90 protein-coding genes, 1 tRNA gene, 1 pseudogene, 1 riboswitch and 1 other annotated feature (1 of these 94 only partly in view) are annotated in these 103,232 nt (G+C 50.4%); of the genes and pseudogenes, 82 read left to right on the forward strand and 10 right to left on the reverse strand.

All coding sequences use genetic code 11. The annotated features are described in order from the left end of the window. Positions 1–977, reverse strand: partial view of a two-component system sensor histidine kinase NtrB gene (locus DEALDRAFT_RS16025; RefSeq protein WP_008516714.1) — the 5' portion only. Its footprint begins 223 nt before the window's first position; the window shows 977 of its 1,200 coding nt (coding positions 1–977); its start codon is at positions 975–977; the stop codon falls past the left edge of the window. Between the two features lie 166 nt (positions 978–1,143). Here DEALDRAFT_RS16025 and DEALDRAFT_RS08760 point away from each other — a divergent pair, with 166 nt between their 5' ends. Beyond that, a complete protein-coding gene (locus DEALDRAFT_RS08760; RefSeq protein WP_008516715.1) occupies positions 1,144–2,373 on the forward strand; it encodes a hypothetical protein in 1,230 nt (409 codons plus the stop codon). Positions 2,374–2,441: 68 nt separating this feature from the next. On the opposite strand, the gene DEALDRAFT_RS08765 is transcribed toward DEALDRAFT_RS08760, so the two are convergent. Further along, positions 2,442–2,894 (reverse strand): hypothetical protein, encoded by a 453-nt coding sequence (locus DEALDRAFT_RS08765; protein ID WP_008516716.1) that lies wholly within the window; start codon positions 2,892–2,894, stop codon positions 2,442–2,444. Positions 2,895–3,038: 144 nt separating this feature from the next. Here DEALDRAFT_RS08765 and DEALDRAFT_RS08770 point away from each other — a divergent pair, with 144 nt between their 5' ends. Further along, the gene (locus DEALDRAFT_RS08770) at positions 3,039–3,521 is read left to right on the forward strand and encodes a cytochrome c3 family protein (RefSeq protein ID WP_008516717.1); all 483 of its coding nucleotides are present in this window, start codon (positions 3,039–3,041) and stop codon (positions 3,519–3,521) included. Between the two features lie 92 nt (positions 3,522–3,613). On the opposite strand, the gene DEALDRAFT_RS08775 is transcribed toward DEALDRAFT_RS08770, so the two are convergent. From DEALDRAFT_RS08775 to DEALDRAFT_RS08795, 5 genes are all read right to left on the reverse strand, one after another. After that, positions 3,614–3,862, reverse strand: coding sequence for an AbrB/MazE/SpoVT family DNA-binding domain-containing protein (locus DEALDRAFT_RS08775; protein ID WP_008516718.1), 249 nt, complete (start codon positions 3,860–3,862; stop codon positions 3,614–3,616). 109 nt (positions 3,863–3,971) lie between these two features. Continuing rightward, positions 3,972–4,163, reverse strand: coding sequence for a hypothetical protein (locus tag DEALDRAFT_RS08780; RefSeq protein WP_008516721.1), 192 nt, complete (start codon positions 4,161–4,163; stop codon positions 3,972–3,974). 80 nt (positions 4,164–4,243) lie between these two features. Continuing rightward, the gene (locus DEALDRAFT_RS08785) at positions 4,244–5,353 is read right to left on the reverse strand and encodes a Ger(x)C family spore germination protein (protein ID WP_008516722.1); all 1,110 of its coding nucleotides are present in this window, start codon (positions 5,351–5,353) and stop codon (positions 4,244–4,246) included. Further along, the gene (locus tag DEALDRAFT_RS08790) at positions 5,346–6,464 is read right to left on the reverse strand and encodes a GerAB/ArcD/ProY family transporter (RefSeq protein WP_143753425.1); all 1,119 of its coding nucleotides are present in this window, start codon (positions 6,462–6,464) and stop codon (positions 5,346–5,348) included. Before DEALDRAFT_RS08790 ends, DEALDRAFT_RS08785 begins: the two co-directional genes overlap by 8 nt. Beyond that, positions 6,454–7,563, reverse strand: coding sequence for a spore germination protein (locus DEALDRAFT_RS08795; RefSeq protein ID WP_143753426.1), 1,110 nt, complete (start codon positions 7,561–7,563; stop codon positions 6,454–6,456). Before DEALDRAFT_RS08795 ends, DEALDRAFT_RS08790 begins: the two co-directional genes overlap by 11 nt. Before the next feature lie 393 nt (positions 7,564–7,956). On the opposite strand from DEALDRAFT_RS08795, the gene DEALDRAFT_RS08800 reads away from it, so the two are divergent. From DEALDRAFT_RS08800 to DEALDRAFT_RS08865, 14 genes are all read left to right on the forward strand, one after another. Next, positions 7,957–9,120: an ABC transporter substrate-binding protein gene (locus DEALDRAFT_RS08800; protein WP_008516725.1), complete on the forward strand. Its 1,164-nt coding sequence runs from the start codon at positions 7,957–7,959 to the stop codon at positions 9,118–9,120. Positions 9,121–9,181: 61 nt separating this feature from the next. After that, positions 9,182–10,054, forward strand: a complete 873-nt coding sequence (locus DEALDRAFT_RS08805; RefSeq protein WP_008516726.1) for a branched-chain amino acid ABC transporter permease — start codon at positions 9,182–9,184, stop codon at positions 10,052–10,054. Between the two features lie 10 nt (positions 10,055–10,064). Beyond that, positions 10,065–10,949: a branched-chain amino acid ABC transporter permease gene (locus DEALDRAFT_RS08810; RefSeq protein WP_008516727.1), complete on the forward strand. Its 885-nt coding sequence runs from the start codon at positions 10,065–10,067 to the stop codon at positions 10,947–10,949. 13 nt (positions 10,950–10,962) lie between these two features. Next, positions 10,963–11,748 carry an ABC transporter ATP-binding protein gene (locus DEALDRAFT_RS08815; protein WP_008516728.1) on the forward strand — a complete coding sequence of 262 codons (786 nt, stop codon included), beginning with the start codon at positions 10,963–10,965 and terminating at the stop codon, positions 11,746–11,748. A gap of 1 nt (position 11,749) precedes the next feature. After that, on the forward strand, positions 11,750–12,454 hold the full coding sequence (locus DEALDRAFT_RS08820) for an ABC transporter ATP-binding protein (RefSeq protein WP_008516730.1): 705 nt from the start codon (positions 11,750–11,752) through the stop codon (positions 12,452–12,454). A gap of 345 nt (positions 12,455–12,799) precedes the next feature. Continuing rightward, positions 12,800–13,114 (forward strand): hypothetical protein, encoded by a 315-nt coding sequence (locus DEALDRAFT_RS08825; protein ID WP_008516732.1) that lies wholly within the window; start codon positions 12,800–12,802, stop codon positions 13,112–13,114. A 15-nt stretch (positions 13,115–13,129) separates the two neighbouring features. Next, on the forward strand, positions 13,130–13,681 hold the full coding sequence (gene nuoE / locus DEALDRAFT_RS08830) for an NADH-quinone oxidoreductase subunit NuoE (RefSeq protein ID WP_243441154.1): 552 nt from the start codon (positions 13,130–13,132) through the stop codon (positions 13,679–13,681). Then, the gene (nuoF, locus tag DEALDRAFT_RS08835) at positions 13,674–15,500 is read left to right on the forward strand and encodes an NADH-quinone oxidoreductase subunit NuoF (protein ID WP_008516735.1); all 1,827 of its coding nucleotides are present in this window, start codon (positions 13,674–13,676) and stop codon (positions 15,498–15,500) included. Before nuoE (DEALDRAFT_RS08830) ends, nuoF begins: the two co-directional genes overlap by 8 nt. Next, positions 15,497–19,084, forward strand: a complete 3,588-nt coding sequence (locus tag DEALDRAFT_RS08840; RefSeq protein WP_008516736.1) for an FAD-dependent oxidoreductase — start codon at positions 15,497–15,499, stop codon at positions 19,082–19,084. The genes nuoF and DEALDRAFT_RS08840 overlap by 4 nt, the downstream gene beginning before the upstream one ends. Positions 19,085–19,202: 118 nt before the next feature. Continuing rightward, a complete protein-coding gene (locus DEALDRAFT_RS08845) occupies positions 19,203–19,880 on the forward strand; it encodes a response regulator transcription factor (protein ID WP_008516737.1) in 678 nt (225 codons plus the stop codon). After that, on the forward strand, positions 19,880–21,835 hold the full coding sequence (locus DEALDRAFT_RS16030) for a PAS domain S-box protein (protein ID WP_008516738.1): 1,956 nt from the start codon (positions 19,880–19,882) through the stop codon (positions 21,833–21,835). Before DEALDRAFT_RS08845 ends, DEALDRAFT_RS16030 begins: the two co-directional genes overlap by 1 nt. A 192-nt stretch (positions 21,836–22,027) precedes the next feature. After that, the gene (locus DEALDRAFT_RS08855) at positions 22,028–22,807 is read left to right on the forward strand and encodes a cell wall hydrolase (RefSeq protein WP_008516739.1); all 780 of its coding nucleotides are present in this window, start codon (positions 22,028–22,030) and stop codon (positions 22,805–22,807) included. Positions 22,808–22,948: 141 nt separating this feature from the next. Beyond that, positions 22,949–23,842 carry a class I SAM-dependent methyltransferase gene (locus tag DEALDRAFT_RS16035; RefSeq protein WP_008516740.1) on the forward strand — a complete coding sequence of 298 codons (894 nt, stop codon included), beginning with the start codon at positions 22,949–22,951 and terminating at the stop codon, positions 23,840–23,842. Between the two features lie 2 nt (positions 23,843–23,844). Then, the gene (locus DEALDRAFT_RS08865) at positions 23,845–24,519 is read left to right on the forward strand and encodes a flagellar brake protein (RefSeq protein ID WP_008516741.1); all 675 of its coding nucleotides are present in this window, start codon (positions 23,845–23,847) and stop codon (positions 24,517–24,519) included. Positions 24,520–24,590: 71 nt separating this feature from the next. On the opposite strand, the gene DEALDRAFT_RS08870 is transcribed toward DEALDRAFT_RS08865, so the two are convergent. Further along, positions 24,591–24,665 (reverse strand) — tRNA-Arg (locus DEALDRAFT_RS08870). Between the two features lie 151 nt (positions 24,666–24,816). On the opposite strand from DEALDRAFT_RS08870, the gene DEALDRAFT_RS08875 reads away from it, so the two are divergent. The 20 genes from DEALDRAFT_RS08875 (at position 24,817) to ltaE (ending at position 47,066) form a co-directional block, all read left to right on the forward strand. Next, entirely contained in the window at positions 24,817–25,938 is a 1,122-nt protein-coding gene (locus tag DEALDRAFT_RS08875) for a glycosyltransferase family 4 protein (protein WP_008516743.1), read from the forward strand. Continuing rightward, positions 25,935–28,106 (forward strand): hypothetical protein, encoded by a 2,172-nt coding sequence (locus DEALDRAFT_RS08880; protein ID WP_008516744.1) that lies wholly within the window; start codon positions 25,935–25,937, stop codon positions 28,104–28,106. The genes DEALDRAFT_RS08875 and DEALDRAFT_RS08880 overlap by 4 nt, the downstream gene beginning before the upstream one ends. A gap of 128 nt (positions 28,107–28,234) precedes the next feature. Beyond that, on the forward strand, positions 28,235–29,515 hold the full coding sequence (yfmF, locus tag DEALDRAFT_RS08885; RefSeq protein ID WP_008516745.1) for an EF-P 5-aminopentanol modification-associated protein YfmF: 1,281 nt from the start codon (positions 28,235–28,237) through the stop codon (positions 29,513–29,515). Next, positions 29,512–30,804, forward strand: coding sequence for an EF-P 5-aminopentanol modification-associated protein YfmH (gene yfmH / locus DEALDRAFT_RS08890; RefSeq protein WP_008516746.1), 1,293 nt, complete (start codon positions 29,512–29,514; stop codon positions 30,802–30,804). Before yfmF ends, yfmH begins: the two co-directional genes overlap by 4 nt. Positions 30,805–30,911: 107 nt before the next feature. After that, positions 30,912–32,300: an aspartate aminotransferase family protein gene (locus DEALDRAFT_RS08895; protein ID WP_008516747.1), complete on the forward strand. Its 1,389-nt coding sequence runs from the start codon at positions 30,912–30,914 to the stop codon at positions 32,298–32,300. A 98-nt stretch (positions 32,301–32,398) separates the two neighbouring features. Beyond that, the gene (locus tag DEALDRAFT_RS08900) at positions 32,399–33,478 is read left to right on the forward strand and encodes an HD-GYP domain-containing protein (RefSeq protein ID WP_008516748.1); all 1,080 of its coding nucleotides are present in this window, start codon (positions 32,399–32,401) and stop codon (positions 33,476–33,478) included. 68 nt (positions 33,479–33,546) lie between these two features. Continuing rightward, positions 33,547–33,786, forward strand: a complete 240-nt coding sequence (locus DEALDRAFT_RS08905; protein WP_008516749.1) for a hypothetical protein — start codon at positions 33,547–33,549, stop codon at positions 33,784–33,786. Between the two features lie 21 nt (positions 33,787–33,807). Beyond that, positions 33,808–33,933 carry a hypothetical protein gene (locus DEALDRAFT_RS17415; RefSeq protein ID WP_008516750.1) on the forward strand — a complete coding sequence of 42 codons (126 nt, stop codon included), beginning with the start codon at positions 33,808–33,810 and terminating at the stop codon, positions 33,931–33,933. Continuing rightward, positions 33,934–34,641, forward strand: coding sequence for an MtnX-like HAD-IB family phosphatase (locus DEALDRAFT_RS08910; protein ID WP_008516751.1), 708 nt, complete (start codon positions 33,934–33,936; stop codon positions 34,639–34,641). It abuts the gene before it with no gap. Next, on the forward strand, positions 34,616–35,539 hold the full coding sequence (cysK, locus tag DEALDRAFT_RS08915) for a cysteine synthase A (protein WP_008516753.1): 924 nt from the start codon (positions 34,616–34,618) through the stop codon (positions 35,537–35,539). The genes DEALDRAFT_RS08910 and cysK overlap by 26 nt, the downstream gene beginning before the upstream one ends. A 1-nt stretch (position 35,540) precedes the next feature. Continuing rightward, positions 35,541–35,678, forward strand: coding sequence for a hypothetical protein (locus DEALDRAFT_RS16895; RefSeq protein ID WP_153246592.1), 138 nt, complete (start codon positions 35,541–35,543; stop codon positions 35,676–35,678). Continuing rightward, on the forward strand, positions 35,662–37,113 hold the full coding sequence (proS, locus tag DEALDRAFT_RS08920) for a proline--tRNA ligase (RefSeq protein ID WP_008516754.1): 1,452 nt from the start codon (positions 35,662–35,664) through the stop codon (positions 37,111–37,113). Before DEALDRAFT_RS16895 ends, proS begins: the two co-directional genes overlap by 17 nt. Before the next feature lie 72 nt (positions 37,114–37,185). Beyond that, positions 37,186–38,295 carry a DUF362 domain-containing protein gene (locus DEALDRAFT_RS08925; protein ID WP_008516755.1) on the forward strand — a complete coding sequence of 370 codons (1,110 nt, stop codon included), beginning with the start codon at positions 37,186–37,188 and terminating at the stop codon, positions 38,293–38,295. Positions 38,296–38,304: 9 nt separating this feature from the next. Next, on the forward strand, positions 38,305–38,892 hold the full coding sequence (locus DEALDRAFT_RS08930) for a 5-formyltetrahydrofolate cyclo-ligase (RefSeq protein ID WP_008516756.1): 588 nt from the start codon (positions 38,305–38,307) through the stop codon (positions 38,890–38,892). Between the two features lie 236 nt (positions 38,893–39,128). Then, positions 39,129–39,596, forward strand: a complete 468-nt coding sequence (nuoE, locus tag DEALDRAFT_RS08935) for an NADH-quinone oxidoreductase subunit NuoE (protein WP_008516757.1) — start codon at positions 39,129–39,131, stop codon at positions 39,594–39,596. Beyond that, on the forward strand, positions 39,580–41,436 hold the full coding sequence (locus tag DEALDRAFT_RS08940; RefSeq protein WP_008516758.1) for an NADH-quinone oxidoreductase subunit NuoF: 1,857 nt from the start codon (positions 39,580–39,582) through the stop codon (positions 41,434–41,436). Before nuoE (DEALDRAFT_RS08935) ends, DEALDRAFT_RS08940 begins: the two co-directional genes overlap by 17 nt. 13 nt (positions 41,437–41,449) lie before the next feature. After that, complete coding sequence (gene fdhF / locus DEALDRAFT_RS16475; RefSeq protein WP_083798713.1) at positions 41,450–44,116, forward strand: formate dehydrogenase subunit alpha; 2,667 nt, start codon at positions 41,450–41,452, stop codon at positions 44,114–44,116. Between the two features lie 176 nt (positions 44,117–44,292). Further along, positions 44,293–45,192: a transposase gene (locus DEALDRAFT_RS16040; RefSeq protein WP_050780800.1), complete on the forward strand. Its 900-nt coding sequence runs from the start codon at positions 44,293–44,295 to the stop codon at positions 45,190–45,192. A 34-nt stretch (positions 45,193–45,226) separates the two neighbouring features. Then, complete coding sequence (fdhD, locus tag DEALDRAFT_RS08960; RefSeq protein WP_008516762.1) at positions 45,227–46,060, forward strand: formate dehydrogenase accessory sulfurtransferase FdhD; 834 nt, start codon at positions 45,227–45,229, stop codon at positions 46,058–46,060. Then, positions 46,047–47,066 (forward strand): low-specificity L-threonine aldolase, encoded by a 1,020-nt coding sequence (gene ltaE, locus DEALDRAFT_RS08965; protein WP_008516763.1) that lies wholly within the window; start codon positions 46,047–46,049, stop codon positions 47,064–47,066. Before fdhD ends, ltaE begins: the two co-directional genes overlap by 14 nt. Positions 47,067–47,116: 50 nt before the next feature. Here the strand turns inward: ltaE and DEALDRAFT_RS08970 are convergent, their stop codons facing one another. Then, positions 47,117–47,965, reverse strand: coding sequence for an Asp23/Gls24 family envelope stress response protein (locus tag DEALDRAFT_RS08970; RefSeq protein ID WP_008516764.1), 849 nt, complete (start codon positions 47,963–47,965; stop codon positions 47,117–47,119). Between the two features lie 148 nt (positions 47,966–48,113). Here DEALDRAFT_RS08970 and DEALDRAFT_RS08975 point away from each other — a divergent pair, with 148 nt between their 5' ends. From DEALDRAFT_RS08975 to larA, 21 genes and pseudogenes are all read left to right on the forward strand, one after another. After that, positions 48,114–49,823 (forward strand): sigma 54-interacting transcriptional regulator, encoded by a 1,710-nt coding sequence (locus DEALDRAFT_RS08975; protein WP_008516765.1) that lies wholly within the window; start codon positions 48,114–48,116, stop codon positions 49,821–49,823. A 43-nt stretch (positions 49,824–49,866) separates the two neighbouring features. Next, positions 49,867–50,976 carry an ADP-forming succinate--CoA ligase subunit beta gene (gene sucC, locus DEALDRAFT_RS08980; RefSeq protein WP_008516767.1) on the forward strand — a complete coding sequence of 370 codons (1,110 nt, stop codon included), beginning with the start codon at positions 49,867–49,869 and terminating at the stop codon, positions 50,974–50,976. 12 nt (positions 50,977–50,988) lie between these two features. After that, a complete protein-coding gene (gene sucD, locus DEALDRAFT_RS08985; RefSeq protein WP_008516768.1) occupies positions 50,989–51,861 on the forward strand; it encodes a succinate--CoA ligase subunit alpha in 873 nt (290 codons plus the stop codon). Between the two features lie 17 nt (positions 51,862–51,878). Next, a pseudogene (locus DEALDRAFT_RS08990) lies at positions 51,879–53,553 on the forward strand (acyl-CoA mutase large subunit family protein). 25 nt (positions 53,554–53,578) lie between these two features. Beyond that, positions 53,579–53,971 (forward strand): cobalamin B12-binding domain-containing protein, encoded by a 393-nt coding sequence (locus tag DEALDRAFT_RS08995; protein WP_008516771.1) that lies wholly within the window; start codon positions 53,579–53,581, stop codon positions 53,969–53,971. Between the two features lie 23 nt (positions 53,972–53,994). Beyond that, the gene (gene mce / locus DEALDRAFT_RS09000) at positions 53,995–54,399 is read left to right on the forward strand and encodes a methylmalonyl-CoA epimerase (RefSeq protein WP_008516772.1); all 405 of its coding nucleotides are present in this window, start codon (positions 53,995–53,997) and stop codon (positions 54,397–54,399) included. An 11-nt stretch (positions 54,400–54,410) separates the two neighbouring features. After that, positions 54,411–55,952 carry an acyl-CoA carboxylase subunit beta gene (locus DEALDRAFT_RS09005; protein WP_008516773.1) on the forward strand — a complete coding sequence of 514 codons (1,542 nt, stop codon included), beginning with the start codon at positions 54,411–54,413 and terminating at the stop codon, positions 55,950–55,952. A 208-nt stretch (positions 55,953–56,160) separates the two neighbouring features. Next, entirely contained in the window at positions 56,161–57,249 is a 1,089-nt protein-coding gene (locus tag DEALDRAFT_RS16045; RefSeq protein WP_008516774.1) for a leucine-rich repeat domain-containing protein, read from the forward strand. A gap of 240 nt (positions 57,250–57,489) precedes the next feature. Continuing rightward, the gene (locus DEALDRAFT_RS09015; RefSeq protein ID WP_008516775.1) at positions 57,490–59,091 is read left to right on the forward strand and encodes an acyl--CoA ligase family protein; all 1,602 of its coding nucleotides are present in this window, start codon (positions 57,490–57,492) and stop codon (positions 59,089–59,091) included. A 104-nt stretch (positions 59,092–59,195) separates the two neighbouring features. Beyond that, positions 59,196–59,430, forward strand: a binding site (T-box leader). A gap of 60 nt (positions 59,431–59,490) precedes the next feature. Further along, positions 59,491–60,510, forward strand: coding sequence for an N-acetyl-gamma-glutamyl-phosphate reductase (gene argC / locus DEALDRAFT_RS09020; RefSeq protein WP_008516776.1), 1,020 nt, complete (start codon positions 59,491–59,493; stop codon positions 60,508–60,510). 14 nt (positions 60,511–60,524) lie between these two features. Next, positions 60,525–61,730 (forward strand): bifunctional glutamate N-acetyltransferase/amino-acid acetyltransferase ArgJ, encoded by a 1,206-nt coding sequence (gene argJ, locus DEALDRAFT_RS09025; RefSeq protein WP_008516777.1) that lies wholly within the window; start codon positions 60,525–60,527, stop codon positions 61,728–61,730. A 72-nt stretch (positions 61,731–61,802) separates the two neighbouring features. Continuing rightward, complete coding sequence (argB, locus tag DEALDRAFT_RS09030; protein ID WP_040378825.1) at positions 61,803–62,684, forward strand: acetylglutamate kinase; 882 nt, start codon at positions 61,803–61,805, stop codon at positions 62,682–62,684. A 9-nt stretch (positions 62,685–62,693) separates the two neighbouring features. Beyond that, positions 62,694–63,881 carry an acetylornithine transaminase gene (locus DEALDRAFT_RS09035; RefSeq protein WP_008516779.1) on the forward strand — a complete coding sequence of 396 codons (1,188 nt, stop codon included), beginning with the start codon at positions 62,694–62,696 and terminating at the stop codon, positions 63,879–63,881. Between the two features lie 171 nt (positions 63,882–64,052). Further along, entirely contained in the window at positions 64,053–64,982 is a 930-nt protein-coding gene (gene argF, locus DEALDRAFT_RS09040; protein ID WP_008516780.1) for an ornithine carbamoyltransferase, read from the forward strand. A 35-nt stretch (positions 64,983–65,017) separates the two neighbouring features. Then, on the forward strand, positions 65,018–65,821 hold the full coding sequence (gene murI, locus DEALDRAFT_RS09045) for a glutamate racemase (protein WP_008516781.1): 804 nt from the start codon (positions 65,018–65,020) through the stop codon (positions 65,819–65,821). Then, positions 65,818–67,023, forward strand: a complete 1,206-nt coding sequence (locus DEALDRAFT_RS09050; RefSeq protein WP_008516783.1) for an argininosuccinate synthase — start codon at positions 65,818–65,820, stop codon at positions 67,021–67,023. Before murI ends, DEALDRAFT_RS09050 begins: the two co-directional genes overlap by 4 nt. Before the next feature lie 4 nt (positions 67,024–67,027). Then, entirely contained in the window at positions 67,028–68,413 is a 1,386-nt protein-coding gene (gene argH, locus DEALDRAFT_RS09055; RefSeq protein ID WP_008516784.1) for an argininosuccinate lyase, read from the forward strand. Between the two features lie 280 nt (positions 68,414–68,693). Continuing rightward, positions 68,694–70,109 (forward strand): FAD-binding oxidoreductase, encoded by a 1,416-nt coding sequence (locus DEALDRAFT_RS09060; protein ID WP_008516785.1) that lies wholly within the window; start codon positions 68,694–68,696, stop codon positions 70,107–70,109. A 106-nt stretch (positions 70,110–70,215) separates the two neighbouring features. After that, positions 70,216–71,892 (forward strand): L-lactate permease, encoded by a 1,677-nt coding sequence (locus DEALDRAFT_RS09065; protein ID WP_008516786.1) that lies wholly within the window; start codon positions 70,216–70,218, stop codon positions 71,890–71,892. A gap of 94 nt (positions 71,893–71,986) precedes the next feature. Further along, on the forward strand, positions 71,987–72,712 hold the full coding sequence (locus tag DEALDRAFT_RS09070) for a FadR/GntR family transcriptional regulator (protein WP_008516787.1): 726 nt from the start codon (positions 71,987–71,989) through the stop codon (positions 72,710–72,712). Positions 72,713–72,735: 23 nt separating this feature from the next. Further along, entirely contained in the window at positions 72,736–74,016 is a 1,281-nt protein-coding gene (gene larA, locus DEALDRAFT_RS09075) for a nickel-dependent lactate racemase (RefSeq protein ID WP_008516788.1), read from the forward strand. Positions 74,017–74,175: 159 nt separating this feature from the next. Here larA and DEALDRAFT_RS09080 read toward each other — a convergent pair whose 3' ends face one another. Then, a complete protein-coding gene (locus DEALDRAFT_RS09080; RefSeq protein ID WP_008516789.1) occupies positions 74,176–75,855 on the reverse strand; it encodes an ABC1 kinase family protein in 1,680 nt (559 codons plus the stop codon). Positions 75,856–76,116: 261 nt separating this feature from the next. Here DEALDRAFT_RS09080 and DEALDRAFT_RS09085 point away from each other — a divergent pair, with 261 nt between their 5' ends. From DEALDRAFT_RS09085 to DEALDRAFT_RS09200, 25 genes are all read left to right on the forward strand, one after another. Continuing rightward, a complete protein-coding gene (locus DEALDRAFT_RS09085; RefSeq protein WP_008516790.1) occupies positions 76,117–77,976 on the forward strand; it encodes a sigma-54-dependent Fis family transcriptional regulator in 1,860 nt (619 codons plus the stop codon). Between the two features lie 54 nt (positions 77,977–78,030). Further along, positions 78,031–78,204, forward strand: coding sequence for a hypothetical protein (locus DEALDRAFT_RS16900; protein WP_008516791.1), 174 nt, complete (start codon positions 78,031–78,033; stop codon positions 78,202–78,204). A gap of 9 nt (positions 78,205–78,213) precedes the next feature. After that, positions 78,214–79,428 carry a molybdopterin molybdotransferase MoeA gene (locus DEALDRAFT_RS09090; protein ID WP_008516793.1) on the forward strand — a complete coding sequence of 405 codons (1,215 nt, stop codon included), beginning with the start codon at positions 78,214–78,216 and terminating at the stop codon, positions 79,426–79,428. A 17-nt stretch (positions 79,429–79,445) separates the two neighbouring features. Further along, positions 79,446–81,359: a molybdopterin biosynthesis protein gene (locus tag DEALDRAFT_RS09095; protein ID WP_008516795.1), complete on the forward strand. Its 1,914-nt coding sequence runs from the start codon at positions 79,446–79,448 to the stop codon at positions 81,357–81,359. A gap of 4 nt (positions 81,360–81,363) precedes the next feature. Continuing rightward, positions 81,364–81,876, forward strand: a complete 513-nt coding sequence (locus DEALDRAFT_RS09100) for a MogA/MoaB family molybdenum cofactor biosynthesis protein (protein WP_008516797.1) — start codon at positions 81,364–81,366, stop codon at positions 81,874–81,876. Positions 81,877–82,117: 241 nt separating this feature from the next. Then, complete coding sequence (groES, locus tag DEALDRAFT_RS09105; RefSeq protein ID WP_008516799.1) at positions 82,118–82,405, forward strand: co-chaperone GroES; 288 nt, start codon at positions 82,118–82,120, stop codon at positions 82,403–82,405. 53 nt (positions 82,406–82,458) lie between these two features. Further along, positions 82,459–84,075, forward strand: a complete 1,617-nt coding sequence (gene groL, locus DEALDRAFT_RS09110; RefSeq protein ID WP_008516800.1) for a chaperonin GroEL — start codon at positions 82,459–82,461, stop codon at positions 84,073–84,075. Positions 84,076–84,361: 286 nt separating this feature from the next. After that, complete coding sequence (locus tag DEALDRAFT_RS09115; protein ID WP_008516802.1) at positions 84,362–84,979, forward strand: GyrI-like domain-containing protein; 618 nt, start codon at positions 84,362–84,364, stop codon at positions 84,977–84,979. A gap of 213 nt (positions 84,980–85,192) precedes the next feature. After that, positions 85,193–85,822: a YczE/YyaS/YitT family protein gene (locus DEALDRAFT_RS09120; RefSeq protein WP_008516804.1), complete on the forward strand. Its 630-nt coding sequence runs from the start codon at positions 85,193–85,195 to the stop codon at positions 85,820–85,822. 113 nt (positions 85,823–85,935) lie between these two features. Next, entirely contained in the window at positions 85,936–87,498 is a 1,563-nt protein-coding gene (gene guaA, locus DEALDRAFT_RS09125; RefSeq protein ID WP_050780801.1) for a glutamine-hydrolyzing GMP synthase, read from the forward strand. A gap of 59 nt (positions 87,499–87,557) precedes the next feature. Next, positions 87,558–87,659: riboswitch (purine riboswitch) on the forward strand. Between the two features lie 301 nt (positions 87,660–87,960). Next, positions 87,961–89,304, forward strand: a complete 1,344-nt coding sequence (locus DEALDRAFT_RS09130; protein ID WP_008516807.1) for an NCS2 family permease — start codon at positions 87,961–87,963, stop codon at positions 89,302–89,304. A gap of 58 nt (positions 89,305–89,362) precedes the next feature. Next, positions 89,363–90,538 carry a 5-(carboxyamino)imidazole ribonucleotide synthase gene (gene purK / locus DEALDRAFT_RS09135; RefSeq protein WP_008516809.1) on the forward strand — a complete coding sequence of 392 codons (1,176 nt, stop codon included), beginning with the start codon at positions 89,363–89,365 and terminating at the stop codon, positions 90,536–90,538. Then, on the forward strand, positions 90,539–91,072 hold the full coding sequence (gene purE, locus DEALDRAFT_RS09140; protein WP_008516811.1) for a 5-(carboxyamino)imidazole ribonucleotide mutase: 534 nt from the start codon (positions 90,539–90,541) through the stop codon (positions 91,070–91,072). It begins immediately after the preceding gene. A gap of 45 nt (positions 91,073–91,117) precedes the next feature. Next, positions 91,118–92,410, forward strand: coding sequence for an adenylosuccinate lyase (purB, locus tag DEALDRAFT_RS09145; protein ID WP_008516814.1), 1,293 nt, complete (start codon positions 91,118–91,120; stop codon positions 92,408–92,410). Then, on the forward strand, positions 92,411–92,737 hold the full coding sequence (locus DEALDRAFT_RS09150) for a hypothetical protein (RefSeq protein ID WP_008516816.1): 327 nt from the start codon (positions 92,411–92,413) through the stop codon (positions 92,735–92,737). A gap of 1 nt (position 92,738) precedes the next feature. Beyond that, positions 92,739–93,452 (forward strand): phosphoribosylaminoimidazolesuccinocarboxamide synthase, encoded by a 714-nt coding sequence (gene purC / locus DEALDRAFT_RS09155; RefSeq protein ID WP_008516818.1) that lies wholly within the window; start codon positions 92,739–92,741, stop codon positions 93,450–93,452. Further along, entirely contained in the window at positions 93,452–93,700 is a 249-nt protein-coding gene (gene purS / locus DEALDRAFT_RS09160) for a phosphoribosylformylglycinamidine synthase subunit PurS (RefSeq protein ID WP_008516820.1), read from the forward strand. The genes purC and purS overlap by 1 nt, the downstream gene beginning before the upstream one ends. A gap of 3 nt (positions 93,701–93,703) precedes the next feature. Beyond that, the gene (purQ, locus tag DEALDRAFT_RS09165) at positions 93,704–94,402 is read left to right on the forward strand and encodes a phosphoribosylformylglycinamidine synthase subunit PurQ (RefSeq protein WP_008516822.1); all 699 of its coding nucleotides are present in this window, start codon (positions 93,704–93,706) and stop codon (positions 94,400–94,402) included. Then, positions 94,399–96,600 carry a phosphoribosylformylglycinamidine synthase subunit PurL gene (purL, locus tag DEALDRAFT_RS09170; RefSeq protein ID WP_008516824.1) on the forward strand — a complete coding sequence of 734 codons (2,202 nt, stop codon included), beginning with the start codon at positions 94,399–94,401 and terminating at the stop codon, positions 96,598–96,600. Before purQ ends, purL begins: the two co-directional genes overlap by 4 nt. Then, positions 96,585–98,045, forward strand: a complete 1,461-nt coding sequence (purF, locus tag DEALDRAFT_RS09175) for an amidophosphoribosyltransferase (RefSeq protein ID WP_008516825.1) — start codon at positions 96,585–96,587, stop codon at positions 98,043–98,045. The genes purL and purF overlap by 16 nt, the downstream gene beginning before the upstream one ends. Beyond that, complete coding sequence (gene purM, locus DEALDRAFT_RS09180) at positions 97,999–99,051, forward strand: phosphoribosylformylglycinamidine cyclo-ligase (protein ID WP_050780802.1); 1,053 nt, start codon at positions 97,999–98,001, stop codon at positions 99,049–99,051. Before purF ends, purM begins: the two co-directional genes overlap by 47 nt. Positions 99,052–99,081: 30 nt before the next feature. After that, entirely contained in the window at positions 99,082–99,690 is a 609-nt protein-coding gene (purN, locus tag DEALDRAFT_RS09185; protein WP_008516829.1) for a phosphoribosylglycinamide formyltransferase, read from the forward strand. After that, the gene (purH, locus tag DEALDRAFT_RS09190; RefSeq protein ID WP_008516832.1) at positions 99,683–101,221 is read left to right on the forward strand and encodes a bifunctional phosphoribosylaminoimidazolecarboxamide formyltransferase/IMP cyclohydrolase; all 1,539 of its coding nucleotides are present in this window, start codon (positions 99,683–99,685) and stop codon (positions 101,219–101,221) included. The genes purN and purH overlap by 8 nt, the downstream gene beginning before the upstream one ends. A gap of 10 nt (positions 101,222–101,231) precedes the next feature. Next, complete coding sequence (gene purD, locus DEALDRAFT_RS09195; protein WP_008516834.1) at positions 101,232–102,506, forward strand: phosphoribosylamine--glycine ligase; 1,275 nt, start codon at positions 101,232–101,234, stop codon at positions 102,504–102,506. A 185-nt stretch (positions 102,507–102,691) separates the two neighbouring features. Then, a complete protein-coding gene (locus DEALDRAFT_RS09200; RefSeq protein WP_008516836.1) occupies positions 102,692–103,225 on the forward strand; it encodes a GerMN domain-containing protein in 534 nt (177 codons plus the stop codon). Positions 103,226–103,232: the final 7 nt, after the last annotated feature.

A 103,232-nucleotide genomic window follows, 5' to 3' on the forward strand; every position in this document is an offset into this window, starting at 1 on the left:
GTGCGGATTGTTAAGACACCGCCATCCTCCATAGCCTCCAGACCATTGTGCACCAGGTTTAAAAGGAGCTGGTTAATAAGTTGAGCATCCAGCTTCAAAAGGGGGATGGCATTTAGTTCAGTTTTAATGGTTATGTTTTCCATTAGGCCCCTTGCTTCCAGTAGTGGGAACAGGGAGTTAATAATATTGTTTAAGTTGCAGTCTTTAAACTCACTGGCTTTACTTTTTGAGATGGAAAGAAATTCGGTGATAATTTCGTTGGCTCTGTCTAGTTCCTCAATCATTATTTCAAAGATTGTATTAATATCTGTGGTGGATTTATTTTGCAGAAGTAGCTGGAGGTAACCACGTATTGTGGTCAAAGGATTTCTTATTTCGTGGCCCAGGCTGCCTGCCAACTCTCCCATTAAATCCAGGCGACTTAAACGGGAAAATTGCGTTTGCATGTCGAGAAGCTCCTTTGTCCGCTCGCTGACAATGTGCTCCAGGTTTTTGTTTTGGGCTTGTAGTTGGTGCTTGGTAATTTTTTGTGGTGTAATATCTTTAACCGTACATAACGCTCCGATGATCTGGCTTTGGCTGTTTAACAGGGGGATGCTGCTTGACTGAATATATTTTGTAACGCCGTCTGTCCAACGCACCATAAATTCCATATCGTCTACTTTTTCACCTTTCCAGGCAGACCGTTGCAGGGGCATCTCTTCAGGTGTTAAGAGTTTGCCGTTTTGATAAGTACTAATGGGAGGGTGTTTGGGGTTGGTAAATGATATGGACTGCCAGCCTGTGAGACGGAAAATTTCCGCCGATGCCGGGTTATGAATTACTTCATAGCAGCCACGATTGGGAGCAACGGCAATACCAATTGGAATCAGAGAAAAGATAGACTTCTCCCGTTCCTTTTCATCTTTTAATTCTTTTAAAAGCTGTTCGCTTCTTCCGCCAAGCTGTAGTGTTTCTAAGAAGTCAGAGGCCAACATGTTCACTCCAAACTTTGCTACATTTAGACAATTTTCGCTTTTCTATTATTCTACTTTTATCCAGTAATTCCTCTTATTTAAAAATTATTAGCTTTACCAACAGGGTTTATTGGCAAGAAGTAGAAAAAAGCTTGGTAAAGGAAAAAGCCATATGGAGGTTAAGGCGATGAATACTGTAATTATAAAACAGCGCTTGCGGTTACTTTGCTTGATAGCAATTTTTACTGTGGTTGGGACGGGATTAGTGTCTTGTACAAATGAGCCGGTGAGTGAAGAAAATTATCAGCAAAATCCTGCAGATGGAGTCGAAGGCAATGAAGCTTTGTTGATTGGTGATAATGAGTTGTTTAACTTAATCACCAAAACCTTACCTTCTGTAACAATGTATATAGAAGGTGATTTAAATCAAAACTACGTAATTTTTCAGGTAGCCGCAGCTCCGGCAGACCCTTATTATATTGTTGATTTAAACGAGTGGGACCAGAATCATGAGAATTTGGCAGAACTGCGTGATTCAGTTGCACAGAGGCTTCCCGCTCCCGGCCTTGATGATCTTGAGGAGGGTAATCTTGTTTATCCCAATTATAGTGCTGAGCCACAGATATCACCGGATGGCAGTAAATTAATTTATTCATATTACAGCGAAGAACTTACAGAAGAAGAAATAATCAATAACAAGGTGGCCATATATGTGGCCGACTTAGAGCTTCCCCTGAATGTCACTCATAAGATAATACTGGAGGGGGAGACATTTGCACAGGGCATTTTGCCTGTCTGGAATGAAGAGCAAACAGGGATATATTATGTCACACCCAAGGGCTTAAAGAGTTATAGTTTTGCAAAAAAGCAAGCAGAAATAATATTGCCTGCGACTGAACTGACGGGGTTAATCATGGGAGAGGATGTAAAAAGCATAGCGCCCCATGCTATTAGCGTTAATGGTCGGGGACGTAGGCTGGCTTATCTTGAGGATGAAAAAATAAAAATAGTCTCCTTTAATGATAACGCTGAAGAAAAAACGTTGGACACAGAAGCCGCCACTGAAATAACAGACCTTGAGTTCTTATTTAACGGCCAGTACATTGCTCTTAATGGTGGAGCAAATATCTTTAATGTTGATACCGGTGAAGTAACAGAACTTAAGGGCGAGGGTCGCTACATTAGCTACGCCTGGAATGACCAAGAAGAATTATTAGTGCTGTTTGTACAAGAGGATGATGTTGGTGATAATTTGGAGTTGCGTCTTTATAACTCAGAATTAGAGAGCATCAATCAACTTACCACATATTCTCCGGCAACAAACGCAGTAGTTACTGATTTAGGTGGTAAGTGGGGGCTTATGATCATGGAGGAGGAAGAATACAGAGGTGTTATATATTCCTTTGTTTTTAAGTAATATAATAGCCGCAATTAAGACGACAGAACTTTCTATTTTAAATAATGAGTCCAAACAGGTAAGGCGTACTATTTCTGTGGCGCCTTTGTTTTCCTGTCGAGCCAATGGAGGGTTTGGGCCAGTGTTAACCCCCAGATGATGCCGCCCGTTATATTAGACAAGACTGTTGCCAGTGTATGTTCCCTGAGAATAGGCACCTGAAAAAGGATAGGAATTGCATAAATGAAAAACCCGGATACAACCCCAAACAGCGCTCCTTTTATCAGATACCCCCTTGATGTAACCTGTGGAATCAAAAAAGCGAAGATACTGCCTAAGAAGCCAACCCACAAAAGCTGAATAAACAGGGCAACCGCCCCTTCGGCATGGTTTGCAGGTAAATCACCGAATAAAAGAATGCTTGCCCAGTCAACAAATCTCAATATTTCCAGGTTTAATACAAACACCGCAATTAACGACCAGAGATTCATTGCCACGCCACCAACTATTCCTGCGGTAAAGCCTCTGAAAAACCTATCCATTTCGCACACCCCTTTTGTAAAGTCACAATTATTATGCCAAATAATTTGTTTTTTAATGAGAGGTACACAGGCGTGTGTTTTTTTTGTATGGTTTGCTACTTTCGGGAAATTATAGAAAGGAGATTCTGTGTAGAGGATGATTGGATGAAAACAGGTTGGAAAATTATTCTGCTTGTTGTTAGCGTGGCCGTTGGTTTATATCTCCTGTTTACAGGTGTATATTATGCCACGTACGGAGCCGTTGGATTTTGTAACCGCTGTCATATTATTGAGCCCTATGTGGCTTCCTGGGAAGAGCAGCCCCATTCCGGGGTAAACTGTATGTTCTGTCATGAAATGCGGGGATTTGTGGGAAAGCTGGAGTCACAGGCCAGGGGGATTAATAACATGTATAAGTATGTTACAGGGCAGTACTCTGCCCCCATAGAAGCCAGGGTTTTTGAGCAAAACTGTTTTAGCTGCCATGTGGGGGATTATAGGCAGTTTCCCCAGGCTGCCAAGTTAATTAGGGGAGATAAAAAGCATTATGAAATTATTCAGGAAAACCGCTCCTGTTTAGAGTGCCACAGGGATGTGGGCCATGGGTTAAATTTACTGATTACGCCCGACTTTTCCGGAATCCGGTAGAAGCATCCCCTGTAATAGGGCAAAAAAAAAGAGCAAAGCTGCTCTTTATATTTTGGAATCTATGTGCGCGTTATTGGCAAAAATAACGCGTTTTATGATGCTTTGTGGGAAATTTCTTTGGCGCACTCATGGCATACCATTCTTCCCTTGTGCTGGTGTACGTCTTCTGCATTTTCACAAAAAACACAGGCCGGTTGATACTTTCTCAGGATTATCTTTTCCCCTTCGACGAAAATTTCCAGTGAGTCTTTGATGTCAATGTTTAAGACCCTGCGCAGTTCAATGGGAATTACAATTCTGCCCAACTCGTCCACTTTGCGTACTATGCCTGTTGACTTCATATTATTTCCCCCCTTTGTTTGGAAGTACACCTATAATCTACCATCTGTTGCAGCAGATTGTCATACAAAAGTATTAAATCTAAAAAAAAACGAGCCCGTGGGCTCATGTTTATTCCGGAGCATTTTTATAGGTGGTGATGATATAAGGATTGGGAATTTCTTTTTGCTGTTCTCCTGGAGCGTAAGAGATTTTTGACAGCTGTTTTCGTAAGTCCGCCACGATTGCCTCCAACTCTTCAACTCTCTCTTCAATAATTTTCAGCGCTTCGAAGTTAGTGCAGTTGTTTGTGGCCAGCCTCAACACCCCTTTCCGCTAAATTATATTCCGGGAAGAGGTGTTTCTTTACTAAAATTGTAGTAATTTGCGGGCACAGAAGCTTATTATGGTGAAAGCCCGGTTCTGGTAACCAGTGAGTTTACCTCTACATTTATGGGGACAGAGGGGAAGATGGTGTCCCAATCCATATCCTGATAAATATCAGGGTGTCTTCTGTTTAGGGCTATGCCGAATCCCAGATAATCAATGGCAAACTCTTGCTGTGCCTTGGCAATGGCTCCTTCAACCTGCTTTTTAATTGTTTGTGATAACAGGCTTTCCAGTTGGGCAGTTTCTGCAGGATCAGATAAATCGAAGGGCTCACCCTGCTGTTGCAGGATTGTTCCGTCAGTATGCAGCTTTACTGTGAAACTGATTTTATCGCCGTTAATATGGGGGACCAGTCTGACAGATTTTTGTTCTACAAGATATGTGTAGACACTGTCTGCTTTTTTACCTTCCACAGTGGCATTGATATCCCCCACAATCCAGTTGGCAGCCTGGGTTTCGCTGCTACTTAGCCAACCGGAAAGTTTCCAGCGGTTAAAGATTGCGGCCCCATGGCGGATGGGGATATCTCCTTCGGCAACCAGTATTCTTGATGCCAGGCCTTTGCCGTTGGTTCTGCGCAAATCCAAAAGAAATTCAATTAGAGGGTTGGTCCTTACTATTGATTGTTTATTGTCAAGTTGTGCCAGTGTTACCAGATGAGCAGACAGGTACGGTTCGTATGTGGGTTTTGTTTTTAACAGCTCCATGGCTTCAGCCTGGTGTACAAACAATACCCGGACCCGTTTTTGCACTTCCGGTTGCCTAAAAAAGAAGTCGGCAATGTGTCTGAAGTCCTCTTCCTTTGCTTTTTCCTCACCAATTAGTATTACTGTTAAATGGGCCAGGGTAACGGGGCGCCCGACTCTGGCGTGTAATAGCTCAATGGCCATATTTATACTGTCGGCCTCCAAGGTGTGAATAATGCTGGCCGGGGTTTGTGCATCAGGTCTGACTCCGGCGGGCTTGACCACTTCAAAGGTGATTTTGTATTTAGGTCCGTCTGCATCTTGAGTGGCGTCTATTCCGATGGCGGTAACAAATGATCTGTTTCTTATGTCCTGAACATCCCAGCAGCCTGAGGTGAGAAGAATTAATAATATTGGTATCAGCCAGCACTTACGCATGTTCATTTGCCTCCTTGCCTCTGATTACAGCCATTAAGAAAGTGAGGGCAGGGATAACAGCGATAAAGATTAAAGTAAAGTAATTGTAGTACTCTCGGAGCACTAACATCCAGGTGACATTTGGTATCAGGTAGGTGGCGCCAATGATAGCGGCTGTTACAAGGCCGATGGTCAGTTTTCTGTGGGACAGACCAAATAACTCGATGATGCCAAAGGAGAGTAAGTAGATATAGATGGCCATGGTGGTAAAAATGGCAATCAGCCATGTTAATGTCAGAAGTAGTTCAAATCTTTCCACCGCAAAGCCGGGAAGTTCGATGGCACTGAGTAAGGCGATCCCCGGATAGATAAACTCCACAGTGTTTTCAGCACCAAGCACACCAATGGCATTTACAGAGGCAAATACACTAAAGAGGATAACAGCAAATATGCCCCCTAATGCAGGTTTGAGGATTTTATTTTTGTCGTTAAGAAAGGGTGTGACAAATAAGAGTACTTCCACCCCCTGAATAAAACCTACATAGACGATGGCTCCGTGCAGGACAGGAATAATGCCTCTGCTGAGAATCGGGAAAAAATTTTCAAACTGGACCTCTCTTATGCCTAAAAGCAGCACAACGATGATTGTTATGGCAAAGAAGGGATAAAACAACTGAAAGAAACGCACTATGCTGGAAAAGCCGTATGAAACCAGCCACACTGCGCCCAAACCCATTAAAATCAAGGGAATCAGAGCAGGAGTTTCCTGCAAATAAATCAGCCTGTTGGCGTTGGCAAAGTTTTGAAAAAGCAAAACCATAAAGGTGTAAAAGTAGAACAGGTAGGAGGCGATTATTACCAGGCCCATGGGCTTGCCCCAGACTTTTTTGCTGTAGGCAAAGAAACTCTCTCCGGGAAACCGGCGGGACAGCTTTACCAGAAGTGCTGTAAGGAGTATTAACAACGTCCCGCCCAGAAAGGTTGTAATTACGGCATCCTGTCCGGCAATCTCCACCAGACCCCGGGTAAAGGTAAAGATTTCAAATTCAAAGATTGCCAGGGCCAGAACTACCGTAAGTACCCTCGGATCCAGGGTATCTCCGGATTTACTGCGTTGGCTATTATTCATCATGGTCACCTTTTTCTAAAGTTGTCTCTGCTTTGGAGAGGGGCTGATAGGTTTCATCCTGGGCCATGGCAACGGTGTTGTCCCGTAAAACGGTGTGCCCCCAACCGCTGGCCTCCACCGGAGCAAGAGGTGCCATGTAAGGGATGCCAAATGACTTAAGGGAAACCAGATGGATACCGATATAGAAGAAGGCCACGGCAAAGCCAAACATGCCAAACATGGTGCTTAGAATCATGGTGAAAAACTGAATTATCCTGACGGCGGAGCGCAGGTCATAATTGGGAATGGCAAAAGAAACAATGGCTGTTAAAGTAACAACCATTACGATGATTTCTCCAAAAATTCTTGCCGAGATCCCGGCACCTACTAAAACAATGCCGGCAAAAATGGCAATGGCCGAGCCAATCTGGTTGGGTACCCGAATTAAGATTAATCTCACCGCTTCCACCACACCCATCATCACAAAAGCTTCAAAGTATACGGGAAAAGGGGAGCCTTCGGCGCTGGCGGCAATGAGCATGGCCAGTCGGGTGGGAAGCATTTCCGGATTGTGGGAGGTCAGGGCAATATAGAAAGCAGGCAAAGATGCGGCCATTAAAAACATAATATACCTGGCAATGCGGAAGAAATTGGCGGCAATAAACCAGCGGCTGTATGCATCTTCCGGTGTGTCCATTAAATCAAAAAAGGTGGTGGGAGCCAAAAGGATGTCCGGACTGCCGTCAAGCAGTATGGCAATACGCCCCTGAATCAGGGCAGCCTCGGTTAAATCCGGCTGAATTGTGGTTTCCACCTGGGGAAATGGGCTTAGGTTGGAATTTTCAATGTTTCTTTCCAGATAGCTGCTGTCCAGCAGGGTGTCTGCTTTAATTGCTCGGATCTTGCTTCTGATTTGTGCCACAATGTCCGGATTGGCCAGGTCGTTAAGGTAGGCTATTACCACTCTTTTTTTGCCGAGCCGGCCGATGACAAATTGTTCCAGTGTCAGGTTGTCGCTTGGCAACCTTTCTTTAATTAATGACAGGTTATAGTCCAAGTCTTCATGAAAGCGCTTTTTGTAGCCCCGCAACATCTGCTGGGTATCGCGGGGGGCGACATCCATAATTGTCCCGCAAAAATCATTGGTTTCTTTTGTGTAATAGGTAGGTTTAGGCTCCTCGTCCCGGGATAATTCCGGGGAGGGGTTGCTTATATGCTTACCGCTTTTATGTTGACGCTTACGCTTTTTCCAGCTAAATAGTCTGTGCAACAGGCTCACCTCGGGTTGAATTGGTTAATACTAGTTTATTTTCTACTAATGGACAAGTCTTATACAATTTAGGGTGAGCGTGTCCGTTACTACTATGGCTGCTGAAAATTTTTTTTTGACCGGTTTTCATTTAAGAGGAGTTTTTGTTTTCATGTGGAATATATTTTTTTATGTCCCACTGTCTTCTTTAATCCGCTGAAGTGGTGAAGACAGGGGTAAAGTAAATAAGAGGGGGTTTAAAAAAGAATGTTAAAAGGCAGAAAATTTTTACTTTTTGTTGCTGTGCTGCTGACACTGGCACTGGTAGTGGTGGGCTGCGGCGACAACGGTAACAACAATGCGGATCCGGACAACAGCAACAACGGTGATGCTGAGGAGATTAAGATTGGTACTGTTGGTCCTCTGACCGGAGGTGCTGCATCTTACGGCGTTAGTGTAAGACGCGGTGTGGAAATTGCTATTAACGAAGCAAATGAGGCAGGCGGTATCAATGGTGCTCAAATCAGATTGATTCCGGAAGATACAGGTGGTGATGCTACCGAAGCGGCTAATGCTACTTCCAAGCTGATTGAGCAGGATAATGTAAGTGTAATAATCGGCGCCGTACTTAGCAGTGAAACCTTCGCCGGTGCACCATTTGCCAATGATGCCGGTGTTCCCATGATTTCTCCCGCATCTACTGCAACCGGTATTCCTCAGGAAGGGGAATACATTTTCCGCAATACCCTGGCCGACGAAGTACAGGCAGCTCAGTTGGCCGAGTATGCCTCCGATGAGTTGGGTGTTTCCCGTTTTGCTGTAATGTTCACCAACAATGATTATGGTGTGGCGCTGAGAGATGCCTTTGTTGCCACAGCAGAAGGCTTGGGTGAAGTGGTGGAAATTCAAAGCTTCACGGATGGAGACGATGATTTCAGTGCCGCGTTAACCCGAATTGCCCAGGGCAATCCGGAAGCACTGTTTATCGGTGGGTACTACGAAGAGGCGGCAAGGATTGCTCAGCAGGCACAGGAGCAAGGTTTGGACGTTCAGATTCTCGGTGCCGATGGTTTCTATTCTCCGGTACTGGTTAACCTGGGTGGGGATGCCGTAGAAGGTGCTATCTTCACCGCTGCTTTCTATGATGGTGATACCGCCGATGCGGTTGTAAACTTTGTTTCCAAGTTCCAGGAAGAGTTTGGTGAAACTCCCGATATGTTCGCCGCTCAGGCCTACGATGCTGCCAGAATCGTTCTGCAGGCCATCGAAACTGCCGGTAGCGGAGACAGTGCTGCTATTCGCGATGCTTTGGCAGCAATTCAGGATTTCCCCGGCATCACCGGTGTGACATCCTTTGATGGCGAGGGTGACGTTATTAAAGAAGTGCTGATTCTGCAGGTGGAAGACGGTTCCTTTAACCGGATTCGCTAGTAAACACTGGGGTAGGGTCCTCCCGGGCCCTACCCGATAATATTTTTTGAGGAGTGCAGTTATGTTTTCACAACAACTTGTTAATGGGATCGTACTGGGTAGCACTTATGCCCTCATTGCCCTGGGGTACACCATGGTATACGGAATCGCTGAGCTAATCAATTTTGCCCACGGCGAAATCTATATGTTTGGCGCCTTTGTGGGCATGATTATGGTTACTATCGTCGGTCTTCCTTTCCTTCCGGCATTGGTGATAGCCATGCTTGCTGCAGCTCTTCTGGGAGTGACTGTGGAGTTTATTGCGTACAGGCCTTTGCGGAAATCTTCCCGTTTGGCGGCTTTAATTAGTGCCATCGGTGCTTCTATCTTTTTACAGAATGCGGCACTCTTGCGCTGGGGGCCTCAGTCTCAGGGATTTCCCCGTCCATTTGAGGTTAATCAGATTATGGTGGCTGGAGTCAGGATTTCTTCGCTGCAGATCTATATACTGGTGATTTCTCTGGTTTTAATGGTAGCGCTACATTTTTTGATTACCAAGACCAAGATTGGTAAAGCAATGCGGGCTACGGCACAGGATAAGGAAACGGCGGCTTTGATGGGTATTAATGTTAACCGTGTTATTTCGTTTACCTTTGCCATTGGTTCTGCTCTTGGCGCTGCCGCCGGTGTGATGGTGGGGATTTATTTTAACTCCGTTTCACCCATGATGGGGTTGTTGCCTGGGTTAAAAGGCTTTGTTGCCGCTGTTTTGGGGGGAATCGGTAATATTCCCGGTGCTATGCTGGGAGGAATTATTTTAGGTATTGCGGAAACAATGGGTGTGGCCTATGGGGATTCACGCTACCGCGATGCCATAGCATTTGCTATTCTTATTATTGTGCTGTTGTTCAAGCCGTCTGGACTGTTGGGTAAACAGGTTCAGGACAAAGTGTAGGTGACAGACATTGCTTAGTGCATATTACACACAAATACTGACGTTGGTAGGAATAAATATTATTCTTGTTGCTAGTCTGAATATAGTTATCGGTTATACCGGCTTGTTGTCGTTGGGTCATGCTGCTTTTATGAGCATTGGAGCCTATACGGCCAGTATCCTCACCGTATATTATGATGTGCCCTTTTTTGCCGCACTTTTGGCAGGTGCGCTTTTTGCTTCTGTTTTTGGCATTATTATTGGTCTGCCCACGCTGAAATTGCGGGGTGATTATCTGGCCATAGCCACGTTAGGTTTCGGTGAGATTGTTAGAATTATCATTATAAACATGGAAATTACCAGGGGGCCGTTGGGATTGACCGGTATCCCCCGTCACACAAGCCTCTGGTTGGTATATTTGTTTGTTATTCTGTCTCTGTTGGTGTTTTATCGTCTGAAAAGATCCCGGGTGGGCCGGGCCATGATTGCTATCCGCGAGGATGAAACCGCTGCGGAGGCCATGGGGATTAACACCACTTATTACAAAGTGACCGCTTTTGCTGTGGCCGCTTTCTTTGCCGGCACCGCCGGCGGATTGTTTGCCCACTATTTCCGCTATATCAACCCAAACAATTTCGGCTTTATGAGATCCATTGAAATCCTGGTGATGGTGGTTCTGGGCGGCATGGGTAATATGGTGGGCTCGGTGGTTGGTGCTACGGTACTGACTGCTGCGCCGGAAATGCTGCGGGCAGTGGCTGATTACCGTATGCTGATTTATGGTGCCGCGCTGGTGGCGATGATGCTTATTCGTCCTCAGGGGCTCTTGGGCGAAGGAAAGCTGAAAATGCCCAAGAAATTGCCTGGGTTTAAAGTTAAGAATCAGATACAAGAACGGGAAAAGGCAAAATCCTAGAGGGGTTGTTATCATGGAACTGCTTAAAGCGGAAAAGCTTAGTATGATATTTGGCGGACTCCGGGCCGTTGACAATGTTAGCTTCCAGATAGATGAAGGGGAAATTGTGGGGCTTATCGGTCCCAACGGTGCGGGTAAAACCACTTTTTTCAACCTGCTCACCGGCATTTATGTTCCCAGTGCCGGAGAAATCACATTCCAACAGCAGGTGGGAGAGGAAAAGTCCCGAAAAGAACTGAAGATTAACGGTATGAAGCCTTACCAGGTAACTGCCGCCGGCATTGCCAGGACGTTTCAGAATATCCGCCTGTTTAAAGATATGACGGTGCTGGATAACGTGCTGATAGGTATGCATTCCAAAACATCTACCGGACTGTGGCAGGCAATTTTGCCCCTTAACATGAAGGAGGAGCAGGAGTCCAAAGACAGAGCCCGCAGCCTGCTGGACTTTGTGGGATTGTTGTCCAAGGAAAAGGAGCTGTCCAAAAACCTGGCTTACGGTGAGCAACGGCGTCTGGAAATTGCCCGGGCCCTGGCTGCTAATCCACGGCTGTTACTTTTGGACGAGCCTGCTGCGGGAATGAATGCCATCGAAACCAGAGAGCTGATTAACTTAATTACCGAAATCAGAAAGACTGATAAGACCGTCCTGCTCATTGAGCATGATATGAAACTGGTGATGGGCATTTCCGAGCGGGTAATGGTTCTTGATTACGGCAAAAAGATTGCAGAAGGGACACCGCAGGAAGTCCAGAAAAATGAAAAAGTAATTAAAGCTTATCTGGGAGAGGGGGCCTAAGATGCTCACCTTAGACAATATTTCCACCAGCTACGGCAATATCAGTGCGCTAAAAGGGATTTCCCTCCAGGTGAAGGAAGGACAGATTGTCACCCTCATTGGTGCTAACGGAGCAGGCAAAACCACAACTTTGAAAACCATTTCCGGGCTGCTTTGTCCCGATGAAGGGGATATTACCTTCCGGGGCAAATCCATCAAGGGCGTAGCTCCCCATAAAATTGCGGCCATGGGCATTGGCCATGTGCCGGAGGGGCGGCGGGTTTTTCCCCGTCTAACGCTGATGGAGAACTTGGAGTTGGGGGCTTTTACCCGTAAAGATAAGAGTGAGATAAAAAAAGATCTGGAGCGGGTTATGGGTTTGTTTCCGCAGCTAAAGGGCCGCGAGAAGCAGGCTGCCGGTACTTTAAGCGGTGGTGAGCAGCAAATGCTGGCCATGGGCCGGGCTCTGATGGGCAGACCCAAACTGTTATTGTTGGATGAGCCGTCCATGGGACTGGCACCGCTGATTGTAAAGAATATCTTCAGCATTATTGAAGAAATCAACAGTCAGGGCACCACGGTGCTGTTGGTGGAGCAGAACGCCAATGTGGCCCTGTCCACCGCAGACATGGGTTATGTGATGGAAACGGGTAAGATTGTGATGTCAGATACAGCGGACAAACTTTTGGTGGATGAAGGTGTGAAAAAAGCATATCTGGGCGACTGAGCTCAGGCGGAATTGTTTGCGCCGTACAGGTTTCTGTACGGTGCTTTTTGTTGTACTGGTAGGAAATTATAACGCTTCGCAGTTAGCGAAGCTGCTAATGTAAGCAGTACTGAAAAGCGCGCGCTGAGGAAACCGAAAGAGCGCGCCTTTCTTGTGTACGTATTTTTTAGGGTACGTATTTTCACCTAGATGGTGAGGTGAAACACGGACAATGCATAGGTGAAAACATTAACAAATAATTACGTGAAAACGTGCACAAAGGATAAGCGCAGGTACCGATGTGCCCGGACCCCTTCTGTGATTAAATTAACTTAGAAGAAAAAACACATTAAGAAGGGAGTTTTGATGATGGGTCTGAGAGCTTACTTGATGGTGAATTGTAAGGATGATGTGAAACATGAGGATTTCCGTAAAGCGATTTTGGATCTGGAGGACATGATTGAGGTTGATTTCGTTGATCCGGTGGTAGGAAACTGTGACATGGTGATTATGGTTGAAGCTGCGGTAAGTGTGGAAAAGGTGGCGCGCCAGATTGCTGCAAATGATTGGGTGGAGAATGTGGCGATTCTGAAAATTGTCAGCATCTTTGAGCGGCATCGCACGTCCAAGCGTGAGCTGTTGAAAGCTCTGCAGCGTGAAAAAGAAGAAGTGTTGACCTAAAGTAGGGGAGGAGGGATGATGAAGACCATGGCTGTTGAAGAGCTGCAGGTGTTAAAAGAGAAAAACCCGCTGCTGGCCATCGATGCCATTGTGCAGCGGCATAATGCGGATCCCGGTTCGGCCATTCCCATTCTGCAGGATATTCAGAATACCTTTGGCTATGTGGCCCCGGAAGTATTGCAACGGGTTTCGGAGTTGTCGGGCATCCTGGAAAGCGAACTTTACAGCATCGTGACTTTTTACTCCCAGTTTAGGATGGAGCCCATCGGCGAGAATCTGATCCAGGTTTGTCACGGTACGGCCTGCCACCTGGCAGGAGCTGAGAGAGTCAGTGAAGCAATTATGCACGAAACTGGCGCCAAGGACGGTGGAACCAGCCCTGACGGCAAGTTTACACTGGAAAAGGTGGCCTGTCTGGGTTGCTGCAGCCTTGCTCCGGTAATTACCGTTAACGAGGAAACTTATGGCCGGGTGGCCCCCAACGAGGTAGGCAAGGTTCTAAAAGAGATAAACGGGCAAACCGAAGACAAAAAGGCGGGGTGCAAAGGGGGGTGCCATCATGAGTAATAATGGGTTTAAGGTGAAAATCGGGCTGGCTTCCTGCAGCATTGCGGCGGGAGCAGCAAAGGTCCACGATTTGTTAAAAGACCTTTTGGCAGATGATGGCATCCATCTCCAGCGTACCGGGTGTATGGGTTTGTGTTATTGTGAACCGCAGGTAGAGGTGGTGGCACCCGACGGGCGCAGTTATCTCTACGGGAATGTGAGTACAGATAATGTGGGGCAGATTGTTGAGGAGCATATTAAAAAAGGTGAGCCGGTGGAGGAGCTTTTGGTGGTTCCGCCGGACGGAGCCAGTGAAGCAGGGGAGTATATAGGACGGCAGGAAAGGTTTTTGCTGCACAACTGTGGCAACATTGATCCGGAAAACATTGAAAGCTACCTGGATGCCGGCGGGTACAAAGGCCTGGCCAAGGCTGTGGCCATGAAACCGGAGGAGGTTATTGCAGAAGTTAAGTCCTCAGGGCTGCGCGGTCGCGGCGGTGCCGGGTTCCCCACCCATCAGAAATGGACCTTTGCCAGAGATGCCAAAGGTGAGCAAAAATATATCATCTGCAATGCGGATGAGGGAGACCCCGGGGCGTTTATGGACAGGAGCATTCTGGAGAGCGACCCGCACAGTGTTTTGGAAGGAATGATGATTGCCGGGTACGCCATCGGAGCCAGTGTGGGCTATATATACATCCGGGCCGAATATCCTTTGGCAATCCGGCGGTTAAAAATTGCCATTGCCCAGGCCAAGGAGCATTATTATCTGGGAACAAACATCCTCAACTCCGGTTTTGATTTTGATATTAAAATCAGAGAGGGAGCCGGAGCCTTTGTTTGCGGCGAAGAGACGGCATTGATTGCTTCCATTGAAGGCAAAAGGGGCATGCCGCGTTTTCGTCCTCCTTTCCCGGCGGTATCCGGTTTGTTTGCTTCTCCTACTTCCATCAATAACGTAGAAACCTTTGCCAATGTGCCGCAGATATTAGCCCAGGGAGCTGCGGCTTATAATGTGCACGGCACGGAGTTTAGTAAAGGAACAAAGGTCTTTGCCCTGGCAGGCAAGGTTAACCGGGGGGGCCTGATTGAAGTGCCCATGGGAATGAGCATCAATGACATCGTATTTGCTGTGGGTGGCGGTATTTCTACCGGTAAGGCATTTAAGGCAGTACAAACCGGCGGTCCCTCCGGCGGCTGTATTCCGGCAGAGTTGGCCGACACCGCGGTGGATTATGAGTCTTTAAAGGAAATCGGGGCCATTATGGGCTCAGGCGGACTGTTGATTATGGACGAAGAGACCTGCATGGTGGATGTGGCCAAGTTTTTCCTCACCTTTACACGGGAGGAATCCTGCGGTAAATGTACATTCTGCCGGGTAGGCACAGAGCAGATGCTGCGTATTCTGGAGCGGATTACCGAGGGTGAAGGGACCGAAGAGGATATTGATACTTTGGAGGACCTGGGATCCAAAATTAAAGCCGGTTCGCTGTGCGGGCTGGGCCAGACGGTACCTAACCCGGTACTGACCACCATTAAATATTTCCGGGACGAATACGAGGCGCACGTCAGGGATAAGGTTTGCCCTGCAAAGAATTGTAAGGCTCTGATTGAGTATGAGATAGTGGCCGAAGACTGCAAAGGGTGCGGGCTTTGCCGCAAACAGTGCCCGGTGGATGCCATTAGCGGCGGTAAAAAAGAACCCCACGTCATTGATCAGGCCACATGTCTGCGCTGCGGCTTATGCGTCAACAGCTGCAAGTTTGACTGCATTACCGTAAGCTCCAAGCCGGGGAAAACAGCGCCTGTTGATGGCCAGGGAATGGGGGCGGTATCATGAGTAAGGTAGGAATTATACTGGACGGCAAAGAGGTTTTTGTGGAAGAGGGCAGTAACCTGCTGGAGGCGGCGCTGCAAAGCGGTGTGGAGGTTCCGCACCTTTGCTATGATCCGCGCCTGAAGCCTTTTGGCTCCTGCCGTTTGTGTTTTGTAGAGATTGCCGGACGACCGGTGGCGGTGCCCGCCTGCGGCACACAGGTTAGTGCCGGAATGGATGTAACCACCAACAGTGAACTCTTGGCAGATTTGCGCCGGGTGGCTCTGGAGCTATTGCTGTCTGAACATTGCGGCGATTGCGTAGCCCCCTGTCAACAGGCATGTCCGGCTAAAATTGATATTCAGGGCTTCATCGCCCACATCGCCAACGGCCAACATAAAAAAGCGGCTGCATTGATTAAGGAGAAATTGCCGTTGCCGTCGGTGTGCGGACGAATCTGCCCCAGATTCTGTGAAGAAGAGTGCCGGCGCAACCTGGTGGATGAGGCGGTAAATATCTGTGCCCTGAAAAGGTTTGCCGGAGATTATGATTTAAAAGCCATCAATTCCTATAAGGAACAAATGGCACCGGATACCGGGTTTACAGTGGCCGTGGTGGGTGGCGGACCGGCAGGCCTTACCGCTGCTTATTACCTGGCGCTGGCCGGACACCGGATTACCCTCTATGATGCGGGGCCCCAGCTGGGTGGGATGCTGCGTTATGGTATTCCCGAATATCGTCTTCCCAAGCAGTTGCTGGACCAGGAAATCAATATGATTACCGAGATGTGCCAGGAAGTACGCCTGGGCGAAGTGCTGGGGCGTGACTATACCATGGCCCAGCTAAAGGAACAATATGACGCGGTCTTTTTGGGCATTGGCTGTCAGGAAGCTCAGGGAATGGGTTTACCAGATGAAGAGATGCCGGGAATTCTAAAAGGGATTGATTTTCTGCGGATGGTGGTGGAAGACCGTCCACCGGAGCTGGGTAGCAGGGTGGCTGTCATCGGCGGCGGTAACACCGCCATGGATGCGGCCCGCACATCTTTGCGCCTGGGAGCGGAGGAAGTGGTGGTTATTTATCGCCGCAGCAGGGATGAGATGCCTGCCAACCCGGTGGAAATTATGGAAGCGGAAGAAGAAGGTGTTGAGTTCCACTACCTGACTAACCCCACCGCCTGCATTGAGCGGAAAGGTCGGCTGCAGGGACTGGAGTGCATCCGCATGGAACTGGGAGAGCCGGATGCTTCCGGGCGCCGTCGCCCGGTGGCCGTTGCCGGCACCGAATACGAGATGGAATTTGATACGGTGATTTTGGCCATTGGCCAGGTGGTTGAAACGGAGGCCGCCCAACACAGTGAAGTGTCTCTGAGCAGATGGGGTACCATCGACACTGCTTTGGAAACGGGCTGCACCAGTGAGCCGGGAGTTTTTGCCGCCGGCGACTGTGTAAGCGGCGCAGCAACCGTTGTGGAAGCTGTGGGGGCAGCCAGGGTGGCGGCCCGCTCCATTGACCAGTATCTGTACGGTAAGGAAATTACTCCGGAGGCCAAACCGTTTAACTGCAGCATGGGTGAGTTAAAAGACTTGGATCCTGCCGACTTTGCCGACAGAGAAAAGCTGGCCCGGGCGCCGGAGATACATCTGGCACCAATGGAGAGGAAGCAGCATTTTGACGAGTTTAACCTGGGACTGAGTAAGGACGGTCTGGGGCAGGAAACGCAGCGCTGTTTGTCTTGTGGCTGTGAAGATGTATTCAACTGCACGCTGCGTCAGCTGGCCAGCGAGTATGAGGTTGATACCAACCGGCTGGGAGTCAGCAATAAACGCTACGCTATCCACACTAACCACCGCCACATTGTGCATGACGCCAACAAGTGCATCCTTTGCGGCAACTGTGTAAGGATCTGTCAGGAAGTGCAGGGAATTGGCGCGCTGGGGTTTGCCAACCGCGGTTATGATACGGTGGTTAAACCTTCCATGGGACTGCCGTTGGCAGAGACCATGTGTGAGTCCTGCAGCCAGTGCGTATCGGCCTGTCCCACCGGCGCCATTGCGGTGAAAAGCCCGCTGCAAAAGCCCGGTCCGTTTGTGGATGACAGTGTGGTAGACACCACCTGTGTGCAGTGCAGCATTGGCTGTGATTTGCAGCTGCATGTGGTGGGAGATAGCATTACCAGAGTAACTTCACCGCTGCGCGGGGAAGTAAATAGCGGCAACCTGTGTAAGAAAGGCGCTTTTGAGTTTGATTTTGTTCACAGTAAAGGGCGCTTACAAACTCCTCTGCTGCAAAATGGAGAGAAGATGCAGGAGGTAAGCTGGGATGAAGCCTTTGCGGGGGCGGCGTCCATGCTGCAGAAAATTCGTGACCGTTACGGTCCGGAAAGCCTGGCGGTACTGGTCTCCCCCAGTCTCACCAATGAAGCAAACTATCTGGCACAGAAGCTGGCCCGGTTGGCTCTGCGGACAAATAATATTGAAAGCACAAAGCCTGTGGCTTCCGCAAGCCACTTAGGCGAAGAAAGTCTGGAGACAGACCCGGTTGCTTACAAGGAATTAAAGGACAGTGATTTTATCCTGGTGGTTAACACCGATCCTACAGTGGATTATCCCATTGTGGCGCAAAAAATCCGGCAGGCGGAAGCGGCCGGGGCCACTTTGGCGATAATGAGCCCCAGAGCAACCAGGCTCGATGGGCAGGCACAGCTTACCATTCGCACCCACCCCCGTAAGTCACTGAAACTATTCCAGGCCATGCAGGCTTATCTGCAAAGATATGATCTGGCCTGCCAGGGTATGGAACTGCCTTTGACTGAAGAAGAAATTAAGTACCTGCTTTTGGAATTGCCGGAAACGGTGCGGGTGAAGCCGGCCAGGGTAATAGAGCTTCTGCACAGGTATCTGCAGGCCAGAAACCCTGTAATTGTAGTGGACGGAAGCACCATGAGCGGACCGGAACTGGGGGCGCTTTTGGATATTGTGCAGGCCACCGGGAACGCCAAAGCGGGGCAGGGTATCCTGCAGCTGTTTGAAAGCGGCAACTGCCGCGGCCAATTGGATATGGGTGTGCATCCCCGCCTGCTGCCGGGACGTCAGCCCCTTTATGATCTGGCAGCACGAGAGCGTTATTACGGGGTGACCGGCATGCCGCTGCCGGCAACAGCCGGGCTCACTCTGCAGGAAATTAGGGCTGCGGCAAAAGACGGGGACATCATCGGCATCATTGTCATCGGCGATGACTTTAGCCTGGACGATGAGATGTTTGATGAAGGCCTGTTTACCGTGGCGGTGACCTCCACATGGCGAACAGATTTGAATCGGGCCGATGTGGTACTGCCAGCGCCCACCTTTGCTGAAAGCAGGGGGACGGTGACAAACAGTGAGGGCCGGATGCAACGTTTGAACCCGGCGTTTGCACCTCCCGGCGGAAAGGATCATTACGAAATCCTAAACGATCTGGCACAGGCTTTGGGCGTGGATTTCTCCCGGTCCTTACCGGAGCAGCTTTTAAATGAAATGCAGGAAATTTCACAATGGGGTTTGCAAAAGGCAGGAAATTTCTTCATGGGTAACGAAAAGAGTAAGAGAAGAAAGGTTCCGGTAATATAAAATTTAATAATGGAATATAGCATAGTAAAGACACCCCTGCACAAAGAGTGACAGGGGTGTCTTTACAAAGAATTGCCGCGGTCGAAAAGCATGGTAATTCGGGGGAGGGGTTTTGACTGTGGGTAAAATTACAATTATATTAGCGGATGATCATGCCGTGGTGCGGGAGAGCATCCGCAGACTCCTGGAAGAAAGGGAGGACCTGGAGGTGGTAGGTGAAGCGGGGGATGGCGAGAATGCGGTAGAACTGGTGAAGAACCTCAAACCCAGGGTAGTCATCCTGGATATCGCCATGCCGAAGCTCAATGGTATTGAAGCAACGCGCAAAATCAGGGAGCTAAGTCCCGATACCAATATCCTTATCCTTTCGGCTTATGATTACAGCCAGTACGTGTTTGCCCTGCTGGAGGCGGGTGCCACCGGTTATCTGTTAAAAGATGTGAACTGCCAGGAGTTGATTCGCTCTATTTACAGTGTGGATAAAGGTGAGCCGGTTCTTTGTCCTTCTGTGGCTGCCAAAGTGATGCAGCGTTTTCGCCGCGGCGAGGATAGTGAAACAAATAACGCCGTTGATTCGCTGACCGGCAGGGAAGTGGAGGTGCTAACCATGGTAGCCAACGGCCATCGTAATCAGGAGATTGCCAGCAGGCTTTATGTTAGTAAGCGTACCGTGGAAGCGCACCTGGCCAGTATTTTCAGCAAACTAAAGGTGGGATCCCGCACCGAAGCAATACTCTTTGCTCTAAAGGAAGGCATGATCAGTCTGGAAGATGTGGAAGTGAGTGGGAAAGATTAATGACACAGACATTGAAAGCGGCTATTCTGACAGGAAGTTTTATGTTGTTAGCGGGTTTGATGCTGGAGGCGGGCCCGGACCTCTATACCTGGGGGCGTTATTTATTTGTATTGTTGATTTTTGGCTCCGGAGTCTGGTTTCGTTACGCCGGTGTTGTGGCTGCGGGGCTGATGTCTTTTTCTGTGCTTGTAAGTCACAGTTTTTTAATGAGCACTCAGATGTGGCTCTCTCTTTCTCATGCCGCACTTATTCCGGCGGTGGGCGTCTTGGCGGGATTGTACTGGATTAGTGTAAAAGAGTTTACAGCCATGCAGCATTACACAATGGCCTGGTACAAAAAGATGCGGAAAAAGCATTATAACAAAACCCGGGCCAGAATTGAGCAGGACAAACAACTGGCCACCTTAAGCGATTACTCGCAGCGTGTGGCTTTTTGTGCCGATATTGAGGATGTGATCCGGATTGGCCTGGACCTTGCCCGGGATACTATGCGGGTGGATGCGGTGGCCATTTATTCACTGCCCGCAGAGGATGAGACTCTATATCTGGTGTCATCCTGCGGCTTACAGGCCAAAGAAGCGGCAAAGAACCAACCAATTCCGCTGGGAGAAGGCTTTAACGGTAAAGCTGCCGAAAGTGGCAACCTGGTGGTGGCCTATGATTTTCAAAAAGACTTTGAGGTGTCTGACGCTCTCCGGGACGAAGAGTTTCGGGCAGTGGCGGTGGTGCCCCTTGTTTCCCGTAATAAAATCATGGGCACATTGATGGTGGCTAACAGAAGGCATCATATTTTCAGTGCGCAGGAACTGTTGGTACTGGAAACTCTGGGACATCAGCTGGGTATGGCCAAGGAGAACACCATTCTCACCGATGTGCAGCAAACCATGCAGAAGCAACTGCGGGAATCAGAAAAACAGTATCGGGGGATTTTTGAAAAAACAAATGATATTATCTGGCTTGAAGACGGGGAAGGAAATATCATTTCTGCCAACAAAGCTTGTGCCAATATGCTGGGTATTGAACTCTCCCGGCTGAAAAAGGAAAATATTTTTACCTACATTCCCCATGAACAGGCCCAAAAAGCAAAACTGGTGCGGCAGCAGCTTTTCAACGGAACAATCGCGGAGAAATCATATGACCAGACCATTGTTAACAATGAAGGAACAGAAATTATCCTTAAGGTGACCACAAATCTGCTGGATAACGGAGACATTCCGGGGTTTCAGCATATAGCCAAAGATATCACCGAGGAAAGAAAACTGCACGAAAATCAGCAGTTTTATATTGAGCATATCACTCGCGCTCAGGAAGAAGAGAGACTGCGCATCAGCCGGGAGCTGCATGACAGTACCGCCCAGTCACTAATTGTGGTGCTGCACCAGTTGGAGAAGTATTTGGTATCCAGCGATCATTTGCGGCTTGGTGATTCCCGCTTTCTCTTCAATGTAGCCGAACAGGTAAAGGCCATTTTGCAGGAAGTACGTCAGTTTAGTCGTGATTTGAGACCCTCCATTCTAGATGACCTGGGGCTGGTTCCTTCCCTGGAATGGTACATTGATGAACTAAACCGTACCCACGGCCTGAAGGTGGACTTAAATATTATAGGGCAAAAGCAGATGCTCCGCCCTGAAATCCGGGTTTCCCTCTTTCGCATTATTCAGGAAGCATTGCGGAATGTAATGCGGCATGCCGAAGCAAACAACGCTAAAGTAAAGATTGAGTTTGATAATAATGAGGTCAGGGTTGTGGTACAGGATAATGGTAAGGGGTTTGATGCAGAGCCCCTTGGTGATTTGTTGCGTAACGGCAAGTTGGGCCTGGCGGGAATGCATGAGCGGGCAAAAATTCTTGGCGGCAGCATCGAAATCTCCTCGGCAAAGGGGGCAGGAACAACCATTTTTATTGCTGTCCCGCTGGTATCTGATCATCTGCTTGCAGAGGTTGGCCAAAAATAAGAATAGTACGGGTTATTTTTCCATGCACCGCTATTATTATGAAATATGAAGCCCAGTTAACATAAGATTAAGTTTTTTTAATAACCTGCCCGCAGCGCCGGAAGGGGAGGTTTGCCTAAGACCCTGAAAACTTACTATAATGGATGCAGTTGACATAACTAATCCTTTGTAGGAAGCAGAAAGGGGTACATAATGAGGAAGAGGTTAACGGGGATTCTAACTGTTTTATTATTGTTGCTGATGTCGGGACAGGCCTACGCTGCAATCCATGTGGTACGTCCGGGTGAAACTTTGTGGTTGATTTCACAACAATATGGTACTACGGTGGCTGCGCTGGCTGAGGCCAACCATATTGCCAATGCTAATTATATTGAAGCGGGGCAGCGCCTGGACATACCGGGGCAGTCACAGCCTGTGGGACGCCAGACGGTGCATACAGTGAGCCGCGGCGAAACATTATGGCTGATTTCACAAAAATATAATACCACCGTGGCAGCCATTGCTGCTGAAAACAAGATTGAAAATAACAATATTATCCGGGTAGGGGACAAGCTGGTTATCCCCACAGAACAGGAGGCCGCCCCGGTGCTGGCGCCTCGCAACTTCTCTGACTCAGAGTTGGATCTACTGGCCCGGCTGGTTCGTGCAGAAGCGGAGGGCGAGCCGTACAGAGGACAGGTGGCGGTGGCTGCCAGCGTGTTAAACCGGGTAGATGATCCGCGCTATCCCAACACACTCTCCGGGGTAATAAACCAGGTCTCAAACGGATTCTACCAGTACAGCCCGGTCTTAGACGGACGGATTAATCGTCCTGCCAATGATAGTGCCCGCCGTGCGGTGCAGGCTGCATTAAATGGTGAAGATCCTTCACTGGGGGCCACCGGCTTTTATAACCCCGCTAAAACCAGCAATCAGTGGGTACGGCAGCAGCCGGTAACAATAACCATTGCAAACCACGTGTTTTTTCGCTAAAGCAAAAAATAGCGGTCGAAGAAAATAATCTTCGGCCGCTTTTTTCGTCTCTTCATATTAAATTGGGCATTATTAAAAATAAGTAATATGAAGGAAATTGTCAGATGTTGCTAGAATTGTTTTCAAGACGAGGTGATTTCTGTGGATACTACCACATTGTTTGATTCTTCATTTTGGGAAAGTGCTTGGAATGAAGCCATCGAGGCGGACCAGGAACGCAAGCGTGCTAAAAAATCGGTGGATGTCTGGAACCGCCGGGCCAAGAATTACGACAAAAATGTAGATACGGATTCGGGTAACAGGCGAGTGGAAGAAGCGCTGGCTTTTTTGGATAGGTATGGAGTGATGTCGGAAAAGCTGCGGATTCTTGATTTGGGGTGCGGCCCAGGCAACTTTACCATGGCTTTTGCTGAGCGCGGGCATCAGGTTGTGGCCCTTGACCCCGCTGAAGAGATGTTGACCATTTTGCGGGAAAAATTGGCTAAGCGGCCGGATTTAGAGCCGCTTGTTAAAACTGTGGGTGACGACTGGATTCCCCTTGTGCCCCAGGAGTATGGCTGGGACAATTATTTTGATTTGGTGTTTGCTTCCATGACCCCCGGCGTGCAGGACGTGACCACCTTGGAGAAGGTTATGCAGGTGTCAGGAGGGTATGTCTATCTCAGCCGTTTTTCCGGGCCCCGCATCCATCCTTCCGTGCAGGCAGTATGGGAGCATTTCAATGACCAGCCTTATTACAGCCAGTCCCTGGACATTCTCTTTCCGCTAAACTGGTTATATGCACAAGGGTACAAGCCGGCTATGCATTTTGCCCGCTGGGAGCGGCAGCATGAACAACCGGCCCGGGAGGCTCTGGAAGAGATGCGCGATGTGTTGTCATTGCGCATGGATATTGACAGGCAAGTGGAGCAGGTTATGGCGGAGTATGTGGAGGCACATTCCGATGAAAACGGGATGCTCAGCGAAACAAAGGGAGCAACTTCCGCCATGCTGCTTTGGCATGTGGACAAAAGGGTTCTGACAAAGGGGGGGTAATTATGGCTATTACCGTGGCAGGGGCTGTAAGACATAAAAAAATCTATCCCGGTAAGCAGGTTAGAATTTCCACAGCAGGCCGGCAGGAAGACTCTTTGGGGCAAATCGTGGATTTGGGTACAGACACGGTAGGGTTAAAAATCATAGCTCCCACCGCATCTTTACCGGAGGTCTGGCAGGTGCAGGATCAGGTGACCGTGTCCTTTGTGGTGCCGGAAGATGCTATCTATTCTTTTGCAGCACATGTAGTATCTTTTGAGGATGCGGCCATGTCTTTGCAGGTAAAGCAGGTAACTCCGCTGGAACGTCGGGAACAGCGCAGTGATTACCGCCTTAAAACCGCAAAATTAATTAATGTGGCGGTGGAAAAAGAGGTGGAAAAAAGCGGGGAAAAATGGCAGGAAGCCAGCTTGCTGGATATTTCCCGTGGTGGAGCAAGTATTTTGTCGCCGGTTAGTGTTACTGCCGGGACAAATGTGATGGTCTGGATCCCTTTGGAAGAGGTTGATTATGTTCTGGAAACCGAGGCTAAAGTGAGGCGTGCCGTGGAGGGAGAAGAAGGCCAACTGATAATTGGGGTCAGCTTTGAAAACCTGCCGCTGGCTGATCAGGAAAAGATTCTCGACTATATTCTCAAAGTATATACTGAAAATAAAGACGTGGAGACAGCAAAATAAATGCTAAAAAGATAAAAGATACTAAAAAAAGCGACCTGTTGGTCGCTTTTGCTGGTTATTAGGTAAATATATGGTGCGCCCGTAGGGATTCGAACCCCAACTTCAGGCTCCGGAGGCCTGCGTGATATCCCTTTCACCACGGGCGCAAGTGCATAGACTATCATAACATCTGACTATGAAAAAGTCAACCAGGCTGTCCGGGCAATTCCTGCCAGAGCTGGGGTCTGTTAAATGCATTAATGCTTGGGTATACTAACGTGAAATGTTTTAGAGCAAGTTTACCGGGAGCGATGCGTGTTGAATAAACCCCGAATCCTGACCGTTGTCCGACCGGCAGAAGGCGGAATAAGAGCCCATATCAAAACCCTTGTGCAGGAATTGCATGAGGATTTCTCATTTTCTGTAGCCTGCCCGCCGGAACAAAGTGCAGATTTTAAGGAATACGGCTGTGAGGTGGTGCCGGTGCCTATGCGGGCAGCGGTGCACCCTGTGCATGATCTGCGGGCGCTTTTGCAGATGCACAAGAATCTGAAAAACGGTTCATATTCGCTGGTTCATGCCCACGGGTTCAAAGCGGCGCTTTTGGCCCGCCCTGTGGCCGGCTATAGCCATATACCATGCCTGGTAACGGTCCATGGAGACTTTGCCCATGCTGCTTCTTCACCGCTGGGCCCTGTCTATCGCCGGGCAGAAGCGGCTTTTGCCGGGTGGGCCACCGGCTATATCACGGTGGCGGACTGGCTGGCAGAAGAGCTGCAGGCAGTATACAGCGTTGATGGTAAACGCATTGCAGTGATCCCCAATGGAATCCGCTTTCCCGCCTTTCCCCAAGCAGGTAACGCAAAAGCTGTTCTGCCGTTTTCCTCAGCTGACGTCGTCATTGGAACAGTGGCCCGGCTGGCGCCGCAGAAAGGAATTGAGTATTTTATTGAAGCAGCTGCCCTGTTGAGCAAAACAAATCCGGATTTGCGTTTTGTGGTGGTGGGTGACGGGCCACAGCGGCGGGTGCTGGAATTGTTAAGTCGTAACCTTGGCTTAACGGATAAGCTATATTTTGCGGGAGCGCAGCAAAATGTTGCTGATTTTCTGGCCGGCTTTACTGTTTTTGTCCAGCCCTCAATCAGCGAGGGGCAGGGCATTACCGCGCTGGAGGCCATGGCGGCAGGCTGTCCTGTGGTGGCCAGTGCGGTGGGAGGTCTGCGGGAGTTGATCCGGCATGGCGACAACGGCCTGCTGGTCCCGCCAGGGGAGCCGCAGGCCTTGGCGGGAGCAGTAAACCGCCTGCTGGGCGATGAGTTATTGCGGGCTTCTTTGACCGGACAGGGCTTAACTGTTGCCAGACGTTACAGTGTGGCGGAGATGGTAAACAGGACGCGTGCGCTTTATGCTCAAATAGTTGAAGGCAGGTGGCCTGCATGAAGAAGACGTTGCCGGCATTTATACTGGTATTTGCAATAATTCTGTTACTTACGGCTAAAGTGGCTGAAGCACAAAAAGTAGTTGTTGTTTCTTTAACCCGAACCAATCTGGAGCGGGTTGCCGCAGACAGAAGCATGGCTCCCTGGCTGGCCCGTGGCTCGGTGGGACTGTTAAATACTGCCACTGCCGCCCGGCCGGCTCCGGAGCATGTCTATGTTACACTGGGAGCAGGTTCCCGGGCCATGGGGAGAGAAAGCAGCCGGCTGGGTTTAAATTCGGGGGAGGAGTATGCCGGTTTTTCTACAGAAGAAGTGTACCGGCGCCATTTGGGTATGGCTGCAGAGAGCCGGATATTGCATCTGGGGATGGCAGAAATCCTCCGGGTCAACAAGGCGCTGCAGCATCCTGTGCAGCCCGGCCTGTTAGGGGATTCCCTGCGTGAGGCCGGTAAAGTAACCGCTGTTATTGGTAACGCCGATACATCCGGCCCTTCCCGGGAGGCGGTGCTGTTTCTGGCCGACAGTAACGGACAGGTAGACCTGGGCAGTGTGGACAAAGGTACCTTGCAGGCTGACGCCCTGTTTCCTTTTGGCTGGCGTATGGATAAGCAACGGGTATGGCAGTCTTTTCAATCCCTCTACCCGCAGGCCGATGTGCTTTTGGTGGACTGGGGTGATTTGGCGCGTCTGGATGAGTACAGGACACTGTTAAGCGATGAGGTAGTACAAAATCTGGAGTCTGAGATATATGAAGACATTTCCTGGTTCTTAACCAGGGTGTTTGTGGAGCTTGCAGCAGATGATCTGTTGATTCTGCTTTTGCCGGTACCTCCGGCGGGAGAAAGCGGGGCCGGGCTGTTGGGTTTTATGGCGGTAATGGGCGGTCCGTTTCCTCCCGGTGGTGAGCTGACTTCCGCCACCACACGGCGCCCCGGCCTGGCAGCAAATACCGATGTGGCACCGCTAATCCTGGACCACCTTGACATCCCTGTGCCGGGCAATATGCTGGGCCGAACCATAGGTTACGGCGGGCCCACCGACGTGGCGGAATTATTGCAGATGCAGGCTGAGATAGACCGGATATTTCAGCTCCGTCCGCCGTTATTGCGGACCTATGTATTTTTTCAGATTGTTATTGTTTTAGGTGCACTGGCCAATATATTTCTGGGCATAATGCCGGGCCGTTGGTTTGTGGCGCCTTTGCTGGGGCTTTTGACCGTACCTTTGGTGTTGTTGGTTTTACCGTTATATACGGTGTCCAAGTTCTGGGGGTTTGTGGTGACAATTTTGGCGGTGGTGATTTTTGTTTTCGTCTTGCAAAAAACAGGGTTGTCTCTAAAGCATAAATTTGCCGCCATTGCTGTGCCCACATCGTTATTGCTGGTACTGGATTTGCTGCGGGATGCACCTTGGATCAAAGCATCGGTCTTGGGTTATGATCCGGTGTCCGGTGCCCGGTATTACGGATTGGGAAATGAATATATGGGAGTGCTGGTGGGTGCTACCGTGCTGGGTGCAGCGGTACTTCTCACATTGCTGTCCCGCCGGCGCCGCATGGTGCTGCCGGCACTGGCCCTGTATCTCTTTGCGGTACTTTTCCTCATAGTTTCCCCGCAGGGAGGAGCCAATTTTGGAGGGACAGTAACGGCGCTGGTGGCTTTTCTTGTTACCCTGGTTATAGCAGGCCGGTTTCGCCCGGGGTGGCGCAGCAGCTTGTCGCTATTGGCGGTACTGTTTGCTGTGGCCGCAGCAGCTTTGTTTGTTAACCTGCGTGTTCCCCAGGATGCACAGTCCCATTTGGGCCGTACGTTGGCGCTTATGGAAGATGACGGCTGGCAGGCTTTGCAGGATGTGGCTTCCCGTAAGGCAGCCATGAATATAACCCTTTTCCGCTACTCACAGTGGAGTCGTGCTTTTTTGGCCTTTCTTGGCGTATTAACGGTGCTGTTTTACCGGCCCCGTGGCATGCTGCGGGATGTTCACAGGCAATATCCCGACCTTGCGGCAGGATTTTTGGGAATTATAGCGGGCAGCATCACTGCCTTTTTGGTTAACGACTCCGGCGTGGTGGCTGCTGCCACAACCCTGCTTTATGCCGGGGTTCCTATAATTTTACTTACGTTGGATATTATGGATAAACAAGTGAAAAATACAGCTGAACATAAATAATTCAGGGTATTTCGCCGTAAAATATTCTCACAGGCAGGAATCCCCGGCCTGGAATGGAAGATAATATCTGACCATATCTGTCCATTTCATGGAAAAAACTATAAATAGAGTAAAGGGAGGAAAGATTTTTGGCCATATTCCAACATAGTAGGCTGAAAAACGGTGTCAACCTGTTTGTTCATCCCACAAAGAAATTTAAAACCATCCTGGTGCAGTTAATTTTTCACCGCCATCTGCGGGAAGAAGATGTTACCTCCAGTGCCCTCTTGCCTTCGGTGCTGGAGCGGGGCAGCGTTAATTACCCCACCCGCAGGCAGTTGGCAGAGCGCCTGGAAGAGCTTTACGGCACGGAGTTGATGGCCGATGTCTCTAAAAAAGGCGAGCGTCAAATGGTGACCTTTTCCCTGGACTTGGTTCATGACCAGTATCTGCCGGGTGAGAGTAAGCTGTTACGCCAGGCCCTGGAGATATTAAGCGATGTGGTGCTTAATCCCCTCACGGAAAACGACGGCTTTAAAGCCGACTTTGTCCGCCAGGAAAAAGAACAGCATGAAAAAGTTATTAAGGGCCTGATTAACGATAAAATGGCTTATTCCGTTGACCGGTGCCTGCAAGCCATGTGCCAGGATGAGCCCTTCGGTGTCTTTAAGTACGGAACGGTGGAGCGGCTCAAAGAAATTGATGCATCGGGACTGTACCGGTTTTATCAGCGCTTTCTGGCGGAAAGTCCCCTGGATTTACATATTACCGGAGATGTGGATGCTGCCGCAGTTGAATCTCTGGCCGACGAAGTGTTTGCCTTTGAGCGCAGCAAAGCAGAAGCGGTGCCGCCAACCGACGTTAAAACAGAAGTGGCTGAGGTACGGTATGTCCGTGAAGAACTGGATGTAAATCAAGGCAAGTTGGTGATGGGCTTTCGTACCGGTTTAAGCTATGCCGATGATGATTACTTCCCACTGCTTGTCTATAACGGAATATTGGGCGCCTTCCCCCATTCCAAACTGTTTCAGAATGTACGGGAGAAGGCCAGCCTGGCCTATTATGCCTATTCCCGTCTGGAAAAACATAAAGGACTGATGGTGGTGTCTTCCGGCATCGAAATGAAAAATTATGACCAGGCGCTGGATATTATCCGTAAACAAGTGGACGATATGGTTAATGCCGACTTCAGTGAGGAAGTCTTTGCTAATACCATCGTCGGACTACGCAATCAGTTCCTGGTGGAAGAGGACAGTCCCGGACTTATGGTGAACCGGGCACTGGACGGAATGCTGGCCGGGCGCCATGAGAATACCGATGAGTTGGTGAAACGCCTGGATAATGTTACCCGGGAAGATGTGGCCAGGGTGGCAGGACAGGTAAAGCTGGATACGGTGTACTTTCTTACAGGAAAGGGGGGCGCAAAATGACACGGGTACTGGAAAATGATCTGCTAAAAGAAAAGGTTTATATGCGGCGGGTGGAACCGGGCCTGGAGGTTTTTGTGCTACCCAAACAAGGTTACAACAAAAAATATGCCACCTTCTCCACTAACTTCGGCTCCATTGATTCCCGCTTTATTGTGGAAGGGGAAGGTAAGGAATTGTCGGTCCCGGACGGAGTGGCACATTTTCTGGAGCATAAGCTGTTTGAAGATGAAGAAGGTAACGTTTTTGACCGGTTTGCCAAACTGGGCGCTTCAAGTAACGCATTTACCAACTTTACCAATACCGCCTATCTGTTTTCCACCACCCAGCATTTTGAAGAGTGTTTTGAACTGCTGTTGGATTTTGTGCAAAGTCCCTATTTCACAGAAGAAAGCGTGGAAAAAGAGAAGGGCATTATTGAGCAGGAAATCCGCATGTATGAGGATAACGCCCAGTGGCGCCTGTTCTTTAACCTGCTCACAGCACTGTACCGGGAGCATCCGGTCCGCATCGATATTGCCGGTACGGTGGAGAGTATCCACCAGATAGACAAGGAAGTGCTGTATAAATGTTATCGCACCTTCTATCATCCCAGCAATATGGCTGTATTTGTGGTGGGCGATGTGGAGCCGGAGAGGATTCTTGACCAGGTGGAAGCAAACATCAACAAGCATAATTACAAACCGCTGGGTGAGATTCATCGCATTTATCCCGACGAGCCCCGGGAGTTGGCTAAGGATTATGTGGCTCAGGAACTGGTTGTTTCAGAACCGGTTTTAAACATTGGTTTTAAAGAGCGGGATTTGGGCTATGACGGCCCTGAGCTGTTTAAACGGGAGCTTATCACCGGCCTGGTGCTGGATGTGGTGTTGGGCTCCAGTTCCAAACTTTATAATGAGCTGTACGAAGAGGGGTTAATCGACGATGAATTCGATGCGGGACATGTGGCGGAGAAAAAGTACGGCCACACCGTAATCGGCGGTGAAACCTCGGATCCGGACCGGTTATTTGCCCGTTTGCAGGAAGGAATACGAGACGCGCAGCGTCAGGGTATTTCCACCGATAAATTTGAGCACCACCGCCGCAAGTTAATGGGCGAATTCTTAAAGAGTTTTAACTCTTTGGAGTTTATCGCCAATAACTTCCTGGCTTATCACTTTAAGAATATCAACTTTTTTGACTATCTGGATATTTTACAGGGAATTACCGTTGAAGACGCCAACCGGCGGCTTGCGGAGCATTTTGCCGAAGATAACCTGGCCAGATCTCTTATTTTGCCTAAGAAAAGTTAATACCACAGTACAAGCCGGACATTGTCCGGCTTGTTTTTGAAATTGTTGCAGGAATAATACTATTGTCGTGGAATAGAATTATATTCCTGCTACGAGGAGATGACCAAATGGAAAAACTAATTAAGCTAAACGACCTGCCTAACCTGCAGCGTACCCAGGTGCGGGAGAATTTTAAGACCCACATGAATCCGGGGTTATGTACCCTGTTTGGGCTGCTGGATTTTGATAAGCTGTATGTGAAGGCTGAGGGCACCTATGTCTGGGATGAGGAAGGAAACCGCTATCTGGATTTTTTAGGGGGCTACGGCTCGCTGAATTTGGGGCATAACCATCCCCGCATCATCGCCGCCCTCAATGAAGTCAGTTCTATGCCTAATCTGCTGCAAGCCTCCATGGGCATTGCTGCCAGTGCTTTGGCCCATAACCTGGCGCAGCTTGCCCCGGGTAAGCTAAACAACACCTTCTTTTGCAACAGCGGCGCTGAGGCTGTGGAAGGAGCAATTAAGCTGGCCCGCATTGCCACCGGCCGGCAGCGGATTCTTTCCTGCAAAAGTGGCTTTCACGGCAAAACCCTGGGCTCTTTGTCTGTGACGGGGCGGGAAAAATACCATAAAGGTTTTGAGCCGCTGTTGCCGTCATGTAACGTGGTGGATTTCTGTGAGCTGGAAGAGTTGGAAGAAGCATTGAAAACAAAGGATGTGGCCGCCTTTATTGTGGAGCCCATTCAGGGTGAAGGCGGAATTATCGTCCCGCCGCAGGGGTATCTAAAAGCGGCACAGGATTTATGCCGTAAATATGGCACATTGTTTGTTGCCGATGAGATTCAGACCGGCCTGGGCCGCACCGGCACCATGTTTGCCAGTGAGCGGGAAGGGATCGAACCTGATATACTCTGCCTGGCCAAGTCATTGGGAGGGGGCATTATGCCCATCGGGGCGGTTATGACCACCACTGAATTATGGAACAAGGCGTACGGCGGCATTGAAAAGTGCCTGCTGCATACTTCCACCTTTGGCGGCAATACCTGGGCGGCAACCGCGGGATTGGCTACATTAGAGGTGCTGCATGAGGAGAATCTGGTGGCCCGCTCCGCAGAGCTTGGCGATTATCTCATAAACGGCCTGCGCACACTGCAGGAGAAATACCCCATTATCAGGGATGTGAGGGGGCGTGGCCTCTTGGTGGGTATTGAATTTGAACAGCCCGCTCAGGGTGTGCTGTCTAAAGTGGCGGGAGCAGTAAACAAGCTTTCCGCTGAGTACCTGGGAGCCATGGTGGCCGGCGTTTTGCTCAACAAGTACCGCGTAATTACCGCCTATACCCTGAATAATCCCAATGTGGTAAGGCTGGAGCCGCCTCTGGTAGTGACTAAGGAGCAGATTGATGTGGTACTAAATGCCCTGGAGGAAACATTTGAGAAGAACCGTTCTCTGTTGGGTTTTGGGCTAAGTTCCGGGAAAACCATGCTTTCGGGGATGTTTGGCCGCAGAAGGTAATGTAAACTGTTTAAATATTTGGTAAAATTACGCAGGAAAAATGTGCCTCCTGTCGAATTTAGGGGTAAACAATAAACTCCTGGGCAGGGGGCATCATCATGATGATAATGGATATGGAGCGCCTTAAAGTGGGCGAAAAACTATCTGGATCTATCTGCTGTGACTTTTCTTACAATGTGCTGCTGAGACAGGGCACTATTATTCAGCATTCCCATTTGGAGCAGTTAAGAAAGCTCTACTCCCAAGGGGTGCGCTTTGTGATGAATGATGAGTCCGGAAATGACGGCTTGAATCTGCAAATCCTTAATCAAGTCACCGATGAAGGTGTGCGCCGTGCATATCTGGATACCTATATGGTGGGCAAGCATCTTTTTGAAAATATGAAAGCCGGCAATCCGGTTAACATTAAACTGGCCTACGAAGCGGTGGATCTGCTGGTGGGGCAGATGCTTAAAAGTGACTCCCTTCTCCTGCAGCTGGCCTCAGTCCGCATCATTGATGACTATACTTTTTCCCATATGATTAATGCCGCACTTTATGCTGCGGCTTTTGGACGTTGCCTGAATAAAACTCCCAGAGAAATAAACGACCTGTGTCTGGCAGGCTTGCTGCACGATATGGGCAAAGCAAAAATCCCGGTAAAGATCCTGCAAAAGCCGGGCGACTTGTCGGCACAAGAGTATGAGATGATAAAAAATCATCCACAGTATGGCTACCATGAGCTGCAAAAACTTAAGGAACTAAACGAACGGGTGAGACAGGCTGCTCTGCAGCACCATGAGCGCCTTGACGGAAGCGGCTATCCAAACGGGCTCCGTGCCGGGGAAATAAGTTTATTTGCCCGCATAATTGCCATTGTGGATATTTACGATGCCCTGACCTCCGATCGATGCTACCGTGGTCGCATGCTGCCCCATGAAAGTGTGGAGGTCCTCATGGCAGATTGTTCCGTTGACAAGCTCGATGCCCGGTTGGTTAAGCTGTTTCTCAAAAACATTGCCTTGTATCCGCTGGACACAAAGGTACTGCTAAATAACGGCAAACAGGGCCGGGTGGTCAAGATTCATCCCGACCTTCCGCTGAGGCCTGTGGTTGAGCTGGCGGAACCGGAGGAGAGTTGTTTGTACATCGATCTGATGCAGTATCCTACTTTGTTCATTTCCCAGATTTTGACCTGATTTGTTGTCCCGCCTGCTTAAATACGTTATAATCAGGGTAAGATATCTCGTGGAAGGAGGCGGCTTTTATGACTTATCAGGACATTGAGAACTGGGTTTCTATATTTGAGGCGGCTACCGTAGATGAGGCCGGCATAATTAAAGGCATGTTGGAAGCTTCTAAGATTCCTGTGGTTTTGGACCGGGAAACTGTAAATTCCCCTGCAGATTTGTCCGAGTATGAAGTGGTGGTAAAGGTGCCCAAAGAGATGGCTGCACGTGCCGCACAGCTGCTTCAGGCCACACCATATGGCGTGCCGGAGGAATAATTAACAGTAAGGGGGGCCTGTATGGATTCAATAAGGGTATATGTTGTCATCTTAGTGGTCTTTGTGGCCATTTCCTGGGGAGTACGTGTTTTGCTCTCCCAGCGGGTAACAGACCGGGTCATGGATGAAGAAAACGGGGAGGAATAAATGTTTCGGCACCAAAGCGACGTGGTGGTGCTGTGTGATTTTGACGGTACCATTACCAACGAAGATATAGGGTTTAATATAATTCAGACCTTTGCCGGTGAGGGCTGGCATGAAATCGAAGATGCATTTCAGCGGGGAGAAAAGGGCTCCCGGGAGGCGCTCTTGGAGATTTTTGCCCTGACCCGTGTTTCCAAAGAGACGCTGACCCGTTTTGTGGACAAGCATTTTCATGTGGACCCTCATTTCCCCGCATTTCTGGATTTATGCCACACCAAAAACATTGCCGTGACTGTTCTCAGTGACGGCTTTGACTTCTATATCGACCTAATGTTTGAGAAATTTAAAGTGGATGTCCCCTACCTGGCCAATAAACTAAAAGTTGTGGACTGCAGCCTGCATGCCGATTTTCCCCATAGCAGCGGGCAATGCGGCGCGTGCGGTAATTGTAAACTGGATTTTGCCAAAAACGTCAAGAAAAAGGGTAAGAAGATAATTTACATAGGGGACGGATACTCGGATAAATGTGTCAGCAACTTAGCTGATGTGGTTTTTGCCAAAGATGTGTTGGCGGATTACTGTCGGGAACAGGGAACCGATTTTTATCCTTTTACAGGTTTTGACGACATATTGAATGTCTGCCGTGAAAAATTGTTTGCCAATCTATTGGAGTGGGAGGGAAAAGATGAAAATAGCTCAGGATGTAGTTGAACTTATTGGCGCCACGCCCATGGTTCGTCTCAATAAGCTGGCGGATGCAGAAATGGCGGAAGTGGTAGGTAAGCTTGAATCTTTTAATCCTGGTGGAAGTGTAAAGGACCGTATCGCCATGAGTATGGTTTTGGCTGCGGAAAAAGAAGGTGTACTAAAGCCCGGGGCCACCATTTTGGAGCCCACCAGCGGCAATACCGGCATTGGGTTGGCCATGATTGCGGCGGCCCGTGGCTACCGGCTGATTCTGGTGATGCCGGAGACCATGTCTATGGAACGGCGCACCCTGCTGCGTGCCTACGGTGCGGAGTTTATCCTCACGCCTGGTGCCAAAGGTATGAAAGGAACGCTGGATAAAGTGGAGGAAATATTAAAAGACCATCCAGAATACTTCGTGCCTCAGCAGTTTGCCAATCCCGCCAACCCGGAGGTTCACCGTCAGACAACGGCCCGTGAAATTTTGGAGCAGACCGGCGGGCAGCTTGATGCTTTTGTGGCGGGAGTAGGCACAGGAGGGACCGTCACCGGTGTAGGAGAAGTCTTAAAGGAGGTCAATCCCGGCATTAAAATATTTGCCGTTGAGCCTGCCGATTCTCCCGTGCTTTCCGGCGGGCAGCCCGGCCCCCATAAAATCCAGGGCATCGGAGCCGGTTTTGTCCCCTCGGTGTTAAACAGAGGAGTTATCGACGAGGTGCTCACCGTTACCAATGACCAGGCCATGGAAACAGCCCGGCGCCTGGCATCGGAAGAAGGATTGCTTATGGGTATCTCCTGTGGTGCTGCAGTGCATGCCGCCCTGGAGGTGGCACGCAAGCTGGGTCCGGGCCGTCGTGTGGTTGTGGTGCTACCGGACACCGGCGAGCGCTATTTGACCACTGATTTGTTTAAGCAGGAATAGGGTGAAAAAACAGGGAGCGGCCAGCCGCTCCCTTCTTAAATTGACCCTGTTGCAAGCGGTATGGTATAATCCTAAAAGATTAAGGCAGTGGCAGGTTTTTCCGCAAAAGGAGGATTACATAAATGGGAAAAAAGGATAAAGAGTTTGTAAAAGAGATTACTCCCCGAGCTGAGGACTATTCCCAGTGGTATTTGGATGTTATTTTAAAGGCGCAGATGATGGATTACTCCCCTGTAAAGGGCTGCATGGTAATCCGGCCCTATGGTTTTACTCTTTGGGAGAATATGCAGGCGGGGTTGGATGAGCGTATTAAGGCCACCGGCCACAGGAATGCTTATTTTCCGCTGTTTATCCCGGAGAGCCTATTGCAAAAGGAAGCAGACCATGTGGAAGGGTTTGCTCCGGAGGTGGCCTGGGTTACCCATGGCGGCAATGAAAAGCTGTCGGAGCGACTCTTGGTGCGGCCCACCTCCGAGACCATTATCTGTGAAATGTTTAGCCGCTGGATTCAATCGTATCGGGATTTGCCGGTATTGATGAACCAGTGGTGCAACGTGGTGCGCTGGGAGAAGGTGACCCGGCCGTTTTTGCGGACCTCGGAATTCTTGTGGCAGGAAGGTCATACCGCCCATCGCAGCGAAGAAGAAGCAGAAGAGCATACCCTGAGAATGCTGGAAGTGTACCGCGACTTTGTGGAAAACGATTTGGCGGTACCGGTGGTGAAGGGGCAGAAAACGGAAAACGAAAAGTTTGCCGGTGCCCGGGAAACCTACTCCATTGAAGCGCTGATGAGTGACGGAAAGGCATTGCAGGCCGGCACATCACATAATCTGGGCACCCATTTTGCCAAAGTGTTTGATATTACCTACCTGGACAGTGACGGCGAACTAAAACATGTCTGGCAGACGTCCTGGGGTGTATCCACCCGCCTGGTGGGAGCCATTATCATGGTGCACGGTGATGACCGCGGACTGGTGCTGCCGCCGAAAGTGGCGCCCACGCAGGTTATTTTGGTTCCCATTGCGCCAAAGAAGGTGCGGGAAGAAGTGCTGCCTAAAGCGGCGGCCATTTATGAAGAGATTAAAGAGGCGGGAATCCGCATAGAAATGGACGACCGGGAAGAATATTCACCGGGGTGGAAGTTTAATGAATGGGAAATGAAGGGCGTTCCGCTGCGCATTGAAGTGGGGCCCCGTGATCTGGAAGCGGGACAGGCTGTGCTTGCCCGCCGGGATAACGGTGAAAAGGAAACGGTGGCCATCGGTGATTTAAAAGCCCGGGTACCGATTCTTTTGGGAGAAATCCAGGCCAATATGTTTGAGAAGGCCAAAAATTTCCGTGAGGAAAATACGTACCGTACTGATGACTACGAAGAGTTTAAAAAGATAATTGAGGAAAAGCGCGGCTTTGTCATTTCCCGCTGGTGTGGGCATGGCGAATGTGAACAGGCCATAAAAGAAGAAACCAAAGCCACCATCCGCTGCATTCCCTTTAACCTGGAAGCATCCCCGGGCAAATGCCTGCGCTGCGGAACCGAATCCGACAAGCTGGTCTATTTCGCCCGCGCTTACTAGGGGTCAGGTTTAATGTTATTAATGTTTTGCTGCCAACTGTTTTATTTACGAGTTTAAAAAGGGGGCTTTATTGTGTCCAGTAAAGTTTATTTTACAGACATGCGCGCCAGTGCCAAGCACGAAAGCCTGCCGCAGAAGGTGAACAAACTGTTTAAGGCTGCCGGCTTTGCCAAGCTGATTGCCGAAGATGAGCTGACGGCTGTGAAATTACACTTCGGGGAAAAAGGCGGCACAGCCTTTATTAACCCTGTTTTGGTCCGTCAGGTGGTGGATCGGGTCAAAGAGGCGGGCGGCAAGCCCTTTCTCACCGATACCAACACTTTGTACGTGGGTGAGAGGGCCAACAGTGTGGACCACATTCAGACTGCCATTGAAAACGGCTTCTCCTTTGCTACGGTGCAGGCGCCCATCATTATTGCCGATGGATTATTCGGTAAGAATTATCAGGAGGTTCCCATTGATGGGACCCATTTTGATTCTGTTAAGATTGGCAGTGATATTGCCAATGCCAACGGGATGATTGCCCTTTCTCATACCAAGGGCCATATTTTGACTGGTTTTGGCGGTGCCATTAAAAACTTGGGCATGGGCTGCGGTAACCGCGGTGGTAAGCAGATGATGCATTCCTCGCTTAAGCCCAAAGTTAAGGGTGAAGGGTGTAAGGTGTGCAGCACCTGTCTGAAATGGTGTCCCGCCGATGCCATCTTGATTATGGAAGAAACGGCGGAAATTGATCATGACAAGTGTATCGGTTGCGGTGAGTGCACCGTGGTTTGTCCCACCCGGGCCATTAAAATCCAGTGGAAGAGTGAGACGGTGGATGTACAGGAGCGTATGGCCGAATATGCCTGGGGAGCCATCAAGGATAAACTTGGCAAAGTGGCATTTATCAATTTTATTATGAATGTCACACCAGATTGTGATTGTAATGCGTGGAGTGATGCATATATTGTTAATGACGTGGGAATCGTGGCTTCCACGGACCCGGTGGCCATTGATCAGGCTTCCATTGATTTAATTAACGGTCAGACCGGCTTACAGAATACCCGACTGGAGCAAAACTTTGCTCCGGGGGAAGATAAGTTTAAGGGCGTTTATCCCGAGACCGACCATGAAGCGCAGCTGCGCCACGCTGAAAAGCTGGGGATGGGAAGCCGTGAATATGAACTTATTCGGATATAGGGGTGTGACATGGAAGAGAAAAAAACATTACGTAAAGATGTATTATGTCAATGCGATCTGTTGACCGAAGAAGATGTGATTTCCTTTAGCAACAGTATTGCCGAAAAACTTTTTTCATTGCCTGAATATCAGGCGGCAAAGACAATTATGTACTATGCCAATTTTAACAAAGAGGTTGTAACTCTGGATATGATTCCAAAGACCCTTGCTGAGGGCAAACGGGTTATCGTGCCGAAAACGGTTCATAAAGAGCGGCGAATGATTCTTTCGGAAGTTTTTGACGTGGAGGATGATCTTACACCGGGATTGTGGAATATCCCGGAACCAAAGCCGGATAAATTAAGGCCGGTTGATGTTAAAGAGATTGATTTTGTAGTGGTTCCCGGCGTGGCTTTTGACGAGCAGGGTAACAGACTGGGCTATGGGGGCGGCTACTATGACCGTTTTTTCCAGGATCTTCGCCCTGATGTGCCTTTGGTTGCCGTAACATATGAATTGCAGATGGTGGAGCAGATTCCCGTTTCTCCCTGGGATCGAACTGTGGATCTGATAATTACTGAGAAACGAGTTATCGACTGCAGGAAGGGCCAGAATTAAGGAAGGATTTTTTCGCTTGAGTAAACCAGGATCTTCCCGGAAACAGCTTTTCCCGGGGAGATTTCTTTTTTTTTCTACATATATTTTGGTTATTTATCCTAAAGCAAAATTTTAAATTTAAAAAAGGAAAAAGAAAGGACAAGTCGAATAATCTTATGAATAGTGTAAATTTTTTAATTTTATAAACTTTGGATTGATTGGAAACGGAAAAAACTGTCTGGGGAGGAGCTGTGGGTATGGAAAAAGAAGACATGAAGTTTCAGGAGATTTTTTCACAGTACAATGGAGAGAGAGAGGAACTCATTCCGATTCTTCAGGACACCCAAGCCATTTATGGCTATCTACCGGAACAGGCAATGCGTGCCATTGCCCGTTTTATGCGTATACCTCAAAGTCAGGTATACGGAGTGGCAACATTTTTTGGCCAGTTTTACTTTAGCCGTCGTGGGAAGCATGCTATTAAAGTATGTCTGGGTACGGCCTGCCACGTAAAAGGTGCCGGTCGCCTGATGGAAGCTTTTGAGAGGGAAATGGGTATCGGTTGTGGTTGCATAACTGATGATTACTCATTTAGCCTTGAGAGGGTTAACTGTGTTGGCGCCTGTGCCATTGCTCCTGTTGTCATGGTGGGCGAGGATGTTTACGGGCACGTTGAAAGTAAGCGTGTAAAGGAGGTTTTGGATATTTATGCGAAAGACTCTTGAGCCGCTTCGCCAGGAGGCAATTTCTAACTGGCAGAAGTTACAGAATTTTGATAAGCCGATTATCATGGTTGGTGCTGCCACTTGTGGGCGTGCCAGCGGTGCTTTAGATGTGATGCATGCCATCGGCGATAAACTAAAGGAATTAGATATTGAAGCAATTGTCCGTCAGGTAGGCTGTGTGGGAATGTGTCACTCAGAGGTTCTGGTAGATATTATTAAGCCGGGACGCCCGCGGATCACTTATGCTAATATTACTCCCGATTTGTCAAAAGAACTGGTTGAGGATTATCTTGTTCACGAAAATGCAAGAGAAGATTTGGCAATTTGTGTTTCTGATGATACTCCTGAAGATGACCTTCAGGTCCGGGTTGTAATGCGCAACTGTGGTCATATTGATCCCAACAGTATTACTGATTACCTGGCTCAGGATGGGTATATGGGATTAGCCAAAGCTCTGGAAATGACGCCACAGGAAATCATTGATGAAGTTAAAGAGTCCGGCCTGCGCGGCCGCGGCGGCGGGGGGTTCCCTGCAGGCCGCAAGTGGGAATCCTGCCTGCGCGTGGATGCGGACCAAAAATATGTGATTTGTAATGCCGACGAGGGTGACCCCGGCGCATTTATGGACAGATCCGTATTGGAGGGCGACCCTCATTCTGTTATTGAAGGGATGGCCATCGCCGGCTATGCCATCGGAGCAACAAAAGGTATTCTTTATGTTCGTGCCGAGTATCCTTTAGCTATTCGTCAGCTGAAAATTGCTATTGAACAAGCCAAGGAACGGAACCTGCTGGGCAAAAATATTCTCGGCAGCGGATTTGATTTTGAACTGGATATCTTCCAGGGCGCCGGTGCCTTTGTTTGCGGTGAATCAACTGCGTTGGTACTTTCCATTGAAGGCAGGCGCGGCATGCCCAAGCCGCTTCCCCGTCCAAGGACTTCAGAAGAAGGGCTTTGGGGCAAGCCCACTTTGTTGAACAACGTAAAAACCTTTGCCTGTGTGGCGCAAATCATTCACCGTGGTACAGACTGGTTCAAAAGTATCGGAACTGAAAACTGTCCCGGTACCGCAGTGTTTGCTTTGACCGGTAAAATTAATAAGAGCGGTCTGATTGAAGTGCCCATGGGGATTCAATTAGAAAAAATTATTAATGACATCGGTGGTGGCGTTGCCGGTGGGCGTGCTTTCAAAGCTGTTCAGACCGGAGGCCCGTCAGGCGGTTGCCTGCCACCGGAAATGCTTAACCTGCCTGTAGATTTTGACTCCTTAACGGCTGCCGGCTCTATGATGGGCTCCGGCGGAATGGTTGTTATGGATGATACCACCTGTATGGTTGACGTGGCCAGATATTTCCTGGAATTTAGTCTGGAAGAATCCTGTGGTCAGTGTACTCCCTGCCGTGCAGGTACAGAGCAGATGCTCACAATCTTAAATGATATCAGTCAGGGTAAAGGCCGGGAAGGTGATATCGACCTTCTGGTGGAAATGGGTGAGGCAATTATTGATGGTTCTATCTGTGGCCTTGGTCAAAGCGCTCCCAACCCTGTCTTAAGTACGATTCGCTATTTCAGAGAAGAATACGAGGCACATATCCGTAACAAAGAGTGCCCTGCCAAAGCCTGTAAAGAGCTTATCACCTATACAATTGATGCGGAGAAGTGCTCTGCTTGCGGACGCTGCTTAAAGGCTTGTCCGTCGGAAGCCATAACCGGAGCAAAGAAAACACCGCATGCCATTGATGCCGAAAAGTGTGACAAGTGCGGTATTTGCTTCACCGAGTGCCCGGATCGCTTTGCTGCGATACAAATTACAACCGGTCGCACTGAGAACTCAAATTAAGGGAGGGTAGAACATGGTTACACTCTTTATTGATGATATCGAGGTTAGTATAGAAGAGGGGTCTACGGTTTTTGAAGCCGCAGAAAAAGCAGGCATTTATATCCCCACCCTCTGTCACCATCCTGATTTATTCACATTTGGTGGCTGCCGGGTTTGCATGGTTGAAGCCAATGGCAAACTGGTAACAGCCTGCCGTGCTCCTGTAAAAGATGGGATGGTTGTCCAGACTGATGTTGAGGGTGCACGCAAGGTGCAGCGTATGGTTGTGGAGTTGATGCTGACAAAGCATAATGAAGACTGCCAGACCTGTGCAAAAGATAGCAACTGTAAGCTCCAGGAAGTAGCTAACTATGTTGGGATTACCCCTGACAGGATGGCTATGCTGCGCCGTTCTGTTCCTGAAGTAGCAATTGATGAAAGCAACCCGTTTTTTAATCTCGACCGTACCCGCTGCATTTTATGTGGAATCTGTATTCGTACCTGTGAGCAGATAAACGGTGTGGCAGCTCTTGATTTTGGCTTCCGTGGGGAGCATACCGCTGTAGTTACTATGGGTAACAAGCAGATGGCCGAGTCAACCTGCGAATCCTGCGGCGAATGTATGGAGCGCTGCCCGACCGGTGCATTGGCGCGTAAAGATGACGAGCGTCCTAACCGTGAAGTTAAGTCTGTATGTGGATACTGCGGCGTGGGCTGCGGCATTCACCTGGGTGTCCGCGGTGACCGGGTTGTATCTGTCCGGGGCGATAAGGAAAACCCTGTTAACAGCGGTCAGCTCTGTGTTAAGGGTCGTTTTGGCTATAACTTTATTAATCATGAAGACCGCCTGACCACACCCCTTATTAAGCGTGACGGGGAGTTTGTGGAAGCATCCTGGGACGAAGCACTTGATCTGGTTTCGTCTAAGTTTAAGGAAATTATCGAGGAGTCTGGACCAAAAGCATTGGGCGGTATTAGCTCTGCCCGCTGCACCACAGAGGATAACTATGCCTTTGCAAAGCTTATCCGCTCACTGGGGACAAATAATCTAGATCATTGCGCCCGACTCTGACACGCCCCCACCGTGGCCGGTCTGGCCACCGTACTTGGTAGTGGCGCAATGACAAACACTATTGGTGAAGTGGAAGATGCGAACGCTATTTTCGTTATCGGTTCCAACACCACCGAAAACCACCCGATTATCGGGTACAGAATTCGCAAAGCTGTTAGAAAGGGCGCCAGGCTGATTGTAGCCGACCCCCGCGAGATCCGTCTTGCTGATGTGGCAGATATTTATATGCCCCTCAGGCCGGGTACTGATGTTGCCCTCATTAACGGCATGCTGCATGTCATCCTCAAAGAAGAATTGGTGGACAGCGAGTTTATCGCTAACCGCACCGAAGGTTTTGAGGAAATGAAAGCAGTAGTTGAAAAATATACTCCTGAATACGCTTCTGAAATTACAGGTGTGCCGGCTGATGACATTGTTGCGGCTGCCAGAATCTATGCAGAAGCTGACAGCGCTTCAGTTCTCTATACCATGGGAATTACCCAGCATACCAGCGGTACAGATAACGTGCTTTCTCTGGCCAACCTGGTTATGTCCACCGGCAACTTTGGCAAGCCCCATGCCGGATTAAATCCTCTGCGTGGTCAGAACAATGTGCAGGGTGCCTGTGATATGGGAGCTCTGCCTACCGTTATTACCGGTTACCAGCCGGTAGCCGATGAAAATGTCCGTGCTAAGTTTGAAAAAGCATGGGGAGTCAGCCTGCCTGATAAGCCCGGCATGACTATGACGGAAATGTTCCATGCGGCAGCAGATGATCGTATCCGCGCCATGTATATTATGGGTGAAAACCCGCTCTTAAGTGATCCCGACGGCAGCCACATTTGTGATTGTCTTGAGAAGATGGATTTCCTGGTAGTTCAGGACATCTTCCTGACAGAGACTGCAGAGTTAGCTGACGTGGTGTTGCCTGCCGCAACCTTTGCTGAAAAAGACGGTACTTTTGTAAATACAGAGCGCCGTGTCCAGCGTGTTCGTCGTGCTTTAAAGCCCCGTGGCGAAAGCAAGCCCGACTGGGAAATCATGCAAATGCTGGCGAAGAAGTGCGGCTTTGACTGGAATTATGAGTCTGCCGAGCAGATATTTGCTGAAATTGCCCAGTTAACTCCCAGCTATGCCGGGATTAGTTTCGAACGCCTGGAAAACGGCGGAGTACAGTGGCCCTGCCCTGCTCCTGATCATCCTGGCACACAATATCTGCATGCCGGCAAATTCAGCCGTGGCCTTGGTAAGTTTAGCCCGGTGGAGTATCGGCTTTCGTCAGAACAGGCAGATGAGGAATATCCATTCCTGCTCACTACAGGACGCAGCCTCTACCAGTATCATACCGGTACTATGACACGTAAGACAGAAGGGTTAAACCAGTTCCATCAAGAGGAACTGATGGAAATCAACCCTGCAGATGCCAGTGCCCTTGGAGTGGGAGAAGATGACTCTGTAACGGTCACCTCTCGACGTGGCACTGTAAAGTCCAGAGTTCATGTCACAGACCGTGTTCAGCCTGGAGTGGTATTCATGACCTTCCACTTCTCAGAAACAGCATCTAACCTGCTGACAAATCCTGAGGTTTGCCACGTTGCAAAAACACCTGAATTAAAAGTCTGTGCTGTTCGCGTAGAAAAAGCATCATAAATAACAACACCAAAAGCGAGTGCCACAGGCACTCGCTTTTAACTTGGGGTCAGGTTTAATCTTATTAATCATTTGACAATAAACCAAAAGAAAACTTAGAAAATGCCCAAAATATTATAGGAAATTTCAGAATTATGGCGAAATACCAAATATATGATCGAAGGATGGGATCGGTGATGGCAAGAAGAAGGAGAATTCACTATCCTGGTGCAATCTATCATATAATTACTCGCGGTAACAACAAAAATAAAATTTTTTCCGATGAACAGGACTACAAAAAACAGTTACTGATATATAAGGATCATCTTGCTCCTTTTGAAATCGATGTCCTGTCGTACGCACTTTTGCCTAATCATACTCATTTGTTAGCGCAGGTCGGTAATTATGAGCTGGGTTATTTCATGAAGATGGTTCAGCAGAGGTATACGCAGTACTACAACAAAAAAACTAATTCTGTAGGACATGTGTATCAGGGGCGTTATACCGCGTTTCTGGTTAAAGACCTGTTCTATCTTAAACAACTGATTGCGTATATTAACTTAAATGCAAAGAAAGCTAATCTTGAACAAGTGCTGGGGCAGTATCGGTGGACAAGCCACTATGAGATAGTTAATAACAAGCCGTTTATTCTCAACAAAGCCAAACTGCTACGTCACTTTGACAATGATTATAGTAAAGCAATGAGTGAATATCTGGCTCTGTTGTCGGCGGATTCGAATTTTGATCCTGAAATTGATGATTATTATGAAAAAGATGAAAGTGGCATAGCGATACCTAAGAATAAGGAAGTTGTAGTGCGCAGTTTAGATGATTTAGCAATGTGGGTTGCTTGGCACTTCAATATTGAACCCAGATTTATAACATTTTCATCTAAGGCTCGGAACATAGTAATGGCCCGGCGCGTGCTTATCTTTTTAGCGCGATATTACTTTAGTATTCCCGGCAAAGAAGTGGCGGAATTTCTCTCAATGACAGAGCAGTATGTGGCGGTCACCACGCAAAAAGCCTGGATGAACAAAGACACAGAGACGAAAAAAATCGCTGAAGCTATATGGTGTGAGATGTTAAATGATTAATAATATTAAACCTGACCCCCGGGAGGGATTGTAAATGATTAATAACATTAAACCTGACCCCCAGGAGGAGAGGCGCATTTGGCGGTTTGATGTTGAGGGTGTGCGCCAGATGGATGATGTGGTGATTCGTGAGGTGCCGCTGACCATCTACCTTAATGGGCAGGAGTTTGTTACCCTTTTATATACGCCGGAGATGGCGGATATGCTGGCGGTGGGTTTTTTGCGCTCAGAAGGGCTGGTTAAAGATTTTGGTGATATTACTTCGCTTCGCTTTGACGGTGAGCGGGGGTTTATTTTTGTGGAAACGAAAAACGGCGGTTTGACGGAGAAGCTTTATGGGAAACGTACTATTACATCCGGCTGCGGCAAGGGAACGGTGTTTTTTAGTGTACTGGATGCCCTGAAAAATAAGCCGGTGGAGTCTGGGCTTTCCATTACATATGAGCAGGTTCTGGGGCTTGTCCGGCAACTGCAGGAAAATGCTGTTTTATTTCAGGCTACCGGCGGAATACATAGTGCAGCCCTTTGTCATCCCGACGGTGTGGTTTACACCTGCGAAGATATCGGCCGCCATAACGCGGTGGATAAAATTATCGGTTTATGTTTAAAGAATTCCGTGTCCCTGGAAGATAAAGTTTTAGTGACCAGCGGACGTATTTCCTCGGAAATCCTGATTAAAACGGCTAAACTGGGCATCCCTGTTCTTTTGTCAAGAGCGGCTCCTACCACGCTTAGTGTGGAGTTGGCGGATACTCTGGGTGTTACGCTAATTGGTTTTGCACGGGGGAGGCGTTTTAATGTTTACACACACCCTGAGCGTGTTCAGATAAATGAAGTTATTGGAGGCAATGAAGGTGAAGATAATTGATTTGCGCAGTGATACAGTAACCAAACCCACTAAGGCTATGCGGCAGGCAATGATGGATGCCGAGGTGGGCGATGATGTTTATGGTGAAGACCCAACGGTAAACCGCCTGGAAGAGAAGTCAGCAGAGTTGATGGGTAAGGAGGCAGCTCTTTTTGTCCCCACCGGCAGTATGGGAAACCAGTTGGCGCTGATGGTTCATTGTGAGCGGGGGCAGGAAGTGATTTGCGATGCCGATGCCCATGTGTTTCATTACGAAATGGCTGCAGCAGGCATTCTGTCCGGGGTGCAGCTCTACCCTGTGACGGACTTACATAATGAAAACGGCTTAGGCGTCTTGATTGATCATATCCGTCCTCCCCTTAGTTATTTGCCGCAGACCAGGCTGATTTGCCTGGAGAATACGCTAAACCGTGGCGGAGGCTCTGTGATGCCGTTGGAGCAGATGGCGGTGGTGTACCGGTTGGCCAGGGAATACAAGCTGAAGGTTCACCTGGACGGTGCGCGTATTTTCAATGCTGCTACCGCGCTGCAATGTGATGTGACGGATTTGAGTGGTTATGCGGACTCTGTGATGTTTTGCCTCTCCAAAGGCCTTGGGGCGCCGGTGGGTTCAATTTTGGCCGGCAAAAACGAGTTTATTGAACAGGCGCGCCGTTACCGTAAACTGCTGGGCGGCGGCATGCGCCAGGCGGGCGTATTGGCTGCTGCAGGGCTGGTGGCACTGGATGACATAGCACAGCTCTCAGACGATCACGAAAATGCTGTGCGGCTGGCTGAAGGCCTTGCAAAGATTGAAGGTTTATCTGTGGATCTCTCCAAAGTGCAGACTAATATGGTGATGGCAGAAATACAGGAATTATCGGTGCAGGAATTTCTGGATCGCATTTTAGAAGCCGGTGTGGCTGCCGGGCCTATGGGCCCCGGCAGGGTGCGGTTTGTAACGCACCGTGATGTGACGGCAGCTGATATTGATGAAGCCCTGATGCGCATTGGACAGGCCCTTTAGGCAATAGAAAAACAGGTCTCCTTTAGTAGGAGGCCTGTTATCAGTAACTTTTAGGCGGTTGGCTCATCTTGCAGGTCCGCAGGCAAATCAATGCGGCGTGCGGTAACCTGGATTGAGTGCAGGTTGAACCCGGTCAGGTGTTCAATGACTTCTTTAACTACGCGCTGCACTTCCTGCAGGACCTGAGGAATATTTTGCCGGTAGTAAATGTTAACCTCAATTTCCAGAGAGGCTCCGTCCGGTTTAGAGATTACTTCAATTTTGCGGATTCGGGAGACGCCGGGCACCTTTGCCGCCACAAAACCAACCATTTCAGAAATTACATGCTCGGCGATGTAGAAGCGTCCCAGGGAGCTGTAAATGGGGCGGACAATGGAGCGTTCAATTACCACTTTTTTAGTATCTTCGCGATGATTCTTGCCCCAAAAAGATCGTAGCGGGTCTATTAAGTATCCGGGAAAATCTTTTTTGATGGCAAAGGTGGGAATGGGAATTACATGCCGGTTTTCTTTGCTGCGCAGCTCCCGTGCCTTATTTATGGCCCGGGGGGAAGCAATTTCTTCAATGGTAATGATTTTTTGGGGAGCAGGCAGGTTCAGGCGCTCTGCAATACGGTGTGCCATTTTTACAGAGGTGCCTAAGATAAGGATTTTATCTGCCCCTGCTCGTTTAATTTCTGCTTTTACTTCCAAGGCGTGTTTATCATCATGAAAAATGGCACGTTTAACAGCGCCGATTTTGGTGGCTTCCCGTTTGGCAGATTTGCCGGCCATTACCTGACTGCCGTGAATTAGCAAGCCGTCATCGATGATGAGGGGAATATTGTGTTTAAAGGCCAGATAGGAAGCCCGGTGGGACTTTCCTGTGCCGCTGGCGCCAATTAATGCAAATACCTGCATGGGGTCCTCCAACCTGTTAGATTACAAGCGAGACATACTCCAAATATTATAACATAGGTTTGTATTTTGAGCCAATAAAGAAAAACTTTAACTTCTAGCAGGAATTCTTCTAATTTTTACGAATATTCTAAAAGAGAACTCCGAGGGGATGATTTTATTGTCAAAAATTAAAGTTGCAGTGGTGGGCGCAGGCGGTGAAGGCAGTTCGGTTTACCGTGTTTTACGGGAAATCGACAACATCCAAATCATTGGCGTTGCAGACATTAACCTGGCTTCTCCCGGAATGATACTTGCCCGCAAAGATAAGGTGTTTGTTACCGATAGCCTGGAAGAGTTGGTAACCAAACCTGAAATTGATGTGATTATTGAAGCAACGGGAAGCAGCGAAGTGCAGCGAAAAATCCATAAGCTCAAACACCAGGGTACTGCGGTGATGGAAGCTTTGGCCGGCAATCTCCTCATGTCTATTTTGCAAGCCAAAGAAGAGCTGCTTGAGGTTAAAAAACTAAAGAGTGAATTGTGGGCCATACTTAATTCTGTGCAGGAAGCCATTGAAGTGGCAGATAATTCAGGACTTATCAAGTATACTAACCCGGCATTTACACGTGTAACCGGTATCCCGGAAGCACAGCGGGTTGGAAAGAATATCTTTGAGGCCTCTCCCCATGGTGCTTTGGCCCAGGCTTTGGTCAAGCAGAAGCCGGTGGTGGGCTACCGTTCCAAAGTAGGCGGCTCCGGGGTTGAAGTTATTTCCAACGCCGCCCCCATTCTGGTGGAGGGTGAAGTGGAAGGCGCAGTGGTAGTTTTTCAGCCCATTACCGATATTCTCAAGCTGATGGACGAACTGCAGAAGAGTACCACCATCATTGAGAATCTGTATGCCAAAATTGATCAGATTACCGGCAGTAAATACACCTTTGACGACCTCACCGGATCCAGCAAGGTATTTGCCGCCACCATCGACATGGCCAAGAAAGCGGCCAAAAGTGATTCGCCGGTTCTGTTAACCGGGGAAAGCGGCACCGGTAAGGAGCTGTATGCCCATGCTATTCATCAGGCCAGTCAGCGGCGCGGCAAGCCGTTTATCAAAATCGGCTGCGCCTCGGTACCGGAAGAACTTTTGGAAAGTGAGTTGTTTGGCCATGAAAAGGGCGCATTTACCGGGGCGGTAAAAACCAAACTGGGTAAGGTGGAGTTGGCCAACGGCGGCACGCTGTTTTTGGATGAAATCGGCGAGATGAACCCGTATCTGCAGGGGAAACTGATGCGCCTTCTGCAGGACCAAGAGTTTGAACGGGTGGGCGGCAGCGAAACAATCCGCTCCGATGTGCGGGTAATTACCGCCACAAACATTGATTTGAAATCGCTGGTGCGCAAAGGGCGTTTCCGCGAAGAACTGTATTTTCTGTTGAATGTAATCGAGTTGAATTTACCGCCTCTTCGGCAGCGCCGCGAGGATATTCCCGTATTGGTGGAACACTTCATCGGCAAACTTAACCGCAAGCTGGGCAAAAAGGTGCGCGGTGTAGCCCCCGATGCTCTACAGTTGTTGTCCGGTTATGACTGGCCCGGAAACATCCGGGAATTGGAGAATGTAATTGAGCGGGCCATGGTTTCGGTGGAGACGGAAGTTATCGGGCGTCAGCATTTTTCACCGTACATTGGGCAGTTTACAAATGCAGAAACTACTCAGTGTACAGAAATTGTTCCTCTGGATAAAATGGAGCAGATGATGCTCAAAGCCGCATTGGCCCGGTACGGCGAATCACTGGAAGGAAAGAAGAAGGCAGCGCAGGCTTTAAATATTTCCCTGGCTACGCTATACAATAAGTTAAAAAAATACAAGGCCAGCATGTAACAGTGCTTGCAATATAAACAGAGAGAAAGGGAGGAGTAATAGTATGAAGCTCTATGAGTACATGGGGAAGGAGCAGTTTGCCAAATATGGCATTCCTGTCCCCGAGGGCGGTGTGGCATCCACTCCGGAAGAAGCTGCTGCCTTAACAGAAAAGATCGGTTCCGTAGTTGTAAAGTCCCAGGTGCTAAGCGGTAAAAGAGGTAAGGCGGGAGGAATCGGATTTACCGATGACCCGGCCGAAGCCCGTGAATTTTCCGCAAAGTTGTTGGGCAGTGAGTTGTGCGGTTTCACCGTAGACAAGGTGCTGGTAGAACAGAAGCTGCAGATTGACAAAGAGTTCTATCTGGCCATCACCGTAGATGGTGCCGCCAGAAAACCCATTATCCTGGCTTCCGCCCAGGGCGGCATGGATATTGAGGAAGTGCCGGAAGAACATATGGTTCGCCAGACTTTGGATGTGACCATTGGTATGCAGCCCTACATGACCCGCGACATTACCCGGCGTCTTGGTGTAACCGGTGGCATTGCCAAGCAGATTCAGGGTATCCTGCTGAAGTTGTACAAGCTGTATGTGGAACTGGATGCCGAACTGGCTGAAATCAACCCGCTGGTCATCAGTGGCGAGAACGTAATTGCCGCCGATGCCAAGGTGACCATTGATGATGATTCCCTGTTCCGTCATAAGGATCTGCCGGTGGTGGAAGAGCGGACCGATGCTGAAAAGAAAGCCCACGCTCTTGGCCTGTCCTACGTTGAGTTGGAGGGCAACATTGCTGTAATGGCCAACGGTGCCGGTATCACCATGGCCACGCTGGATCTAATTCAGTACTATGGTGGGTCAGCCGCCAACTTCCTGGATGCCGGCGGCGGAGCCGGGATCGAGCAGACTTCCAAAGCATTGGAGTTATTGCTTTCCAAGAACCCCAAGGCCATCCTGATTAACATTTTTGGCGGTATTACCCGTTGTGATGATGTGGCCAACGCTTTTGCCTACGTGAAGAAGAACATTGGTATTCCTGTCCCGGTTGTAATCCGCCTGGTGGGCACCAACGAAGATGAAGGTCGCGCAATCTTAAAAGAGGTTGGCATTGAAGCTTATCAGTTTATGCATGAAGCAGCATCCAAAGCTGTGGAAATCGCCAAAGGTAATTAGGGGGTAAGAGTTATGGCAATTTATTTATATGACGACACACAAGTCCTGGTGCAGGGCATGACCGGTAACCAGGGATCTTTCCACACACGTCAGATGGTGAAGTACGGGACCAAAGTGGTGGCCGGTGTTTCACCGGGTAAAGGCGGTCAGGAATTGGACGGCATTCCGGTATATGATACCGTTGCTGCCGCGGTGGAAAAGCATCGCATCGATGCCTCCATCCTTTTTATTCCCGCACCTTTTGCCAAGGATGCGGCGTTTGAAGCCATCGATGCCGGCGTGAAAGTATTGGTAATGCTGCCTGAGCACATTCCGGTCCAGGATGCCATGGAAATTATGGCCTTTGCCAAGAGTCGCGGCACCGTTGTGGCCGGACCCAATACATTCGGTGTTGTATCTTCCGGTAAGTGTAAAATCGGCATTATGCCCAACCAGTTTTTTGTGCCCGGTGACATCGGTGTAGTTTCCCGTAGTGGAACACTGTGTTACGAAATCGTGGGTAACCTGACTGCGGCAGGCTATGGCACATCCACTGTGGTGGGCCTGGGCGGCGACCGTGTGGTGGGCCTGAACTTTATTGATGTGCTGCAGGAAATGGAAAAAGATCCGGAAACCAAGGCCATTATCATGGTTGGTGAAATCGGCGGCAGCGCAGAGGAAGAAGCGGCGGAATTTATTAAAGCCAATATCACCAAGCCTGTTGTAGCTTACCTTGCCGGTAAGAGTGCACCTCCCGGAAAACGGATGGGTCATGCCGGCGCCATCATTGAACGGGGTAAAGGTACCTTTGAGGGCAAAGTCAAAGCCTTAAACGCAGCGGGAGTGCCTGTGGCGGAGCTGCCTTTCCAGGTTCCCGATCTGCTTGCCGAAGCTTTAAAAAGATAAGTGAGGAGGAAACGCGCTTGTTTGAACAAGAGAATGTAAAGAAACTTCGCATTAAAAAAGAAGACTGGGAGAAAAAGGTCCTGGCCAAGCTGGAAAGGTTTCCTGAGCGTAAGGACTTCAAAACCGACTCCAATGTGCCGGTGGAGCGTCTATATTCTCCGGCGGAAATCGGTGAACTCTCTTATGAAGAGGATCTGGGTTTTCCCGGCGAATATCCATACACCCGGGGCGTTCAGCCCACCATGTATCGCGGCCGTCTCTGGACCATGCGCCAATATGCCGGTTTCGGCAGCGCCGAAGAGACCAATGAGCGGTTTAAGTACCTGTTAAATCAGGGGCAGACCGGCCTATCTGTGGCCTTTGACCTGCCTACACAGATTGGTTATGACTCCGACCATCCCCTGGCCCGCGGTGAAGTGGGTAAAGTGGGTGTGGCCATTGACTCGCTGCAGGATATGGAAATCCTTTTTGACGGCATTCCGCTGGACAAAGTAAGTACTTCCATGACCATTAACTCTCCGGCTGCAGTAATTCTTGCCATGTACATCGCCCTGGGCGAAAAGCAGGGAGCATCCCCGGAACAGTTGACCGGAACCATCCAAAACGATATTCTCAAAGAATATGTGGCTCGGGGCACCTATATTTTCCCGCCCCACCCCTCCATGCGCTTAATCACCGACATTTTTGCCTATTGCGCGAAAAATGTGCCTAACTGGAACACCATCTCCATTTCCGGGTATCATATCCGTGAAGCAGGCTCCACTGCGGTACAGGAAATCGCCTTCACACTGGCAGACGGCATTGCTTATGTGGATGCGGCCATTAAAGCGGGCCTGGATGTGGATGATTTTGCTCCGCGCCTGTCCTTCTTCTTTAATGCACACCTGAACTTCTTTGAAGAAGTGGCAAAGTTCAGAGCAGCACGTCGCCTGTGGGCCAAGATCATGAAAGAGCGCTTCGGGGCCAAGAATCCCAAGTCCCTGATGCTGCGCTTCCACACCCAGACAGCCGGTTGTTCTCTGACAGCTCAGCAGCCTGACACCAATATTATGCGGGTGGCATACCAGGCCATGTCAGCAGTATTGGGAGGCACTCAGTCTCTGCACACCAACTCCCGTGACGAGGCATTGGCCCTGCCCAGCCAGCATTCAGTGCTGATTGCCCTGCGCACCCAGCAGGTCATCGGCTATGAAACCCGGTGTAACCGATACAGTAGATCCGTTGGGCGGTTCATACTACATCGAAGCATTGACCGACCAGATTGAGCAGGATGCCGCCGCATATATCGAAAAGATTGACGGCATGGGCGGTGCGGTTGACGCCATTGAAAAGGGCTTTATGCAGAAGGAAATTCAGCAGAGCGCCTACACCTATCAGCGGCAAATTGAGACCGGTGAGCGGGTAGTAATCGGTGTTAACAAATTTATCACCGAGGCGGAAGCTCCCAAAGATCTGCTGAAGGTTAATCCCGCCGTGGCGGACAGCCAGGTTGACAAGCTGAAAAAACTGCAGGAGAACCGTGACCAGCGGCAGGTGGCTGAAGCGCTGCGTAACCTGCGCAGTGTGGCTCAGTCCAGTGATAACATTATGCCTGCCATCATTGAAGCGGTGAAGGTATATGCAACTTTGGGTGAAATCTGTGGGATTTTGCGCGAGGTATTTGGTGAGTACCAGCAACAAGTGATGCTGTAAAACCTCAAGGAGGCGAAAGAATAATATGAGCGAGCAACGAATCAGGGTTCTTATTGCCAAAGCCGGCCTCGACGGTCATGACCGCGGCGCCAAAGTGATCTCACAGGCGCTGCGTGATGCAGGCATGGAGGTAATCTATACCGGATTGCGGCAGACACCGGAGCAAATCGTGGAAACAGCCATCCAGGAAGACGTACAGGTTGTGGGTTTAAGCAGCTTAAGCGGAGCCCACATGCAGCTGTTCCCTCCTGTGGTGCAGCTTTTACGTGAACAGGATGCAGCGGATGTAATGGTAATTGGAGGCGGCGTAATTCCCACTGATGACATTCCTTACCTGAAAGAGGCGGGAATTTCGGAAATATTTACGCCGGGCACCTCCACAGAAGATATTGTCAAGTATATCAAGGAAAGAGTATAATCTTTTGCAGGGGAGGAGAAATGATGATCAAAAAAATTGATCATATCGGCATTGCGGTAAAGAGCATTGAAGAATCCAAGAAGCTCTATGAAAATCTGTTGGGCCTTAAAATTACTGAAACTGAAGTGGTGGAAGAACAGAAGGTCAAAGTGGCTTTTCTGCCCACCGGAGACAGTGAAGTGGAATTGTTGGAATCCACCGACCCGGATGGCCCGGTGGCCAAATATATTGCCGCCAAAGGTGAAGGGATTCAGCATATTGCTTTTAGGGTGGAAAATATCGAAGCATCACTGGCGGCCCTAAAGGAAGCCGGCGTGCGTCTCATCGATGAAAAGCCCCGCATAGGTGCCGGCGGTGCCAAGATTGCCTTTCTCCATCCCAAAGAAACACATGGCACATTGATTGAATTGTGTGAACGCGAAGATTAGGAGGTGTTAAGATGGAAGATAAACTGAATCTTCTTCAGGAACGCAGAAAATTAGTAGAAATGGGCGGCGGCGAAAAACGTATTGACGCCCAGCATCAAAAGGGGAAGCAGACGGCCAGAGAACGCCTCCATGCGTTTTTGGATGCAGACAGCTTTGTGGAGACCGATGTTTTTGTGCAGACCGGGTTGGACAACGCCGATGATGTGGGCAAAAGCAACCCCGGCGAAGGCGTGGTTGCCGGATATGGTACTGTAAACGGACGTCCGGTTTACGTCTACGCCCAGGACTTCACCGTTGCCGGTGGTTCTTTGGGTGAAATGCATGCGGCCAAGATTTGCAAAGTGATGGACCTGGCTATGAAAACCGGCGCTCCTTGCATCGGCTTAAACGATTCCGGCGGAGCCCGGATTCAGGAAGGTGTTAAAGCATTAAACGGTTACGGTGAAATCTTTTACCGCAACACCATTGCCAGCGGTGTAATCCCCCAGATTTCTGTTATTATGGGGCCCTGCGCCGGTGGAGCGGTGTATTCTCCGGCCATTACCGATTTCATCTTCATGGTGGAAAACACTAGCCAGATGTTTATCACCGGACCGCAGGTTATTAAAGCGGTAACCGGCGAAGAGGTTTCCTCAGAAGATCTGGGCGGCGCCAATACCCATAACACCACCAGCGGTGTAGCCCATTTTAAAGCAGCAGATGAAACGGAGTGTATCGATAAGCTGCGTGAGCTACTGTCGTACTTACCCTCCAATAACCTGGAGGATACTCCCGCCGTTGCTTCGGAAGAACCCACCCTGGATGCTTCCGAGTTGGTAACCCTGGTGCCTGACAATCCCAACAAGCCCTATGACGTGCGGGAAATTATCAAGCGCGTGGTGGACGGCAGCAAATTCCTGGAAGTGCATGAAACCTTTGCGCAAAATGCTGTGGTGGGCTTTGCCCGCCTGGGTGGCAAATCCGTAGGTATCATCGGTAACCAGGCCAAAGTGATGGCCGGTGTGCTGGATATCGATTCTTCGGACAAAATTGCCCGTTTCGTCCGCTTCTGCGACTGCTTCAACATTCCCCTGGTAACATTTGTGGATGTTCCCGGATACCTGCCCGGCGTTACTCAGGAATACGGCGGTATCATCCGCCACGGTGCAAAGCTTCTCTATGCTTACTCGGAGGCCACCGTGCCGAAAATTTCCGTTATCCTGCGTAAAGCATACGGTGGTTCCTACATTGCCATGAGTGCCCGCTGCCTGCGTGCCGACCTGGCATTGGCCTGGCCCACAGCTGAAATTGCCGTTATGGGTCCGGAAGGTGCGGCCAACATTGTTTACCGCAGAGAAATTGAAAACGCAGACGACCCGGCAGCTGAGCGTGCCGGCCGTGTACAGGAATACCGTGACAAGTATTCCAACCCGTACATCGCCGCCGCCCGCGGTTGGGTGGATGATGTAATCGATCCCCGTGAAACCCGCAAACACCTGCTCAAGAGCCTGGAAATGCTGGCCAACAAGCAGGAAGACCGTCCCCGCAAAAAACACGGTAACATCCCTCTGTAAAATCACCGAAGAGCATCCCATGTGGGATGCTCTTCTTTCAATGTGGCTGCAAATCGGGGACGGACCTTTTTTCGCACAAACCATGCAAAATTTTGCAATTCGATAAGTTGCCTGTACTTGTAGAGGGGCCCCGTAGCCTCGCAAGTTCGTTATTTAACAAAAGTGGTGAAATTTGGTGCAATGTTTGATATACTTTACGGAGGGGGGTGTGGCTGTGGTTTACAAGCGGCTGATGGTGGGAGTGTTGTTAGTGTTGCTTTTGGCAATTGCGTCAACGGCTGCGGCGGAGACTGTTGTTGAGTTTCCCGATGCGGCTCTGGAGGAAGCGGTGCGCGAAGCCCTGCGGGAGTGGGGCAGCCCCCTGACCACCGGTGATTTGGCCAGGTTATCTACGCTGGTGGCGCAAAAGAAGGATATCCGGGACCTGCGCGGCCTGGAGCATGCCGTTAATTTAACCCGGTTGGATCTGGCAGGAAATAATATCGCAAACCTTTCTCCGTTGGCAGGACTGACCCGGCTGGAAAGCCTCAGTTTAAAGCAAAACCGGATTACCGACCTTACTTCTTTGCGGAATCTTAGCAATCTTACCTACCTGAGCCTGGAGGGCAATAATCTTTCTGATATCTCTGCCTTATCCGGCCTGACCAATTTAACCCGGCTGAATGTGGGGGAAAACCGTATCCAAAATCTTTCCCCGCTGCGCAATCTGGGCGGCCTGGAGCAGCTTGTGGCCTATTATAACGAGATCAGTGACCTTTCTCCTGTGGCCGGGTTGACCCGTTTACAGGTACTCAATCTCTCTGATAACAATATCAGTGATTTATCCCCGCTTGTGAGCAACTTACGAAGCGGCGGATTGTCTGGTGCATATATAAACGTTACAAATAACCGGCTGGACTTGAGCGAGGATTCAGCACTTGAGGCGGTTATCAGGCAGCTTGATACTGCAGGTGCGGATATGGCCGTGGGCAGTCAGGCCAAATCAGCGGCAGGGCCCGGCTCGCCATTGCCGGACCCGATTCAAATGAATCCTCCCGGCGGTGCCCGCACAGACAGTTATATGCCGGAAGAAGAAGGGCAGGAAGTGATTAACGGTGAGGCGGAACCTGTGGCACTGCCTGCGGTGGATGCGGAGATGCTGCCGGTCTGGCTGGCCCAGTCAATCCTGGTGTTTGCTATGATTCTTGTTTTGGCCATGGCCTTTGTGTGTTACAGGATTGTCGTTCTTCTTGTGCGTAGCAGGCGGCAAAAGCAGGAACAATCGTCTCCATCTCAACAGCAAAACATACCTATGTGAGCAGGATGCGGATATTTCCGTCCTGCTCCGGCGCAATTTGTGGAAAAATTCTAAATATTGCATCAGGTGGGCAGGATATTTTTTTTTCGAACCGAATAAATATGTTATATAAGAAAGGCACGCTTATTCGGTTCCCTTAGGCGCGTGCTTTTCGATACCGGTTTCCTTAGCAGCATCGCTATCTGTGAAGCGCTATAGTTTCCCGGCAGTATAAAGAAATATAGAAGGAGGAGAAGGCTGATGGTTAATGTGTCTTATACTCCAATGACTCCGCTGAATTTTTTGCGCCGCAGTTCGTTTGTTTATCCCGAGAAGACTGCAGTACTGCACGGTGAGCAGCGTATAACATACAAAGAATTTAACCAGCGGGCCAACAGACTGGCCAGCGCACTTAAGGGTGCGGGTATCAACGAAGGGGATCGGGTGGCTTTTTTGGCACCCAATATTCCGCCGCTGTTGGATGCGCATTACGGTGTTCCTTTGGCGGGAGCAGTCCTGGTGGCCATTAATATTCGTCTTTCTTCCCGGGAAGTGGCCTATATTCTTAATCATTCCGGCGCAAAAATACTTTTTGTGGATACGGCCTTTTCCCACGTCATTGAGCCCATTGTGGATGAGCTGGAAAGTGTCAAAACAATTGTCAATATCCGGGATTGCAGTGACGGAGAGGAGCTGCCCGGTCCGCTGTATGAAAACTTTCTGGCCACGGGCAGCCCCGAGGACATTCCCGTTTCTTTAGAGGACGAAAACCAAACCATTTCCATCAACTATACCAGCGGCACCACCGGCTTACCCAAAGGGGTTATGTATTCCCACCGGGGCGCATACCTGAACGCGTTGGGAGAAGCGTTGGAATCACAGATGAATGTTTATACCAACTATCTGTGGACGCTGCCCATGTTCCACTGTAACGGCTGGTGCTTTACCTGGGGTGTGACTGCGGTAGGCGGGATGCATATCTGTCTGCGCTCCGTGGTTGTCAAAGAAATTTATACTCTTATTGAAGAAGAAGGCGTTTCCCATTTCTGTGCGGCACCCACCGTGCTGATTACCATGGCCAATGATCCCGCGGCTAAGGAGTTAAGACTTAAACGCAAACTGCATATTGTTACCGCCGGTGCTCCGCCGTCTCCCACCGTTATTCGCAATGTGGAGGATATAGGGGCGGAAATTATTCATGTTTACGGCCTCACCGAGACTTATGGGCCCCACAGCATCTGCGCCTGGCAGCCCGAATGGGATACCTTAGCCATTAATGATCGGGCCAGAATCAAGTCCCGGCAGGGAGTTCCCTATATTACCGCCCTGGAGATGCGGGTGGTGGACAGCAGTATGAATGATGTGCCGGCGGACGGGCAGACCATGGGCGAAGTGGTGATGCGGGGCAACAATGTGATGAAGGGCTACTTTAATGATGCGGATGCCACCGAAGAAGCATTTGCAGGTGGCTGGTTCCACAGCGGTGATTTAGCGGTGATGAATCCCGATGGTTATATAGAAATTAAAGACCGCAAGAAGGATATCATTATTTCCGGCGGTGAAAACATCTCCACGGTGGAACTGGAACATTTGCTTTTCCGGCACCCCCATGTGCAGGAAGTGGCCGTTGTCGCCATCCCCGATGAGAAATGGGGCGAGGTGCCCAAAGCATTTGTGGTGCCCAAGCCGGGAACAGACCCCACAGAAGAAGAAATAATTCAATACTGCCGCGATAATATTGCCCGTTATAAGTGCCCGAAGTCAGTGGAATTTGGCGATCTGCCCAAAACATCCACAGGGAAAATCAAAAAATATGTCTTGCGTGAGAGAGAGTGGCAGGGCAAAGAAAAACGTGTAAATTAAGAAACAGGCCGGAAATTTCCGGCCTGTTTTTGTATTTTGAGCCTTGACTTTTTCTGGGCCCAATGTTAATCTTTAAGCTATAGATTTAGATTAGCTACAGATACAGTAAGGCTGTGACGGGGAGAGTAGGTTTACCGGAAGTAAAGCGAGCCGGGGTTGGTGTGAGCCCGGTACGAAAGGTATTCTGAAGCGCACCCCTGAGCTGCGTGCCCAACGGCATTTGCCCAGTAGGCCACGCCGGGTCTGCCCGTTATCGCAAACCGTTTATGAAGTTATAGACGGGTTAAGTGGGCTTATGGCCAATAAAGGTGGTACCGCGAGATGCCTCTCGTCCTTTGGGATGAAGAGGTTTTTTTGTATCTTTTTTTAATCTTTGTGTGGTAAGGAAGGTGTTTGGATATGTTAAAAGTGGCGATTATTGGTGCAACCGGGTATACCGGACGGGAGCTGGCAGGTATTTTGGCCCGTCATCCCCATGTGCAACCAACTTATCTTACTTCGGAGAGTTTTGCCGGCCAACGGCTTAGCGACGTTTATCCTCAGTTTAGGTCTGTTGTGGATGTGACCCTGGAAAAGCCGGATATGGATAAAGTGGCTGAGTGTGATTTTATTTTTAGCGCTCTGCCCCACGGGCTTTCGGTGGATACGGTTCCGCAGTTGGTGTCCACAGGTAAAAAAGTTGTGGACTTAAGCGGTGATTTCCGGCTGAAGGACGGCGGTTTGTATGCTGACTGGTACGGTTATGAGCACAACCAGCCCCAGCTTTTGGCCAACAGCGTCTACGGTTTGCCGGAAGTAAACCGCCAGCAGATTAAAAAAGCTGATTTGGTGGCTAATCCCGGCTGTTATCCCACCAGCGTGCTCCTTGCTCTAAAACCTCTTTTGGCTGAAGGGGTAGTGGATCCGCAGGATATTATCGTGGATGCCAAGTCCGGCGTATCGGGAGCCGGCCGCTCACCCAAGCTGCCTTTTCATTTTCCTGAATGCACAGAGAATTTTAAGGCTTACAAAGTGGCGGGACATCAGCATACTCCCGAGATTGAGCAGGAGTTGGCGGCGGTGGCAAAAGAGCAGGTGCTGGTAACCTTTACGCCGCATCTGGTACCCATGATTCGCGGCATTCTTTCCACCATATATCTGCGAACAAGTGGTAAGCTAAGTGAAACTGAAATCTGGAGCCTGTTTGAGAAGCATTATGGTGATGAGCCGTTTATCCGTTTGCTAAAAGCTCCTGCCTTGCCGGAAACCAAGTTTGTCAGCGGCAGTAACTTCTGCGACATTTCCCTGCGTTTGGAAGAGCGCACCGGGCGCCTGATTGTTCTGTCCGCTATAGATAACCTGATGAAAGGTGCAGCAAGCCAGGCTGTACAAAATATGAACCTGATGATGGGATGGCCGGAAGAGACCGGTTTGAAATAAGGAGGGCCTGTTTAATGGTATTTAATAAAGTAGAAGGCAATGTAACTGCAGCCAGAGGATTTTCCGCAGCGGGAATCCACTGTGGCATTAAGAAAAATAAAAAGGATTTAGCTTTAATATATTCTGAAGTTCCCGCCAAAGCTGCGGGGACGTTTACAAAAAACCGTTTTCAGGCCGCACCGGTGATTGTCAGCCGTGAGAATCTGCAAAACGGTAAGGCCAGGGCTGTAATCTGTAACAGCGGCAACGCCAATGCCTGCTCCGGTGAGCAAGGTCTGCAGGATGCCCGCCGGATGGCGGCTCTTACAGCGGAGATGCTCTCCATTGATCCCGGCGAAGTGGTTGTTTCCTCCACCGGCGTTATCGGGCAGTACCTGCCCATGGAGATTGTGGATGCAGGTATCCGTCAGGTAACCAAAAGCCTTTCACCCCAGGGTGGGCCTGATGCTGCGGAGGCTATTATGACCACCGATTTGATCTCCAAAGAGGTTGCCTATGAGGTGCAAATTGGTGGCGAAACAGTGACAGTGGGCGGCATCGCCAAGGGTTCGGGAATGATTCATCCCAACATGGCCACCATGCTGGCCTTTATCACCACCGATTGTGCCATTTCAACCGAACTTTTGCAGAAGGCACTGAAATATACGGTGGACCGGTCCTACAACCTGATTACGGTAGACGGCGACACCAGCACCAACGATATGGCGGTGATGCTGGCCAACGGCTTGGCCGGGAATGCGGAAATCACCTCAGAAAACCAGGATTACCAGCGTTTTGTGGAAGTGCTGCAGCGGGTAAATACCGAACTGTCGCAAAAAATTGTCCGCGACGGGGAAGGCGCCACCAAGTTTCTGGAAGTCCGGATTGAGCATGCCGCTTCCTTTTTGGACGGGAAAACGCTGGCCATGGGAATCCTGGATTCCAATCTGGTAAAGACCGCCTTTTTTGGTGAAGATGCCAACTGGGGACGGATTGTATCCGCCATGGGCCAGACCGATGTTGAGTTCTACCCGGAGCGGGTTAATATCTGGCTTGGCGACCTGCAGGTCACAAAAGACGGCCAGGGCCTGCACTTTGATGAGGACCATGCCAAAGAGATCTTAAAGCATAAAGACATTACCATCAGAGTGGACCTGGGCATGGGGGAGGAAACAGTCACCGCCTGGGGATCTGATTTAAGTTATGAGTATGTTACAATTAATGCCAGCTATCGCTCTTAGAAGCGCGACCAAAAATAAGGTAATTAACGGGTGAGTGAGAATGAGGAGGAGAGTAATTTGACCAAGTTTGAAATGGATAAACTTATCGGCAAGGCGGAGGTGCTTATTGAGGCATTGCCCTACCTGCGGACCTTCGCCGATAAAACCTTTGTAATAAAGTACGGCGGGCAGGCCATGGTGTCGCAGGAACTTAAAAAATCGGTGATGATGGACATTATTCTTTTGAAATATATCGGTCTTAACCCCATTGTGGTCCATGGCGGCGGTTCGGAAGTAACGCACCTGATGGACCGTTTGGGCAAAGAAGCTGTTTTTGCCAACGGCCTGCGGGTCACCGACGCAGAAACCATGGAACTGGTGGAAATGGTGCTGGTTGGTAAAGTAAACAAGGAAATTGTCAGTTATATTAACCAGTATGGCGGCAAAGGAGTGGGCCTTTCCGGCAAGGATTCCAACCTGCTGGTGGCCAGTCGCCGGCCCCCCGAGCAGTTAAACGGCAGCGGCCAGCTGGTGGATTTAGGGTATGTGGGAGATATCACCAAAGTGAACCCCGACGTGATTCATACCCTGAGCAGGCAGGGCTACATCCCCATAATTGCTTCGGTGGGTGTGGGCCTGGAAGGGGAAAGCTTAAATATTAATGCCGATCATGTTGCCGGAGAGCTGGCGGCGGCACTGGCGGCGGAGAAACTGATGCTCTTAACTGATGTAGAAGGGATTTTTGCCGACCCTGACGACCCCAAATCTCTCATTTCTTCGCTGCCTCGGGCCAAAGCGCTGGAGATGATTGAGGAAGGAAAGATCAACAAGGGCATGATTCCCAAGGTTGAGTCCTGCCTCACTGCCCTGGAGCATGGAGTGCAGCGCACTCACATTGTGGATGGACGGATTCCCCATTCCTTATTGCTGGAGATATTTACAGATCACGGTATCGGTACCATGGTAACCGGTTAGGAGGAACCTATGGATTTAAAAAACAAAGAACAAAAGTATATTATTAACACCTATAACCGTCAGCCCGATGCAACGCTGTTTATCAAGCGGGGCGAAGGAGTTTATGTCTGGGACGAGGCGGGAAACCGCTTTCTGGACTTTGTCAGCGGCCTGGCTGTAAACAACCTGGGCCACTGCCACCCCACGGTGGTGGAGGCGGTAAAGCGGCAGACTGAAAAACTGATGCACACTTCTAATTTGTATTACACAGAACCACAGATTCGTTTAGCGGAGCAGTTGGTTGCCCAGTCGTGCGCCGACAAAGTATTTTTCTGTAACAGTGGGGCGGAAGCCAATGAAGCGGCCATCAAGCTGGCCCGCAAGTTCGGCAAAGCTACCCGGGGCTGTGGTGCCCATGAAATCATCACCGCCCAGCGGTCTTTTCACGGACGGACACTGGCGGCCATTACCGCCACAGCTCAGCCCAAGTATCATCAGGGCTTTGAACCCATGGTGGCAGGATTCCATTATGCTGAATATAACAATCTTGATTCATTTGCCGCTTTGGTAAATGAAAATACCTGTGCTATTCTGGTGGAGCCGATCCAGGGCGAAGGCGGCGTCTACCCTGCCCAGCCCGAGTTTTTACAGGGATTGCGCAAGCTTTGCGATGAGCATGGGCTATTACTTATTTTTGATGAAGTACAAAGCGGTATCGGCCGCACCGGCAAGCTTTTGGCTTATGAAAATTACGGCGTGGAGCCGGATGTGTACACCCTGGCCAAAGGTTTGGGCGGAGGACTACCCATTGGAGTAATGGCGGCCAGGGGCGCGGCGGCGGATACACTGGTGCCCGGCGATCATGCTTCCACCTTTGGCGGCAATCCGGTGGTATGCGCCGCCGCCGGTGCAGTATTGCAGGTGCTGGGTGAAGACGGATTCCTGGAGCATGTGCAGAAGGTGGGCCAATATTTCATGGACCGTCTACAGGAATTAACGTATGCAAATAAAGTGGAACTTCGTGGCCTGGGGCTGTTTATCGGCCTGGAGATTTCCGGTGACGGCGCTAAAGTGGCCAGTGACTGCCAAAAGGAAGGTCTTTTACTTAACTGTATCGGGGGAAAAACCCTGCGTTTTCTGCCACCGCTTATTGTAGAGGAAGAGCATATCGATGCGGCGGTAAACGTGCTGCAGAGAGTGCTTGCCAGGTTGGACTAATTAATAGTTCCAGGCTTACCCGGCAAAGACATGTAATTCTGGAAGGAAAAATGGCTTTGGCGGTGAATACTCCAACATATGGGAAGAATAATACTTCATCAGGAGTATTATGCGGTGTTTTTTTCCAGGAGTATGGCATGAAATGTTAATAACAATAAGGGGTTGAATAATATGAGTGATCTGCGCGGACGCGACTTTCTGGCGGTCAATGATTTTTTCAGAGAAGAGCTTGCTGAGATTCTGGATTTTGCCATTCAATTAAAGGCCCAGCATAAGGAAGGGAAGGAACATCACCTGTTGCGTGGTAAAACACTGGGGATGATTTTTCAGAAAGCTTCCACCCGGACCCGGGTATCTTTTGAAGTAGGCATGTATCAGTTGGGCGGAACTGCTCTGTTTTTAAGTGCCAATGATCTGCAAATCGGTCGTGGCGAACCTATTAAAGATACAGCCAGAGTTCTTTCCCGTTATCTGGACGGTATAATGATTCGTACTTTTGACCATGGCGAGGTGGAGCAGTTAGCCAGTTTTGCCGATATCCCGGTAATAAACGGCCTCACCGACCTGCTGCATCCCTGCCAGGCCATGGCAGATCTGATGACGGTAATGGAGCGCAAAGGATCCCTGAAAAAACTGAAGCTGGCCTATGTGGGTGACGGTAACAATGTAGCCAACTCGCTGCTTTTGGCCTGCAGTAAATTTGGGATGAATGTGGCGGTGGCCTCGCCTAAGGGATATGAATGCCCTAAAGATATTGTGGCCGCAGCCCAGACTAACGCTAAAATCGGCGGCACCACGGTGACCTTAACCGATAACCCGCAGGAAGCGGTGAAAAATGCCGATGTTGTTTATACCGATGTTTGGGCCAGCATGGGTCAGGAAGATGAACATATTTCCAGAATCAGGATCTTTAAGCCATACCAGGTCAATGATGAGCTGCTGAAGGTTGCCAATGATGAGGCCATGGTTCTGCACTGTTTACCGGCGCACCGCGGTGAAGAAATTACCGAGAGCGTCATGGAGGGTGAGCAGTCCGCTGTTTTTGACCAGGCTGAGAATCGCTTACATGTGCAAAAAGCGATTATGGCTAAAGTAATGTAACCTGTGTCAGTAAATACGAAGTACTGTAGGTGCCTATGAACAAAGATGTTTTAGCGGATAAACCTATTGGCTTTTTTGATTCGGGGGCAGGCGGGCTGACGGTATTGGCGTCGGCGGTAAAGTGTCTGCCCAATGAGTCATTTCTGTATTTTGGTGATACGGCCCACGCCCCCTACGGTTCCCGGCCGGTGGAGGATGTGCGCAACTTAAGTGTGCAGGCCGCAGAGATGCTGTGTAGGCAAGGGTGCAAAGCACTGGTTGTAGCCTGCAATACCGCCACCAGTGCGGCGGTTCATGTGCTGCGTGAAATGCTCCCCATTCCGGTGATTGGTATGGAGCCGGCGGTGAAACCTGCTTTGGCCGGCGGCGGTAAAGTATTGGTGATGGCCACACCGCTTACCTTGAAAGAGGAAAAGTTTAAGGCCTTATGTGACCGCTGCGGTGCCGATGAAAGCAATGTTATTGTCCTGCCCTGCCCCGGCCTGGTGGAGATGGTGGAGCGGGGAGAGACGGAAGGGCCTGCAGTGGAGCGCGCCCTGGCTCAATTATTTGCCGGAGCAGATTTAACCGGAGTGTCTGCTGTGGTTTTGGGATGTACACATTACCTGTTTTTACGCCGCGCCCTGGCCGGTATTTTGCCCGCCGATGTGAAGTTTGTAGACGGCAATCTGGGTACGGTAAAACAGCTGGCACGAATATTAAAAAAAGAAGGTTTGCTTCGGGAAGAAAAGACTTCCCAAACCAACGTGGAAATTCTCTCAAGCGGCGGCGAGGCATCTGTGCGCTTGTTTAAGGAATTATTTCAGAAAGCATTAACGGAAATGGAGGTTTACAGATGAAAAAGATAATTTTAGCCTATTCCGGCGGACTGGATACGTCCATCGCCATTACCTGGCTGAAGGAAAAATACAACTGCGAAGTGGTGGCCATGGCGGCGGATGTGGGCCAGGGCGAGGAGTTGGAACCGCTGCATGAAAAAGCAATGAAGTCGGGGGCCAGCAAACTCTACATAGAAGATGTGCGGGAAGAGTTTGTCCGGGATTTTGTCTTCCCCATGGTTAAGTCCGGGGCCCTGTATGAAGAAAAGTACTTCCTGGGCACAGCCATTGCCCGTCCGGCCATTGCCAAGCGTTTGGTGGAGGTGGCGGCCAAGGAAGGGGCCGATGCCATCGCTCACGGTGCCACCGGCAAAGGTAACGACCAGGTCCGCTTTGAGCTAACCATCAAAGCGCTGGCGCCGCACTTAAAGATTGTGGCTCCCTGGCGGGAATGGGAGATCCGCTCCCGCGATGATGCTTTTGATTACGCCGAAAAGCACGGCATTCCCCTGCCGGTGACCAAGGACAAGCCTTACAGCATGGATCGCAATATCTGGCACCTCAGCTTCGAAGGGGGTATCCTGGAAGACCCTGACAGTGAACCGGAAAAAGAGATGTTTATTCTCACCGTGGACCCGGAGGATGCGCCGGATAAGGCCGAATATGTGGAGATCGGCTTTGAAAAGGGCGTGCCTGTTAGTTTAAACGGCAAAGCTATGGGGCCGGTGGAGCTTTTAGCCGAGCTAAATACCATTGCCGGCCGTCACGGCGTGGGCCGGGTGGATATGGTGGAAAACCGTCTGGTGGGAATGAAGTCCCGCGGGGTATATGAGACTCCCGGCGGCACATTGCTCTATTTTGCCCATAAGGAAATGGAATGCCTTACCATGGACCGGGAAACCATGCATTTTAAAGAAATTGCCGGCGTTAAATACGGTGAGCTGGTGTACTATGGACAGTGGTATACACCACTAAGGGAGGCGTTGGATGCCTTTATTGACCGTACGCAGCAGAATGTCACCGGTTCTGTGCGTGTTAAGCTCTATAAGGGGAATATGACGGTGGCGGGCCGTAAATCGCCCCATTCCCTCTACCGGGAAGATTTGGCCACCTTCGGTGAAGATGTGATTTATGACCAACGCGATGCCGAAGGGTTTATTAACCTGTTTGGCCTGCCCCTGAAAGTACAGGGTTTGCTGGAAAACGAAAAAAAACGGGGGTAATGCCGTGAAACTTTGGGGAGGAAGATTTGCCAAAGAAACAGACGCCCTGGTGGAGGAGTTTAATGCTTCCATTCCTTTTGACAAGCGTCTCTATGAAGAAGATATCCGCGGAAGTATGGCACACTGCCGCATGTTGGCCAACCAGGGAATTATCTGCGGCGATGAAGCAGAACAAATCCTGGCGGGCCTGGCGGTTATCAAAGAGGAAATGGACCGGGGGGAAGTGGAGTTTTCCCTGGCCCTGGAAGACATTCATATGCATGTGGAAAAACGCCTGACTGAGAAAATTGGGCCGGTGGGGGGCAAATTGCACACCGGGCGGTCCAGAAACGACCAGGTGGCTTTGGATATGCACATGTATGTGAAAAAAGAAATCCTGGAGACGGTGGCCCTAATCGGCAATCTGCAGGAAGCGTTGGTAAACCTGGCTGAGGATAACCTGGATGCGGTGATGCCCGGCTATACCCATCTGCAGCGGGCACAGCCGGTACTCTTTGCCCACCATCTTTTGGCCTATTTCTGGATGCTGCAAAGGGATCGGGAACGTTTTCTGGACAGCTTCGGCCGCGCCGACTGGATGCCGTTGGGTGCCGGAGCCCTGGCCGGAACCACCTTCCCGGTGGATCGGGAGATGGTGGCCTCGGAGTTGGGCTTTGCCAAGCTGTACGAAAACAGTATGGATGCGGTGAGCGACCGTGATTTTGTGCTGGAGTTCTTAAGTAATTCGGCCATTATGATGACGCACTTAAGCCGCCTCAGTGAAGATATTATCATCTGGAATTCTCAGGAGTTTGGCTTTATTACCCTTGACGATGCCTTTACCACCGGCTCCAGCATCATGCCACAGAAGAAAAACCCCGACGTGGCGGAGTTGGTGCGGGGTAAAACAGGACGGGTTTACGGACATCTGATGGGGCTTTTAACGGTGCTTAAAGGACTGCCCTTAGCGTATAATAAGGATATGCAGGAAGATAAGGAAGGCCTCTTTGATACGGTGGACACCATCAAGATTTGCCTGCGTTTGTATGCGGCCATGCTGCGCACCGTGGAGCCCAACAAGGAACGCATGTATGCTGCGGTGGCCCGGGATTTTGCCAGTGCCACCGATCTGGCCGACTATCTGGTGCGCAAAGGCCTGCCCTTTAGAGAAGCGCATGCGGTGGTGGGCCAACTGGTGGGTAAGTGTGTAGCAGAGAACCGCCAGTTGGTGGATTTAACCACCGAGGAGTTGACGGAGGCCTGCTCCCACTTTGAGGATGACGCTAAAGAAATGCTGCCGCCGGAGGCCTGTGTGGAGGCACGGCAGAGCCGGGGCGGTACCGCCAGAAGTGAAGTGGAAGTACAAATCCGTCATGCCAAATCCCTGCTTATCAACGAAAACACAAAATAACTGAGTCTGTTACAAACACGCCTTGACCGGGCGTGTTTTTTTGTACCGATTGGAAAATATAACGCTTCGCAGTTTGCGAAGCTGCTAAGGAGACCGGTATCAAAAGCACGCGTTGAGGGAACTGAATAAGCGTGCCTTTTTTACTTTCTGTAAATAAAAAAAAGAAAAAAGAAAATTTTTAGACAAAAAGCAGGAATTTGTGTGTTTATAGCGTAATATATATCAGTAAGACTGATGGTCAGACCACCTGACCATCGAGATGATTAAAGGAGGAAGACTTATGTATCAGCCTGTTACACAGGAAATTGTCTCCCGCTTAGAGGAAATCGTAGGTAAGAAGAACGTTATTTTCGGGGATGCAGAAAAACTTGAAAACTATTCACATGATGAGTTGGCGGAAAAAGAGTATGCCCATATGCCGGATGTTGTGGTGAAACCGGGCTCGGCAGATGAGGTTTCTGCCATTATGAAACTGGCCAATGAGGAAAACATCCCGGTAACCCCCCGTGGTGCCGGCACCGGCCTCTCCGGTGGCGGTGTTCCTGCTCACGGCGGAATTCTGCTCTCGGTGGAGAACATGAACCGCATTCTGGAAGTAGACCTGGATAATCTGATGGTGGTTGTGGAGCCCGGTGTGGTAACAAACGACATCAATGAAATGCTTGCGCCCCACGGAGTATTTTTCGCCGGTTATCCCATGAGTTTACAGTCCTGCTTTGTTGGCGGAAACGTCGCAGAGAATGCCGGTGGCGGACGGGCCATTAAATACGGTGTGACCGGCCGCTATATTATGGGGCTGGAAGTGGTGCTGCCAACGGGAGAAATCGTAGAATTCGGCGGAAAGCGGGTAAAGGATGTAACCGGATATAACATGGTGCAGCTCATGGTAGGTTCCGAAGGGACATTGGGTATCTACACAAAAATCATTATTAAGCTGCTACCGCTGCCCACATCCAAAATAGATTTGCTGGCCCTGTTTCCCGATGTGGAAACTGCCATCAATGTAGTGCCGCTGATTATGACAAAAGGACGCCTGATCCCCACCGGAATAGAGTTTATGGATCGTCTTTCTATCAGTACCACCCATGATTATCTGGGCGAAAAAATGCCTTACCCAGAAACGAATGCGGCACTACTTATAGAACTGGACGGCACCAATCCAGATCAACTCCGGGATGAAGCCATGGCAGTTTCTGAACTTCTGATGGAAAACGGGGTTATTGAGGTGTATGCCGCCGAAACTCCTGATACACAGGAAAAAATCTGGAAAGTGCGCCGTAATATTGCTGAGGCCTTTAAAGCAATTAGTCCGGTGCAGAGTTTGGAAGATATTGTGGTTCCCATTGCGCAGATTCCCAAGTTAATGCCGTTTTTGGCCGAGCTTTCCGAGAAGCATGATGTCCTTATTCCCTGCTACGGCCATGCCGGCGATGGCAACCTGCATGCCACCATCGTTAAGAAAGCGGAAACGGAAATTGAGGTCTGGAAAGAAACTCTGCCCCAGGTTTTAACTGAATTATATGAAAAAATGGCTGAGTTGGGTGGCACAATCAGTGGTGAACATGGCATTGGCCATAAACGCAAAAAGTATATGCCGCTGGTTGTCGGAGAAACGGAAATTGCTTTAATGAAGAAAATTAAGCTGGCTTTTGACCCTAATAACATTCTGAACCCCGGAAAAATGTTCGATCTTTAGCACGGTCCATGTCTGCCACGGAGGTGATTACCACCTCCCCCTTTTTCAGGGGAAAAGACAGAATATTATTGACAAAAATGATTAACCCCCCAAAGGAGGAAGAAATATGTCTGTTGGCATGTTAGCTTTGATTGCATTCTTGCCCATTCTTTTAACCATACTTTTAATGGCAGGCCTGATGTGGCCCGCCAAAAGAGCCATGCCCATTGCCTGGGCCTTTGCAGCCATTTTGGCCCTTAGTGTCTGGCAGATGGAGCCAGTGCGTATTGCAGCGGCAACTATCGAGGGGGCGCTTGGCGCCTTTAATATTCTCTTGATTGTGTTCGGAGCAATTTTACTTTTAAACACATTAAAAAACAGCGGCGCTATAATTGCCATTCAGCAGGGTTTTTACGGGATTAGTAAAGACCGCCGCGTCCAGGCAATAATTATCGGCTGGATCTTTGTCTCGTTTATTGAAGGAGCCGCCGGTTTCGGCACTCCGGCCGCTCTGGCCGCTCCATTGTTAATGGTGCTTGGGTTCCCGCCGCTGGCAGCGGCTATGATAGCTTTGATTTTTAACAGCACCTCGGTTACCTTCGGTGCTGTGGGAACCCCTGTTGTTGTCGGTGTCGGTAATGCAGTGGATGGCCTGTTGCCGGAAGCTGTGGCCATGGGTACATTTGTTTATGACGTGGGTGTGTGGTCCGCAGTGATTCACGGTGTGTTCGGTACATTCCTGCCGCTTCTGGCCATCTGCATGATGACCCGTTACTTTGGTAAAAACAGATCCTTTAGAGAAGGGCTGGAAGCCGCCCCGTTTGCCATTTTTGGCGGTCTGGCTTTTACCGTTCCCTATTTCCTGATGGCCTATTTTGTGGGACCTGAATTGCCTTCGGTTGTGGGCGCTCTAATTGGCATGCCCTTTGTTGTTGTTGCTGCACAAAAGGGGTTTTTGGTGCCCAAGAACACCTGGGATTTCCCCAATCCCAACGAACCGGAGTGGGACGAAGACTGGGGCGAACAGGCCGACGTGGAAGCAGCCTGTGCCCAGGAATGTAAAATGTCGCTGGGTATGGCTTGGCTGCCATATATCCTTATTGCCGCACTGCTTTTAATTACCCGCCTTTCCACCGAAACACTTCAGCCTCTGATGCGCAGTTGGAGGCTGGTTTGGGAAGGTATTCTCGGACAGCCCGGTGTGAACTATACGCTTGAGCCGCTGTGGATTCCCGGTATTGTACCCTTTGTGTTGGTCGCCATTCTCACCATTTTCCTGCATGGCATGAAAGGCTCTGAAGCGGTGGATGCCTGGAAAACCACCTTTAAACAGCTTATTCCCGCCACCATCGCTCTGGTGTTCGCGGTGGCGATGGTGAGGATTCTTGTCCAATCCGGTGTAAACCAAGCCGGCATTGACGGGATGCTTCTGACCATGTCTCGGTTTGCGTCCCAGGTCGTGGGCGCCGGTTGGCCGTTTGTCTCACCTTTTGTGGGTGTGCTGGGCGCCTTTATTGCCGGCAGCAACACCGTTTCCAATCTACTCTTTGGCGGATTCCAGTATTCCGTAGCTGAAACATTGGGAATTTCCACCACCATCATCCTGGCACTGCAGGCAGTTGGTGGTGCCATCGGCAACATGGTTGCCGTTCATAACGTGGTGGCGGCCTGTGCCGTGGTGGGTAACTTGGGGCAGGAAGGTAAAATTATTCGCAAAAACCTGATCCCGGCAATAATCTATGCTGCAGGAGCCGGAGCTCTAGGCATGCTGCTCATCTATGTGTTTTCTGTCAATGTATTTTAACTAGGAAAAGGGCGGGAAAACCCGCCCTCCTCTCCTATTTTTTAATTTGCTGTGATAGAATAAGGGTATATACGAGAGAAAGCAGGAGAGGTCTATGTTTAAACCAATTAAACAGAAACGTGTCTATGAAGAGGTATTAGAGCAAATTAAAAATTTGGTGAAGCAGGGAGTTTTAAAGCCGGGAGACCGGCTTATTTCTGAACGCGAACTGGCGGAACAACTGCAGGTAAGCCGCGCATCCATCCGCGAAGCATTCAGTGCGCTGGATATGATGGGAATCCTGGAGAGCAAACCCGGTGAGGGTACTTTTATCCGCCAGGAACCCCTGGATTCCATGATTAAACCGCTGGCACTGATGATGACGCTTTACCAGAATAATAGCCTGGAAGTCCTGGAGATTCGTGCCATCCTGGAGGCAGGCAGTGCGGCTTTGGCAGCCCGGCGAGTTACACCTGAAGGGTTGGATAAAATAAAAGCAGCCCTGGATGAAATGGAACAAGATGTTTTAAGCGGTGCCATCGGCGAACTGCCGGATGCAGCATTTCACCTGGCCGTTGTGGAAGCGGCAGACAATCAGGTGCTACTGCGCCTGATGAATACCGTCTCAGACCTGATTGTGGAAACAATGCGTCACAGCAGGGAAAAGCTTTTTGAAACCCCGGGGAATAAGCTGAAGCTGCTGCAGCAGCACAAAGAGATTTACCGTGCCATTGCCGAACGCGATTCGGAAGAAGCACGGGAGGCAATGCGGGCACACCTGCGTTTTGTTCGTAAAGAAATTACCACATATGAGGAAGAACGTGAAGAGAACAGCATCTGAGCTTAAAATTAGGAGGTGCAGATGTGAGCAAGTACACATTGGCATACGGTCAAACTCAATATGAGTTTAACCTTGAGCCGGAAAAAATTCTGGCTGTCCTCAGGCCAAAAGAACTGCCAACACCGGCCAGTGAAGCCCAACTGGTGAAAGAAGCCATGGAAAATCCCATTGGTTCGCCCCGCCTGCGGGAAATTGGCAAACCGGGAGAGACCGCTGCCATCGTTGTGGGGGATATGACGCGCCTTTGGGTGCGCCATCATATCCTGCTGCCGCTGATTCTCGATGAACTAAACGAGAGCGGCATTCCCGATGAGAGCATCACCGTGGTCTCTGCAACAGGCGCCCACCGGGAACAAAGCCGGGAGGAGCATATTCAGATTATCGGCGAAGAAGCATACAACCGGGTAAAAGTGGTGGACCATAAATGCCAGGCTGACAATCTGGTGGATTATGGCACCACAACCCATGGTACCCCGGTGCGCATTAACCGCGAAGTGGCCGAAGCCGACAGAGTAATTCTCACCGGCGGTATTGTTTACCATTTTCTGGCGGGTTATGGCGGCGGTAAAAAAGCGATTATGCCCGGCGTGGCAGATTATAACGGAATTATGGCCAACCATCGACTGGCTCTAAACCCCGACGGCCCCGGCTTAAATCCCCATGTCTGTGCCGGAAAGATGGATGGCAACCCACTATCCGACGACATGATCCAGGCGATTAAAAAAGTCGGCGTGGATTTCATCGTTAATACTATTACCAATGATGAACATAAAATAGGCCTGGCCGTAGCCGGGGATGTGGTGGCCGCCCATGAGAAAGGCGCTGCGCTTGTGGACGAATACTTTGGCGTGGCCATTGACAGGCAGGCTGATTTGGTGATTGCCTCCTGTGGCGGTTATCCCAAGGACATAAACTTTTACCAGACATACAAAACGACCCATAATATGGTGCCGGCACTGAAAAAAGGTGGTGTAGGCATTCTTTTGACCGAATCGTGTGAAGGTGTCGGCAATGACCTGTTTTATACCATCTGTACAGACCATCCCGACAACGCAGCCCGGGAAGATGCCCTGCGTTGTGATTTCGAAATAGCCAGCTTTATGGGCTATACCCAGCTGCTTTGGGCCCAGCAAAGCCGTTTTATCGCCGTAACGGGCCTGCCCGACCAGCAGGTGAGAGAAATGGGGATGACACCGGCCAAAGATCTGGATGAGGCGCTCTCCATTGCCAAAGAGTGGCTGGGGGATGATTATACCGCCTACATCATGCCTGAAGGTTCCACCACTTTTCCGGTACTAAAATAAAAAGACCGCCTAACGGCGGTTTTTTTGTTCTGCGAGGAAATTACAACGCTTCGCAGTTCGGGAAGCTGCTAAGGAAGCCGAATAAGCGTGCCTTTTTTATGTATGGTGAAAAGGAATCTAGTGAGACAAAATCACCTGTCCCTCTGTCCACGTTGGAGTTTAGAGTTTGCCGCTGCGGTAGATGGCCCAGAAGAGCCAGCCGGCCATGGCGCTGGCCAGGAAAAATCCTATTTCAATGATGGGAATCCGCCAGAGAAGCGGCGTGCCGGTGATGGAGGCCACCAGGCCTGAGCCGATAATCAGGCCGGCCATGATAATGCTAAAAGCCAACAGGACGATGCTGAAGCTAAGCCGGTTGGCCAGGCGGTCCAGGTGGAGAAAGGTCCGGTCAATGTCGGGGTAGTTGAGTTGTATGGGGATTCCTTCCGTATCTACCCGGTCAAACATATCGTTTAGCCTGCGGGGCAGGGAAAATACAAAATCGGTGGTTTCAAAAAACTGTTCAAAGGCAGTTTCTTTGATTAGCCGGTAGGAGAACCTTTCCCGAATCAACCGGTTAGAATAGGGGCGCAATAGCTCAATGAGGACCAGGTCTTTGTCCAGGTCTTCAATGACCCCTTCCAAAGTCATGATGGTTTTGCCAAGCAGAGTAAATTCCGCCGGAATACGGATATGGTACTCATAGGCCAGGGCAAATATCTCCGATACCGCTTGCCCCAAATTAATGCGTTTAAGCGGGGTGTCCAGATATTTATCCATCAGGCGCTCCGCATCACGGAGCAATTCTTTGCGGTCAATGCGGCGGGACAGTACACCCATGCCGGATAAGGCCCGAACCAACTGGCGTGGATTATGGCTGATGGTTCCCAGTAAGAATAATATAAATTGCCGTTTACGTTCTCCCCGCAGGCGGCCCACAATGCCAAAGTCCATAAAAATAAGCTTGCCGTCTTTATCCACGGCCAGGTTGCCCGGATGCGGGTCCGCGTGAAAAAGTCCGTGTTGGAAAATCTGGGTAAACATCACTTCTACCAGATCCCGGACTATTTGTTCCGGGTCGTGGCCGGCTTCTTTTAATTTTTCTGGATGGGTCAGTTTAATACCGTCTGCCATTTCCATGGTTAATACCGCGGAAGTGGTGAAATCCCAGTAGATTTTGGGGATAATGACGTTTTCCTGGGTGTGGAGGTTTTCCCTGATGCGTTCTCCGTTTTCAGCTTCAATAAGATAATCCAACTCGTCATGGACCGAGCGTTGTACTTCCTGGACAATGTCTTCAAAGTTATAGATGCGGCCCCAGGGAGTGCGGCGGTCGGCAATTTTTGCTGCCTGCCGGAGAATTTCCAGGTCCGTTTTCATTTGGCGCACAATATTGGGGCGGCGGACTTTAACCACCACCTGTCGGCCGTTATGAAGAAGAGCCCGGTGAACCTGGCCTATGGAGGCGGCGGCAAAGGGCTTTTTTTCAAAGGAGTGGAATGCTTCTTCTACAGGGCGGCCAAGTTCCCTGACAATAATTGCTTCTACCTCTGAATACGGAAAGGAGGGGACCTGGTCCTGCAGGTTAGTCAGCTCGTCGAGAATATCGCGGGGCAGTAAATCCGGCCTGGTGGAAAGAAGTTGCCCGAATTTGACAAATGTTGGGCCTAAATCCTCCAAGAGCATCCGCAGCCGTTGAGCCCGGGTATATTCAAGTAAAGCTGTTTCACTTTTACGGGCACGGCGAACCGAGGGCAGTAAATGAGAATAGCCCAAGTGGGTAAGCAGGTGGCCGAATCCGTGGCGCACCACACTGTTGGCAATTTGGCGATAACGTTTGAGATGACGGTACTTTGGCATAAAACGCCCTCCTCGCTATAAATATTATCCTAAAAAGAAACGGGCCATGTCAAGAAAACAGCATTTTTTTCACCTCACCGTAAGAACTGATTAAGGTATGGCGGGCAGTGTTAAGGTAAGATATATTGAAAGAATTCTTGCCTTATGTTACAATATATACTACCTAAATATTCTGACAATGGCTAAGTTAATTCAGAACAGTTTGTCTTTTCAGCCGCTTTTTGGTAAGGAAGTATGTCTTTTAATTGGAGGGACCGTCTAATGGCCAAGCTGTGGCAACGTTTTGTAAACGGGGAGCAGACTGACGAAGAGCCTGACTCTGTGATACTGCGCTCTTGGCACCGATGCCGGGAAAACCGCTTGGATTTTCAGCAAGTGGCCCGCAATGATCTTTTGCCTGCGAACCTTTTACAGCAAAGGGTCGAGGAGAATGAGGAACTGCTGCAGGCAGCCAAGGATGTACTGCCGTTTCTTATCCGTTATCTTAAGGGAAGAGAGTTCATTGTACTGCTTTGCGATCATGACGGTTATGTTTTAAAGGCTCTGGGACATCCCACTTTTTTGAGCAAAGCGCAAACAGTTGCCCTGTCTCCCGGTGCCAACTGGCGGGAAGAAGCTAAAGGAACCAATGCCATCGGTACCGCATTGTCGGAGCGCCAGGCTGTGAAGGTTCTTGGCTGGGAGCATTATGTCCGGGAAAACCATTTTCTCAATTGTTGGGCGGCCCCCATTAAGGATGCCCGGGGAGAACTGCTGGGTGTGTTGGATATTTCCGGCGCCTGCGGTATTACCGATGAGCGCCTTTGTGAACTGGTTCTGATGGGAACCAGGATGATTGAGCAAAACCTCCATGTCAACGAATTGCAGAACAGTTACCGTTTTTGCAGCGCAGGGATTAAGATGGCCTCCCAGATGCTCAGGGACGGCTTTGTTACCATTAATAACCGCGGCGAAATTACCGAAATTAACGATGCCGGGGTTTATATGCTGGGCAAGCGCCGGGAAGATGTGTTGGGACGGCCCGCTGCCGAAGTTTTTGAATCAAAGACCAATGTTGCTTTTTATGGAGAGGGACAGAAACTGCCGGTGTCTGAATCCGGGACTCCTCTGCAGTCAAGTTTCAATCAGGTAAAAGATGAGAAGGGCGATTTTCTTGGAGCTGTGGGGGTGCTGCAGCCCACATTGCAGCAAAAAGAGCAAACATTTTGGCTGGGGCGCAGCGAGGAGACAAAAAAATCATTTCAAAATGGTGCCAAGGCTGCTTCCACCTTGTCCACTGTGCTGATTCAGGGGGAAAGCGGTACCGGCAAGGAAGTGATGGCCCGTTATGTTCATCAAATGAGTCCGCGCCACCGCGGCCCGTTTGTGGCCTTAAATTGTGCTGCAATTCCACAAACACTGATTGAAAGTGAGCTGTTCGGCTATGCCGATGGTTCCTTTACCGGAGCAAAAAAGGGCGGACAGCCGGGCAAGTTCGAGATGGCTCAGAACGGGACCATTTTTTTGGATGAGGTGGGGGATATGCCCCACAATGTCCAGGCTACCTTGCTGCGTGTTCTCCAGGAAAAAGAGATTTACCGCATTGGCGATACCAAAACACGCAAGGTAAACGCGCGGATAATTGCCGCTACAAATCAGGACTTAAAAAAGCTGGTGGATGAAGGGCGGTTCCGTCTCGATTTATACTACAGGCTAAAAGTGGTGACGCTGAACATTCCTCCTCTGCGTGAACGCTCTGAGGATATACTTGACCTGGTTCCCTACTTCGTACATAAAGCCTGTGCAGAACAGGGGCGTAGCGCAATGGCTGTCTCCGATGCGCTGTACAAAAGGTTGTTGGCCTATGGCTGGCCCGGAAACATACGGGAGCTGCAAAACTGTGTGGAAAGCATGGTGGCCCTGGCGGAGGGCAACGTGCTTGGCGAAGATGATCTGCCATTGGAGGTTGCCAGTGCCACCATGGCCGAAGATACATGCTCTCTTTTGGAAAAGCAGACCAGGCAGGTGATTCTTGAAGCCCTGGATAAAACAAAGGGAAAAATTGCCCCTGCCGCCAGGATGCTGGGGATAGGCAGGACAACTCTGTATCGCAAAATGGAAGAGTATAATATTAAGGGTTGACTGCATTGTTAATTTTGTTGAAATTGTGGTAAGATAACAGCGAGGTGCTGCCATATGGAAAAGCAGGAATTACTTAGTTTGATCAAAAATAACCTGGAGGACGGCAAGCTGCATTGCGAAACCGCTTATCAGATTGCCGCCGACCACAACGTGAAGCTATGGCAAATTGGCCAAATTTGCGATGAGGAAAAAATCAAAATCAAAGGCTGCCAGCTAGGCTGCTTTTAGGAGACCAATATGCTAACCGTACTTAGTGTGAAAGATGCTAAAGAAAGAATCTTATCAGCTGTTACAGCACAGACCCATTGCACCACAGTCCCCTTACCGGATGCCACGGAGCGGGTTCTGGCAAGGTCGGTTGCAGCACAGCATGATTTGCCCACGTTTCCCCGATCCACCATGGACGGCTATGCCGTCAGGGCCAAAGATACGTTTGGAGCGTCGGAGTCTATGCCGGCGCTTTTCGATGTGGCAGGGGAAGTTATGATGGGGCAGGCCCCTCCTGCTGCTGTGGCAGCAGGACAAGCCCTGCGTATTGCCACCGGCGGCATGTTGCCGGAAGGCTCTGATGCGGTGGTTATGGTGGAACATACTGAAGATTTGGGTGGGGCTACCCTGGCAGTAAACCGTGCGGTGGCACCGGGAGAAAACACCATCGCCCGCGGTGAAGATATCAAGGCGGGGGAAACTATCCTGCCTGCAGGACACATACTCAGGCCGCAGGATATAGGAGCACTGGCTGCCATGGGCCAGGTGATGATTGATGTGGCTCAAAAACCGCGGGTGGCTATCTTGTCCACCGGTGATGAGTTGGTAATGCCGGACATGGAGCCCAAAGAAGGACAGATCAGAGATATTAATTCCTACTTATTGTCTGCCTGGGCACAGCGCTGCGGTGCTGAACCGAGCCGCCTGGGAATTATTCCCGACACAGCAGAAGAACTGCTAAATGCGCTGCAAAATACCGGAGACTATGATTGCGTCATTCTCTCCGGCGGCAGCTCCGCAGGGACCCGTGATCATACCGCATCCTGCATTGACCAGTTGGGCAAGCCGGGAGTGCTTTTTCACGGAGTATCCATGCGCCCGGGAAAACCGCTGATTTTTGGTGTGGTGGACGGCAAGCCTTATTTTGGCCTGTCAGGTAACCCCACATCCGCCATGGTGGGTTTTCTCCTGTTTGTCAGGCCGCTGTTGTTACAGATGGCCGGCGCTGTGGAGAGAAACCCTGTTATTACCGCCAGAGCGGAGCGTAATCTTTCTTCTGCCAGCGGCCGGGAAGATTATATTCGGGCCGCACTTTATGAACAGGAAGGGCAGTTGTGGGCCCGTCCCATTCTTGGGCAGGCCAACCTGATCTCCACGGTGGTTCGTGGCGATGCGCTGCTGCGGATTCCACAAAACAGTGAGGGCATTGAGGCCGGCGATACAGTGGAAGTAATGTTAATTTAATATTTGGAGTGAGCCAGGTGAAAGAGAAACGAAGACGCTATCTACATAATACTTCCATCGAGGATGCACTGAATTTGTTTTTTCAAAAGGGCTGGCAGGAGACAGCCGGCGAGACCGTGGAGGTTACCGCTGCGGTGGGCAGGGTTACTGCTCAGGCTGTTTTTGCCAAAATTTCTTCCCCCCATTATCACGCCGCAGCCATGGATGGGGTGGCTGTGCGATCACAGGATACGGTGGGGGCCGCCGAAACAGCACCGAAGCGTCTGCGCCTAAATGAGCAGGCCTTTCCCGTGGATACAGGTAATGCTCTCCCCGCAGGCTGTGATGCGGTGATTATGGCGGAGGATATCACTGAGTTTGCAGAGGAAGTGGAAATTACCGCCTCCGTGGCACCGTGGCAGCATGTGAGGCCAATAGGTGAAGATATTGTGGCTACAGAGATGCTTTTGCCCGCAGGGCACCGCTTGAGCGGTGTGGATGCCGGTGCGTTACTGGCCGGCGGCATAACCCAGGTAGAGGTGCGCAAGCAGCCTAAGGTTACCGTGATTCCCACCGGCAACGAGCTGGTCACGCCGGGCACTCCTCCCGGACCGGGCCAGATAATTGAGTATAATTCCACCGTGTTTAGTGCGCTGGTGTCTGAGTGGGGCGGTGAGCCCCTCAGGCATGATATCGTCAGAGACAACTTTGACCAGATACTTGAGGCGGTGGCAAATGCGGCCCAAAACAGCGATGTGGTCTTAATTAATGCCGGCTCATCTGCCGGGCGCCGCGACTATACGGCGGATGTGGTGGCCCAACTGGGGGAGGTACTGGTACATGGCGTGGCAGTACGCCCCGGAAAGCCGGTGATTCTCGGCGTAGTGGAGAAAACACCGGTTATTGGCGTGCCCGGCTATCCGGTATCGGCGGTGGTGGCGCTGGAAATATTCTTAAAGCCCCTTTTATATCGTTTACAGGGTTTGGCTGAGCCGGCCCGTCCCACGCTGCGTTCGGTATTTTCCCGCCAGGTGACATCTCCTTTATCTGCGGAAGAGTGGGTGCGGGTCAAGGTGGGACGGGTGGGTGAGCGCTATGTGGCCACCCCGCTGTCCCGAGGCTCCGGGGTGATAACTTCACTGGTGCGGGCCGACGGTATTGTGCGGATTCCGCAGCAAAAGGAAGGGTTGGTGGCCGGCGAGGAAGTGGATGTGGAGCTTTTAAGGGCGCCGGACCATATTGACCGTACCGTGGTTTGTATTGGCAGCCATGACCTGACACTGGATATTCTGGGAGACTTGTTGAGCCGGACATACCCAGGCCATACACTGTCCTCAGCCCATGTGGGCAGTACCGGCGGGATTATGGCGCTGAGGCGCAAAGAAGCGCATTTGGCCGGAGTGCATCTGCTGCACGAGGAAACCGGTCAGTATAATATACCGTTTCTTAAGCAGTTTTTGCCGGATGTGCCGGTGACGCTGGTAACCCTGGTGGAGCGGGAGCAGGGTTTAATGGTCCCGGCGGGCAACCCCAAAGGGATTGCCGATATTGAGGATCTGACACGACCCGATGTTTCTTTTGTTAACCGGCAGCGAGGTGCCGGTACCCGTTTACTATTGGATGCCCGTTTAAAGGAGAAAGGGATTTCCGCCGAGGCCATTTCCGGTTATGACCGTGAAGAATACACCCATCTGTCGGTGGCGGCGGCGGTGGCCGCCGGTTCCGCCGATACCGGTTTAGGTGTGGCGGCGGCAGCCAAATCATTGGGTCTGGACTTTATACCGTTGGCCAAAGAGCGCTACGATCTGGCCATTCCTCAGGCTTCTCTCCAGGATGAGAACGTGATCAAACTGTTGGAAGTGGCGCGCTCCACTGAATTTAAACAGACGGTGGACGGGCTGGACGGGTATCATACCGACAAAACGGGTGAAATTGCTTATCAGGGAGAGTGACGGCATGAAACAGTTTAGTGTAGCAGTGCTAACTGCCAGCGATAAGGGTTCCCGCGGCGAGCGGGAGGATGAAAGTGGGCGCGTAATCCATGAAATGATTGCAGAAGCCGGCGGTGAGGTGGTGGCCTACGATGTGGTGCCCGATGACTATAATACTTTAAAAGACAAGTTGGTGGAATATACCGATGAGCATAAAGTGAATTTGGTGCTTACCACAGGCGGTACCGGGCTGAGTCCCAGAGATAATACGCCGGAAGCCACCCTGTCTGTCATTGAAAAACAGGTGCCCGGCATAGCCGAAGCAATGCGGGCCTTTGGGTTGCAAAAAACACCCCATGCCATGCTCTCCCGGGCAGTTTGCGGCCTGCGGCGGCGGACTTTAATTGTTAATCTGCCCGGCAGTCCCCGGGCGGTACGGGAGAATCTGGGCGTTGTTCTGCCCGCCATTCCCCATGCGGTGCATGTGCTTTGTGGCGAGGCCAGTGAATGTGCTTCTCTGCGTAAAAATGATGCATAATTAATTTTATCCGGTATATAATAACATCTGTTGAAGGTGAAAGCAGGAAAAATTAGAGAATGGAAGAAAAACGTGCGTATTTTGCGTAAATTAAGGATAAATAAGCATATTTGCATAAATTTTTCTCTGGCAGAAGTTGCGTTCCGGGAAAAATTTATATACCATTACTATTGTGATCGATTAGCACTCGCAATCGGTGAGTGCTAACAACAATATATCAACCATAAAAGGAGGTTATTTCATGAACATTAAACCCCTAGCAGATCGAGTAGTCATTAAGGTGATGGAGGCTGAAGAGAAGACAGCCAGCGGCTTGGTTCTGCCTGAGAAGGCCAAGGAAAAGCCCCAGGAAGGCGAAGTTGTCGCCGCCGGCGGCGGTCGCATCCTGGAAAATGGCACCCGTGTGGAAATGGATGTAAAAGTGGGAGACCGTGTCCTGTTTTCCAAGTATGCCGGCACAGAAATCAAAGTTGATGGCGAGGAATACTTAATCATGCGTCAGGATGATATCCTGGGCAAGCTGGCTTAACCCATACTTAGAGCAAACTAATACGCTAATTATTATAAGGAGGCAGAGATAACATGGCCAAAGATATTAAGTTTCGCGAAGAAGCCCGTCGTGCGCTGGAAAGTGGCGTTAATCAACTGGCAGACACCGTTAAGGTAACCTTAGGGCCCAAAGGCCGCAACGTGGTGTTGGACAAGAAGTTCGGTGCTCCCCTGATTACTAACGACGGTGTTACCATTGCCCGTGAAATCGAACTGGAAGATGCATTTGAAAATTTGGGTGCGCAGTTGGTTAAGGAAGTTGCCACCAAAACTCAGGATATTGCCGGTGACGGTACCACCACCGCTACCCTGTTGGCCCAGGCCATCATTCGTGAAGGAATTAAGAACGTTACCGCCGGTGCCAATCCCATGGCCATCAAACGCGGTATCGAGAAGGCTGTTAAAGTGGCTGTGGAGGAAATTAAAACTCAGTCCAAGCCTGTGGAAACCAAGGAAGCCATCGCTCAGGTAGCTGCCATTTCTGCCGACGATAAAGAAATCGGCGGCCTGATTGCCGAAGCCATGGAAAAAGTTGGTAAAGATGGCGTTATCACCGTGGAAGAATCCAAAGGCTTTACCACCGATCTCAATGTGGTGGAAGGTATGCAGTTTGACCGTGGTTACATTTCTCCCTACATGGTTACCGACCATGAAAAAATGGAAGCAGTTCTGGATGAGCCCTACATCCTGATGACCGATCGCAAAATCGGCAACATCCAGGAAGTACTTCCCGTACTGGAGAAAGTTGTTCAGTCCGGCAAGCCCTTACTGCTTATTGCAGAAGATGTGGAAGGCGAAGCGCTGGCCACTCTGGTGGTTAACAAGCTGCGTGGCACCTTTAACTGTGTTGCCGTTAAAGCTCCCGGCTTTGGTGATCGTCGCAAAGCCATGCTGCAGGACGTTGCCATCTTAACCGGTGGTACTGTAGTATCCGAGGAACTGGGCATTGAAATGAAGAATGTGGATATGGAAATGCTGGGCCGTGCCCGTCAGGTTCGTGTAACCAAGGAAGAAACGGTTCTGGTGGACGGCTCCGGTGAACCGGCGGAAATCCAGAAGCGTGTTGCTCAGATCCGCGCTCAGATTGAAGAGAGCACCTCTGAGTTTGATAAAGAAAAGCTGCAGGAACGTCTGGCCAAGCTGGCCGGCGGCGTAGCCGTCATCGAAGTTGGTGCGGCAACGGAAGTGGAAATGAAAGAGAAGAAGCTGCGAATTGAAGACGCCCTGTCTGCTACCCGTGCAGCCGTTGAAGAAGGTATTGTATCCGGCGGCGGCACAGCCTACATCAATGCACTGGGTGCATTGGAGAAGGTAGATGCCGAAGGCGACGAAGCCACAGGTGTAAGCATCATTACCCGTGCTTTGGAAGAGCCGGTACGCCAGATTGCTCATAACGCCGGCCTGGAAGGTTCCGTAATCGTGGAAAAACTGAAGACGGAAGCTCCCGGAGTGGGCTACAACGCCGCCACAGGCGTATACGTAAACATGATTGATGCCGGTATCGTGGATCCGGCCAAAGTTACCCGTTCTGCTCTGCAGAATGCGGCCAGCATCTCTGCTATGTTCCTTACCACCGAGGCTGTTGTTACCGACCTGCCCGATGAAAACGGTGGCGGAGCACCCGCTATGCCGCAAATGCCCCCCATGTAAGTTAAGACAACACTCAAGAGCGCCTGCAAATGCAGGCGCTCTTAATTTGTTTGCCGGCATATCCAGAAGCAGGTATATCGTTAAGCTATGTTAAATACTCAAAAGAAGGAGGTGAAATTGTGGATGGCAGAGAAACGCTATGGTTAATAGGATTGTGGTAGGATTAAAATGATTATTAAATTTATAATAATAAGATAAATTTTAGAAGTTTTCTAGGGATTTAACCTTGAGGCGTAGAAAATATATTAAGTATTGAGCCTAGTTGCAGCAAAGGTGGTAGCAGAAGATGGTGAAACTGGATCTGACCAAGGAGCTGAAAGAGCTATACAGGCCGTCGGCAAAAAAGGTCAAGCTGGTGAATGTGCCCAGGATGGGTTTTTTGATGATAGACGGAGAGGGTGACCCCAACACTGCGCCCCGGTTCAGGCAGGCGGTGAAAGCGCTCTACAGCCTGTCCCATCGCCTCAGATTTATGGTTAAACAGGGTAGGGCTGCGGTGGATTACAAGGTTATGCCTCTGGAAGGGTTATGGCAGACACGGGATGGAGCGCCCCTTGATCCACAAAACCGGGATGCCTTCCAGTGGACGCTGATGATTATGCAGCCTGACTTTGTTACACCGGAGTTGTTTTTGGAAGCCCGGGAAGCGGTGGCAAAGAAAAAAGTACCTCTATTAGAAGATGTTCGGCTGGATCGTTATGCCGAAGGATTGTCGGCCCAGATTCTGCATATTGGCTTCAATAGTGGAAAGGCTACTGTGGTTGACACCATTTACCGTTTTGCACAGGAGCAGGGCTATGAGCCCACAGGCTGCCACCATGAAATATACCTGGGGGATCACCGCCGCACAGCTTCTGAAAAACGCAAAACAGTTATTCGCTACAAGGTTAGGAAAAAAGAATAACATGCTATTTGGGTGTTGTTAAAAATACAGTCCATTGACACCACCTTAAAAGACATTTCCCGCAAATTGGACCGACCCCAATGCGGAGAAAAGGATATACATAATCAGGATTAAAGAGTCAGCCTGTTCTGATTTCTTTTTTTTCCCTTTTCAAAAGTGCCCGTGGCGTGTATTATATTCTTTATTAGCATTAATTTAAAAGGGATGGTTAAAATGAGCAAGAAAGTCAAAACACTGCTTCGCTATACATGGATTCTGTTTGGCCTTTTTTTAATGGCTAACGGGGTGGTCTTTTTATTACGGGCCCACCTGGGGGTTTCACCCTGGGATGTGCTGCATGTGGGCATAGCCGCTCGCACAGGGCTTACCGTAGGCAGGGTCATTCAGCTGATAGGTCTCATGGTGGTGCTTTTAAGCTGGTTGCTGCGTGTTCGGCCACAGGTGTCCACCCTGCTGAATATGTTTTTCATTGGTTTGTTTGTAGATCTGGTGAACAGTCTGAGCTATATCCCCCAGCCGGCAACATTATGGCTGAAGCTGATTAGCTACGTTTTTGGTATTGCCATCTTTAGTCTGGGAACCGCGCTGTATATCAGCGGCAACCGTGGTGCCGGTCCCCGGGACAGTTTGATGTTGGGTCTTACCCGGATGACAAAGCTGCGTGTGGGCACGGTCCGTACAGCTCTGGAAGTTCTGGTGGCCATTATCGGCTATTTTCTGGGCGGCCCGCTGGGCCTGGGGACAGTGCTTTTTGCTCTGCTTGTGGGAGTGTTTCTGGAATTTAGCTTCAAACTTATCAAGCAGGTTAAAGCATTGCCTTTTTGGCAAAGTATATTGTCTTAACCACAAGATGTAGGGCGAGATGAGACTTTGAGAACCATCCCCGGAGTCTTGTGATTATTAACCAATTATTGCGTTAAGGTTATGCCGGCAGGGAAAGCACAAGGTAAAAAAGAATGATAACTATCTGGAGGTGGAGGATTTTGGATCAGGAAATGGTGGTGATTCTGGATTTTGGTGGTCAATATACGCAGCTAATTGCCCGCAGGATCCGGGAGCTAAATGTATATTGTGAGATACTGCCCTATACTGCCAAGCTGGAACGGGTGGAATCTCTAAAGCCCAAAGCCCTTATCTTTTCCGGTGGGGCTTTTAGTGTCTACGGGGAGAAAGCGCCGGCCACAGACCCAAGAATTTATCAGATGGGACTGCCCATCATGGGAATTTGCTACGGCATGCAGTTGATGGCCAAAGACCTGGGCGGAGTGGTAAAGCCGGCGGGCCGGCGGGAATATGGTAAGACCGATATCCGGATTTTGGATGATGCCGATATCTTCCAGGAGATTGAAAAGGAAACCACCGTGTGGATGAGTCACGGCGATTATGTGGATCAGGCCCCGCCCGGATTTACAGTAACCGCCTCCACAGAAAATACGCCGGTGGCGGCCATGGCCGATGCCACACGCCGCATGTATGCGGTTCAGTTCCACCCGGAGGTGGTGCATACACCGCGCGGCATGGACATGCTGAAAAACTTCCTGTTTAATATAGCAGGCTTTTCCGGCGACTGGACCATGGAGTCCTTCATTGAAGAAACGGTGCGGCAGATTCGGGAGACGGTGGGCGAGGACGAACAGGTTGTTTGCGGACTCTCCGGCGGGGTTGATTCGTCGGTGGCTGCTGTTTTGGTACACAAAGCCATCGGAGACCGCCTGACCTGTATTTTTGTGGACCATGGCCTTTTGCGCAAAAACGAAGCAGAGCAGGTGATGGAGACTTTCTCCGGAGATTTTAACATGAAGGTAATAAAAGCAGATGAGCAGGATAATTTCCTGGGCAAACTGGCCGGGGTCACCGATCCGGAAGAGAAGCGAAAAATCATTGGCAACGAGTTTATCCGCGTCTTTGAGCGGGAAGCAGCAAAAATTGCGCAAATAGATTATCTGGTTCAGGGTACACTGTATACTGACGTAATTGAAAGCGGTACTGAAACTGCAGCTCTGATTAAGTCTCACCACAATGTGGGCGGACTCCCTGAAGATATGAAGTTTAAGCTTATTGAGCCGTTGAACCATCTGTTTAAGGATGAAGTCCGCAAAGTGGGAGAGGAGTTAGGTATGCCCCATGATGTGGTCTGGCGCCATCCTTTCCCGGGGCCGGGCCTTGCTATCCGGGTGCTGGGTGATGTCACCGGCGAGAAGCTTGATATTCTGCGGGAGGCGGATGCCATTGTTATAGAGGAGATTAAAAAGGCCGGCCTGTACCGGGAAATCTGGCAGGCATTTGCCATTCTTCCTAATATGAAGTCTGTAGGTGTGATGGGCGACAGCCGGACTTATGCTTATACCATCGGGCTGCGGGCCGTAACCAGCCATGACGGCATGACCGCCGACTGGTACCCATTCCCCCATGATGTGCTGGCCCGCATTTCCAACCGCGTTGTCAATGAAGTGCCCCACGTTAACCGCATGGTTTACGATATTACATCAAAACCCCCTTCCACCATTGAGTGGGAGTAAAATTATATCGAGTGGCCTCCCCTATTTAGTATTGACAGGTTATGTCGAATCTGGTAGTCTAAAAGTAATTCAATAGCGCTCGTATAATTTCAGGAATATGGCCTGATAGTCTCTACCAGATAACCGTAAATTATCTGACTACGGGGGAAAGTGCGCCTAGGGTTCCGCCGCGCAAGCGGGCAGGTCCAAGTGGCGCAGGCACAATGTGCTACACCGGAGGGATAAAAGCCCAGACGGGTAGGTTTCACTCGACCAACCTACCCGTCTGGGCTTTTTGGTTGCTGCCTTCTTGCCTTGTTTTGGCAGTATAACCGGTGCATGGTGTGTTTGCTTGGTGCTGGAATGCTCCGGCACTGCTTTCCCGTGGTGCAATTTTGCGGTGGGAGGTGAGAGGCAGCGGGACAAGCTTTGGCAGTTTAGGTTATACAGAGAAAATTAACCAGTAGGGAGGCTATTGAAGAAATGGAAAAGTTTTTTAAACTAAAAGAACACGGTACCAATGCTAAAACAGAAATTATTGCCGGTATTACAACCTTTATGACCATGGCCTACATCATTTTTGTTAACCCGGATCTGCTTCGTCAGGGCGGTATGAACCAGGCCGGAGCTCTCTTTGACGGAGCGCTGGAGTTTACTGCAGCCAATGATCCTTATGTGGCCGCCATTGTTACCGCCACTATTTTGGCTGCGGCGCTGAGCACAATTTTAATGGGCCTTGTTACCAATTATCCCTTTGCCCTGGCATCCGGAATGGGCCTGAATGCCTTTTTTGCTTTCACCGTCGCCCCTGAGCATGGGTGGCAGGCTGCCCTGGGCGCAGTTTTGATTTCCGGAATCGTATTTTTTGTTCTTGCTATCTTTGGGATTATCGAACAGATTGACAAAGCGGTGCCAACCAGCTTAAAAAGAGCGGTTGCTGCCGGTATCGGGTTATTTATTGCTTTGATTGGTTTAAAGAACGCCGGCATTATTGTGGGCAGCCCGGCAACCTTGGTGTCGCTGGGTAACTTAACGGATCCCGGCCCTGCACTGGCCGCCATCGGCATCCTGATTATCGCAGTGTTAATGTCGCTTAAAGTTAAAGGTGCAATTTTGCTGGGTATTCTTCTTACCACCATTATTGGTATGTTTACAGGTGTAACCAGCACTCCTGCCAGTGTGGGAGATATTGTTGGTGCCCCTGCCAGCATAGCTCCCATTGCATTTGAGCTGGACTTTGCCGGAGCGCTGAACCTGGGCTTTATGGTTATTTTTGCGCTGGTGTTTGTGGACCTTTTTGATACCATGGGTACACTGATGGGTACCGGTGCCCGTGCCGGTTACCTGGACAAGGACGGCTGCCTGCCCAAAGTTAAAAATGCCATGATTGTTGATGCTGTGGGTACTGCAGGCGGTGCTTTAATGGGCACAAGTACTGTCACCACTTATGTGGAATCCACCGCCGGTATTTCCGAAGGCGGCCGGACCGGTCTGACCTCTGTGGTAACCGGTGTGCTCTTTTTGCTGGCACTGTTTTTCACTCCGCTGGCAGGCATTATCCCCACCCAGGCCACAGCTCCCGCTCTGGTGATTGTGGGTGTGCTGATGATGGGCGCGGTAACCCATATTGATTTCGAAGACTTTACAGAAGCGCTTCCCGCTTTTGTAACCATCGCCTTTATGCCCTTTGCTTTCTCCATTGCCGACGGTATCGCCGCAGGTTTTCTGGTATATCCCATTGTAAAGTTGTTTGCAGGCCGGGGCAAAGAAGTGCACTGGTTTGTATATATCCTTGCTGTAATTTCGCTGATACATTTTGTGATGTAAATTATTTTGGGATAGGGGCCGATACGGCCCCTGTTCCTCCTTTAGAGGGGTTATGACCATGTTGGACAGAATTATGCAAAATCCACCTCTGCGTATCGCCGTTGTGGGCGGTGGGCAGTTGGGTAAAATGATGACGATGGCCGCCAAGCAAATGGGATTTCATGTGACGGTGCTGGATCCCACTTCTGCCAGCCCGGCAGCCCAGGTGGCAGACCGGCAGATCACCGCCGATTTCCATGACGGCCAAGCCATCCGGCAGTTAGCCGCGGACGCGGATGTAATTACTTATGAATTTGAACATATTGACAGCGCAGCGTTAATTGCTTTGGAAGAGGGCGGTCAACCGGTCTATCCGGCGCCGCAGACCCTGCGTGTCATTCAAAATAAACTAACCCAGAAAGAAGCGTTGGCGCAGGCCGATATTGCGGTGGCGCCGTTTATGCCTGTGGCGGGATATGCCCAGGCTAAGGAAGCGGGAGAAAAGTACGGATATCCGTTTCTGTTAAAAGCCTGTACCGGCGGGTATGACGGTAAGGGAAACGCGCTGGTGGCCTCTGAAGGCGAGCTGGCGGACGCGCTCACCTCGCTGGGTGACTGTGAGCTGATGGCGGAGGCCTTTGTGCCGTTTACCTGTGAAGTGTCGGTTATGGTGGCACGCAGTGTCAACGGAGACATAAAAAGCTATCCGTTGAGTGAAAATGAACATGAAGAAAATATCCTGCGGCGCAGTATTGTGCCGGCACAGGTTGATGATGCGGTGGCGGCCCGGGCCCGGGCGGTGGCCGAAGATGTGATGAGTTTGTTTGGCAGTGTGGGTGTCTTTTGTGTGGAGATGTTTGTCACCAAAGAGGGTGAGGTGCTGGTCAATGAAGTGGCACCACGGCCGCACAATTCGGGGCATTATACCATTGAATCCTGCATCACCTCCCAGTTTGAGCAACAGGTACGGGCCATTTGCGGTTTGCCGCTTGGCGCCACCGATTTGCTGACCCCTGCGGTGATGATTAATCTGTTGGGAGAGGACGGCCACTTTGGCCCCGCCATGCTTGTGGGCTGTGCCGAGGCTTTATCCTTGCCCGGAGTTCACTTGCATCTGTATGGTAAAAAACAGACCGCACCAAAGCGCAAGATGGGCCATGTAACTGTAACCGGTAAATCATTGGCTGAGGTGGAGAAGACTGCTGCTTTGGCCTCTCATGCTTTAAAAGTGGTGGCTCAAAAGGAGGATGTCTAAATGGCTAAACCAGTGGTGGGAATTATTATGGGCAGCGATTCGGACCTGCCGGTAATGAGTACGGCAGCGGAGGTGCTGGATGAGTTTGATGTTGACTACGAACTAACGGTGGTTTCAGCGCATCGGACACCACAGCGGCTTTTTAAATACTCTGCCGAAGCGGCAGAGCGTGGCATACAGGTTATAATCGCCGGCGCCGGCGGTGCGGCGCACCTGCCGGGTATGGTGGCCAGTGTTACGGAGTTGCCGGTGATTGGCGTGCCGGTTAAAAGCCGGACTTTGGATGGGGTGGATTCACTCTATTCCATTGTACAGATGCCGCCTGGTGTGCCGGTGGCCACGGTGGCCATCAACGGCGCAAAAAATGCCGGTTTGCTGGCGCTGCAGATTCTGGGCGGCACCGATTATGGCCTGCGGGAAAAAATGCGGCAGTACAAAAAAGATTTGCAGCATATGGTGGAAGAAAAAGCCGCACAACTGGAACAGCAAGGCTGGCAGGCATATCTTGCCAAAATGGAGAAGAATAAGGGATAATTAATAACAGAATACAAAAAATTTGTTATCTTAGAGGTGACTGGTTTGATTGAACGTTATACCCGGCCGGAAATGGCGGCTGTCTGGACACTGGAGAATAAATTTAAAAAATGGCTGGAACTGGAAATATATGCCTGCGAAGCGTGGGCAGAGTTAGGTGTGATTCCCAAAGAAGCGGTGGAGGCAATCCGACAGAAGGCCACTTTCAGCGTTGACCGTATTCTGGAAATTGAGGCCAGCACCCGCCACGATGTGGTGGCTTTTACCCGCTGCGTTTCTGAGAGCCTGGGCGAAGAGTCCAAGTACGTTCATTACGGGCTCACGTCTTCCGATGTGGTGGATACAGCCCTGGCGGCACTGATGAAGGAAGCGGCGGAAATTATTCTTAAGGATATGAAGAGCTTAATTGCCGTACTTAAAGAAAAAGCCAGGGAGCATAAGTATACCCTGATGATGGGCCGTACCCATGGTGTGCACGCCGAGCCCACCACTTTCGGCCTTAAACTGGCTCTGTTTGTGGCGGAAATGGAGCGTAACCTAATTCGAATGGAGCGGGCCCGGGACAATATTGCCTTTGGCAAGCTCTCCGGTGCGGTGGGCACATATGCCAATATCGACCCCTTTGTGGAGCGCTATGTCTGTGAAAAGATGGGCCTGACGCCGGCGCCGGTTTCCACCCAGATTTTGCAGCGGGACCGCCATGCCGAGTATCTGACCACCCTGGCCATAGTGGCCGGCACACTGGATAAGCTGGCCACCGAGATCCGGGGGCTACAGAAAACAGAAACCCGGGAAGCGGAAGAGCCGTTTTATCAGGGACAGAAAGGTTCCTCGGCTATGCCTCACAAACGAAATCCCGTCAGTTGTGAACAAATCACCGGATTGAGCCGCATCATGCGGGGCAATGCGCTGGTTTCCCTGGAAAATATGCCGTTGTGGCATGAACGGGACATTTCCCATTCCTCGGCGGAGCGGGTGGTGGTACCCGACAGTACCATATTGATTAACTACATGCTAAACAGCATGATCCGCATCATTGGTGATTTGCGTGTTTATCCGGAGAATATGAAGCGGAACATGGAGCGTACTCTGGGTTTGACCTTTTCTCAGAAAGTGCTTTTAACATTGATTGAGAAAGGGATGAAGCGGGAAGCGGCCTATGATTTGGTGCAAAAGTACGCCATGCGCGCCTGGGAAAAACAGCTTCCGTTTCAGGAGTTGCTGGCCACAGATGAGCACATTGTGGGGACGCTGACGCCACAGGGCCTGGCGGACTGTTTTGATCCGACCTACCATCTGCGGCAGGTGGATGACATTTTTAAAAAGGTGGGGATATAAATGGAGCGGTTTACCGGACTGGAAATTTGGTTTATAGCATCAATACCTGTCTTTTTGTTGTTGGGTGCCATTTTTTATCTGGGTTATAAAAAATCATGCCGGATGATGCCCCTGATTTTATCTCAGTTATTTGGCTTTTTGTCTGTTATGGTGCTGGTAACATTGCTGGCTCTGTACGACATACTACCCGATGTGGTCATGCCGGTAATTTACCTGGTGATTATGATGATTTTCTATGTGGGCGGCGCTTCACTGACGGCCAGGTTGATGGAGGCCCACACCCGGGCCGAGTATGAAGAGGGCGATTCGCAAGAAGGGGGCAGATAAGGTGGAACGGCAGGCCTTTCTCTATGAGGGTAAAGCAAAAAGGATTTATGCCACGGCGGATCCGGATTTGGTGCTGGTGGAATACAAGGATGATGCCACCGCTTTTGACGGTGAAAAGAAGGGCCGCATTGCTAATAAAGGTATCTTAAACAATAAAATTGCTGCCCATTTTTTTGAGCTGCTGGCAGAACAGGGCGTCCCCAGCCATTTTGTCCGTCATCTTTCAGAGCGGGAGATGCTGGTTAAAAAGCTGCAGATTATTAAGGTGGAAGTGGTGGCCCGTAACCGGGTTGCCGGCAGTCTCTCCAAAAGGCTGGGTCTGGATGAGGGGGTAGAGTTATCCCGTCCCGTTCTGGAGTTTTACTATAAGAATGACGAATTACATGACCCCCTTATTAATGAATACCATATTTACGCCTTAAAGCTGGCTACAAAAGAAGAGCTGCAGCAAATAGCAGAGCAGGCTCTGCAGATAAATGAAATTTTAGTTAAGTACCTGGCAAAGCGGGATATTATTCTGGCTGATATGAAGCTGGAGTTTGGCTTGTTTAACGGAGAGGTGCTGTTAGGGGATGAGATTTCTCCCGACACCTGTCGGTTCTGGGATGCCAACACCATGGAAAAGCTGGATAAAGACCGGTTTCGCCGGGATTTAGGCAATGTGGAAAAAGCTTACGAAGAAATCTTGAGCAGACTGACGGGAGGAAAAAATTAATGTGGAAAGCAGAAATCAAGGTGCTCTTAAAACAGAGCGTCCTTGATCCGCAGGGGCAGGCAGTGGAGAAGGCTTTAGGCTCACTGGGGTATGGGAATGTGGAAGATGTGCGCATCGGTAAATACCTGGAAGTGACCGTAGCTGGCGCCGACCGTGCCGCCGCCGAGGCTCAGGTGCATGAGATGTGTGAAAGATTGCTGACCAACACGGTCATTGAGGACTATACTTTTGAGCTGGTGGAGGTTTAAATAATGAAATTTGGCGTGGTTGTTTTTCCGGGTTCCAACTGTGACCTGGACGCCTATCATTTGGTCAAAGACGTCCTGAAGCAGCCGGTGGATTACATCTGGCACCAAGATGAAAACATTGACGGCTTGGATTGCATAATTCTCCCCGGAGGTTTTTCCTACGGTGATTACCTGCGCTGCGGTGCCATCGCCCGCTTTTCGCCGGTGATGAAAGCGGTGGTGGATTTTGCCCGCCGCGGCGGCTTGGTAATGGGAATCTGTAATGGCTTTCAGGTACTTTTGGAGGCCGGTTTACTTCCCGGGGCACTGTACAGAAATACTAACCTGCAGTTTCGCTGCCAGTTCACCCATCTGATGGTGGAGAACCGGGATACTCCGTTTACCCGGGGAATCGCCGGCAAAAAGCCGCTGAAGATTCCCGTGGCACACGGTGAGGGTAACTACTATGTGGATGCAGATACGCTGCGGCGGATGGAAGCGGGCGGCCAGATTGTTTTCCGCTATGCCACCGAGAGCGGTGAGATTACCGATACCGCCAACCCCAACGGATCCACCTACAATATTGCCGGCGTCTGCAATGAAACGCGTAATGTATTGGGGATGATGCCTCACCCCGAGAGAGCGGGAGAGTTGTCTCTGGGGTCTGCCGACGGCCTGCACATCTTTGAATCTTTGCTCAGACACGGGGAGGGCGGACGATGAGACCTGAAGACTGGCGTAAAATGGGCTTAAAAGACCAAGAGTACCAGATGATTGTCAATGTTTTGGACCGTGACCCCAACTATGTGGAGCTGGGTATGTACAGCGTCATGTGGTCGGAACACTGTTCCTATAAAAATTCCAAGGATGTTTTAAAGACCTTCCCTACTAAAGGGGAGCGTGTCCTGCAGGGTCCCGGGGAAAATGCCGGGATTGTGGATATCGGCGACGGCCTGGCGGTGTGCTTTAAAGTGGAGTCTCATAATCACCCCTCGGCCATTGAACCGTACCAAGGCGCTGCCACCGGAGTGGGCGGCATTATCCGCGATATTTTTACCATGGGGGCGCGGCCCATTGCTTCATTAAACTCGCTGCGCTTCGGAACGCTGGATGATGCCCATGTGCGCCATATTTTCGGCGGTGTGGTCTCCGGTATTGCCGGTTACGGCAACTGTATCGGCATTCCCACCGTAGGCGGTGAAGTATACTTTGATCCCTGCTATCAGGGTAATCCGCTGGTTAATGCCATGTGTGTGGGATTAATTGAAGTGGACAAGATTAAAAAGGGCCAGGCCGCCGGCGTTGGCAATCCGGTAATACTGGTGGGTGCCCGCACCGGCCGTGACGGAATGCACGGTGTGACTTTTGCTTCTGAGGAGTTAAGCGAGGCTTCGGAAGAAAAGCGGCCCGCAGTACAGGTTGGAGATCCTTTTATGGAAAAGCTGCTTTTGGAAGCTTGCCTGGAGTTAATCAATAACGATGACGTGGTGGGTATTCAGGATCTGGGCGGTGCCGGACTTACCTGTGCCACTTCGGAAATGGCCAGCCGGGCCGGAACCGGCCTGGAAATTGAGCTGGACCGTGTTCCCTGCCGTGAGGAAGGGATGACACCGTACGAAATTATGATTTCCGAGTCCCAGGAGCGGATGCTGATGGTGGTCACACCGGATAAAGAAGCCAAAGTGCATGCCGTATTTGAGCGTTGGGGCCTGACCTCCACCACCATTGGCCGTGTCACCGACGACGGCATCCTGCGGGTGCACATGGGCGGTGAAGTGGTGGCAGAAGTGCCGGCCCGCAGCCTGGCAGAAGATGCGCCAATCTATTGTCCTGCCTACAATGAGCCGGCATATCTGAAAACCGCCGCCAGCCTGGATTTGACAGAAATCCCGGATGTGCAAAAGCCGGAGGAGGCACTTTTAAAGCTGCTTGCTTCCCCCAACATTGCCAGCAAGGAATGGGTCTGGCGCCAGTATGACTATATGGTGCGAACATCCACCGTGGTGCTGCCCGGCTCCGATGCGGCGGTACTGCGTATCCGCGGCACCGAAAAAGGGCTGGCCATGACCACCGACTGTAACTCCCGTTACGTCTATCTTGACCCCTATACCGGCGGCAAGATTGCCGTGGCGGAAGCGGCCAGGAACGTGGTCTGCAGCGGCGGTGAACCGCTGGCGGTTACCGACTGCCTGAACTTCGGCAATCCGGAGAAGCCGGAGATTTTCTGGCAGTTCCGCAAAGCTGTGGAAGGCCTGAGTGAAGCCTGTCTGGCCTTTGATACTCCGGTGATCGGCGGCAATGTTTCCTTTTATAATGAAACAAACGGTGAAGCAATTTATCCCACACCAACAGTGGGTATCGTAGGTTTATTGGATGATGTCCAGAAACGCTGCACACAGGAATGGAAAGATGAAGGCGATGCCATTATCCTGCTGGGCCAAACCTATGAGGAGTTGGGCGGCAGCGAATATCTGGCCACCCTGCACAACAGGGTTCAGGGCGCGCCCCCGGCGCTGGATCTGAACACAGAGAAGGCTCTGCAAAAGACCGTGTTGGCCGCCATTCGTCAGGGACTGGCCAAGTCGGCCCATGACCTTTCTGAAGGTGGTGTGGCGGTGGCACTGGCGGAATGCTGTTTTGGTAGTGACCTGGGTGCCGCTGTGGAGCTGAAAAATAACAACCTGCGGCTGGACAGTCTGCTGTTTGGGGAAAGCCAGTCCAGGGTGCTTATCAGCACATCACAGGACAACGCGGCAGCCTTATTGGCTATGGCGGCAACGGAAAATGTGCCCGCAACCGTCATTGGGAAAACCGGCGGCGAAAAGCTGCAGGTTGCAGTGGATGGCCGTAGCGTGTTAAATCTCCCCTTAACAAAAATGAAAGACGCATGGCGGGAGGCTATTACATGTTTAATGAAATAGATATAATGGATGACAAAATGCGAGAGGAATGCGGTGTGTTTGGTATTTATGCTCCCGGGAGCAATGTGGCCCAGCTCACCTATTACGGCCTGTACGCCCTGCAGCACCGGGGACAGGAAAGCGCGGGCATTGCCGTTTCCAACGGTAAAATAATCCGTGGGGAAAAGGGGATGGGCCTGGTCTCGGAAGTGTTTCATGACACATCCAAGTTTGACCGGCTACAGGGACAAGCTGCGGTGGGCCATGTCCGTTATTCCACCAGCGGTTCCAGCCTGCTGGTCAATGCGCAACCCCTTTTAGTCCGCTCCCGAAACGGTTTTCTGGCCATTGTGCACAACGGCAATCTGGTTAACGGCCGGGAACTGCGCCTGGAGTTGGAGGACGAGGGTTCTATTTTTCAGGCCACCACCGACAGTGAAGTGGTTGCCCATCTTATAGCCCGTTCCGGCGAGAAGGATGTGGTGGATGCCCTGAAAAAATCGCTGCCGCGGCTGCGCGGTGCGTACAGTCTGATTCTGATGACGCCGGAAAAATTGGTGGGACTGCGTGACCCACACGGCATTCGCCCCTTATCGCTGGGCAAAACTGCCAACGGTTATGTGCTGGCCTCAGAGACTTGTGCCTTTGATACTGTAGGCGCCGAGTTTGTCCGGGACATTGAGCCGGGCGAGATGGTGGTCATCGATAAAGACGGCGTTCATGCCCAGCGTTACACGGAGAATAAAATTCATTCCCTCTGTGCTTTTGAATTTATTTATTTTGCCCGGCCCGACAGCAATCTGCACGGCCGCAACGTCCATATGGTGCGCAAGCGCCTGGGCCGGCGCCTGGCAGAGGAGCACCCGGTGGAAGCAGATATTGTCACCGGGGTCCCCGATTCTTCCCTCTCAGCTGCCTCCGGGGTGGCGGAGCAGATGGGTCTGCCTTACGAGTTGGGTTTTGTTAAAAACCGCTATATTGGCCGCACCTTTATCCAGCCTAGTCAGGAGATTCGTGACCTGGGCGTGCGGCTTAAGCTAAATCCGGTGCGCCAGATTGTGGAAGGCAAACGGGTGGTAATGGTGGACGATTCCATTGTTCGCGGCACCACTTCCACCCGTATTATTGAGATGCTGCGCAATGCCGGTGCCAAAGAAGTTCATGTGCGTATCAGCTCACCACCGGTCACCTCGTCCTGTTTTTACGGAATTGACACCTCAACTTCCGGGGAGCTCATTGGAGCGCAAATGAATGTGGATGAGATTGCTAAGTATATTGGTGCCGATTCACTGGGCTTTCTAAGCGAAGAGGGAATGCTGGAAAGCATGAACCTCCCGGTGGAAGGTTTCTGTACAGCCTGTTTCAGCGGCCGCTATCCCATTGAAGTGGCCTGCAAAAAATCGGGTAAACTACTGGAGTATGAAGAAGACGACGGGGGGTGCGGCGGCTGTGGCGTACACATATAAAGATGCGGGAGTAGACATTGATGCCGGTAATGAGGCGGTTCGTCTGATGAAAAAGCATGTGCGCTCTACCCACCGCCCTGAAGTTCTTACCGATATCGGCGGCTTTGGCGGCCTCTTTGCACTGGACACCAAGAAGTATCAGGAACCGGTGTTGGTATCCGGCGCCGACGGTGTTGGTACCAAACTAAAGGTTGCTTTTCTCATGGATAAACATGATACCGTGGGCCAGGATGCGGTGGCCATGTGTGTTAATGATATTGTGGTGCAGGGCGCCGAACCGCTTTTTTTCCTGGACTATCTGGCGGTGGGCCGTCTGGAGCCCGGCAAAGTGGCGGATATTGTGGGCGGTGTAGCCGCCGGCTGCCGCCAGGCCGGCTGTGCCCTGATTGGTGGAGAAACGGCGGAAATGCCCGGTTTTTATCCCGATGGCGAGTATGATCTGGCCGGCTTTGCCGTGGGTGTGGCAGATAAGGCCAAAATAGTGGACGGCAGTTTAGCCAAGCCGGGGGATGTGGTTATCGGGCTGCCCTCGGCGGGACTGCACAGCAACGGCTTCTCCCTGGCCCGTAAAGTCCTGTTGGAGAAGGCCGGATTTGCGGTGGACCAACATATTCCTGAACTGGGAAAAGCTTTGGGTGAGGAGTTGCTAACGCCCACCAAAATCTATGTACGGGCCGTCTTGGATGTGCTGGCCAAAGTTAATGTGCGAGGCATGGCCCATATCACCGGCGGCGGTTTGCCGGAAAACGTACCGCGCTGTTTGCCTGAAGGCCTGGGTGCCACCCTAAAACAGGTCTGGACGGTGCCGCCGGTCTTTACTCTAATCCAAAAGCAGGGTGATGTGCCCACAGAAGATATGTTCCGCACTTTCAATATGGGAATCGGCTTTGTCCTCATCGTGCCCCGGGAGGAAGCAAAGCAGGCCACAGACATTTTGGAGAATGCCGGCGAAAACCCGCTTACCCTGGGTGAGGTCACCTCTGAAGCCGGTGTGCGCATTCTCTAAAGATAACACCTCCGAAGGGGGAGGAAGCCAATGAAAAGAATTGCAGTACTGGCCTCGGGAAGCGGCAGTAACCTGCAGGCCATTATGGATGCCATAGAACGCCGGGATATTACAAATGCTGAGGTGGCGGTGGTCATCAGTGACCGCAAAAACGCCTACGCTCTGGAGCGTGCCCGACAAAAGAGTATTCCTGTCAAACATCAAAGCTCTAAAAACTACCAGTCCCGGGAAGAATACGACCGGGATCTGGTTACATACCTTACCGAACAACAAATCGACCTGGTTGTGCTGGCCGGTTTTATGCGGCTGATGACTCCGCATTTCGTTGCAGCTTATCCCAACCGCATCTTAAATATCCATCCGTCCCTCCTGCCGGCATTTCCTGGCGCACACAGCGTAAGAGACGCCCTGGCGTACGGTGTGAAAGTTGCCGGATGTACCGTCCATTTTGTGGATGAAGGCATGGATACAGGCCCCATCATTTTGCAGGAGGCCGTACCGGTATATGACAGTGATACCGAGGAGAGCCTGCACGAGAGAATTCATGAGCTGGAGCACAGGCTTTACCCTCGGGCTATAGAACTCTGGGTGCAGGACAAGATTAAAATAGAGGGAAGAAGGTGCTTTATTAATGACTAAACTGGCTTTATTGAGTGTGTCGGACAAGACCGGTCTGGTGGATTTCGCCAAAGGACTGGTAGAGCAGGGATTCACCATCATCTCCACCGGTGGAACCAAAAAAGCGTTGGCGGATGCCGATGTGCCGGTAAAAAGCGTTTCCGATATTACCGGGTTCCCCGAGATATTGGACGGCCGTGTTAAAACCCTCCATCCTAAAGTACACGGCGGAATTCTGGCCCGCCGCGACTTAAATGAACATCTGGAGCAGATGCAGGAGCATGGTATCGGTTCCATTGAACTGGTGGCGGTTAACCTGTATCCCTTTGCCCAGACGGTGGCCAAGCCCGATGCCACGCTGGAGCAGGCCATTGAAAACATTGATATCGGCGGTCCCACCATGGTCCGCTCCGCAGCCAAAAACTTCAAACATGTGGCCATTGTGGTTAATCCGGGCCGCTATGACGATGTTTTGGCGGAAATGCGGGAGAAGGGCTCCCTAAGCGACGATACCCGCTTTAAACTGGCGGTGGAAGCTTTTAGCCACACCGCCGAATATGATGCCATGATTTCCGGCTGGCTGTACAAGCAAATTCCCGATGCACCGCTCTTTCCTGAAACACTGGCACTGCCCTACAGTAAAGTCCAGGATTTGCGCTACGGGGAAAACCCCCAGCAAAAAGCGGCTTTCTACCGTGAAGCAAACGCTGCCCCGGGAACAGTGGCCAGCGCCAAACAGTTACATGGTAAAGCCATGTCCTTTAATAATATCAATGACTTAAATGCAGCCTGGGAGTTGGTTCAGGAGTTTAATGAGCCGGCGGCGGTGGCGGTAAAGCATGCCAATCCCTGCGGAGTGGCGGTTGCTAACAATGTTTATGACGCCTATGCGCTGGCCTTTGAAGCAGACCCGGTCTCAATTTTTGGCGGTATTGTAGCTCTAAACCGTACCCTGGATGCCAAAACAGCGGAAAAGATGAGTGAAATCTTTTTGGAAGTGGTAATTGCCCCCGATTTTGACGAAGATGCTCTGGCTGTCCTTACCAAAAAGAAAGACATTCGCGTGCTGCAGGCTCCCCTGCCGGAAGTACGGGAAAAGCTGGATGTGAAAAAAGTTTCCGGGGGAATACTGGTGCAGGAGCTGGATGATGAAACGGTACATTCCGCCGGCTGGGGTGCGGTGACCAACGAGAAACCGTCTCTGCAGCAGATTCAGGATATGATTTTTGGCATGAAAGTGGTGAAGCACGTCAAGTCTAACGCCATCGTGCTGGTGAAAAACGGCCAGACCATTGGCATAGGTGCCGGGCAGATGAACCGGGTTGGTGCGGCGCGCATTGCCATTGAACAGGCCGGTGACAAGGCAAAAGGAAGTGTTTTGGCCTCCGATGCCTTCTTCCCCTTCCGCGATACGGTGGACGAGGCAGCCAAAGCCGGTGTAAAAGGTATTGTCCAACCGGGCGGTTCCATGAAAGACCAGGAATCCACCCAGGCGTGTGATGAGCATAGAATTGCCATGATGATGACGGGTACCCGTTACTTCAAGCATTAGGAGGAAAAATATGCGTGTTTTGATTGTGGGCAGTGGCGGGCGCGAACATGTGCTGGCCTGGAAACTGCTGCAAAGCCCCCAGGTCCAAAAAGTATACTGTGCTCCCGGCAACGCGGGAATTGCCCAAATAGCAGAGTGTGTCCCTATTTCTGTAGATAATATTGAAGCTTTGGTAGCTTTTGGCCTGGAGCATGACATTCAATTGACGGTGGTTGGTCCGGAAGCACCGCTTACCGCGGGAATGGTGGATGCTTTTACTGCAGCGGGTCTGGAAGCCTTCGGTCCCAGCAAAGAAGCGGCCCAACTGGAAGGCAGTAAAATCTTTGCCAAGCAGATTATGGAGAAATATAATATTCCCACCGCCGAGAGCCGTACCTTTACTTCCGCTGACAAAGCCCTGGCCTATCTGGCAGAAAAGGGCGCCCCCATTGTAGTTAAAGCCGACGGTCTGGCTGCCGGCAAAGGTGTGGTGGTGGCCACCACAGTAGAGGAAGCAGAAGATGCGGTGAAGCGGATAATGGTGGACAAGGAGTTTGGAGATGCCGGAGCCCGGGTCATTATCGAGGAGTTTCTTCAGGGGGAGGAAGTCTCGGTACTGGCCTTTACCGACGGAAACACCGTTGTCCCCATGGTTTCTTCCCAGGATCACAAAGCAGCTTACGACGGTGATACCGGCCCCAATACAGGAGGCATGGGAGCTTATTCACCGGCTCCAATCCTGACAGACCAGCTTCTTGCTGAAGTGGAAGAAACAGTACTGCGTCCCACGGTGGACGGCCTGCGGCAGGAAGGAATAACCTTCAAAGGCATCCTTTACGCCGGGTTGATGATAACGGCCCAGGGCCCCAAGGTGCTGGAGTTTAATGTGCGCTTTGGTGACCCGGAATGCCAGGTGGTTCTGCCCCGGTTGAAAAGCGACCTCTCTGCCATTATGCTGTCGGTAATTCACCGCTGTCTGCACGAAGAGACCATTGAGTGGTATGATAATCATACCGCCTGTGTGGTGATGGCCTCCGGCGGCTACCCGGGTAAGTACACTAAGGGTAAGGAAATCAAAGGGCTAGATGACGCTGCAACCCTGGATGACGTTTACGTCTACCATGCCGGTACTGCAGAAAAAGGCAAAAAAATTGTCACCGCCGGCGGACGGGTGCTGGGCGTAACCGCCTGGGGAGATACACTCCCCGCTGCCTTGGAGAAGGCCTATGCCGCCGTAGATAAAATAACTTTTGACGGAGCACATTACCGTAAGGATATCGGTCAGAAGGCTCTGAGAAGAAAATAACTGAAACAGCAGGACAAAAAAGCGCGCCTTTTACCGGCGCGCTTTTTCCCATCCACAACCATTGTATACAGTTATGTGTTAACTTTAACAGCTGTTAAAGGAAATTCAGACCTTTTTCAGTTTTGTTTAATAATTACTGCATACACTATATCAGGAAAATACATATAAAATTAGGGGGTCTTACTATGAAAAAAGTCTTTGCGGTTTCGGTGGTGCTGCTTCTGTCTTTGCTATGGGCTGTGGGCTGCACATCAAACACACAGCCACAGCAGTCTCCTCAAAACACGGCAACTATGCAGGAAGAGGGAGAGGAGCTGATGGTTACTCTGTACTATGCCGACAGCGAATTAATGGGCCTGGTTACCGAAGAGCGGGAAATAACAGTGCCCCAAGGTGAAGAGGCCATACTGCTGGCCGTCCGGGAGCTAACAAAGGAGCCCCAAGAACCGGATTCCGTTGTTTTAATGCCGCTGGAGACCGAAGTGTTATGGGTAGACGCCGCAGAAAACATAATCACCATCAACTTTAACGAAAATATCCGTGACAATTTCTACGGCGGCTCATCCAGTGAAGCGTTGTTGGTGGCCAGTATAGTTAACACCGTCACCGGGTTTGATGGCTACCAGGATTATAAAGTTCGCTTTCTGATTAACGGTGAGCCCTTTGATTCCATTGGCGGGCATCTCTCCGCAGAAGAACTGTTTGAAAGACAGCAATAAAAAANAA

Origin of the sequence: Dethiobacter alkaliphilus AHT 1 (assembly GCF_000174415.1) — a bacterium.
Taxonomy (GTDB): domain Bacteria; phylum Bacillota; class Dethiobacteria; order Dethiobacterales; family Dethiobacteraceae; genus Dethiobacter; species Dethiobacter alkaliphilus.

Excerpts from the sequence above, each read along its gene's own strand:
- DEALDRAFT_RS08760 (WP_008516715.1), top strand. The coding sequence starts at position 1,144 with ATGAATACTGTAATTATAAAACAGCGCTTGCGGTTACTTTGCTTGATA.
- DEALDRAFT_RS08765 (WP_008516716.1), bottom strand. The coding sequence starts at position 2,894 with ATGGATAGGTTTTTCAGAGGCTTTACCGCAGGAATAGTTGGTGGCGTG.
- DEALDRAFT_RS08770 (WP_008516717.1), top strand. The coding sequence starts at position 3,039 with ATGAAAACAGGTTGGAAAATTATTCTGCTTGTTGTTAGCGTGGCCGTT.
- DEALDRAFT_RS08775 (WP_008516718.1), bottom strand. The coding sequence starts at position 3,862 with ATGAAGTCAACAGGCATAGTACGCAAAGTGGACGAGTTGGGCAGAATT.
- DEALDRAFT_RS08785 (WP_008516722.1), bottom strand. The coding sequence starts at position 5,353 with ATGCGTAAGTGCTGGCTGATACCAATATTATTAATTCTTCTCACCTCA.
- DEALDRAFT_RS08790 (WP_143753425.1), bottom strand. The coding sequence starts at position 6,464 with ATGATGAATAATAGCCAACGCAGTAAATCCGGAGATACCCTGGATCCG.
- DEALDRAFT_RS08795 (WP_143753426.1), bottom strand. The coding sequence starts at position 7,563 with ATGGATGTCGCCCCCCGCGATACCCAGCAGATGTTGCGGGGCTACAAA.
- DEALDRAFT_RS08800 (WP_008516725.1), top strand. The coding sequence starts at position 7,957 with ATGTTAAAAGGCAGAAAATTTTTACTTTTTGTTGCTGTGCTGCTGACA.
- DEALDRAFT_RS08805 (WP_008516726.1), top strand. The coding sequence starts at position 9,182 with ATGTTTTCACAACAACTTGTTAATGGGATCGTACTGGGTAGCACTTAT.
- DEALDRAFT_RS08815 (WP_008516728.1), top strand. The coding sequence starts at position 10,963 with ATGGAACTGCTTAAAGCGGAAAAGCTTAGTATGATATTTGGCGGACTC.
- DEALDRAFT_RS08820 (WP_008516730.1), top strand. The coding sequence starts at position 11,750 with ATGCTCACCTTAGACAATATTTCCACCAGCTACGGCAATATCAGTGCG.
- DEALDRAFT_RS08825 (WP_008516732.1), top strand. The coding sequence starts at position 12,800 with ATGATGGGTCTGAGAGCTTACTTGATGGTGAATTGTAAGGATGATGTG.
- nuoE (WP_243441154.1), top strand. The coding sequence starts at position 13,130 with ATGATGAAGACCATGGCTGTTGAAGAGCTGCAGGTGTTAAAAGAGAAA.
- nuoF (WP_008516735.1), top strand. The coding sequence starts at position 13,674 with ATGAGTAATAATGGGTTTAAGGTGAAAATCGGGCTGGCTTCCTGCAGC.
- DEALDRAFT_RS08840 (WP_008516736.1), top strand. The coding sequence starts at position 15,497 with ATGAGTAAGGTAGGAATTATACTGGACGGCAAAGAGGTTTTTGTGGAA.
- DEALDRAFT_RS16030 (WP_008516738.1), top strand. The coding sequence starts at position 19,880 with ATGACACAGACATTGAAAGCGGCTATTCTGACAGGAAGTTTTATGTTG.
- DEALDRAFT_RS08855 (WP_008516739.1), top strand. The coding sequence starts at position 22,028 with ATGAGGAAGAGGTTAACGGGGATTCTAACTGTTTTATTATTGTTGCTG.
- DEALDRAFT_RS08865 (WP_008516741.1), top strand. The coding sequence starts at position 23,845 with ATGGCTATTACCGTGGCAGGGGCTGTAAGACATAAAAAAATCTATCCC.
- DEALDRAFT_RS08880 (WP_008516744.1), top strand. The coding sequence starts at position 25,935 with ATGAAGAAGACGTTGCCGGCATTTATACTGGTATTTGCAATAATTCTG.
- yfmH (WP_008516746.1), top strand. The coding sequence starts at position 29,512 with ATGACACGGGTACTGGAAAATGATCTGCTAAAAGAAAAGGTTTATATG.
- DEALDRAFT_RS08895 (WP_008516747.1), top strand. The coding sequence starts at position 30,912 with ATGGAAAAACTAATTAAGCTAAACGACCTGCCTAACCTGCAGCGTACC.
- DEALDRAFT_RS08900 (WP_008516748.1), top strand. The coding sequence starts at position 32,399 with ATGATGATAATGGATATGGAGCGCCTTAAAGTGGGCGAAAAACTATCT.
- DEALDRAFT_RS08905 (WP_008516749.1), top strand. The coding sequence starts at position 33,547 with ATGACTTATCAGGACATTGAGAACTGGGTTTCTATATTTGAGGCGGCT.
- DEALDRAFT_RS17415 (WP_008516750.1), top strand. The coding sequence starts at position 33,808 with ATGGATTCAATAAGGGTATATGTTGTCATCTTAGTGGTCTTTGTGGCC.
- DEALDRAFT_RS08910 (WP_008516751.1), top strand. The coding sequence starts at position 33,934 with ATGTTTCGGCACCAAAGCGACGTGGTGGTGCTGTGTGATTTTGACGGT.
- cysK (WP_008516753.1), top strand. The coding sequence starts at position 34,616 with ATGAAAATAGCTCAGGATGTAGTTGAACTTATTGGCGCCACGCCCATG.
- proS (WP_008516754.1), top strand. The coding sequence starts at position 35,662 with ATGGGAAAAAAGGATAAAGAGTTTGTAAAAGAGATTACTCCCCGAGCT.
- DEALDRAFT_RS08930 (WP_008516756.1), top strand. The coding sequence starts at position 38,305 with ATGGAAGAGAAAAAAACATTACGTAAAGATGTATTATGTCAATGCGAT.
- nuoE (WP_008516757.1), top strand. The coding sequence starts at position 39,129 with ATGGAAAAAGAAGACATGAAGTTTCAGGAGATTTTTTCACAGTACAAT.
- DEALDRAFT_RS08940 (WP_008516758.1), top strand. The coding sequence starts at position 39,580 with ATGCGAAAGACTCTTGAGCCGCTTCGCCAGGAGGCAATTTCTAACTGG.
- DEALDRAFT_RS16040 (WP_050780800.1), top strand. The coding sequence starts at position 44,293 with ATGGCAAGAAGAAGGAGAATTCACTATCCTGGTGCAATCTATCATATA.
- fdhD (WP_008516762.1), top strand. The coding sequence starts at position 45,227 with ATGATTAATAACATTAAACCTGACCCCCAGGAGGAGAGGCGCATTTGG.
- DEALDRAFT_RS08970 (WP_008516764.1), bottom strand. The coding sequence starts at position 47,965 with ATGCAGGTATTTGCATTAATTGGCGCCAGCGGCACAGGAAAGTCCCAC.
- DEALDRAFT_RS08975 (WP_008516765.1), top strand. The coding sequence starts at position 48,114 with ATGATTTTATTGTCAAAAATTAAAGTTGCAGTGGTGGGCGCAGGCGGT.
- sucC (WP_008516767.1), top strand. The coding sequence starts at position 49,867 with ATGAAGCTCTATGAGTACATGGGGAAGGAGCAGTTTGCCAAATATGGC.
- sucD (WP_008516768.1), top strand. The coding sequence starts at position 50,989 with ATGGCAATTTATTTATATGACGACACACAAGTCCTGGTGCAGGGCATG.
- DEALDRAFT_RS08995 (WP_008516771.1), top strand. The coding sequence starts at position 53,579 with ATGAGCGAGCAACGAATCAGGGTTCTTATTGCCAAAGCCGGCCTCGAC.
- mce (WP_008516772.1), top strand. The coding sequence starts at position 53,995 with ATGATCAAAAAAATTGATCATATCGGCATTGCGGTAAAGAGCATTGAA.
- DEALDRAFT_RS09005 (WP_008516773.1), top strand. The coding sequence starts at position 54,411 with ATGGAAGATAAACTGAATCTTCTTCAGGAACGCAGAAAATTAGTAGAA.
- DEALDRAFT_RS09015 (WP_008516775.1), top strand. The coding sequence starts at position 57,490 with ATGGTTAATGTGTCTTATACTCCAATGACTCCGCTGAATTTTTTGCGC.
- argC (WP_008516776.1), top strand. The coding sequence starts at position 59,491 with ATGTTAAAAGTGGCGATTATTGGTGCAACCGGGTATACCGGACGGGAG.
- argJ (WP_008516777.1), top strand. The coding sequence starts at position 60,525 with ATGGTATTTAATAAAGTAGAAGGCAATGTAACTGCAGCCAGAGGATTT.
- argB (WP_040378825.1), top strand. The coding sequence starts at position 61,803 with ATGGATAAACTTATCGGCAAGGCGGAGGTGCTTATTGAGGCATTGCCC.
- DEALDRAFT_RS09035 (WP_008516779.1), top strand. The coding sequence starts at position 62,694 with ATGGATTTAAAAAACAAAGAACAAAAGTATATTATTAACACCTATAAC.
- argF (WP_008516780.1), top strand. The coding sequence starts at position 64,053 with ATGAGTGATCTGCGCGGACGCGACTTTCTGGCGGTCAATGATTTTTTC.
- murI (WP_008516781.1), top strand. The coding sequence starts at position 65,018 with ATGAACAAAGATGTTTTAGCGGATAAACCTATTGGCTTTTTTGATTCG.
- DEALDRAFT_RS09050 (WP_008516783.1), top strand. The coding sequence starts at position 65,818 with ATGAAAAAGATAATTTTAGCCTATTCCGGCGGACTGGATACGTCCATC.
- DEALDRAFT_RS09060 (WP_008516785.1), top strand. The coding sequence starts at position 68,694 with ATGTATCAGCCTGTTACACAGGAAATTGTCTCCCGCTTAGAGGAAATC.
- DEALDRAFT_RS09065 (WP_008516786.1), top strand. The coding sequence starts at position 70,216 with ATGTCTGTTGGCATGTTAGCTTTGATTGCATTCTTGCCCATTCTTTTA.
- DEALDRAFT_RS09070 (WP_008516787.1), top strand. The coding sequence starts at position 71,987 with ATGTTTAAACCAATTAAACAGAAACGTGTCTATGAAGAGGTATTAGAG.
- DEALDRAFT_RS09080 (WP_008516789.1), bottom strand. The coding sequence starts at position 75,855 with ATGCCAAAGTACCGTCATCTCAAACGTTATCGCCAAATTGCCAACAGT.
- DEALDRAFT_RS09085 (WP_008516790.1), top strand. The coding sequence starts at position 76,117 with ATGGCCAAGCTGTGGCAACGTTTTGTAAACGGGGAGCAGACTGACGAA.
- DEALDRAFT_RS16900 (WP_008516791.1), top strand. The coding sequence starts at position 78,031 with ATGGAAAAGCAGGAATTACTTAGTTTGATCAAAAATAACCTGGAGGAC.
- DEALDRAFT_RS09090 (WP_008516793.1), top strand. The coding sequence starts at position 78,214 with ATGCTAACCGTACTTAGTGTGAAAGATGCTAAAGAAAGAATCTTATCA.
- DEALDRAFT_RS09100 (WP_008516797.1), top strand. The coding sequence starts at position 81,364 with ATGAAACAGTTTAGTGTAGCAGTGCTAACTGCCAGCGATAAGGGTTCC.
- groES (WP_008516799.1), top strand. The coding sequence starts at position 82,118 with ATGAACATTAAACCCCTAGCAGATCGAGTAGTCATTAAGGTGATGGAG.
- groL (WP_008516800.1), top strand. The coding sequence starts at position 82,459 with ATGGCCAAAGATATTAAGTTTCGCGAAGAAGCCCGTCGTGCGCTGGAA.
- DEALDRAFT_RS09115 (WP_008516802.1), top strand. The coding sequence starts at position 84,362 with ATGGTGAAACTGGATCTGACCAAGGAGCTGAAAGAGCTATACAGGCCG.
- DEALDRAFT_RS09120 (WP_008516804.1), top strand. The coding sequence starts at position 85,193 with ATGAGCAAGAAAGTCAAAACACTGCTTCGCTATACATGGATTCTGTTT.
- guaA (WP_050780801.1), top strand. The coding sequence starts at position 85,936 with ATGATAACTATCTGGAGGTGGAGGATTTTGGATCAGGAAATGGTGGTG.
- DEALDRAFT_RS09130 (WP_008516807.1), top strand. The coding sequence starts at position 87,961 with ATGGAAAAGTTTTTTAAACTAAAAGAACACGGTACCAATGCTAAAACA.
- purK (WP_008516809.1), top strand. The coding sequence starts at position 89,363 with ATGTTGGACAGAATTATGCAAAATCCACCTCTGCGTATCGCCGTTGTG.
- purE (WP_008516811.1), top strand. The coding sequence starts at position 90,539 with ATGGCTAAACCAGTGGTGGGAATTATTATGGGCAGCGATTCGGACCTG.
- DEALDRAFT_RS09150 (WP_008516816.1), top strand. The coding sequence starts at position 92,411 with ATGGAGCGGTTTACCGGACTGGAAATTTGGTTTATAGCATCAATACCT.
- purS (WP_008516820.1), top strand. The coding sequence starts at position 93,452 with ATGTGGAAAGCAGAAATCAAGGTGCTCTTAAAACAGAGCGTCCTTGAT.
- purQ (WP_008516822.1), top strand. The coding sequence starts at position 93,704 with ATGAAATTTGGCGTGGTTGTTTTTCCGGGTTCCAACTGTGACCTGGAC.
- purL (WP_008516824.1), top strand. The coding sequence starts at position 94,399 with ATGAGACCTGAAGACTGGCGTAAAATGGGCTTAAAAGACCAAGAGTAC.
- purF (WP_008516825.1), top strand. The coding sequence starts at position 96,585 with ATGTTTAATGAAATAGATATAATGGATGACAAAATGCGAGAGGAATGC.
- purM (WP_050780802.1), top strand. The coding sequence starts at position 97,999 with ATGAAGAAGACGACGGGGGGTGCGGCGGCTGTGGCGTACACATATAAA.
- purN (WP_008516829.1), top strand. The coding sequence starts at position 99,082 with ATGAAAAGAATTGCAGTACTGGCCTCGGGAAGCGGCAGTAACCTGCAG.
- purH (WP_008516832.1), top strand. The coding sequence starts at position 99,683 with ATGACTAAACTGGCTTTATTGAGTGTGTCGGACAAGACCGGTCTGGTG.
- purD (WP_008516834.1), top strand. The coding sequence starts at position 101,232 with ATGCGTGTTTTGATTGTGGGCAGTGGCGGGCGCGAACATGTGCTGGCC.
- DEALDRAFT_RS09200 (WP_008516836.1), top strand. The coding sequence starts at position 102,692 with ATGAAAAAAGTCTTTGCGGTTTCGGTGGTGCTGCTTCTGTCTTTGCTA.